Consider the following 115,343-nt stretch of genomic DNA (forward strand, 5'->3'; position numbering starts at 1 on the left):
GAGATGACCCTAGCTTCTGCACGATGTCAAGCATCTAAGGGCAATCGGTCTATCTCTCCACCCTCAAGATACAAGGGAAAGGCTAAACTCTCTTCGCACCGCTCACCTCTCATCTCACTCCTCTCTTTCAACTCAAAACTCAAAACTCCTGCCTTCTGCCTCCTGCCTTCTGCCCTACGTATGAGCGCGGCTCAGCGCTGTGACACGCTGGGCATTGGGAAACACCCCTTCACCGTGAATTTGGGCGATCGCAGGCTTCAACTCAATTTTCGACACATTGGCTCGGTTAACGCAAACCGTTTGCTCGGCCAGGTGGAAAAACCACCATTCTTTATCCAGAATACGCCGAATTTCCTGCTGTACCTCTTGCTCCAGTGCCGCCGGATCAGCCAAGTGTGAAAACGTATAGGACTCTGTTTGCCCATTCAGGTAGTGGATCGTGATTTGCATCTCATTGTTAATCTGATTCTGCATTATGATTTTTCCTCAGCGTTAATGTCTCTTTAAAGCCTTAGAGGCTCGTCAAACATCGAATCTAAAGCGTTCTTCAACCGAATTCTTCCCCTAGGCTGTGTTTAGTCAGTGTGAACCCAAACCATCGCACCGTTACAGAAGGGCAAAAATCCGTATACACTTGTCGCGAAATACCTTCTGTCTCGAAATACCTTCGCAAGATCGCAAGGCTTGAAAACACCTTCATCAAGAAGACGTCTGCATCTAAGAGTGCATAACCTTTCCAAGCTTGTCAAGAGTAGTGATGCCGCCAAAATGACTCTCTGAAAGCACTTCCTCACTGGACGATCGCCCGCAGCCGCTAAAATAGAGTGAACGAGACATCAACGTTACTGTTACACAGCCGCAATCTGGAAAGCTCCTATGACTACTGCCGCTCCGGTGAAAACTCAGTATGAAGCTGTCATTGGCTTAGAAACGCACTGCCAACTCAGCACGCAAACAAAGATTTTCTCCTCTAGCTCTACAGCGTTTGGCGCTACACCCAACACCCATATTGACCCAGTTTGCCTGGGGTTGCCTGGAGTCCTGCCAGTGCTCAATCAAACGGTGCTGGAGTATGCAGTGAAGGCTGGACTGGCTCTGAACTGCCAGATTGCGCCTTACAGCAAGTTCGATCGCAAGCAGTATTTCTACCCTGACTTGCCCAAAAACTATCAGATTTCGCAATATGACCTGCCGATCGCCGAACATGGCTGGTTAGAAATCGAGCTGTACGACAAGGAAACCGGCACGGCGACTCGCAAACGCATTGGTGTGACGCGTCTACATATGGAAGAAGACGCAGGCAAGCTAGTACATGGCGGAAGCGATCGTCTCTCCGGCTCGACCTACTCATTGGTGGATTACAACCGGGCTGGTGTACCGCTCATTGAAATCGTGTCTGAGCCAGATATTCGCAGCGGGCGAGAAGCCGCAGAATATGCTCAGGAGATTCGACGCATCGTACGCTACCTCGGCGTGAGCGATGGCAACATGCAAGAAGGCTCGCTGCGTTGCGATGTCAATATTTCCGTGCGTCCAGTCGGTCGTGCAGAATTTGGCACCAAAGTTGAAATTAAGAACATGAACTCGTTCAGCGCCATTCAAAAGGCGATCGAGTTTGAGATTGAGCGGCAAATTGCAGCGATCGAAGCCGGTGAGCCGATCTATCAAGAAACGCGACTCTGGGAAGAAGGCGCTCAGCGTACGATCAGCATGCGTCTGAAAGAAGGTTCTAGCGACTACCGTTACTTCCCTGAGCCAGATTTGGGGCCCATTGAAGTGTCATCGACGCAGCTAGAACAGTGGCGATCGGAACTACCAGAATTACCCCACCAAAAGCGCAAACGCTACGAAAGTGAACTCGGTTTATCCGTTTATGATGCGCGAGTGTTGACGGATGATCAGTCGATCGCGACCTACTTTGAAGCCACCGTTGCGGCGAATGCCAACCCAAAACAAGCCGCAAACTGGGTGATGGGCGACATTAGTGCGTACTTAAACAACAACAACAGTTTGAGCATCACCGATCTGCCCATCAAGCCTACCGATCTGGCTGAACTTATCAGTCTTATCGACAGCGGCACAATCAGCAATAAGATCGCCAAAGACATCTTGCCCGAACTGCTGGCGCAAGGCGGTTCGCCCAAGGCGTTAATCGAACAGAAGGGTTTGATTCAAATTTCTGATACAGGCGCGATCGAAGCGGCGATCGCCGAAGTCATTGCGGCTCACCCCAAAGAGCTAGAGCTGTATCGCAACGGCAAAACCAAGATGCTGGGCTTCTTTGTGGGTCAGGTAATGAAGCAAACAGGCGGTCGAGCAGACCCCAAACTCACCAATCAACTCCTCGCCAAACAGCTAAATGGGTGAGACTTTATCGCTTAAAGTCCCATTCTTTGTAAAAAAAACACAATAAGGGGTGACACCCCCCACCCCTTAGATGGCATACTGTGTTTAGTAGATGCACCCTGATGATGAGGGGGAGGCGCCTTGGCGACTCTCCCTTTTTTCTTTGGCTTTAGCCTGAAGGGGAAAAGCAAGGCTAGCAAGCGTTTAGGCTTCGTCCAGGAATGACGGCTAGCTAGCAGCTATCTTCGATTCCTCCCGACTAGCGCCTGCCGCTGAGTCAGCCCCTTGGTCAGTGCTTGAGCGCTACTTTGACGGGTCTGGGGACTGGTCAGGCTGCGCTTGCGGGTCAAGTTGTTCATGCTCAAGCCCTTTCTGCCGTACATCCACAGCCGTTTGCTTGGCTTTCTTAATAGGTGCCGTTACTGAGAATGTTGCAGGACTGGTTTGTGCCTGGGGTGGCGCTTGAGGCGTTTTCGCGCAGCCAACCATTACGCTGACCAAGGCGATCGTAACCAGGCGGTTGACGTTTGACATAGCATCACTCTCAGAGCATTGACTGGCTTAGCGTACCCAAAACAGAGAGCAGGGAGCAGCTTGGTTCTGATCGCTGAGCTGGGAGAGTTTTGAGTTTTGAGTTTTGAGTTTTGAGTTCACTTTTAGCCTTTAGCCTTTAGCCTTCAGCCTTCAGACCTCTGCCTCTCTCCCGCTTACGTTCCTTCCAATGCTCGCAGTGCTTCATCCATGTAGGAGCGATCGCCCAGGACTTCTAACAACGGGCCGCGCTCACCGAAGCGGACGATGCTGGTGGAGCCTGCCAGGGTATCGATGCGATCGCGATAGCGTCCCAGATCGATACCCAATAAGCTGCACAAAATAATGCGAATAGTGGCTTTGTGTGAGACAACAAGGACGTTCCCAGAGGGATGTTTCTGCTCAACTTCGGCAACCACTAGCGAGGCGCGGCTGGCAATCTGCACGGAGGTTTCGCCGCCAGGAGGTGCATTCCAGGCGGGTTCGGCAAGCCAGCGAATGTATGCCTCGGTGTAGTGTTCCTTAACGTATTCCTGCGTTTTGCCTTCCCATTCGCCGTAGCGGATCTCTTTTAAGCCATCACGAAACTGCATGTCCAGACCAATGGCATGGCAGAGAGGCTTGGCGGTGGCAATTGTGCGCTTCATGGGGCTCACATACGCGGCTGTCCACGCGATCGATTGATGCGCGGCTGCGAAGGCTTCGGCCATTTTGGTGCCATTGGGCGTTAAATCGGGATCAAGTTCGCCACAGTAACCGCCAGTACGACTGTAGGTGGTTTCGCCATGCCGCAGAAAATATAGCTTGAGGCTCATGAGGCTTTCTTGGTGTCTTGGTCGTAATGCATCCTGTAAACAGGGTTATCGAGTCCCAATTCGGTCATCACGGTGCGGGTATGAAGGATGCGATCGGCGATCGACAGGGAATCACTCAACACACCAAAAAGCGAAATTTCGGTTTCTACCTTACGGATTTCTTGCAGCAACTCTTGTTCCACGACACCTTCAGCTGCATGTAGCTTGCTCATCAGCGTACTACGCTCAATTTCGTAGTGCGAGTGCGAGTTCTCAAAATAGTCGTGAAGTTGGGTGACGAGGGATGCGACTGATTGATGATCGACTAGAAAGCGCGGATCTTTGGTTTCCATAAGGGAGCAGTGGTTAGTAGTTGCTGGTTGTTAGTGATTAGTTGTTAGAAGGCGTAGGGACGCACGGCCGTGCGCCCCTACAGGCGTAAATCGCTTACTCCAACCCCGCGCCTGCCTGGACGTACTCTTTGAGTTCGATCGCAACGGGTTTGACGTGCCAGATGTCTTTGCAGTATTCGCGAATGGAACGATCGGACGAAAATTTGCCCATGCGAGCGGAGTTGAGGATGGAGAGGCGTGTCCAGTGATCCTGGTCGCGGTAGGCTCGGCTGACGCCATCCTGGCAGTCGACATAGGACTGGTAATCTGCCAGCAGCAAATAATCATCTTTGTACAACAGGGTACTGACCAACGCGTTAAAGAGGTTGGTATCGCCATTGGAAAAGCCACCGGAGGCAATGCGATCGATCGCCGCTTTAAGTTCGGGGTTACTGTTGTAGTATTGCCAGGGATTATAGCCTTGAGCTTTGAGTGCGTAGACTTCTGGAGTGGTCAGCCCGAACAAGAAAAAGTTTTCCGCTCCCACTTCCTCACGAATTTCCACATTTGCACCATCGAGAGTGCCGATCGTGAGTGACCCGTTCATCGAGAATTTCATATTCCCGGTGCCGGATGCTTCTTTACCTGCCAGCGAGATCTGCTCGGAGAGGTCGGCGGCGGGATAAACGCGCTGGGCAAATTTGACGTTGTAGTCTTTGAGGAACACCACTTTGATGCGATCGCGCACATCGGGATCGTTATTGACCACATCTGCCACTGAGTTGACCAGCTTAATAATCAGCTTCGCCATGTAGTAGCCGGGTGCTGCCTTGCCGCCAAAGATAAATGTGCGCGGCGTAATATCGACATCGGGATTGGCTTTGATGCGGTTATAGAGCGTAATGATGTGCAGTACATCCAGATGCTGGCGCTTATATTCGTGAATGCGCTTTGCCTGGATGTCGAACAGAGATGCAGGATCAACATCAATGCCATTCGCCTGCTTAATGTAATCTGCCAGATCTTGCTTGATGTCAAACTTAATCTGTCGCCACTGTTGACGGAAGTCCGCGTCTTCAACAAAGGCTTCCAGCTTACGGAGGTCATCCAGGTGCTTGATCCAGCCATCACCGATTTTGCTGGTGATGAGTTTCGTCAAGCGGGGATTGCTCAACACCATAAACCGGCGCGGGGTGACGCCGTTGGTCTTGTTGCTAAACTTTTCGGGATAGAGCTCGTAGAAGTCGCGCAGCACGTCTTGTTTGAGGAGTTCACTGTGCAGAGCGGCGACCCCGTTGATGGCATGGCTACCCACACACGCCAGATGCGCCATCCGAACGTGGCGTTCGCCTGCTTCATCAATCAGCGACATCCGATTGAGGCGATCGTTATCACCGGGAAACTTCAGTCGAATCTCCTCCAGAAAGCGGCTATTGATTTCGTAGATGATTTCGAGGTGACGTGGCAGCAGTGTGCCAAACAGACCCAGACCCCAGCGCTCCAGAGCTTCGGGTAGCAGCGTGTGGTTGGTGTAGGCGAGCGTCTTTTGGGTGATGCTCCAGGCGGCATCCCACTCAAAGGCGTGTTCGTCCATCAGCAAGCGCATGAGTTCGGCAACGGCGATCGCGGGATGCGTGTCATTTAGCTGAATGGCAAACTTCTCGTGGAACTGGTCTAGCGGAATGCCCTGACGAGTAAGGATCAAAATCATGTCCTGTAAGGAACATGAGACAAAGAAAATCTGCTGCCCCAAACGCAGCTTCTTGCCCTGAAACGACTCATCGTTGGGGTAGAGCACCTTCGTTAGCGTTTCCGACACCGTTTTTTGCAATACCGCCCGGAAGTAATCGCCTGAGTTAAACGCCGCAAAGTCAAACGACTCTGCGGCCGCCGCGCTCCATAGCCTCAGTGTGGTTGCCGTATTGGTTTTGTAGCCCAGAATCGGCGTGTCGTAGGGAATCCCCATGACCACTTCAGCGGGCACCCAGCGTACTCGTTGGCGACTCGTCATCTCATCCATATAGGTTTCAGTATGACCGCCCAGCTTCACTTCCACCGACCATTCGGGGCGGGCAATTTCCCAGGGGTTGCCGTAGCGCAGCCATTTGTCGGTAATTTCAAACTGCCAGCCGTCGCGGATGTCCTGGTCAAAAATGCCAAACTCGTAGCGAATGCCGTAGCCGATCGAGGGAATGTCGAGCGTTGCCATGGAATCGAGGTAGCAGGCAGCCAGCCGTCCCAAGCCACCATTGCCCAGCCCAGGCTCTTCTTCTTGTTCCAGAAGCGCATCGAAGTCTAGACCCAGTTCGCCGATCGCCTGTTTCGCTTCGTCGTAGATGCCCAGGCTGATCAGGTTATTGCCCAGGTGCGGTCCCATGAGAAACTCGGCGGACAGATATGCTACGGTGCGAACGCCTTGATGGGTATACGTTTCTGCAGTGGTGAGCCAACGTCGCAGCAGCCGATCGCGCACGGTGTAGGCAAGCGCCATGTAGTAGTCATTCTGGGTCGCAATCTTGGCAAACTTACCCTGAATGTAGAAGAGGTTGTCCTGGAAGGCGCGCTTCAGCGTTTCGACGCTCAACCCGGTGCGATCGTCTTCGACGACAATCGTCGGCACGCATTCGATCGGTTGATTTGGTGCGGTCTGCATGATTTAAATCCTTTCAGTATCTACACTTCGGCCAAATGAAACGCGGCTCCCAGCCCTGCTCCCATTTCAGCAGGGGTAATTTTGCCGTCATGGTTGATATCCAACGCATCGAAAACAGCATCGGTACCTAACCACTCTTCGCGAGTGATGAAGCCATCGCCATCCAAATCGTAGGTGTGGAAGATGTCTTCAGCCGCGTGAAGCACGATCGTTTCGCCCTCCAGGAAGGAGAGCCGCTTTTCGAGGAGCTTTTCGAGCGCCACCAGTGCTTTCGTGAAGCCGGTGATGCCTTCATCAAGCTTTTGCGTTGCCATGGGATCATCAGCATGGAGCTGGTCGAAGGTGGCTTTGTCGATCGCCAGTTTTTCCAGCTCTAAACTAGCAGCCTTCGCGGGATCAAGCTTGCGAGGAAGATCGGCTTCGGTCGTTTGCAGTTCTTTCAGCAAGGCGGGCGAAATGGTCAACAAGTCGCAGCCTGCTAATTCGGTAATCTCGCCGACATTGCGGAAGCTGGCTCCCATCACTTCTGTTTTGTAGCCAAACTTTTTGTAGTAGTCATAGATTTTGGTGACCGACAACACGCCAGGGTCTTCAGTCGGCGCATAATCCTTCCCGGTGTCGGCCTTATACCAGTCGAGAATGCGTCCCACAAACGGCGAGATAAGGGTGATCCCGGCTTCGGCGCAAGCGATCGCCTGGTGAATGCCAAACAGTAAGGTCAGATTACAGTGAATGCCTTCTTTTTCAAGCACCTCGGCGGCTTTGATGCCGTCCCAGGTAGACGCAATTTTGATTAAGACGCGATCGCGCGAAACCCCAGCCGCTTCGTATTGGGCAATGAGGGCACGACCTTTGGCGATCGTGGCTTCGGTATCGTACGACAGCCGTGCATCCACTTCGGTAGACACGCGACCAGGAATGATTTTGAGAATGCGGAGCCCAAACGCGACAGCGAGGCGATCGAACGCCAGGGTCAAAATCGTCTCATTCGGAGCATCGGCACCCGCATCCACTTTGGCTTGCTTCAGGGTTTCATCAACGATCTCCTGATACTGAGGCATTTGTGCTGCTGCCGTAATCAGTGAGGGATTGGTGGTGGCATCGCGCGGCTTGAAGGTTTCGATCGCCTGAATATCCCCAGTGTCAGCAACGACAACGGTGATGTCCCGCAGTTGTTCAAGTAGATTTTTTGCCATTATTGACTCCTCGTCAGCTTGCTACAGAGTTGGCGGCGTTCAAGCGCGGTGCGCTACGCACAGAGTACACGATTGCACACGCGATCGACGTTGCCACAGCGATTGTACCGGGGGTATTTCATCAGGGGAGATTACCACCCGGAAGTCTTAACCGATTGTTTCCGTGGCTACTGACCAGGGGCTGAATGCTAACAGATTTCTTAAGGTTTCGGCAGTTGAGGACGCTTGCTTAGAATCGTGGATTAACCTGAGTTCGACTACTTCGTTTCTAGCTTTTTTTAGTAATCGAATCAAAGGGCTCAGAGCCCAGTGGACTTGGAACCCAGCCCTCAATCCCCTTGCGTTTTGCGAGTAACGGCTGAGAGTGGACGATGGGAAGACGCAGAATTTCCCGATGGAGAATGACATCTATCTGGCTATAAAGCTTGCCTCTGGCGGCTTTGTCACTCGTTGTGCGCGCCTGATTGAGCAGTTGGAAAAGGCGATCGTTCTTCCAATTGCTTAAATCAGCCGTACTGTTAGAGCCAAAATGGTAGTAAAGAAAGTTGTCGGGATCACCATAATCCCCTGTCCAACCCAGCATAAAAGACTGATAGCCAGGTAGCTTGAGACGATCGGCTTGATAGGCTGCCCAGTCTTTGGTTTGTAGCGAAACCCGAATACCAACGGCGCTGAGATCGGCTGCGAAGGACTCTGCGATCGGCTTCGGTGTTGGGTAATAGGGACGAGAAACCGGCATGTACCATAAATCGAGATCAAACCCATTGGGGTAGCCAGCTTCAGCAAGCAACTGTTTGGCTTTTTGGGGGTCGAAGGGATAAGCGGCCAGGGTGGGTTCTTGCGACCAGGCAAGCGTTGGCGGCGTAAAGTGGGCATCATTCTGACCTAAGTCGCCCCAAAAGGCCTTGACGATCGCGGGTCGATTGATGGCATAGGCGATCGCCTGTCGCACGCGTACGTCAGACAGTGGTTTGTAGCCAGGATTCAGTGCCAAATAACCGACGTTGAAGGAAGGACGCAAAACAACGTCCAGGTTTGGATCACTTTCAACTTCCTTTTTTTGGTCTGGAGCCAGATCGACCGTAAAATCAATTTGTCCTGCACGTAATTGGGCTAAACGGGCAGCCGGATCGGTAATAAAGCGCATCACGATCTGATTGACCTTTGGCAGACCAGATTGCCAGTAATGGGGATTCTTCTCCAGTACTAAGCGATCGCCCGTGCGCCATTCCTTGAACACAAAGGCTCCTGTACCAACGGCGAGCGAACCTGGCGTACCGTAACTGGCGCCTGCTTTTTTGATTGCAGTCGGGCTAGCAATGCCAAAGAACCCAGACGCGATCGCGTTGGGGAAGCCTGCAAACGGCTGCTTGAGCTTAACCTGTATGGTTGTACGGTCGATCGCCGTCACGCTTTGCAACAGAGAATCGGGACTACCTTTAAAGCCACCAAACAGTGTCCCCCAGATTTCGTAGAGCTTGCCAGCGTTGCGGTAGCCATTGGGATGCTGTGGGTCCCACCAGCGCTCGATGTTAAACTTGACGGCTTCAGCGTCAAAGTCTGTCCCATCGTGGAATTTGATGCCTTGACGCAGCTTAAACGTCCAGGTTTTGCCATCGACAGCAGACCACGCAGTGGCTAGAGAGGGCTCCAGGTCTGTTACGCCAGGCTTAAAGGTAATGAGACGATCGTAAAGCTGGTCTTGCACAATGATGGAATTGCCATCGGTGATGTTGCCAGGCTCCAGGTTGACGGGCTGTCCAACAGACCCATAGACCAGTGCACCTGACGACGGTGACGTTGAACCAGTGCCATTGGGTATTGACGTAGGCTCCTGATTGCCGCCTGTGCAATTAGTTAAAGCGATCGCGCTCACAAAGGTAATGACGAGCCAGAGCAGTCGCCACCGACGAAAGACCATCAATTGCCGCATGATCGTCGTGTCCTCACTTACCTGACTGCCGCGCTTGCTTCACCATGTCAATCAAAGTATGGTGCGCATCTTCTGCATCCTGTAAAACGTGATCAAACACGATGCGGGTGGGGGTGGGGGTACCGTCTACCTGAGTGAGTAAGTCCATACCTTGAGCGTCGATCGCCACCATTTCGGCAGCTGTGGCAGCCGTTACATGACCAAACACTTTGGCATAGAGCACGATCGCCTCAGCATGGTCTTCGTTCATATGGCGGCAGATGCGATCGCTAATTTGAGGTGTAAATGATTCTGACATGGTGTGCTTTGTTGCTAAACTCAACAATTTTAGGCTGACATAAATAGACGTTAGAGCAACGCTAAGCTGCAACTGATAGTAACAACGGTAAAAGCCTCTCTTCTGGCAGGGCGTCGTTTCTGCTTTTGCTGGTACGTTTCAGTTGCCTCAGCCGCATCGTTACGTAGGGACTTGGCATGGCCAAACCCCTATAGAACTAGCTCTTCTTGCGAATGAAGTATTCAGCAGTGTTTTCGGTAGGGGTGCGGTACAGAAAGAGCTCGCTCCCATTAGGCAGACTGTAGATACGATACACCGCCTCAACGACGGTCAACTGGCGCTCGCGTGGAATGCCTCGATTTTCAGGAAAATAGCCACCCCGCCTCACGACGGTGTAGTTAGCGAGAATCGTTGCTGCATCATTCACGATCGCTGGAAAGGCACCCCCTGTGAAATTGGGGTCTGTTTCCAAATCGACCAATTTACCACCAGAAAGCGTCGTTGAGCGCGTAGACAATTCTCGGACCTGATTGAGCAAAAGCACGCCACTCCGAGTTTTGGTCTGAGCAACCGTATGTTGAGTGAGGCTGGTGATGAGCGCCGCCGCGATCGCCACCCTGACAAGCCAACGAAATCGCATCATAGGTTCACTCCTTATAAGTCAACAAATAGGCTTAACGTGTATCCGTTCATTGTGAACTGGTTCACAATAATTTCAGGGACAGCTTTTAGATGGATAACACCCCGAACATCATGCCTGTTTTACAGTGTCCTCTGTCGGTGGCGCCACAAGCAATCAAGTGATGCCATAAGCAATACTTAAACAATACCTGTGGCGACACAATACCTGTGATACCAATGGTCAGATAAGGGCCTTAGAGAAGCAAAGCTCAGAGCCATTAAGCTGGCTCATAGTAATAGTACAATTGAACTAAAGAGCGTTGGGGTTAAAAAAGTATGGGCTATGACGATCGGAACGCACCTTATAGCAAGGGCGATTTCTTTCGCAACATTGGCTGGATGCTGGCCGGAGGGGTAGCCGTAGCAGTGCTGGTCGTTGGGAGTGGCGGTTTGCGTCTGGGCGATCGCGCGCGATCGTTCCTACAAGATCTGTTTCATTCGGCGCAGCCAGAACCAAAAGCGGATGTCCAGTCTGTCGTAGTGCAACAAGTGCGAGGCGTGAGCGAGCTTACAACAGCTGTTTTTACGATGCAGGCAGTTGTACCGACGAGCCAGGATGCCACTTTCAACGGCTTTGTGATTGGCACAACAAAACTTCTCTACATTGCTTACGGCGAAGTCAGAGCAGGCGTTGATTTACACAGCCTTACTCCTGCCAATGTGCAGGTAACCGGTAGCAGTATGCAGATTCAATTGCCTCCACCCCAACTGCTCGATCGCAAGATTGATGTGGGGCGCTCCACTGTGTATGACTACAGTCGAGGCACACTTGGACTGGGGCCAGATGTTGCACCTGCACTACAAGCGCTGGCACAACAAGAAGCGCTTAAAAAAATTGTTGAAGCCGCTTGTACAGATGGTGTGTTGGAAAAAGCCAACGATCGCGCCAAGCTCGCTGTCACTCAACTGTTAACAACAGCAGGCTACCAAAACGTGACTGTAACCACTCAACCGCCATCTTCAGGCAATTGTCCAGCGATTCTACCAAGCAAATAGAAGCAAACAGTGAAGCAAGGTTCATTATGCTTGATGAACCCGATCGCTAGAGAAAATTAAGTTTTTGAATTGCTATTCGCTCAGCGGTGTAGAAAATAATCCCTTTGGGTACTATTGGTTCATGCCTATAGTGCATGACTTTAGTGACTTGATGTTTCCATTGGCCATTAGTCAGCAGGGTAACTAAGGTCAGTTTACGAACTTTGTACATCAGTACAAAGTCTATAGCTTTTACAAAAAATTCATGCAGCAGGGTGTTCCAATGATGGCTTAGTAATTTCCTTTGTCAACACATTCCAGCCCTTAAAATAGAGTTGGCTATCTTACGTCAGCTCTTACCTGCTTTTTGCTTTCCAGCTGTTGGTTGATGGGCTCCAATTTGTCTAAGAGTTGCAATGTCAGGTGAGTCTAACGCCTAAACATGCTGTTGTTGGGATGCCTCAATGATTGCGCTAATCATCAATGACTACTACTGTCAAAACCCTATAAAAGTTAAATCTTGATTTAAAAAATAACAGTTTCACTTCAAACCATTCTTTTTTGATTGCTTCGGATCAATCGTCATAGCGTTTAAGGAGTTTTAATTTCACAAGGTCTTTGCCAAAGCCTGATCGAGTTAAACCAGACTGATAATGTTGGGGATCAATCCCAAAACTGAGGTGCATCTAAAGTCAACGGTTGAATCCGTAGTTTGCCTTTAAAGCCCTTGCCCCCTTGGATACTTGTCATCTAAATTTTGAAGCTACGACAGTTAAGCCCCCGACTGCACTGGCTGCTTCCTCAACAATGAAGAAGCGAATCAGCAAGCAACTGGTAATTACAAACACTATCCGTAAGGACATCGTCTCTCCCAAGCCAAGTGTTAGCGATGCAGATTGTTCTCTTGAGCAAATTGCTGTTAGTTTTCGTTCCCTAGTTTTGATGAACTCAAACTCTTTAGCGGCGAAAGCATTAGGCTGCACAAAGGCGTTGAGATCGCTGTCACCTGCGGTTCCATTACCTGGTTGCCATTCACACCTTATGGCGAAAGGAGCCAACCAATGCAATCTCGGGCAACGTCTCCCTTAACCTACTCTCTACATCAGCAGACGCTGGAGCAAATTGAGCGAGAATTTGGTACTGGTGCAGTACCGCAAGTGTTTAGCTTATTGAAATCGCAACCAGCGTTGTTAAATCATCTCTGGGGCCAGTTTTATACTTTAATACTGCACGGTGATCTGCCTAAAATGCTTAAGGAAATGGTAGGGCTAGTGGTTGCCACTGCAACTCACTGTGATCATATACGCTTGGTGTTGATGCAGAGTTTGGTACAACAATATGCTGACCAACGCACCCTGACTGCCATTATTCAGGAGCAATATGAGGTAGCGGAAGTAAGCCATGCGACATTGGCTGTGCTGCAGTTTACAGCGATCGCGATCACCAATCGGTCTGCTTCTGGAGCGCTGACAAAAAGTAAATGGCAGCTACTCCATCACAAAACGCAGCAAGCATTGAATGACACAGGTTTAGAAGAAGGAGAGCAAGTGGAATTGGTTGCCACAATTGCACTGTTTGAACAACTGTGCATGGTTGCCAATTTGCTTAAGCTTGAGTCAGATACAGCATAGAGCCGATTCTGCAACCACCCTCTCAAATCTCTGCTCTTTGGTTATGGTATCTACCTCCGAGCCTGTAGAGGAAAGGGGTAAGGAGAAGAAAGGGCTAACTTAGATCTTGCACCAGTGGCATCAGCCCGCCCTGCAATAAATTGCGGGCTAACACAACCAAGTCCGTTGAAACGGACTAAAACACCGCTCAGTTGCCTCCTAGTCCACTACCCTTCGGGAAGGCAAAGCCTACAGTGAACTTTCCTCGACTAGCCCGTTCGCATCGCGTTTCCGTAGCTTTGGCTTCCCGCAGAGTAGGAATTACTTAAGTTCAGGGCGGGGCGATGCAAGCGTCGCAAGACCTGAAAAATGCCTTCTTGAGAATGGTGCAAGATGTGAGCTAAGGAATCAGTCAATACTCTGCCATTCCTTCGTCGGGTCGCACGATGACCGTGCGACCCGACCAACAAGACAAAGGCTCGACCTGATTCAATCCGCGAGCTTAAGAAAGCGTGCTGGCGATGCACAGTTGTTCTAGAGTGGCAACGAAATCTGGATAAGAGACCGCTACAGCTTCAGCGCGATGAATGGTTGTAGTGCCAGTCGCGGTGAGTGCAGCAATCGCCAGACTCATGGCAATGCGGTGATCGGTGTAACTATCAACAGCGGTTCCCGTCAGCGGTGTGCCGCCCACAATCTCCATACCGTCTGGCTGTTCTGTAATGCGTGCGCCCATTTGGTTGAGTTGATGGGCTGTCACAGCGATACGATCGCTCTCCTTAACGCGTAGTTCGGCTGCATCTTGAATGATGGTTATCCCCTGGGCAAACGTAGCAGCCACTGCCAGCACTGGAATTTCATCGATTAAACGAGGAATCAGGTCTCCACCAAGAGTGCAGGCATAGAGTGGTGGCCGATCGCCACTGCCCGCATAACGTACATGCAGATCGGCGACGGGTTCTCCGGCAACGATGCGTTGGTTTTCCTGAGTAATGTCTGCGCCCATAAGGGCTAGGGCTTCCAGCACACCAATGCGAGTGGGATTAACACCCACATTTTCGATGGTGAGATCGGCATCGGGCACGATCGCACCTGCAACGAGCCAAAAGGCAGCAGAGCTGATGTCTCCTGGCACAACCACCGATTGCCCTTTGAGCCTGGTTGGCCCCGTGACAATGACGCTACAGGTTTCTGGATCAACGGTCAGGTCAGCACCAAATGCTTTGAGCATGCGTTCACTATGATCCCGCGATAGTGCTGGCTCGGTCACGGTCGTGGCGCCATCGGTCATGAGCCCTGCCAACAACAGGCAGGATTTAACTTGGGCAGAAGCGATCGGCGAATGGTAGTGAAACGGTCGCAGGTTTTTGCCCTGTACTGCTAAGGGCGCAAGTGTTGCATTTTGTCGTCCCCAAACCTCGGCGCCCATTTGACGTAATGGCTGCACGACCCGCGACATAGGGCGAGATCGGAGCGATTGATCCCCAGTAACGGTGAAAAAGCGTCCTGCGTGGGATGCCAGTACGCCCAGCATCAGCCGCAGTGTTGTGCCAGAATTGCCTGCATTGAGTACGTCTATGGGTTCCAGCAGTTGCCCCAGACCAATGCCGTGGACAGTGACCTGCTCAGTGTTGAGGGGTGAAATGTCCGCACCCATCGCCCGAAAGCAGTTAGCGGTGCTGTGGGGATCTTCACCGAGTAACAGTCCGGCGATCGTCGTTTCTCCTTCTGCTAGGGCACCCAACATCAACGCTCGATGAGAAATCGATTTATCTCCCGGTACTCGAAGGCGCCCTTTGAGAGCCAACCCTGCTGGCGGTGGCGCAATGGTGAGATCGTGGTGGCTTTCAGCGGTGTTTAGAGAAATCACGTTCAGCGGCATGGGGATCAGATAGAATATGTGGGCATTTTGTTAGCGATCGTACCGTCTTTATGCAGACCCATCACCGCAGACCTGTCTGCTTCTTACTCACCTCGACAGATTTGCCAGTCTGGTCAGGCATGGAGACTGTTGCCACACTCTATCAAAAAGATCAGGAGCAGTTTCATCTGTTAATGACCGAGCCAGCCGTGCGCGAGCGCGATTTGGCTGTGGGTAACCAAGACGTCGCCATTGCACCTCCCACCACAACACCCCGCTTACTTTGGCTAGAATTTTCGCCGTATCAAGTGACGTTGACTATGCAGGGGCAGGGGCAGTTCAGCTATCGCCATCTTTGGCGGCGAGGGCTCTATGGCATGAGTCGCTACTGGCTACAAGATGAAACGGGTCAGCAAAGCGGGCAATTTCAGTTGCGTAATTTCACTCGTAATCTAACACTAGAAACTAACCCGCTGCCCACCTTTTTACGAGTTGAGTATGAACTTTGGGCAGCAAAAATGAAGCTTGGACATTACGTCTTGAATCTTGAGATTCGCCATTAACCGATATCAATATGCTTCGGTCGATTGATGGAGCCGCATCGTGATCGTTCTAAACACTCGATCGTTACACCAGATGCAATAAGGCTTCAATCAACGATTGGTTTTGCTCATCGGTGCCAACCGTAATCCTTAGCTTGTCGCTTAAGTCCGCTTGGTTAAAGTAACGTACCAAAATGCCTCGCTCTTTTAAGGAGAGGTAAATTTGCTCGGCATTGCTTTTCGGTGGTTGTGCCAGCAGGAAGTTCGTTTGCGAGTCCCACAGGTGAAAGCCCAATTGTTTGAGGTCGATCGCCAATTGGGCACGCGATGCTTTTACTTTGGCCGCACAGAGGTTTTTATAGTCCTGATCGCGCATGGCCGCTGCACCCACCAAACAGGCGATCGCGTCAATGTTGTAGCTATCTTTGACCTTAAACAAACCGCTTAGCAGCGTTGGGTTGGCGATACCAAAACCGAGTCGTAGCCCTGCCAGTGAGTATCCCTTAGACAACGTGCGAGTCACAATCACATTGTTGAATTCTTTGACCAGATTTAATGCCGTTTCTTCTGCAAAATCGACATAGGCTTCGTCAACGACCAGCACACCCGTCAAGGCTGCTGCCAATTGGCGTAACGCATCAATGGGAACAACATGACCTGAGGGGCTGTTGGGCGAGGCGATGAACGTGACCGCGCCGTTAGCTGCAATCAGCTCTGCGATCGGTAACTGGTAGTCGTCTCCGTACGGAATTTCGATCGTTGCCGCAGGCTGCAGCTCGGTCAAGGTGCGATAAAGCACATAGGTTGGGGCAGGATAAACCACATTGCGGTTCGGTTCAGCGCAGGCACGAATGATGACATTGAGTACATCATCACTACCATTGCCTACAATCACCCAATCCATCGGTATATCTAACGCGGCACTGACCGCTTGCCGAAACTCGTTGGCATACGGGTCGGGATAGCGCCGCAGCGATTCGCCAGACAACTGCTGGAGCACTGCGATCGCCGCTGGCGAAGGGGGATAGGGGTTCTCGTTTGTGTTTAGCTTAATGATCGGTGTGTCAAACTTTGGCTGTTCACCGGGAACATAGCCAGTCATCGCATCAATGTTGGGGCGGAAGTAGGTAGTCACGGCGATAGAGAGAATTGCTTACTGCGAGAGGAAACCAGTGATCAACAGTGGTAAGAGGATAAGCGCCGACACAATTAGAAGGAGTGTGCCTGCATCGACTTTGACCACGTTCATTTTTGGATCACTCATCTGGCACCTCTAGGGGGTCAGTACATTACCTTAGCCTAGAGGATTGAGACACCTTTCTCAAGGCTATCCAGGCTCAAGGCTATTCAGACTGCGAGACATTTTTAGACAGGAAGGCTTTAAACAGCAGAACGCCCCTGGACGTCTTGCCGTGTTTCGACTCCAGGGGCGTTCTTCATTGTACTCCTCACACATTCATAAATGTAGCACATGTTTGCTTGAGCTGTAAACCCTGTGACGGAAATGAAAGTGGCGCTCTTGGTTGGGCGCTACGTTATCCGCAATACTGAGCGTTGAACACGTCTGTTGATAGGCATGACAGCCATTCTCGCTACTTGACTGATGCATGGCCGATGGCGCAGACGTGAGACATGGAATGATTCGACGACTCCTTCTATGAAGCGTTATTGTTTAGAGCAGTAGACTCTAGGCGATCGCTATGAACAAACCGTTGGATGTAGAGCAGTCGATCGAGCTTGCTACGCGCCTTAAAAGCAAAGCCAAAGCACCTTTCGATAATGCGTATCGTGCTGCCCTGGCAACCACAGGTGCAACCTATGTACAGGGTTTTCTAGCGATGTCTGGCCAGCCGCACAAGCCGCTTGAGCATAGCTGGATTGAAATGAGCGATCGGCTGATCGACCCGACTCTGCCCCATCTCAATCGATCGGCTGAAGCGCTTCACTACTTCTCGGCACACCAACTGAGTGTGAAGCAACTAAAAGCGGCGATCGAAGAAGCGAAGGAAGATTACCCCGATGACGACCCCTTGCCGATTTATGGGGCATCACCGTACGAGTACTATGGCGATTTGATGCTGGGTGGCAACGATTATGTGGCAGCGTATAACGCCGCTGCTGCCAAATGTCAGGAGCTGAAACAGGCTAAAGCAGCCTCAAATGGGCTAGAAGGCTAAGGAACACGAATTTAATCACTCCGGCATTTCCCGTAGGGGCGCACGGCCGTGCGCCCCTACCTGGAAACAATTTGTCGATTTTATTTAATCCACGATCCTAAGGGCCATTTCGTAGTCCGTTCTCCGTGGCTTACTGAGTCTGACTTCATACAGGGGATGAGCCATCCCTGTAATTTTGCCGATCAAATTTATAAAATCGTCCTGTTTTTTTTGATCAAGGCTGTAAAAAGAATTGAAAGGCTTGGTTGACGCTTACGGGTTCGATCAATTTTTGTGATCACATCTGACGAGAGCTGGGTGCTCTGATTTTTATAGGAGTCGATGAGTCGCGACGGTTGAAAACGTTGGAGTACAGCCAGGCTGGAGATTCGCCAGGAGCTGTTTTCTGTGAAGATTGGTCAAGAGGCTTGGCCGCTGCGTGATCATCTGCGGCATCGCGATGAGGGGTTTACCTTACTTGAAGTAACGATCGTGCTGGTGATTAGCGCCATTTTGGCAGCGATCGCCTTGCCATCTTTTCTGAATCAAACCAGTAAAGCAAAGCAGGTTGAAGCAAAGATGTACCTCGGCACGCTGAATCGTGCGCAGCAGGGATATATGCTAGAACGGGCTCGCTTTGCTGCTAGTGTCAATGAGTTGGGTATTACACTTTATAACAGCCCAAACTATAGCTACTCGATTCAACTGGATGGTGGGGGTACTCAATACGCCGTTCACCATGCCAAAGCACTGAGTGCAAGCCTGAGACCTTATGTTGGCATGGCAGCAGTCGCTCAGGACAGCGCGGGTAATGCCAGAATCGACACTGTTTTATGTGAATCAAAAACAGCCCAGCAAGGGAAGGCTGATCAGCCAGTGCTCGCTCCTACGGCAGTAGATTGCGCTAACACTACGGAACCTGTCGGTCAGTAAGGTATGGCTGAACGCCACTCATGGCTCTACATTTGCTGGAACTTCTCGTTATGCCTGCGATTGGCGTGCTGTTTTCCAGACTTGCCAGCCGATGAAGCTTAAAAGTACCGTTGCGCCGATCGCATAACCCAGTCCACTTGGCATCCCAGAAACCGCCAGTGCTAACGTTCCAGCCCAGAGCGTTAACGAATAGATGAACAATACCGTCAGACGTTGCGATAACCCAGCTTGCAGCAAGCGATGGTGTAAATGACGTTTGTCAGCCACAAAGGGCGACTTCCCACGCCTCAAGCGATCCAAAATAACAGCCGACATATCTAAAATGGGAACCGCCAGAATGAGGTAAGGCAGCACAACCGCCACCGTTAACGCGACTGTTGTCACTCCTTTCACCAGCCCAATAATCCCAATGCCTGCCAACGAAAACCCCATGAAGTAGGCGCCGCCATCGCCCATAAAAATCTGAGCCGGATTAAAGTTATAGCGGAGAAAGCCCAGCGCCCCACCTGCCAATGCAGCTGCAATCAACGCGGCAGCCGGCTGCTTCATAAAGAGGCAGACAATAAACATGACGACAGCCGCAATGCCACTTACCCCTGCAGCCAGACCGTCGAGACCATCAATCCAATTAATGGCATTTGCCATACCCACCAGCCAGACGATCGTAATCGGTAGGCTCACCCAATCGGGCAACGACACAAGACCGACCGTTGGGATGGTCAGAAAATCAATCTGAACGCCAACTTTCCAGGCAAGCCCTGCCACGATCGCTTGCAAAATCAGGCGGGTAATGGGAGATAAGCTAAAAAGATCATCGGCAAGCCCAATCAAAAAGAAGGCTAAGGCACCGATTGTCACCCCCCACACTTCGTATTCTTTGTCAGGCGGCAGCACCCCAAAGCCACCTGTCCACCAGACAATTAACAGCCCCGCTAAGGTACCCAAAAAGATCGAAATGCCACCGAGACGAACCATCGGGTGCTTGTGAATCTTTCTACCACCTGGTTTGTCAAAATGTCCGCTCTTGAGACCGACTTTTTTGACGATCGGGGTTGCCAGGAGAACAACCGCTAAAGAAACCAAAAAGGCGATGAGGTTATACAGAGGATCAGGCATCTGGATGGGTAAGTCGAGGATAAGCGACAGGCAGAGTGTACTACACTTCAGATAATAGTTAGCAAAGAGTTGGCAATCTCACTTCGTTGGGAGTGAATGAAGCTCCTTAAGCGTATACGCTTAAAATGAAATCGAGCTGAGTTTAAAGCGCTTAAACCGTGTTTGGATGAGACTTTAAATCTCTGGCTGCAAACCTAACGCTTCAGTGGACGGCATTGGCATTAGGATTGGTATTGCTCCTAACATCGATCGACGCGTTCCCCTGTACCTGCTCCGCTTGCGGTTATGACTAGAAGCAAGCGTTGCTCTAATGCCTTATACACCCACAAGCAGTCTTGACCGGGAACTGTGGCAGACACAAACGTTTATGTTCGTATGTTTGCCTCGTTCAAGAGCGATCGCGTTATAGTTCTTTTGTACTAAAATATAGTCTGCCTGCTGGGTAGCACCACGACTACTGGTGGAAACCAGTCTGTCTGTCAGCTTTCCTTGACGGTGTTTCAACGGTTAACCGCGATCTTGACAGGAGGCTCGCACGGAGCCGGGCACCTATGACTAAACTCTTACGTACCGCGATAGACAATGCAGGCAGTAATCTAGTGCGCTATGCCGTTATCTTCGGCGCTACCTTATGCCTGGTAGGAGTGGTTTCTACGCTTGTGCAGACACTGCTGCCATTGCTTCAAATACTGGTGCCACTGCTGGCCGTTTGGTGGCTCTGGCAACGTTATCGCAAGGTTCAAAACCGTCAGCAAAAACACTTACACACAACCTTTTATCGTCTGTTGCAAGAACATCAGGGACGCATGACCCTGCTCGATTTTGCAATGACTGCGGAGATACCCGCGATCGCCGCTCGTTATTATCTTGACAACCGAGCCAAAGAATTCGCTGCCCGTTTTGAAGTCACAGAACAAGGCGATGTCGTTTACGTCTTCTCAACGCTGCAATTTTCTCGCATGCAGCCTAGCCCTACAGCAACGCCTGTGGCCAGTGAAGACAGTATGAATGAGTTGCAGCGTTCCAAGGCATTAAGTCAGGCTGAACTTGCCAAACGATTGGGTGTGGCGGCAAAAACAGTTAGCCGCAAGAAGCACTTGTCTACGCTCAGCGATTGGACTCAAACGCGTGATCCCAACGGCGTAAGTTGGTCTTATGACGCTCAAGCGCAACGCTTTTTTCCAGTGAGCGATCGTCCATCGGCACAGTCTGAAACAGAACATCGCTGATTAAGCAAAACGCTGGCAAAACCTGCCCGTATCCAACGGTAAATTTTTGCTTGGAAATCTCCTGAGTTGTCAGTTGGAAATGACCTTCCACGCCCCACAATCATACTCACAGGTTCTAAACTTTCCAGCGCGATCGTTAGGGTGACTACGTGCGGGTGAGCAACGGAGCCATCAGCCTTGCAGGACGTTTCTCAGTCAATCAGGGTTGAAACTTGAGCTGACCAGAATGAATCACGCCCATTTCGCCACAGGCATCGGTGTAGTACCAGGCACCAACGGTGCCATAGGTGTGAATGGTTCGGCGCTCTCGGATCGCGCATAAAACCTTGCCATTCGGTGCGGTTCTGACATTGGAGGGTGGGTCGAAGACGGTGGCGATGTTGTTGCTAGACGGTCTGCGCCCCTGATAACCACAGACAACCGTCAGCATCTGCTGGGTGGCTGACGACTGCGGGCGATTCCGTTGACGTTCTGGAAACGTGACCCAGGAGCCATCTTGGCAGTTTGCCTGGCTCTGGATGCGTTCTTGCCCTAGATAGTAGACAAAGTCCACACTTTTAGCACTGGCTCTGGTAATCGAGCACAGGTCTACATTCAGGCTTTGCCCACCCACTGCTTGCCCCGCATAGTAGTTACAGGATTGTGCCACGATCGGCTGTAACGGTACTACTGCACCCGTTACTAGACCAATGACCATTAAGGCAGGCATGACTTGAGTAACCGTAGCCTTCACTATAAACACCTCATTGACTGGCTGCTCAAAACCGAAAAAGCGACCCATACAGGATCAAGTCGTTGAGAAAGACGGCTGTGCCTGATGTGATTATCGCTGTGCGATCGCCTGCGTCAGTCATAGCCTGCTTCCTCCATGAGTGCCTACTGCCTGACTGTATTCTTTACATATTCAACGCGATGTGCAACTAATTTGCCCTCATCCCAACCCTTCTCCTTGGGGAGAAGGGCTTTCGGACTTTTCTGGTTCCCTCTCCTGCTGGGAGAGGGCTAGGGAGAGGGCAGTCTTGGCAGACGTTTCAGGAAAGTCGCACGTCGCGTTATTCACCTAACTTTTAAGTCCTCAAAAGCAGGTACGCCAATTTTATGTGCAGGCAAGAAAGCATCGAGCACAATGAGAGGAACCAAACGCAAGCATATGCAAATGAGCCTTCATCGACGGCCTTCCAATGATTAGCGATTTCTTTCTTCAAAGCAGGCTGCTGACTTCTGGATTGGTGCTAGCTTTCTTTGCGCTCTGTCTCGTACTCAAAGCTGATTTTTGGCTACTCTTCCCCGCCCTCGCTCTACCCGTTGTCCTCACATGGCTTCTGTGGCTGTTGAGTACCCTCTTTTTCGGTGGTGCCTTCAATCAACTAGGAGTTCGACCGCGTCAACTTAATGGCGTATGGGGCATTCTCTTGGCTCCTGTACTGCATAACCATGCCAGGGCAGATGAAGCCCAGCATCTCGTTGGTAATACAGTCGCCTTCTTGAGTTTTGGTGGCTTTATTGTTATGCCCAGAGGCCTTGCTGACTTTCTCCTCATTACGGCTGTTGTGGCGCTCAGTAGTGGCTGTTTTACCTGGCTTTGCGGTCGTGAAGGTTCCAATCATATCGGCGCGAGTGGCATCCTTTATGGATACTTCGGCTTCCTACTGCTGCGTGGCTTCTACGAGCATCAGGTCGCCGCAATTTTACTTTCGATGCTCATGATGGCTTTCTACAGTCCGCTGCTGCTGGGGATTTTTCCACAAAATGAACGGATCTCTTGGGAAATGCATTTCGGTGGCTTTGTGGGTGGTTTAGCAACCGCTTGCTACTTCAATACGATTCAAGCCAACGCTAAATCACTACTGCCAACGTTTTTGCCATAGTAAGCGTATGCGTCAGCAGCGGTAATGGGCGTTTGCGATCGCTCTTCGCCCCATATGAAGCTCAGAAACCTGAAGCTGCCGACTTAATAAACTAATGAAGTGGCAGCGGTTCAGGCTGTTCTTAAGGGCACAATACAAGCTGTACCAGCAGGCGGCAAGCCTTGGGTTTGTAGTGAAGTATGGTTATCAGCGCAACCGCTCTTACCGCCTCTGAATTGAAAGCTGCGATCGTCCGCGATCCTCTAACGGCCTCACCAGAGGCGACAGTGATGGAGGCAATCGCTCGAATGAGCGGCCCGCGCTACCCGCCTCAAGGATGAATTTCTTGCCAACATGAGTCATGAACTCCGCACGCCCCTTAACGCGATTCTGGGCATGCCGAAGGGCTCCAAGAACAAGTCTTTGGCCCGATCAACGCAGGACAGCGCAAAGCCTTGCAAACGGTTGAGCGGAGCGGCATCCATCTGCTGGAGTTAATCAGTGAATTCTGGATGTCGCCAAAATTGAAGCTGGACAGATGGAACTGGACTGCACCGCCATTTCAGTAACGCATCTCTGCCAATCCAGTCTCGCGTTTGTCAAACAGCAGGCACTCCAAAAGCGCATTCAGCTTCAGGTCAAGTTGCCATCCTCGCTCCCCGATCTACTGGTGGATGAACGCCGCATTCGCCAGGTGCTCATTAACCTGCTCAATAATGCCGTCAAATTTACCCCAGACGGGGGAGGCGTTACCCTCGAAGCGGCTCAAGGTTCACTGGAATACTACCGAGCCTGCTCCGCAAGAGTTTCTACGCCTTGCCGTCAGCGATACAGGAATTGGTATCTCGCCAGAGAACAGTCAACGCCTGTTTCAGCCCTTTAAATTGATAGCGCTTTGAACCGTCAATATGCGGGTACAGGCTTAGGATTAGCGTTGGTGAAGCAAGTCGTTGAACTCCACGGCGGTAGGGTGGGACTCACCAGTCAACTGGGTTGGGGCAGTTCCTTCACGATCGACTTACCCTGTACGTCCAGTGTGGTGTTCTCACTGCAAACACCCGCTGGTGATCAACCTGTCGTATGTCTGGGTCAGGATGTTCCTACCGACGAAACGGTTCGCCAAACACCCCTCATTTTGCTAGTCGAAGATAACGAAGCCAATATCAGTACGGTTTCTAGCTACCTCAGAGCGAAAGGCTATCGTCTTCTCTTAGCCACGCATGGACAAGCCGCGATTGACCTTGCTACCACTCACCAGCCCGACTTGATTTTGATGGATATTCAAATGCCAGGTATGGATGGGCTCACAGCCACGAGGCAGATTCGCCGGGCGGTGCCTCGATTCAGATTGCCGATTTGGGACCAGGCGTGCCGGATGACTTACGGCAGAAGATTTTTGAGAAATATGAAGTTGGCACCTTCATGCAAAATGTCTCCCAGATAGGGCTGGGGGTAGCTTTCTGCAAAATGGTTGTTGAGGCACACGACAGTGAAATCAGCGTGAAAAATAACCAGCCCAGAGGCTCTATTTTTGAAATTATCTTGCCTCAATAATCTCAGCCCCTTTTGTTTGAGCCCTCCAAGCTCCAACTAATTCTGGGAGACGATCGCGGCACCTCAAAATTGCTCTACGCTCTCAAACTGCTTTGACACGCTAGCATTTGCACCTTCACCACAGGTACGCGGCGTCGGAAAAATCTTGCCAGGGTTTGCGAGTTCCTTGGGATTAAACGTTTGGCGTACCCATTGCATCGTTTCCAGATCCGGTTCGCTGAACATTTCTGGCATGTAACACCGTTTGTCGGCCCCGATGCCGTGTTCACCTGAAATGCTACCGCCGACCTGCACGCAGAGCTTGAGAATGGCACCGCCCAATGACTCCACCTGCTCTAACGCACCGGGAACCGCATTGTCGTAAAGGATCAGCGGATGCAAGTTGCCGTCGCCTGCATGAAACACATTCGCCACGTTGTAGCCGTGCTTGTCGCCCAACTCTGCGATCGTCTTCAGCACGTACTCCAGCTTGGTACGAGGAATCACGCCGTCCTGCACATAATAGTCGGGACTGATTTTGCCCATTGCTGCGAATGCTGCCTTGCGCCCTTTCCATAACGTCAAACGTTCTTCCACATCGGTGGCAATGCGAACGCTACGAGCTCCATTCTGGAAACAGATCGCCTCGACCCGCTGGCTGTTTGCAGCTGCTTCAATTTCTAGCCCATCAACTTCAACCAGCAAAATTGCTTCCGCGTCACGAGGATAGCAGTTCGTACACACGACATCCTCTACAGCATTGATGCTGAAGTTATCCATCATCTCCATCCCGCCAGGAATGATGCCCGCACTAATGATGTCTGAGACGGTCGCACCTGCCGCTTCAACGCTGGTGAAGTCTGCCAGTAAGACGCGAACAGATTCAGGTGTTTTGAGGATTTTAAGCGTGATTTCAGTGGCAATGCCCAGGGTGCCTTCCGAGCCGACAAACAGCCCTGTAAGGTCGTATCCCGGCATTTCAGGCACGGTACCGCCCACATCAACGATCGACCCATCCGGCAAGACCAGTTTCAAGCCCAACACATGATTCGTGGTCACACCGTACTTCAGACAGTGGACACCACCGGAGTTCTCCGCCACGTTACCGCCAACAGAGCAAATGATTTGACTGGATGGATCAGGCGCGTAGTAAAAGCCTGCCCCACTCACCGCCTGGGTGACCCAGTTATTAATCACCCCAGGTTGCACAACGACCCGCTGATTTTCGAGATCGATGTCGAGAATGCGCTTCATGAGGGCGGTGACGATCAAAACACAATCGTCGGTAGGCAAGGCACCGCCAGAAAGACCCGTGCCAGAGCCCCGCGCGACGAAGGGGATGGAGTAGCGATCGCACACCTTCACCAGAGCGGCGACATCTTCTGTGGTACGCGGTAAAACGACGACAGAGGGACGATTCCGGTAACTCGTCAGCCCATCACACTCATACACCAGCAGTTCTTCACGCTTACGCACAACTCCGTTTTTACCCAGAATCGCTTCAAACGCCTGGATGACCGGTTGCCAATTGCGTTTCGTGTCTTGCTGCGGTTCCTGAATGAGCATGGTGGTGATGTGCCGCTAAGTCGTCAGAGAGATTGTCTTCTTATTATCAACGATGCGCCAGGAACTTTTGAACGCGTTGCCAAACCTGCTCTAGCAAGTCGGGGCGGTCGGCATCAAACCACTCGATCGCGGGATCGGCCCGAAACCAGGTGCGCTGCCGTTTGGCAAACTGGCGCGTGTGCAGCACCGTGAGCGCCTTCGCCTCCGCAAGTGTCATAGCTCCAGCCACATGCTGCTTAAATTCGGCGTAGCCTAACGTGTTGAGCAAGGGCAACTCGGCAGTATATTTCTGGCACAGGTATTCGACTTCATCGACAAAACCTGCCGCCACCATTTGTTCGGTGCGCTGTTCAATGCGCCGATCGCTCTGCTCAACACTCTGGCAATCTAAGCCAATTTGTAGAATCGGATAGATTGGCGGTTGCTCGCCCTGCAGCGCTGATATGGGTCGTCCCGTGACATAAAAAACTTCCAGCGATCGCAACGTCCGCACCTGATCATTGGGATGGATCTTCGCCGCCCCATCCGGATCAACCTGTTGCAGAAACGCATAAAGCTGTGACTGACCCAGCGTTTGTAGCTGCGATCGCAAGTCCAGTTGCGGTGGCACACGTGGAATGATCAGCCCGCGCACGATCGAGCGGATGTAGAGTCCCGTGCCGCCGACGAGGAGAGGTGGGGGGTAGGGGGTAGGGGCGGAGTTTTGAGTAGCGCTTCGCGCCGCTGCGCCAAAGAGTTTTGAATTGATTCTGACTCCTGCCTTCTGCCTCCTGCCTCCTGCCCTCTGCCTTCTGCCTTCTGCCTCCCCTACTCCCTCTGCCCCCTCTGCTCCCCTAACACCCCACACCCCACACCCCACACCCCAAATCAACCCCTGCGCCTGCTGCTGATACTCCGCCACCGTCAGCGTCTCAGTGGGATCGCAGATATCAATTAAATAGTGTGTAACCTGTTGCTGTTCAGCGATCGAAGGTTTGGCAGTGCCAACGTTAAACTCTCGATACACCTGGCGCGAATCGGCACTCAGGATGGCAGAGTGGAGTCGCTGTGCGAGGGCGATCGCCAATCCCGATTTGCCGGTTGCTGTGGCACCACAAATAACAATTAAAAATGGTACAAAGGTATTATTTTCAGTTAAATTGTTGAGAGTGGTTGATAACACAGCTAAAAGAGGTTGATCCATCCCTATGATAAATGGCGCTTGAAATTGCCCCTAAATCGCTCAAAACCCTTTTGTGTTATAATTTTGATAGATTTTGCTATTATGAAGCCTGCGACAGCCTCAGGCTAACTATGGGAGCCCTTCATCCATGACCAACAATTACGATACCGATCAGATTCGAGTCTTAGAAGGTCTTGAAGCTGTACGGATGCGTCCGGGTATGTACATTGGCACAACCGGACCGCGAGGGCTGCACCACTTAGTTTATGAAGTCGTTGATAACTCGGTTGATGAAGCTCTGGCAGGTTATTGTACCGCTATCCAGGTGGCACTGAACGCGGATGGTTCAGTCACTGTTGAGGATAACGGTCGGGGCATTCCCACAGGTATTATCCCTCGCACAGGCAAATCGGGCGTGGAAACGGTGCTGACGATCCTCCATGCAGGCGGCAAGTTTGGAGACGGTGGTTACAAAGTTTCGGGCGGGTTGCACGGGGTTGGCATTTCAGTGGTGAATGCCCTCTCTGAATGGGTGGAAGTGAGCGTTTGGCGGGAAGATAAGGTGCACGTGCAGCGCTTTGAGCGGGGTGCGGCGGTCACTGAGTTGGTCGAGCATCCCAGTACGGAGATGCGCCGGGGGACAACGGTTACGTTTAAGCCCGATGCCCAGATTTTTACCACCAGCGTCGAGTTTGACTATGCCACACTGTCAGGACGTTTGCGCGAACTGGCATACCTCAACGGTGGTGTCAAAATCACGTTTACAGACCATCGACTGGAGCTACTGAAAAGCGAAGAACCGCATGTCGAGACCTACTTCTACGAAGGCGGCATTCGCGAATACATCGTCTACATGAACCGCGACAAGCAAGCGCTGCATGATGAAGTGGTGTTTGTGCAGGGCGAGCGCAACAATGTGCAGGTAGAAGTCGCGCTGCAGTGGTGCGTGGATGCCTACAGCGACAACCTGTTGGGTTTTGCCAACAACATTCGCACGATCGATGGTGGTACGCACTTAGAAGGCTTGAAGGCGGTGCTGACGCGAACGATGAACTCGATCGCCCGCAAGCGCAATAAGCTGAAAGAGGGTGACTCCAACCTGGCCGGTGAGAACGTCCGAGAAGGTCTGACAGGCGTAATTTCGGTCAAGGTGCCGAACCCTGAATTTGAAGGGCAAACGAAGACGAAGCTGGGCAACACCGAAGTCCGGGGCATTGTCGATTCTCTTGTCGGTGAGGTGCTGACCGAATACCTGGAGTTTCGTCCCGGTGTAGCAGATGCCATCTTAGAGAAAGCGATTCAGGCCTTTAACGCTGCAGAGGCTGCACGACGGGCACGCGAACTGGTGCGACGGAAGTCGGTGCTGGAGTCTTCAACACTGCCTGGTAAGCTGGCAGACTGTAGCTCCAGAGATCCCGCTGAATCCGAAATCTTTATTGTGGAAGGGGATTCTGCAGGCGGTAGCGCCAAGCAGGGACGTGATCGCCGCTTTCAGGCCATTCTGCCGCTGCGGGGCAAAATCCTCAATATCGAGAAAACCGACGACTCCAAGATTTACAAGAACACAGAAATTCAGGCACTCATCACTGCTCTGGGTTTAGGCATTAAGGGCGAAGACTTTGATGCGACTAACCTCCGTTACCACCGCATCGTCATCATGACCGATGCGGATGTGGATGGTGCTCACATCCGCACGCTCTTGCTGACCTTCTTCTACCGCTATCAGCGATCGATGGTGGATCAAGGCTACATCTATATCGCCTGCCCACCGCTGTTCAAAATTGAACGTGGGCGTAACCACAACTACTGCTATAGCGAACGCGAACGGGATCAGATCATTGCTGGCTTCCCCGAAAATGCTAAGTACGACATCCAGCGGTTCAAAGGCTTGGGTGAAATGATGCCCCAGCAGTTGTGGGATACAACCATGAATCCAGAGAGCCGCACCTTCAAGCGCATTGAGATTGAAGATGCTGCCGAAGCCGATCGTATCTTTACGGTACTGATGGGCGATCGGGTGGCTCCTCGTCGCGAGTTTATTGAAGCCAACGCTCCTAAACTAAATCTGACCGACCTGGATATTTAGCGTTGTTTTGTATGCCTGGGTAGAATTTACTCAACCCATCGACCAGGCAACCCATAACCTCATTGAAAAGCTGCTGGAAGAACAGCCCTTTGGCAGTCATTACCGCTGGTCTATCGCCAATGTGCGCTCTGCCATACCGATTTTTGGCAAGCCTACGAGCCAGTGATTCCGAGTAAAGGCCACCGAGCCGCTAGTAAAGAAACGGGGCAAACCAGTTATATTGAGCGGTTCAACAATAGGGTGCGGCAACGAGTCGGGCGCTTAGTGCGTCAAACATTATCGTTCTCCAAAAAGTTGAGCAATCACACTTGGTGCTGTTTGGAATTTTGTCCATCACTATAAGCAACCTTGATCGTCACTATGCATGACTACCGTTTGCCGTTCGCTATCGCATGAAACAACACAATCGTAATGACCTGGGGTAGTATACGTTTCAATTGTCCGACATGATGTCTGCTCCAATCCCTTGTGAAATATTCTCTTGGTCGAATTCTACCGATATTGTCGCCGTTGGTGGCGGTCGCGGCTGCGTTGCTGGTGGGCGCAGGGCTGATTGCGATCGCAGGAGTAAGTCCCATCAAAGCTTACTCAGTGCTCTTTACGGAATCGCTTGCCAACTACTACGGCTTTAGCAATACGCTCACCAAAACGGCTCCCCTGTTGCTGGCGAGTTTGGGCATTCTGGTTGCCCTCAAAGCAGGGCAGTTCAACATCGGTGGCGAGGGGCAAATTTACATGGGTGGCTTAGGCAGCGCTCTGGTAGGGCTATATGTGCATGGCTTGCCCCTTGTGATTCACGTCCCGTTGGCGCTTTTGGGCGGCTTTCTCTTAGGTGGCTTATGGGGCTTCATCCCTGGCTACTTGAAGGCGGTGCGAGGTGTGAATGAAGTCATTACAACGCTGCTGCTCAACTACATTGCTCAGAACCTGGTGAGCTACCTGGTAAGTAGTCCGATGAAAGATCCCGATGCGCCAACGCCTTACAGCGCTCTGATTGATGCGTCTGCCCAACTGCCGATCATTCTGCCGCAGACGCAAACCCATGCGGGGATTTTGCTGGGAGTACTGGCAACCATCATTCTATGGGTGGTCTTTGCCCGATCGCCACTGGGCTACCAGATTGAAGCGGTTGGACAAAACCCGATCGCGTCTCGTTATGCCGGAATTTCCGTCGAGCGCACAATCATGCTGGTGATGGCATTATCTGGTGGTTTAGCGGGATTGGCAGGCTCTGGCGAAGTCATGGGCTTGAAATATCGCCTGTTCGAGAATTTTTCACCGGGCTATGGGTTTGACGCGATCGCGATCGCGTTTCTCAGTCGGGGCAATCTGGCCGGTGTACTGTTGACCGCCCTCTTTTTTGGTGCTTTACGCGGTGGTGCCAACGTCATGCAGCGCAGTGCAGGCGTACCTGTCACTGTCGTTTACGCCATCCAGGGACTCACCGTCCTTTTTATTGCCATCAGCCTTGTTTTAGAGCGCAAATTAGCGACCAATCGTTCACCAGTTGTCGTTCAAGTCGCTTCGGTTGAGAGTTAACGCAACGTTTCAAGGTCACGTAAATGGAGATCAAGCGCATCGATCGAAACCTGAATCTCACGCACTGAAAACGCCAGCGAACAAATCATCAAAAACAAGCTCACCCCAAAGAGTAGACTTCCAAGCCAGACCTGACCGGCAAACAAAACAGACATACAGACGACACAAAGCAGAAAGCTACTCACACCTAAAAACTGCATGTCCCGCACCAGGCGCACCCGGTAGCGCAGACTGCGAATCTCTACCAGAGTAAATGGATCGGGCTGAGCTTTGTAATCAGAATGCAAACTGCGGATTAACGTTGCCAATGTCAGAAAGCGGTTCGTGTAAGCCAGCAGCAACAGCGAAATGGCAGGAAACAGCAAAGCAGGCGTTGTCAGCGGAAGTTCCATAGTGAACAGAAGTAAAAGGTGGATGACCGTAAGGTAAGGGAACTTGAAGGCTAAAGGCTAAAGGATGAACTCAAAACTCTCTAGCTTGTCGGCGCGTAAAGCCTTCGGCATACAAGAAACACAAAGTGGCTCCTTCGGAGCTAGCGCTACTCAAAACTCAAAACTTTCTCCCCCCTTTGCATGAACAATCTCGCCTTTCTATCCGATTACCTCTCTGCCAGTCTCCGCTTATCGATGCCGTTGGCGTTTGCAGCGCTGGGTGGGCTGTGGTCTGAGCGATCGGGGGTTTTGAACATTGGGCTAGAAGGGATGCTGCTGACAGGGGCTTTTGTGGGTGCAGCTGCAACTTTTTACAGCAATCAAAACGTTTGGTTGGGCATTGTAGCAGCTGTGTTGAGCGGTGGACTCGTCGGGCTGCTTCATGCCTATCTCTGTGTCACCTTACAGGTCAATCAGTTGGTCTCTGGTTTGGCGATTAATCTGTCGGCAGCAGGGCTAACGGCGTTTGCGTCGCGGCTTGTGTTTAACAGCAGCACCACTCAGAAGTTGCCAGGGCTGTCCACGATCGCGATTCCTGGGCTCAGCCAGATCCCTGTTCTGGGGCCGCTACTGTTCAACCAAGATCCGCTGGTTTACCTGTTGCTGCTACTGCTGCCATTGAGCACGTACATGCTCTTTCATACTCGTGTTGGCTTAACGCTACGAGCAGTGGGTGAATATCCTCGTGCAGCCGATACAGCGGGCATTCATGTTGCTTTTGTGCGCTATATCAGCGTGATCCTGAGCGGTTGCCTGTCCGCGTTGGGAGGAGCCTACCTGGTACTGGTGCATGTAAAATTTTTTACGGAGGATATTAGTGCGGGTAAGGGCTTTATTGCTTTGGCAGCGCTCATTTTTGGGCGCTGGCATCCAGTGAGTACCGTGCTGGCCTGTTTGCTGTTTGGCGCAACTGAAGCATTGCAACTGCGGATACAGGCGTTTAACCTCAACATTCCCTATCAATTTTTAGTCATGTTGCCGTATGTGATCGCGCTGCTGGCAATGGTCGGTCTGGCAGGCAAATCAACGCCACCTGCTGCTCTTGGCATTCCTTACAGCAAGGAGAGTATGGGTGAATAGCGCGATTGCCCAGCGCACTACCAAGTCTTTAATTAACATTTCTTAAATCTTTCGGACGTATAAATTACTTTTTTGTCAGGATGAGATGAGAATTCTAGCTATTAGTGAAGCAGCAGATTTCCGGGAACGTTAGCGTGGTTTTTGTATTCATACCCACAATAAGTTGATACTTGATTCGAGTTCCTTGTCTTTTCATTCATCTGGTACGTGAGACGAGCTTTTTTGTCAACCGTAGGCATGAACGCTGACACGAATTGTTTGATCAAGGTTGTTCTTGGTTGTTGTTAAACGTCGCCACAGTATGCCTTTGTCGGCAACGATCAAGACGTTTTTAACTGTTAGTTAGAGGGCAACGTATGAAATTAGTTACTTATCTGGCAGCACTTCAATGAGTCGAGCAATGTGTTGTAGTCGCAAGGACGATGTCCTTTGATTGGCGGGACTATCATGGATCAATGAGGTTGGACTGCACAATGTTTTGAAACCTTAAGCGTGACTAAGCTTCCTTCTTAGTAAAAATTAAGTTTTTTGCTATATATTTAGAGCGAGCTCGGTGTGGTGGTTAAGAGGAGTAAATGTATGGTGTTACGTAAGACAGCTTTAGAGGTTTTGGCAGAAACCAGTCGAACCTTTTATATCCCAATTAGTAGACTCCCCGCAGGTTTACAAGAGGCGGTTGCCTCGGCGTATTTGTGCATGCGTGCGATCGACGAAATTGAAGATCATCCTGACCTTGACAATGCCCTCAAGGCGCAGTTGCTACAGGCAATTAGCCTCTCGTTTCAAGCGGCAGATAGTGTCATTGATGAAACCAGTTTGGAAACGCTCCTCATCACGCATACGACGCTGTTGCCAGAGGTCACCACACGCATCGGCGAATGGGCTGCTTTTGCACCGATCGCGATCGCGCCGCGAGTGTGGGATGCAACCGCTGCAATGGCAGACCGCATGGCCTATTGGGCAGAACATAATTGGACTATTAAAACCCAGGCAGACCTCGATCGCTATACGTTCTGTGCGGCTGGTGCGGTAGGCTTACTGCTGTCTGATCTGTGGGCATGGTATGACGGCACTACAACCAATCGTAGTCATGCAGTTGGCTTTGGGCGTGGCTTGCAGGCGGTCAACATTCTGCGCAATCAATCGGATGATTTGGTACGCGGCGTTGGCTTTTTCCCTGAAGGCTGGCATCAGGACGACATGTACGCCTACGCACGCCGTAATCTCGCTCTGGCAGATGCATATACCGCTGCTTTGCCTCCTGGTCCAGCGCTAGATTTTTGCCGCCTCCCCTTAGGCTTTGCGCACGCAACGTTAGATGCTTTGGCGCAAGGCGAAGCGAAGCTAAGTCGAACCAAAGTGTTGGCGTTAGTTGAGCAACTGACAGGCAGCGGCAAGTAAGGGTGGCTAGCTTCATCACGGCCGATCGCCAATTGTCAGTTTACGCTGCTGAGAGCCTCTAGCGATCGGCTCAAGCGCTTTCGCCTTGCGGCGATCGTTGGTGATGTCACCGCAGTCTTTGCTGCAGTCATTTTCAGCAAACCCTTATCTGCCTTTGTAGGATGGGCAAAGGGTTTAGCCACGCCCGTACCCTCACCTGAGGGATTGTGGTGGGTATGAATAGCTTGCCCCATCCGGCATTGGTGAATTACCTGAGCCCTCGTAGGATGGATAAAGGGTTTACCCGTGCCCATCCCCTGACCTCAAAGGAGCGTGCTGGGTAAACATGGCTTTACCTATCAGACCCTGGTGGATTGCCTTAGTTGATGCCTGCTAGTAGTTCATACAGCGAGGCTAGAGCAGAGTTGTCTAAATCGCCTTTGCCCTGAGCGATGAGTGCGTCCATCAGGGTCGTCACTTGAGCAGAACCCAGCAATGGGACACCTGTTTCTCGACCTGTTTGCAAGACAATATTCATATCCTTGCGGTGCAGGTTTAGTTTAAAACCTGGTTGGAAATCTCCTTCCAGGATGCGCTTGCCGTGAACGTCTAAAATTCGACTCTGGGCAAAGCCCCCCATTAAGGCTTCTCGCACTCTCGCAACATCGACCCCTGACTGTTTTGCCAGTGTGAGTGCTTCAGCAACAGCCTGAACCGTCAGCGCAACAACAATCTGGTTACACGCCTTCGTCACCTGTCCGGCTCCGGCTTCTCCAATGTAGACAATGTTTTTGCCCATTGCCTGCAAGATTGGCAGCGATCGCTGAAAAGCTGGCTCATCCCCCCCAACCATGATCGATAAAGTGCCCTGTATCGCCCCAATATCCCCACCTGAAACGGGTGCATCCAGGGCATCAATGCCTTTTGCCTTGAGTGTGGTGTAGACGTTGCGTGCGGTTGCAGGGGCGATCGTGGACATATCAATGTACAGCGACCCTGGCTGTGCACCCTCAATGATGCCATTACTGCCTAGCGCGACTGCCTCCACATCCGGTGAATCGGAGACACAGCTAATCACGACATCCGTTTGTTGGGCAACGGCTTTCGGTGACTCTGCCAGCGTTGCGCCCTCTGCTGCCAGTGCTTCCATTGCGGGACGACTACGGTTGTAAACCACCAGTGGATACCCTGCTTTGAGCAGATTCCGCGCCATCGGCTTGCCCATGATGCCGAGACCAATAAAGCCGATTCGTTCCATAATTTTGGGAGTAAGGAGTAGGGATGAGTTTGGCAAAGTTCGATTCTCAGGCGGGCTTGCTTAAGCGTTGATAGACCGTTGCTAGGGCATTCGCATCACCAACGTTACCAGGAAAAAGGACGATGGGTAGATCGGGAAATTGTGGATGATTGGAAGGGGTACGCACCATTGAAACGCCTGCAAGCACTTGTCCCAACAAGCCAGCGGTTCTCAACGCCAACCCATTGCTGAGGGTGTCGTTGGAAGTAATGCCACCTTTGCTGATGAGAAAGCCAATGTCGTCGGGCAACTGGCGAATAATGTCCATGAGCAGGGCAGAAACGGCTTCGCCAAAGTCCAGACGGGTTTGGGTATCGTTGAAGGCGAGTTCCTGACGACTGGTATAAACGACAGGCGTTTTGCCTGCAAGATGAGCCCCATTCACTTGTTGGATGGCTTCTGCAAGGAGGGTCGATCGCGGATCACCTGACGTTTCTAGTAATCGGGCAACCTCTAGCTCGACGCCAACAATGCCCGGTTGTGCCAGCAGTTGTTCGAGTTGCTCGGTGGTCTTCTTGACGTGAGAGCCAACAATCACCGCACCAGGCTTACCATGACGGACGTAGTTTGCCATTGCTTCAGGCGCGATCGGCTGGGGTGGTAAGGCTGCCAATGCTGTCAACAAGCTTGCTGCACTGCGAAACAGAAAGCGTTTGCCTTGCGATGCGGCATTCAGGACATCAGCAGCAAAGCGGTTCAGGTCGTCCTGCGTGTCTGCATCCACAACGCCGCATTGATTGTCATGAAGCTGCATCAAGCGATCGAGCACTCCAGCGCGAATGTCTGCCAGCAAAAACCGCTCCACGCGATCGGCGGAAATCTTGCCACCTGTTTTTTCTTCAACATAGTCGGGCAAATAGCTGTGGTGATAGCCAAAGACAGAATCACGCGCAAACTCGGTTTCATGCACTGGAGTATCGACACCATTGACTTTGAGATAGTGGATGCTGCCTCGCGTGGTACGACCGCCCTCAAAAAAGGCAGGCGTGAGGAAATGGGCGTCAAAGGGGCCGAGTTCCTCGGCGATCACATCCGTCTCAATGGGATAATGTCCCCGCAAAGTCGAGTCCGATCGGCTCACAACCAGAAAATCATGAATGTGCTCAAGCGCGATCGCCTCCTTCAAATTGTGACAAGCCTCTCGCGTCACCGCTGCCGCTTTTTCGGGGGTCAACGCGCGTGTATTCGTCAGCACGAAAAAGATGGGGGCATCATCCGCCAAACCTAACCGCAGCGTTTCGACATCCCACTGCATGAGCAACAGGCAACTGTGAACGGTTTGCGACCCTGTTGGATCATCGTCCAGGACAATAATTTTTGGTTGGGTGGTCATGGTTAGCGTGGGCGATCGTGCGAGAAGGATTTGCCTATTATCTCGCGAGTTGGATGGGAGAACGTGGCTGAAGTGTTTAAGGTGTAGAGGGGAAAGGCTGAAGGCTGAAGGTCTACGATCCTGACCATTTGGATGAGGAAGAGCGTTACCTTATTGTTGGAGAGTCAAACCAAGGGCGCTTATTGATCGTTTCGTATACGGAAAAAAGAAACTCCATTCGTCTCATTAGTGCTAGAGAAGTAACCCGATCTGAGCGTGAAGCGTATGAAGAAGGATAACCCCGAATTGGAAGATGAACTTCGGTCAGAATATGACTTAAAGCGTTTAAGCATCCGCAAGTTGGGACCTGGACGAAAAAGCTTTGGTGGGGCAGTCATTCGTCTGGAACCTGATGTCGCAGAGATGTTTCCGAATGCTGATGCAGTCAATGAAGCGCTTCGATTTCTAATTAGAGTGACGCAAGAGAGCCAAGTTTCTACACCTAAACCCCAGGTTAATGATCCTGTGGAAGCGGATTAAAGGGTGTACTGTGTGGATGTTGATTTTAACAGCCAGACAAGATTATTAGCGTTAGGCACAGCAGATGACGATCGGCGTTTGGGTTCTGGGTGATCAACTGTGGGCAGAGCAGGCAGCGTTGCAAAGCTGTAGCGGTCAGCCGCAAACGACTCCGGTGATCTTCATTGAGTCGCTGCGTCATGTGCAAGAGCGCCCCTATCATCTGCAAAAGCTGGTGCTGGTGTGGTCGGCGATGCGTCATTTTGCTGAGGCATTACGACAGGCAGGATGGGCCGTCACCTATGAGCAAGCGGATGATTTTCTAACACCGCTCAACGACTGGATTGAGAAGCATCAGATCACAGAACTGCGGGTGATGGTGCCGAACGATCGCCCCTTTGCTCGTCTAATTGAATCCCTTGAGCTTCCTTGCACCGTTACCCTCGTACCGAATAATCACTTCATCTGGAGCGAGGACCACTTCAAGCAATGGGCGGGCGATCGCAAGCGACTGTTGATGGAAGACTTCTACCGCGAAGGTCGTCGCCGCTGCAACATCTTAATGGCAGGCAAACAGCCTGTGGGCGGTCGCTGGAACTTTGATCAGGACAACCGTAAACCACCGAAAGGTAAACTCACCCTACCCGAAGCACTTTGGTTTGAACCGGATGCCATCACGCAAGATGTGATTGATTGGGTTAAACAGAGTGACCACTTTCACACCAGTCAGCAGTACTGGCAAGTGGAACCGTTTCAATGGGCAGTCACTCGTCAACAAGCGCTCCGGGTGCTGGACTATTTCATCCACACACGGCTATCAGAATTTGGCCCTTACCAGGATGCGATGATTACAGGCGAAGTAACCATGTGGCATGCGATGCTGTCGCCCTATCTCAACCTGGGGCTGCTACAACCGATCGAAGTCATCGAAGCGGCCGAACAAGCCTATTTGGATCATCAGGATACCTGGAGCCTCAGCAGCGTCGAAGGTTTCATCCGGCAGGTCTTGGGCTGGCGAGAGTATATGCACGGCGTTTATTGCTACATGAGCGACGACTATCCAGAACGCAACTGGTTTAACCACACGCAGCCGCTACCCGACTTTTACTGGACGGGTAATACTCCCATGAACTGCCTGCATCAGATCCTCACGCAGGTCAAGGAAACTGGCTATGCCCATCACATTCAGCGCCTGATGGTGTTGAATAACTTTGCTCTGATTGCAGGCATCTCACCCCAGGCGATCGAAGGCTGGTTTCATGCGGCGTTTGTGGATGCCTACGATTGGGTGATGCAAACGAACGTGATTGGCATGGGGCAGTTTGCGGATGGTGGCGTGCTGGCCTCTAAGCCCTACGCCGCTTCTGCTAACTACATCAACAAAATGAGCGACTACTGCGGCAAGTGCGTTTACAACCCCAAAGTCCGTACGGGTGAAAACGCCTGCCCCTTTAATTTCTTTTATTGGGACTTTCTCGATCGCCACCGTGCCAAACTCACGACTCAGGGGCGCATGAGCTTCATCCTCAAAAACCTGGACAAGATGGCACCAGAGGAGTTACAGGAAATTCGGGAAGCAGCGATCGCGTGGCATGAAGGTCGGAACGCGATCAATGCTTGAAAGCAACAGCGTTGCCGCTTTGCGAGAGCAATCTTGTAAGGGCGATGCATGAACCGTCGCTACAGTAAGACGAATCAAACGATTCGAGTGACAACTGAGCCAACGCACACTGTCGAATCAAAGGATGATTTTGAGCGGCTTGCCTCTCTGTTGGTCTCTCTACAGTTAGACCTCAAAGCCTCTCAGGATCACTCTTCTAGCAGAGATGGCAGCTTTCTTGAGGATCTAACCTACATGAGGCTTAAGCACTATCGGCCTTAGCAATCGATCGCGATTCGATATCTAGCTGCAGCAGAGCAACACTAAGAGAAAGGGAGAACAACAGTGAAGCAAATCGTCTCTCTGGGCTTGGGTGCGCTGTCGGCTCCTAATCGCTCAGAGCGTAATGGCTGCTAAAACACCTGCTGATGCCCTAGCACATGTCATAAACAACACACATTGAGTGATTATCTCAAAGGAGCCTGAACATGACGCAATCACTTAACCACATAAAAATAGCCATTCTTGTAGCTGATGGTTTCGAGCAAGTCGAAATGACAGGCCCTAAGCAAGCGCTAGATGAAGCAGGGGCACAAACTCAGATCATTTCACCGAACAATGACACCGTCCAAGGTTGGAACCATTTTGACAAAGGCGATCACTTTCCTGTGAATGTGACGTTGGACAGCGCTAACCCAGATGACTACGACGCGCTCTTGCTGCCGGGCGGTGTTGCCAATCCAGACCAACTTCGCATCAACGAGAAAGCAGTTCGTTTTGTCAAATCCTTCTTTGCAGCAGGTAAGCCCGTTGCTGCTATTTGCCACGCGCCCTGGACGCTCATTGAAGCGGCTGTGGTTAACGGACGCAACCTCACATCCTGGCCGTCGCTGCAAACGGATCTTAAAAACGCTGGTGCAAACTGGGTTGATCAGGACGTCGTCGTCGATAATGGATTAGTAACAAGCCGTAAGCCACAAGACATTCCAGCGTTCAACCGCGCGATCGTAGCAGCGTTTGCAACGGGTCGCCAGCAAGAACAACCGCTTTCGACTGTTAGCTAGAAACCCGATCCATGGCGCGGCAGTCAGTTGTCAGGGTCGGTTTGGGCGTTCTGCTCTGTTGCAATGCCGGATCGACCCTAACAGACATTTACCTTCTTGTTCGATTAATCTCCCATCTGCCGCTCGATCGCTACGGCACTGCGATTGTGGAAGCCAACCTGCCTCAAGTTCTCTGCCGACCAATGCTGATAGTATGAGGTTCGCGCGAGTTGTTCTGAAGCGGCTTGCAGGATGGTCATGGACTGAATGGTGAGATTGATAAACGGTTCCTGTCGGGTAAACACGCCTTGAACATTGAATGGGTCTTGGGGATGTCCACCGAATGCTGTTAGCCTCATCGGCGCAATCCTATCGTTGAGTTGCTCCACGAATGCTTGAACCTGTTCAACGGTTAACGCGTCGTGATCGGGACTGATGACCACCAAGACATCGTGTTGTTTACTCTCATGGAAGGACGCGATCGCCTGTCTTAATTCAGAGCCAGCCTGTAATTGATCCATTGCTAAAGCAATCACTTTATAAAAAATTTTGTTCTGCAACCGAGCCTTTTTGGAAAACGGGCAGATGGGTAGCCCTCCAAAAACTGGGTGGGGCTGTTCTAAAACGGTTTCTAAATACTGGATCATTTTTTCAATTATGCTGGCCTCACGATCAAGACTCATGCGTTTCCTCTTACATTGCTTCTGCTCTCGGTAGATTAAACGTCTGGTGCCTAATCCTTCTTGCATCGGTTGACGGTTGTAAAACCTCTCCCTGTCGTCCTGCCAGCGAACCCAATTGGTGCTAGCCGCAAAAACATCAACCTTCGTAAGCCTAAAAAGCTGACACAGTGTATATCACTAGAAGACGATTTGGCCTGCGTTTGGTCAAACAGGCCAGCGTTCGAGTTGCCTCTTAAGCCGTACCGCAATGAACCCAGAGATCGCGTAAATTGTCGCCATTTTGGTCTGGCAAGTGTAGGCTAATTACCACAGGCAAATTTTTTCAGAAAGGGTTGCGATGGAATGGCACACAACGGATGCTCAAAGTCTAGCGATTATCGATCGTGAGATTGGGGAACACATCTTCTCGCCAGCTGAATATGAGTTGGTGCGCCGTGTCATCTATGCAACGGCTGATTTTGAATACAAGTCTTTAATTCGCTTCTCAGATGCAGCGTTACAGTCTGGGGCAGCGGCTCTTGCGGCACGCAGCACGATCGTGGTGGATGTACCGATGGTGCAAGTTGGCATCACCACCAACATTCAGAATACATTTGCGAATCCTGTCTACTGCAGCATGGAAGCACTTACCCGTCCGCAGAAGGAAAAGACGCGTGCTGCTTGGGGCATTGAGACACTCGCGCGGCGTTACCCAGAAGGTATTTTTGTGGTTGGTCAGGCGCAGACTGCGCTTATCGCACTGGTAGATTTGATTGAAGCAGAGGAGATTCGCCCCGCACTCATCATTGCCACCCCCTCTGGCTTTGTCGATGTGGAAACGGCAAAGGAGCGGCTAGCCGATTCGCTTATTCCACATATTCGGATCACTGGACGTAAAGGCAGTGCTGTTGTTGCGGCGGCGATCGTTAATGGCCTGGTTGATTTGGCATGGCAGGCTTATGGGCGAGAGCAAAGCGGCGTCATGTAAGAGCAGCTTTAGTCATCAGCGGGAAGGTTCAGTACCACAGAGATTCCTTGGCAGATCCGATCGACCATACAGCGCTTTTTACCAATCGACCGAGGGTCTGCTACGCGGAGAACGACGAGGACGACGACTAAGCTCAATGGCTCCACCCCGTTCGTTGTCTTCATACTGCTCTCGTGAGGGCCGATCGCGCTCCGGTTCAAACTGGTCACTGCGATGGCGTGCATTCAGTCTGCGGCTGACCTCAATAAACGACTCATGCAGCAGTAACGGATAATCGCTCACCCAGATGTTGTGGGCAGGAATGTAAATATCTGAGGTTTTGCTAATCCGACCAAGATCGCCCCGGTTAGACATCACCACCATCTCCGCTGTATCGCCGATCGCGATCGCCTGATGATGACGCTTTAGAGGCACCTGCAGCCGACTTGTAAAGCCAGTTTCATCACCCACCACTAGATTCAAGCGTCGTTCACGGTTTTCAACAATGACCAGTTCGCCGCGTTCATTGACCGTTTCCTCTTTGCCAATCAGCTCTTCGGTGGCATAAACATCGACCACTTCGCCTTGCCAAAAACCGCTGTAGGGGAATTTGCGCGCCTCAATATTTTTTAAGCTTGACCACAAAACTGGCCCCCAGAGCCAATACAACCCAACAATAATGCCGAGAAAAAAGCGAATGAAGCCAAATCCTTCGCCTAGAAGACCACCCAGCAACAAAATGACCGTTACACCAACGATCGAAACCAGCAGTCGTAGCAGCAAGACAGGAAATTTCCCCCAGCAGTAAACATACTGTGGGCCTGTAGCAACCGCAGGAACCAGGTTTTCAAATGTCTTACGGGTCAGTGGAATGAGCATGGCGGCTATAGCGGATGATCACGATCGCGAACGATGAATTGCTACGAGCCTAACATTAGACATCGAAATCAGCCTACTGATGGGCGATCGTTGGTCGGTGGTGGAGTGGTTAGTAGTCATTTATCAGCGGTCAGCGATCAGCGATCAGAAAAAAGCTGATCGCTGATCGCTGATTGCTCCTTCTGCCCTCTATTCCTATGCGTCAGACGAGGGCGTCCGACTGAGCGCAGGCACAAGAAATGCCGCTAGAGCACCCACCATAAAGCCAGCCACATTGCGGAACAGTGGCAGCCAGTCAGACGTGCGGGTGACGACAGGGCCAATGCCAAAAGCAATGAAGAGGATGCCCCACAGTGGCGAGAAAATCAGTGCCCACTGCCACGCAACGATTTGTCCTTCCTTGCGCGGCTTGGCAGCAAACCCACAGACAATACCGCCCACAATGGACGTAATCAAGGTGAGAATCCACTGCTCTTGAGGCAGACCAGGGACAACCTTACAGCCACCCTGACGTAAACACAGCTTGATGGACTCCAGGGCTTCTAAAATGGACTGGTCTTCGCCATGTTCGCGCACGAAGAACTGGTTACCAAAACGAGTCTGTAACTCAATCCAGAAGGTACGCGGCATCAACGGGTAAAAGTCATCCCCAACGCTGAAGTTCAGCAGATTTCCACCACGCGGATCAGCGACAAGCAAGACACTGTGATCATCCAGTCCCCAATAATCTTTCACTGCAAGGCCAGGTGTACGCTCAAACTGTGTGAGTACCCGAAGCTTCCATCCGGTTTCCGTTTCAAAGCGATCTAAGTCTTTCGCTAGCGTTGCTTCCTGATCACCCGTCAGTGCTTTTGCTAAATCAATAATGGGCGTTTGCACGTCTGGCAGCAGTTCTGGGTTGTTGTAGGCGTACGCAACGGAAGGCGTCAAGCCGAGTGGACAGACCCAGAGCGATACGGCTAGCAAAAGAGCGGCTGTGTAGCGCAAAAATTGGTTGACATGAAGCGGTAGCGATCGCCCTGTAACAAAAGCAGAGGGAGTGGACATGGGAATATTGGCTTGGCTATAAGAGTAGGCTGATGGAAAAGCGTAATCTTTCTTTACACTCTTTAATCTTAACCTCATCTTAGGAAGCTAACGGATTGCCGTCAATCGTACCTAGCGTAAACTTTTGGTAGGGCTAAGGCGCGATCGCTTTTTGGGCAAGCGATCGCCGGGTATTTATCAAGCATGTTTGAGGGTGTGAACAAGCTCAAAGAAGCCCTCCCAAACCGACGTTGATTCATCCGTGACGCTGTCAAGCTACTAGACTATGAGAATCTGCAGTCATTTCCTGAGAGTTTTCTATGGCTCAGCGCCCCATCTACCTGGACTGTAACGCTACCACACCTGTTGATCAGCGTGTACTAGCTGCTATGCTGCCTTACTTTACAGAACACTTTGGCAATGCTGCGAGTTCCAGCCACCTCTACGGTTGGGAAGCAGAGGCTGCCGTGCAGCAAGCGAGAGAGACCTTAGCCACCGCGATCGGGGCGCAACCAGAGGCGCTTGTCTTTACCAGTGGCGCGACTGAGGCCAACAACCTGGCAATTAAAGGGGTTGCAGAAGCCTATATCAGCAAGGGGCGTCACATCATCACGGTCGCCACTGAGCATAGTGCCATACTCGATCCCTGCCGCTACCTGCAAGCGCTAGGTTTTGACGTGACGATGCTGCCTGTGCAGGCGGATGGATTGGTCGCTTTGACGCAGTTAGAACAAGCGTTGCGATCGGATACGATCCTGGTGTCTGTGATGGCAGCCAACAATGAAATTGGGGTATTACAGCCGTTAGCCGCGATGGGGGCGATGTGTCGTGCTAACCAGGTTTTGTTTCATACTGATGCCGCACAGGCGATCGGCAAAATTTCCCTTGATGTAGAGGCGATGCAGATTGATTTGATGTCTTTGACTGCGCACAAAGCGTATGGACCAAAAGGCATTGGTGCTCTGTACGTGCGGCGACGGCATCCCAGGGTGCAACTGGCGCCGCAACTGCATGGTGGTGGGCATGAGCGTGGACTGAGATCGGGCACATTGCCCACGCCTCAACTGGTTGGTTTTGCAAAAGCCATCGAATTGGCAATCGCCGAAAGGCCAAGCGAAACTGAACGGATAACGCAATTACGCGAGCGCCTCTGGCAGCAAATCAGCACGTTGGACGGAGTGCAGTTAAACGGTCATGTCACCCAACGGCTAGCCGGAAACCTGAATATCAGCGTTGCAGGTGTGGACGGACAAGCCTTGCTATTGGGACTACAACCCGTCGTTGCGGTGTCTTCGGGTTCTGCCTGTTCCTCTACTAAAACAGCACCATCTCATGTCCTGAAAGCCTTGGGGCTAACAGACGCCTTAGCCTACGCTTCGATTCGGTTTGGCATTGGACGGTTCAACACCATAGAGGACATCGATCGGGTCGCAGACTGCATGATCGCAACGATTCGATCGCTACGTCGGGTTGCCGCCGTTTAAAACACCTGTTGCAGCCTCTCATCTAAACCATCTAAACAGTAGAAGGGGGTTCTCTCACGCGAGAACCCCCTTCCAGGCAACAAACAAATCACAAGTGAGAAACAGTTTTTAGCTCATGCCAGCGCTACGAGGTTGATTCCGCACAGCCGTCTCACTAGAGACGCCAATTTCAGCCGCTATACGGCTTAAGGCAGACTGTTCACGATTTTTCGCAACATGTTGATGGCGATTGGCTAGGGCGCGTGCTTGATCTTGAGTAGACATGGTTCGATTTCCTTCTTTTCATTTATTGCTCTTAATTGTTAATATAGCAGAAAATTCTGTATCTAAAGTTACAAAATATGAGTTTTATGAAACTTGACGTCTTAAATGACTGTCTTGCTCTGCGATCGCGTCAAACGGTAAGCTCAAACAGCAGGACGTAGCGTAGAAAACATTGTGGCAACAGGTGACAACTGGATTGAAGTCGGCAAGCTAACATGGTTCTATCGCGAAGCGCTGCCGCTCAACAGCAGCGATCGCGTGCCTGTAGTACTACTGCATGGCATTCCAGCCCAAAGCTATAGTTGGCGCGAAGTGTTGCCCGCCCTAGCAAATCAGGGGTTTCGAGCGATCGCACCCGACTGGATTGGCTCTGGCTTTTCGGAGCAGCCCGATCGACGCGACTTTGCCTATACTCCAGAGGCCTTTCTTCAAGCCCTGGAGTCGTTTCTGCAGGCAATGGGCATTGAGCGGTTTGCGCTGGTTGTGCAGGGGTTTGTGGGTTCCGTTGGGCTGCAGTATGCGCTGCGCCACCCAGAGCAGATCGATCGCCTGGCCATTCTCAATGCCCCCTTAAGCACAGCGGCGAAATTGCCCTGGAAGATGCGGCAATTGGGCATACCATTGGTCGGCGATATGATGACTCAAGATCCACTGCTCATCGATCGCACCCTGGAAGGGGGTGGTGGCTATCGCGTGGAAGACGCTGACCTGGATATTTATCGGCGCCCCTTTCTGAGAAGCTCTGATGCTGGTCGGTCACTGCTGGCAACAATTCAGAATTTGCAGCTTAAACAGGTGACAGCAGAGATCGAAACAGGCTTTCAGCAATGGAGCCAACCGATATTGGTTGCCTGGGGTCTTCGTGATCCGTGGCTGCCGTTAGACATGGCAAAACAGTTTATCCATCATCTTGCTGATGCGGAATTGGTGGAATTAGAAGAAGTTGGGCACTATCCTCAAGAGGACTGGCATGAGAAGGTGAGTGCTGCGTTGCTGCCGTTTCTCCGTCGCCAACCGCGTTGAGCCGTTAGATGTCTTAAGCTGTCTAGGGCAGTTATAGTAAGCGAACGTCTACGAGATTTCCTCCAGGCGTTGAGACATCAAATAGCCTCAAATATCCCGTTGCGGAACGGCATTCTGGGGGCTATAACCAACCTATAAGCACTGGTAACAGACGATGGCTGGTCAGATCCTGGGCGATCGCTACGAAGTAGAACGGCAGATTGGTAAGCAAACGGGGCGCTGGACCTTGCTTGCCCGTGATCTTCAAACTCAAGAACAGGTTGTGATCAAGCTTTTGTTCCTGGATGAAGCGCTGGAATGGGATGACCTAAAGCTTTTTGAGCGCGAAGTGGAGACCCTGAAGTCCCTTTCGCACCCGTCGATTCCACGTTATCTCGGCTTTTTTGAGCATCAACTGCCCAACGATAAAGCCCTTGCCCTCATCCAAACCTATGTTGAAGGCAAATCGCTGGAGCAATGCTTACAAGAGCAACGAATTTTTACAGAAACAGAAACAAAACAGCTTGCTAAAGCGTTACTACAGATTCTGCTGTACCTACATGGGCAACAGCCCCCGATCGTGCATCGAGACATCAAGCCCAGCAACATTCTGCTGGCAAACCGTCAGGCTTATTTAGTCGATTTTGGCTCAGTTAAATCGCTTAAAGGCAGCGGTGATACCAGTGCTTTTACAGTCGTCGGCACCTACGGCTACATGCCACCCGAACAATTTAGTGGGCGCGCCATTCCAGCGTCAGACCTCTACAGTTTGGGCGCAACGCTAACGACCATGCTGGCAGGTACACACCCCTCCAGCCTGCCGCACAAAGGCATGAAGCTAGACTTCGAGAAAATTGCCACCCTCAGCCCCGCGTATGCAGAATGGCTCGGTTGGTTAACCGATCCGAATTTGGAGCATCGGGCAAAGTCGGCCCAAGAAGCCTTAACAGCTCTAGAGCAGGGCCTTGGCAGACCGCCGACGATCGTGCCTGTAGCGAAGCCCACTGAGACCAAAATTTTCTTTGCTAAAGAGCCAGACAGTCTTGAAATTCTCGTGCCATCACTCTTTGGTCAAGCCTACCTCCAGATTAACCAGCAGCAAATTTCGCTCACCAGTAAACGCTTAGGCTTTCAATCTGGGCGATCGCAGACATCACCACGCACGCAAATTAGTCGATTAGAGTATCGCCAAGAGAGCGAGCAAAATACCGAGCCTTATCTTGCCATTTGGGCTGGCGCGCAAAAATATGAGCTTCGAGGTAATCCACCCTTGACGGTACAAGAGCTAGATTGGCTAGCATACGAACTGTCAACCTGGTTGAAGTTGCCGATCAGTTGAAAAGAAGCATCAGCTTAGAGCTTTCAGCCGTAGGGGTGGGATTAAACAATGCGCGATCGGTTTGCTATTGCTTCATGGCAAAACCCACCCTAATTTAACCCACCTGAACGAACTGCTTCAGAATCTCCCCAGGGGTTCGATCCCATGTATCAACGTGTGTACTGATCAAGCCATCCTGGTTCAAGGTATAGATCGAATAGCCGTTAAAGAAGAGCTTCGCCTTCCAGGGTACTCTCAAGGTGCCGCGTACAGTCCAATCAGCGCGAATGGTCTCTGGCTCGGGTTGCTGGACATTGTGCAGGTCAAAATGGAGTTCCGTGAAGAAGAGCCGCCCATGAAACCGCAACGTCCAGAAGATAATGCGGTAGTTGAGCTTGCCCTTAAACCGATTCACCGGATCGCGAAAGTCAATGTCTTGACTGTAGATGTCGTAAGAGAGGTCACGCTCAAACAGCATGGGCAACTCTTGCTGGAGCGTCGCGATCGCCCGTTCAACCTGCATTTGCCTCACGGTTCAGCTGCTTCAGTACTTCTATTTGGCTGAGCTGCTTCGGTGCCTCTATTTGGCTGAGTTGCTTCAAGGCTTTTACTTGCAAGGTAATGTCGCCCTTGGCACCCACATTTACCGCACCAAGGCGACCGCCTAAGCCCAGATCTTCACCCGGTTTGGCTTGAGCAAAATCGAACGATTTGACCAACTGTGCCAGGGCATATTCTAACTGCGCGCCAGGGTCCATTGCGACCCATCCTTCTGGAGTGAGTTGGCGAAACTCAAAGTGCAAGTGTGGTCCAGTCGATAGTCCTGTACTGCCCACCCGACCAATGACCATACCTTGTTTCACCCAGTCACCAGGCTTCACAAAAATTTCGGATAGGTGTCCGTAAAGGGTTTGCTGAGTTCCTTTATTGTGTTCTACGGCCACAGCCAACCCATAACCGCCCAGGAAATCGGCCAGTGCCACTTTACCCGCGTAGGCTGCCAGCACGGGTGTTCCCATAGGTGCGCCTAAATCAGTCCCTGAGTGAAAGCGTTGCCCACCTTCAACGGGGTGAATTCGCCAGCCAAACAGAGAGGTAATCGGCGCGGGGATTGAGAGAGGGAAGATCAAACGAATGTTGCCATTCCCCAACATAGCGGGTGGGCGGAGCGTGCGGTAGTAGTAATCCTTCACAGAAGGAATGCTGCGACCAGATGTAACGCTGTAATCGCCGGCAGCCGAACCAAGATTTGACCCAATGTTAAGTGGCGACGTGACGCTGGGCAGCTGAGGACGCTTGACAGCACTGCTGCTTGGTTCGGTCGCACCAATGCTGTAGCTGGTGGAATCAATGTACCGATCGTCTGCAGTATTGGCAGTAGTTGGTGCTGTGACCTTAAGATTGGTGCTGAGTGGCGCTTCTACGGTTGGAAAGGATTCTGGTGCAATAGGCGCGATCGGGCGAGGTGTACTAGTCGATGCTTGCAGCGGAGCGCTTTCTAAGCTGGAAGGAGGTTTGGTGCTTTCAGGAGCAGCCTCCAGAGCTGGGTCAGCGGACTGTGCCCACACAGTGCCACCACTCAGAATGGCAACAGCACTAACAACGCTGATTCCCTGGCTGAGGAGCGATCGTCGGGACGCGTTAGAGAGAGAACGGGCAGCAGTGACGTGAGAAAGCATTGTTAGATCCTTTATGTCTAGCAAACCGAGAGAGGAGGACAGAGTGAGGCTTCAGCTACATAGTAAGCAATTAAATCAATTAAGGTGTTTTGCTACCAGAAGAGGGCGTGCTAGGAGCAGATGGGTTGGGCGTGTTGGGTTCAGATGTATTGGGCTCACCACCTGAAGGCGATGGTGACGTTGTGGTGCTAGGAGTCGTTGTCTTGGGCACTGAGGGAGTAGAGGGCGTGCTGCTAGGCGATACCAGACTGGGAGTCGTCGCACCAGTGGGAATCGGCAGATGCGTTACCGCTCGTTGAAGGGTGGCTAACGATCGGTTATAGCCGATAATGGCATTGACCCGGTTGCCTTCAGCATTCGTCAAGGCATTTTCAGCGTTAATCACATCGGTTGAGGTGCCAACCCCAGCCTGGAAGCGCAAGCGTGCCAGTCGCAGAGCTTCTTGCGCCTGCCCCAGCGCTCTCGTGGTGGTGCCAATATTCTCAAAGTTAGAGAGTAAGTTGGCGTAACCTTGCTCGACGGTAAAGCGCACCTGATTGCTTTGATCTGCAAAGTTTTGCTCTGCGATCGCGATGTTTGCTTCTGCCTGCTGAGCCTGAGCTACCGACGCACCGCCATCATATAAGTTCCAGGTCACGCCTAACTGAAAGGCGTAGCCATCGCCAACCGAAACGTTGTCGTCCAAAATGTCAGACAACTGATACTGCGCCTGCGCCGTAACGGTAGGACCTAAACCTGCCAGTGCGGCTCGTCGTTGCCTCTGCGCTTGTTCTCGCTGGACCAACTGTTGCTCCAGTTCGGCCCGATTTTTTAGCGCCAAGACGATGCTTTCTTCCAGCGATAAATTCCATTCGCCCGCAACGTCAACTGGGTCAGCGGCCGCCAGGTCGATCGCGGGAGAAATACTCAATCGCTGAGCGAGTTGTCGCCGATTGATCTGTTGCTGAGCAATAGCGTTGGTGAGGTTCTGCCGCGAGTTTGCCAACTGCACTTCAGACTGTAGAACGTCAAAGCGAGTGCCTAAGCCTGCACGCTCCAGCGCCTGAGTATCTCGCAAACTGGCTTCGTTGTTGCGCACTGATGACTGCTGAATCCGAACCGACTCATCGCCCTGCTGCAGATTATAGTAATCACTGGCAACGTCGAGCCGTAGCTGCTCCTGATTGATTTCGACCTGGAGCTCATCAGAGCGGAGTTGCCTCTCGGCTGCCTGAATATTGGCTGGACGACGCCCAGACGTAAAGATGTCATAGCTCAGCGTAGCCGAAGCACTAAAAGCGTTACTGATCGAACTGCCGCTGTCGCTATTGATACCCAGCAGTGCTGACAGTGCATTGTTTTGGTTGTTGCGGTTGCTGCTAGCAGACAACGATCGGCTCAGGTTGCTTTGAGCCGTCAAGGTTGGGAAACTTGCTGCCTGAGACTGCCGTAAAGCAGCTTTGCTGCGTTCTAGCTGCAAACGAGTGACTTGAAGCGGGCGGTTGTTGCGCTGCGCTAGCTCGATCGCCTGCTGTAACGTAATTGGCTGAATGCCTCGGAGCCTCACTTCTTCTGGTTTGGTCGGAAAGCTCAGCGGATTAGGATTGGGGTTGAGGTAGTCTGGGGCTAACCCTGGCTTTGCTGGCCCCAGTGGTCTAGAAGGACCGGGATCAGGTGTGGTTGGTGCTGGTAGCGTTGAGCCAGAGGGATCAGGTGCAAGCCCAGGAGACGTCGCTGGAGTAGCCTGAACGACTACAGCTTTCTTAGGCTCTGACGTTTTTTTAGGCTCTGACGGTTTTTTAGACTCTGACGGTTTTTTAGACTCTGGCGTTTTTTCAGACTCTGGCTTCGTCGCCGATGGGCTGTTGGGTTTGGTTGACTGTGCAACCACTGTCGGCACCTGTAACCCGTCAAGCTGAGTTTTCCGCTGGCTAAACTCAGGGACAATCACTGACAGTGCAATGCTTTCCGTCACAACCGTTTTGGACAGTACGGTTTTGGGCGGACTGAGAGAGGCTTTTTCTAGAGAAGCTGTTGCTTTTTTCAGGGAGAAAGGCTGTAACTCATCGGCTTTAGCAGCAGACGGTGACTGCTTGGGAACTGGTTCTGATACGCCCGATGGCATGTTGGCGAAGGCAACTAAAACTCCCACACCCACAACAATCAAATGACGAGAAGGTTGCATACGTTTCTTACTTGCAAGCGAAAAAACTTGGTTGATGGCACCGATCGAGGAGCAACCTTATGCAGAATAGCCGCTTGATCATCCGTTTGGCAAAGCTATATTACTTCAGAAAGGCATTGTAAAGGTGCTGACTAAAGTCATATAAATTTCAGGATAGACAATAAGGTTTTTACGTAATCACGCCTCCGACGCACAGATTGATCCAGTTAATCAAGCGATTACACGGGTTTGAAATCAAACTACATGAAGGCGTCTTCAGCACACTTCATCCAACAGCATCACCTGACAGGGTGAAACGGGCATCTATAAGAGATCGTTATCTAAAAACAGGGGATCTGTAGTGGAGTCTTTCAGGCTGTGCTATTGGGCACCATAAAATCATGTGGTGGCTAAGGTGCAGTGAACAATTTCAAGCTGTGGCATCTGTTGAAAAAGCTGAACTGACCTCACGCTCTAAGACTCGGGACCAGAGGCCCAGGTATCTCGCCATTTGACAGTGCCTTCGTTGGCAATGACCCAGCGACGAGCCACCAGATTCTCGCGCAAAGGGGATTGCCCTTCACGCCACATTGCATATTTATACGTGATCATTTTACCAGCGCTCTCTTCAAAGGGAATTTCACCGAACCAGGTGTTGGTGTTGATGTACTCCAGTGGGTATGCCTTGGAGACATCCCAGTGACCCAGCTCAGGGCAATTGCCTGTAACCACGATCGTCTCTCCAGGCTGCGTCTGGACGCCATTCAACTGCACGCGGACGATCGTCTGTCCTTTAATGCGTTCGCCGACATGGCTGATGACGATCGCGCTACGAGCTGCCAGTTCGAGACTATCGATCCTGCCCTCGCTGACCTCAAACTTCTGGCGAGTGAGCACACAGGTATGCTCACCATCGGGCAGCTCAGTCTCCACCGCTTCGATCGTCGTTGTTTCACCACGATTAAGCGCCACAAAACAAATGGAGTCGCGATAGCGTCGGGCATAGCAATATACATCGGGTGCCAGGAGCTTTTGCCAATGTCCACCCATTGAAATCGCAGGATTCAAGCGACGCAAACCGGAGAGTAAGCGAATCAGACGGTACAGCTCCGTTTCGGTGTCCCAATGAGACATCATCGGGCGATTGTACGGATCGTTGCCACCCTCCGTATCGTCATGGAGGTACTGCTCTGTGCCGTAGTAAATACAAGGAATACCGCGACTGGTCATGATCAAGGCGATCGCCACCTTCAACATGTCTGGGTCAGGGTTTAAGCTCTGAAACCGGGGCATGTCATGATTGTCGATAAACGTAACCAGTTCATTGGCCCCAAAGTAGCGATGATCCAGGTCAAAAATGGCTTGAATAAGCTGGAAACCATCTTCTGCACCTTGCGCTAAAGCGGCGCGAAGGGCAACGCACAGCCCAAAGTCGAGCAGGGTCATGCCAGAGTGGTTCGCAAATTCAACGGAACGATCGTCCGACGGATGGCTATAAATCCATTCTCCAAAAATAAAGACATCCGGTCGATGCCCCTGGATATCCGCGTTGAACTCCTGCCAGAACCAGATTGGCATGTGTTTGATGGTATCGACGCGTAGGGCATCCACCCCACGATCGAGCCATTGCTTAATAGCACCCTTGATATAGTCGCGGTAGTCGCTATTGTTTTCGTTAAAGGTTGCCAGTCCGGCCAGTTCGCGATTTTGTATCTGCCATTCGTCTTCCCAATCTGTAATTTCACCGTAGTGGTGATACCAGTTATCTTTGTCGTCGTTGAAATCGGCAATTTTGACGCCATCGTCATAGAGCTCGCCTTTCTTGCCGCTGAAATCGGGGTTGCTGTGGTTACAAACAACATCGAGTATGAGCTTCATCTTGCGCTGATGTAGCGCTTCAATCAGACGATCGAAGGTCGTATTTTTTTGCTCTTGAGTGTTGTTCAACGAGGGATCTTCGTCTCTACCAATGTAACGAGGATTGAGGCGTTTGAAATCTCGTGTCCAGTAGCCATGAATCGCAGCATTATCGACAAAAAGAGCTTCTACTTGCTCGAATAAGGGCGTGAGCCAGAGCGCTGTCACACCCATATTTTTGAGATAATCAAGTTTGTCGATGATGCCTTGTAGATCACCGCCCCAGTATTTCCCCCAGTCTTGCCTCTCTGGATCAAACAGCTCTGGATTGGGCCCTTCACTATTATCAACATCGCCATCATAAAAGCGATCGACAACCGCAAAATAAATGGTTTCCTGCCGAAATTCGATATCTCTGGTGTAAAGAAACTCCAGGTCAATTTCGCTGTCTTGCCTGGGTTCTGCTACTAACGCTTCAACATCTGCTTGATGATCATCCGTCTCGTATTGAGTGCGAGAACTTCGAGGAGGAGGAGTTGTTACCATAGAATATTTAGAAAGTCCAATATAAAGCGGTGTTCATGTCTTAGAGCGATGCATTTATTCCCAACACAACGCCAATATAGTATTGAGTTTGTGTGACCATAACGCTTCTCATAGGGTCGCTGACTGCAGGGGCTGACTAATGCAAGTGAAACATACTTTGTAGAATCTACGCTTTGTTCTTTTGTTTGGTATCTCACTTTGGATAGTCTTTTTGGTGTTTCATCGGCCTAAAGAGATAAGATCTGCAAATGTTACCCACCGATTTGCTCATGCATCGCTATAGCGGTGAGGAAATTGTGCCCAAACGGTTAGCGATCGCTGGGCAAACTCTGTCGATCGCCAACAGCTTGATTACGCTGTTCCAAAACGCTAAAGATGGCACGAGAGGCGAACTCAAGCAGCAACTGCAAGCCTTGGAGGGCGAAAGCACTGACTACCGCATTAAGCGTGGTCTTGCCCATTTACTCACTAGCGATACCTTCAGCCACTTTGAAACCATCAGCCCCTTAGATCCCCTCACGCTACGTCAGCGAGTCTTTGCACTCTCGGCACAACGGGCAGGCGGGCTCTCAGCCACTCAGGCAACCTTACAGCAACTGGCAGACCGCCTCAGTCAAGAGATGGGTCATGACGTTTTGCCGGCACAGATTCAAACAGGGCTCTACGCTGACCTGCCCGATAACCAGATCTTGACCCGCTTTGATGCACCCACAGCCGAAGCACTGCTGCATCGTTATAACTTGTCTCAAGTGCAAGGTGTGTTTTATCGCGCCAGCCACGTCACGCTGAATGCCCATCGCAATGACCCCGGCGAATATAAGCTGCTCTTTCGGTACCTCAAGCTGTTTCGGTTGATGACCTATATTGAGGGCGATGCCGATCATGGCTTTACGCTGACGATCGACGGGCCCACTAGCCTCTTCAAGCCCAACACGCGCTACGGGTTGAAATTGGCCATGCTGCTGCCGGCCTTGCTCCACGTCACCAAATGGAGCTTGACGGCCACTCTACAGCATCGGGATACGTATTCTGGTCAGGTGCGATCGGGGCGCTTTAATCTCAACTCCGACTGCGGCCTCGTCACGCACTATCCCCCCGGTAAAACCTACGACAGCATGGTGGAAGAAAGTTTTGTCGATCGCTGGTCAAAAGCAAAAACCGAGTGGCAACTTGAGCGTGAAGTCGATCTGATCCCCATTCCCGGCAGCGTCATGATCCCCGACTTTCGTCTCGTTCATCCTGACGGCCGCACTTTTTTGCTCGAAATCGTCGGCTACTGGCGACCCGAATACTTGCAGAAGAAATTTTCCCAGGTGCGCCAATCAGGACGCGATGATCTCATTCTGGCCATCTCAGAACGACTGAACCTGGAGAAGGCAGGTGTTAAGGTGGGCGACATTCCCGCTAATGCGATTTGGTTCAAAGACCAACTCATGCCTAAACCCGTGTTGGCAATGTTGGAACAAGATCAAACAAAAACTGGCGCTGCTTCAATCAAAGCAACGCCAGAATTATAGGATTCTTGATGTGAAGTGCGGCAGTAACTATATCTACTACCACTCTATCAAGAATTAACGGAAGCCAATGTAGTCACGAGCCACCCAACCGCCGCTGGAAAGTTGCGACCAAGTGCGACCGCCAGCAAACTGCTCAGCACCCGTGAGGCGGAGGGATCCACCAGATCCAACACTACCAATAACGCGACCATTGGGACCATTGCGAACGAGAAGATTCGTTCTAACATCAGCAAAAGGACCTGCTGGAACGGGTCTTTCGGCGCTTCCAGATCCGTTGTCTAGATATTCGCTGGCAACCCAACCACCACCACCAATTTTGGTCCAGTTGTAACCAGCCCTAGGAACCGTATAACCATCACGGGTAACACGAGAGCCGTAAGGAAGAGTGTACAGGTATCCACCATTGGGAGAATCGCGCACTACAAGTCCAATACGAGCGGTAACAAGACTGCTTCCAGGAGTATTTCGCTCTTGTCCTTTATCGAAAGAACCAAGGTAAGCAGGTAAACCCAATGTAGGAAGGGTTGCAGGTCCAGCTTTGCCGTCAGCCAATAAATCACGGCTCTTCTGGTGGCTGATTAATCTGTAGTAAGTTTCAGGACCAAAAACACCATCAACGCGGATGCCACCAAGTTTTTGTTGAAGTTGCGCAACACCGGAACCTCTATCTCCGCTCATGAGGAGTGCTTGGGCTTGGTCGGCATGGCTCAGCGTTGCGGTGACAACCCCTGCCGATAGTACACCCAGCGCGATCGAGCCTGGGGCTTTGAGACTGATATTGTCAAACGATCGCAGTTCCGATTTTGGATTGGGATCTTCGTAAGCAACAGCGGTATGAATGAAGGCTAATGTTTCCATAGGAGACCTTTAAAACAATCGGTAGAGGACGGTATATGCTCGGAAACCTATCATTGTTCATCGAACACAAGGTCTCCGCATTTTTTGAAAAAAGTATGACAATGATCTGTAATCACTGCTAAAGATTACAGCAGTATCAACAATGATATAGGTGTTTACTCAATATGATTCAAGCGATTCCTAGCTCGGACTAAGAAATTAACAACCTTGCGATTAATAACTGCTGTTATCCAAGAATAAGAATGCAATGAACCACAACTGGGCTACGACTTCCCCTGATATGCTTCTACCAAGATAATATCAGAGGACTTAAGGATAGTAAAGTCTGTTAAGCAGGAGAGCAATCACTAGAAGCCTAAGTGTTGTCCGTTGGTTAGCGTCTAGTTCCTGCGGTGTAAGGGTGAACACTTTACCATCGCATCAACCTAAAGGCTTATGTTTAATCTAGTTACGAAGTCTGATCTTTTGTGATACCAAGAGACAGCCTTAGCAATCTTTGATGCCATTAATCATCAGAAAGGGTGAGGAAGATTGTGGCCAAGGCTGCATGAACAAAGGTGAATTGAATCGGCTCGGTTAGCGATCGCTCAAAATTCAACCGTTACATCTTGTGGTTTGTTATCTCGACTGACGGTGAAGGTCGCACGATCGCGCTTTGTAGCCAAGAACGCTTTAAGGTCTTCAAGCCGCTCTAAGGGTTGGTTGTTTACCTTGATGAGACGATCGCCAGCATTTAACCCAGCCTGCTCAGCAGGCGACTCTGGTTCCACGATCTGAATGACTAGCGTTCGTTCATCCACGATCGCTCCCAAATGGGCACCAGACTCCGAAGGCTGCGACGGGTAAGGTCTATAGGGTGAGTCTGTTTTATAGGGTAACTCCGCTATCACGGGCGGATTGAAATCTAGTGGTTTAGAGGGCAGTGGCAAAGGAGTCACATGATCAGCGATTGGACTTTCAGTCGGCACTGACTTGCTTTTGTTCTGCTCAAAAAATTGAGTGGTAGTAACCACGTTTGTAGCAAAACTAAGGCCAACATTCTCGCCAGTCTCTGACAACCAGATTGATTTATTCACTCCGATCATTTCACCCTGCTGGTTAAGCAGAGGGCCGCCAGAGTTGCCCGGTTGCAGCAAGATGGCCGATTTCAAGTCGCTCGTGCCACGCGTGCCAATTAATTTGCCTCTTGCCAACACACCTGTAATCGCACGCGGACTACCCAGCGCACAGACTCCCTGCCCACTTTGAATTTCCTCTGGCTTGGCGAAGGCGATCGTGGGCAACGGCTCTTTTGTACTGATTTTGACCAGCGCTAAATCGTGAGTTGCGTTGGTTGCCAGCACTTGCCCCTTGTAGAGGGTGCCGCCCCATTGCCTAGCGTGAATTTCTCCTCTAGAGCCAACCTCGCGCACGACGTGCTCATTGGTCAACACTAACCCGTCGCTACTGACAATACTGCCAGTGCCGATCTCCGCTCCTGCAAAAATAGTCAAGATGGCAGGGCGCGACGTTTCTACATGACAATTCGCTAACGGTTGCTTGGTTTGTTTTGTTGAATCTGGTTGGCCAGTTTCTTCACTGATTGGCAATAAACCTCGCACCAGCGAAGCGAGGAAGTCAGCCCAGAAACCACTGGAAAGAAGTAGTACACCCAGAATGCACGCCAACGATAGACGATTAAGTTTCACCATCTCGTTTAGAACACTCAAACAGAGGATCTCTGAAACGTCCTAGACATCTCCGATTTCAGCAAGTCTTCATTCAATAAAGGCTTGCTGTCGAAGGTTGCAGCAACATTGGCTTGTATGAGTCTTCCGGTGTAGAGGTAATTGGTGTTGCTACAGCTTTAACCACTAGACGCACTATCAGTTCCTCTTGAAACGAAGCAATGCACTGTTCTAGCTGTTACCCGAACGCCACACGATTTGACCACTTTGTACTCATAGCATCTTTAAGGCTTCTTCATCTAGTACAGACGAGGCAAAAGCCCTCGAATAAATTCGGGGCTTTCACGCTCGCGTATGGATCGATTCTTGAGCCTTGGAAACCAGAAACCAGGGCGATCGCTTGCGGCTTAGCCTGTTAATTCTAGTACAAAATTACCGATCTAAAGCGTTCTTGTTGAGTAATTTTGCTTGAAATTAACCTGCTTAAGCATTGTGTCTTGATTGCGTTTAACCGTGAAGCTGGCACTTGCCTGACGGCGGTTCAGAAAGGCTTGTAGTGTGGCTAAACTGCCTAGTGGTTTACCATCAACTTGGATGAGCCGATCGCCTGGTCTCAAACCACCCATGTCGGCAGGAGAACCCAACACAATTTGGCGAATAATCAAGCTCTTAGCATCCACAATCGCTCCTAGAACACCACCTGAAGCCACAGGACGATTCGCAATCTGTAGGGATGAGTCACTTGGGGACAAGGGGGCAGCGCTGGCAGCTGACTGACTGGGATTGCGTTCTAAGTAAATTTGAGCATCATCAATCAGTTTTTTAGCAATACCAATAGTCGTTGAAAAACTGATGCCCGTATTCTCACCTGTTTCTGATAGCCAGATTGATTTATTGACCCCAATCATTTCGCCTTGCTCGTTGAGCAATGGACCACCAGAGTTCCCACGAATTAAGAAGATATCGGACTTTAAATCATTGCTACCACGAAACTCTTTGAGTTTTCCCACGCTGATGCTGGTCAGTCCAAACGGGTTACCGATCGCGCAGACTGCTTGACCAAGGCGAACATTGCCTGGTTGTGCTAAAGCTACAGGGACTGGAAGAGGAGCCTGAGTGTCAAGCTTGACGACAGCCAGGTCATTCGGCTGGTCCGATTTGATCGCCCGCCCAATGTAGCGGGTTCCGTTCGTCAGCTTGACATATATTTTCGTCTTACTGGGAGCCTGTATTGCTTCCTTCACCACATGGTAATTGGTGATCAGAAGCCCGTTTGGGCTAACAATACTGCCTGTGCCAATCTCCGTACCAGAATAGAGCGTGACGACAGCATTTGCGTTCTTTTGGCACGTCTCGTAAATATCATTGACAGCGCTTGGTGTGCTTGTCCCAACCTGAGACATGCGTACAGGTACCGCGATCGCCGAGACGCTATGCAACGCCAGCGCAACAGATGTGGAGAAAAGCAGTAGAGACTTGAATGGCATCATGGTTAGGTCAAGAATGAAGAGACAAAAACTCTGCACGTTGCCGTAGTATTCCAAAGAGGAAAGTCGATCGCTCGGTCGGCAAGATTACTTAACTGAAAAACTCAACTAGAAACGTGCTGCGGTAGGTTCTGTCAAATGTCTACAACTCAAGCACCAACGAGGGCACTGGCTTGGCGGCTGATTTGTTAACCATACCCTGATGTTTCAACCGATGCTTGCCTCAACCCGGAAACTTTGGTCATCTTTGGCGGGGCAGCTTGCGGCAATACTTAAATTACAATCAGCGTTGTAAGCTGAGTGATGTCAGGCAAGACGCACAGTAGGCAACAGAGGTTCCAGCCCAAGATTTCAGCTAAAAGCGGACTTGCACATTGGTGCGTTGCCACCCACGCGCGATCGTAAAGAGCGCGGTATTCGGTTGGCGATCGACAAATGAAATAATGTAAGCGAGAAATGATTGTCAGACTGTGAGACCTCCGCTCCGGTGGTCGTTAAACGCAAGAAGGCAATCATCTGGGCGAAAACCACTCATTGCCGCCACTGAACCAGCTTGCATTGATGCGGTCAGTCGCAAACGCCTGTCCTTAATAGAGCTGTTCGCCCCAACATCTTATTTAGGTTGACGAGTTTGAATAGCGTTACTCGCTGACCGCAAAGATCACTACTGCCCCAATTCGCGTTAGCTCATACCCATCATACGCTGGACTGAAAACCGATGGCAGGCTCCCCTGCTGCCATCCCCTCCTACAATGTTGGAGGAACTCTCGTTTAGCGGGCTGGGATTGTGGCGTTCAAAATTGGTCTATTGGGTTTGGGGACGGTGGGAACAGGAACCGTGCAAATTTTGCTTAACCCAGCCCAGCGGCATCCTCTGGTACAGGAATTAGAGCTTTACCGGGTAGGTGTCCGATCGCTCGCGAAGCCTCGTTCGGTCGCTCTGCCGCCAAGCCTGATCACGACTGATTTGGACGCGATCGTCACTGATCCAGAGGTTGATATCGTGGTCGAGGTGATCGGTGGGTTGGAGCCAGCGCGATCGCTCATCCTCAAAGCCATTGCCCACGGGAAGCATGTGGTGACAGCCAATAAGGCGGCGATCGCGCGGTATGGCGCTGAGATCTTCACGGCCGCCGAAGCCGCAGGCGTGTATGTCTTGCTGGAAGCTGCGGTTGGTGGTGGCATTCCCGTGATCGAGCCGCTGAAGCAGTCTCTTTGTGCAAACCGCATTCTGACCGTGACGGGCATTATCAATGGCACGACCAATTACATCCTGACGCGGATGCAAACGGAAGGCGGCGACTTTGCCGACATTCTGGCAGACGCCCAACGACTGGGCTATGCCGAAGCTGACCCGACCGCTGATGTCGATGGCATGGATGCAGCGGATAAAATCGCCATTCTGGCATCGCTGGCGTTTGGCGGCCGGATCAAGCTGCCAGAAGTGCACTGCGAAGGCATTCGGCAGGTGAGTGCGGCTGATATTGCTTATGCTGACAAGCTGGGCTTTGTCATCAAGCTGCTGGCGGTTGCCAAACGGGAATCACAGTTGCCGACAGAATCAACAGAACAACTGCAGCTCAGAGTGCATCCGACGCTGGTGCCCAAGAGCCACCCCCTTGCCAGCGTGAATGATGTGAACAACGCCATTCTCATTGAAGGTGACCCGATCGGGCAAGTGATGTTTTTTGGTCCTGGTGCAGGAGCAGGCCCCACTGCCAGCGCCATTATGGCGGATATACTCAACATCGCAGCCATTTTGAAAGTGCAGCAGAGTGGGACGGTGCGATCGCACGGTACGCCTGTACTCGACCCCTTGCTTGCGTGCTCACACCAGTCATATTGCACGATCGTTCCCATTGAGGCACTCGTCACCCGCTTTTACGCTCGCTTTCTCACGCGCGACTCTCCGGGTGTGATTGGCAAGCTGGGCACCTGCTTTGGCAATCATGATGTGAGTTTGGAGTCGATCGTGCAAACAGGCTTACGCGACAATTTGGCAGAAATTGTCGTGGTGACTCACCATGTTCGCGAAGGCAATTTCCGCACGGCACTAGACGAAATCCGAGCAATGGAAGCCGTCAGCAGTATTGCCAGTACCTTACGGGTTTTGTAAAGGAGCGCGATCAGCGATCGTCTACAAAACTCTACGGCGCTGCTGAATCTGAGGATGCTTTGTGAATCCTTGCCCCCTACTCCCTATGCCCCTGCTTAGACTGATAGCGCACCAGTGCTCGAATACGATCACGCGGCAACCCAAGTTCTCGACTGATTGCAGCTTCGATCTGTTCTGGTTGAGTGGTTGGAAATTCAAAGGTTAAGGCTGTCAGCGATGAGTTGGCTGTCTGGATATTGACGGTTGAACGGCCCTGTTGGGCATGGATCAAGACAGTGATTGACTGCACCGTGCGCGTCGGCTGTTTGGGTTGGCGATCGCCTTCTAAATAGAGGGTGACTTTGTTCGATCGAGCCAGCATTTGATCGGTTAATATCCCACTGGTCAACCAAAAGCCAAGTCCTAGCAACGGTAAAAAGAGCCAAAACTCTAGCCCTAACGATTGCAGTACTTGAGTCCATCGCAAGCGAGCCATAAAGCGGTTACCTCGATCGAGCCTGCCGTTTAAAGCAGCGTTCTCTCATCCGTGCGACACTGCCTTGATGAGTCATAGTGCGCTCCTACGGTAACGAAAACCCGGTGCGCTTTTCCACGTAGTCCAGAATGAGTTGATAGGAAACAGAGTCACTTTGCTGCGTCACAACGATCGTGGTGTTGCCATCCAATAGCGCAAACGAGACCCTCGCATTGGGAGCGTAGCAAAAGGCTGTGACTCGATCCAGGTCAATCACATAGGTGCTGCGCTCGTAATTTAGTTTGATCCAGTAAGCCACGCGATCGCAAACTCTCAAGACTAGCGTAACCTTATCACCCCTTTGAGTGTGGCGCTAGCGTCCACTTAGTTTAGTACCATGCCCACTGGCTCCGATACAGTTGCCTGCTCACTGATGCTGTTGTCCTTTGTCGGGCTCATCGGCGTGAGTGCCAGTGCTGCCTGAATGAACCCTTTGAACAGCGGATGAGGAGCACTGGGTCGCGATTGAAATTCAGGATGGAATTGGGTGGCAATGAAGAAGGGATGGTTGGGCCATTCGACAATTTCAACCAGACGACCATCGGGAGAGGTGCCACTCACCACGTAACCAGTCTCTATAAACAGACTGCGGTAGGCGTTGTTGAACTCGTAGCGATGGCGGTGTCGCTCGTAGATAACCTCTTCTTGATAAAGCTTAAAGGCAAGTGTATTGGGTGCTAGTCGGCAAGGATACAGCCCCAGACGCATCGTGCCACCGAGATCAACCACGTCTTGCTGTTCGGGTAAGAGGTTAATGACGGGATTGGTCGCTTCAGGTGCAAACTCGGCACTGTGGGCATCGGCTAAGGCAGCAATGTGACGTGCCCATTCGATTACCATGCACTGCATGCCCAAGCACAGACCCAGATAGGGAATTTGCTTCGTACGAGCGTACTCGATCGCAGCAATTTTGCCGTCAATGCCACGAATACCAAAGCCACCTGGCACGATAATGCCATGCGCACCGTCCAAATGATGGGCCGCTCCCTGATCTTGAATGTCTTCAGCATTGACCCAGCGGATATTGAGTTCGCTATCGAGGGCGATCGCGGCATGACGCAATGCTTCCATTACCGAGAGGTAGGCATCATTCAGGCGTACATACTTGCCCACGATCGCAATTTCGACCTGTCGTTTGGGGCTGTAAAGGCGATCGACCAGTGTTGCCCATTGCGTCAGATCTGGGGGACGCTGTTCGAGTTGCAGTAGCTCTAGTGCCTGGTGCGCCAGCCCTTCTTTCTCCAAGTTGAGTGGCACTTCGTAGATGCTGCTGGCATCTTGAGAGGTGATGACACATTCGACGGGGACATCGCAGAACCCTGACATTTTTTCTTTGAGTCCTGGCGGCAGGGGGCGATCGCTGCGACAAACCAGAATATCGGGTTGGATGCCGATCGATCGCAGTTCCTTGACCGAATGCTGTGTCGGCTTTGTCTTCATCTCACCCGCTGAGGAAATCCAGGGTACCAATGTGACATGCATGTACAGCACGTTCTGCCGCCCGACATCCTTGCGAAACTGGCGAATGGCTTCGAGAAATGGCAGTGACTCAATATCACCAACCGTGCCACCGATTTCTGTGATGACCACATCAGGGTTCGTATTTTTAGCAACACGCAGCACCCGATCCTTGATTTCATTCGTAATGTGGGGAATCACCTGCACAGTGCCGCCATCGTAGTCCCCACGACGCTCTCGGTTCAGCACTGCCTGGTAGATTGACCCTGTTGTCACACTATTGAGCCGCGACATAGAGGTATCTGTAAAGCGCTCGTAGTGTCCCAAGTCCAGATCCGTCTCAGCACCATCTTCGGTGACGAACACTTCGCCATGCTGAAAGGGGCTCATCGTTCCCGGATCGACATTAATGTAGGGATCGAGCTTTAAGATGGAAACGGAGTACTGTCGCGATTTGAGCAATCGTCCTAAACTGGCTGCTACGATCCCTTTGCCGATGCTAGAAACGACACCGCCTGTGACGAATACAAACTTGGTAGCCATAGAATTAGGGAGAAGTTGCCTGGTTTAGTATCCAGTTCATTCTGCCATAAGGACTATACAGTCTGGAGAACGGCGGTCATTTGAACTATTCTGTAGCGGCAGCGTCTATTTGCTATGGCAGAGTAGCGATGTCCGAGTTGAGCAACCATGATCGATGACTATGCACAAGACTTTTCTTAGTATTGGCTTCATCCTTTTAAGCTTGAGTGCCGTTCCCAGTGAAGCCGTAACGCCCAAGTCAAGCAAAACACCGACTGCAGGCGCATCAACTAAACCTTCGGGAGCCGATGCCTTGACCGGGACATCCGTTATTCGGTCACGCACCAAGCCTTCCGGCGCAGGCTCACTTGTAGAAAAGTGGCAAACCTTTAAGGCGCCAGGTGTTGAGCTAGCGCTACCAGAAAATTATCGCGGTGGTAGTCCGAATACGACAGGCTTACAGACGCTGATTAAGGGGATTCGATCGCTCGGAACCGACTACGAGCAAATTGCCAGCATGGTAGAGCAAAATCCCAGCACGTTTCTGCTTATTGCTGTCGATCCAAAGCCCGATCGCACCGGAGGCGTGACCAATGTGGTCGTGAGTGCCGTTAAGGTGCCCGAAACCGTCACCGTGGAGGCTTACATTGATGCTGCCGTGCAGTCATTGCCTACGCCCCTTCGCACGATCGAGCGCAAAACGGTGCAGGTAGGGCAAAATCCAGCGGGACGTCTGGTGACGGAAGCAAGTCTGCCGTCGAGCACTGCTCAAGCCGATGCCATGCGGCAGCTCATTTATGTCATCAAGCAGGGAACAACCCTGTGGACAGTGGCCTACTCAACCAGAGCGGGGGACTATCAGCAACGGCTAGCCATGTTTGAGCAAAGTATCCAATCCTTTAAAGTGCAGGTTGCGCAAAAGCCAGGCAATACGGCAGCCCCGGTAAAACCAGCCACTACTCCACCTGCAAGCAGTAAACAGCCAGCGCCAGCTTTACCAACGGGAGACAAGAAGCCCAACGCTGTACCAAAGCCCAACCCAAAGCCAGAGAGCAAACCGGCGGCACCAACGAAACCATAAGTAGCGAAGCGATCAGCGATCAGCCATCAGCGATTAGCGATCAGCGCTAAATTGGACACTGACTTCTGACCATTGACCGCTGCCCCTTACGAACCGTGTGAATCCCAAATTAAGCGCTTGGCTTCTCTTGCAAAGGTCATGATTAGTAGCGCCGATCGCTACAATAAGGATGATACGAAGCACTATAGGAGCGCGCGGTCTTCATGCCAGGTCAACTCTTGCTAGTGGATGATGAACCAGGCTTGCGTGAAGCCGTGCAGGCCTATCTGGAAGACAGCGGTTTTACCGTTGCCGTTGCCAGCAATGCTAACGAAGGTTTGGCACTGGCACGGCAAACGCTACCCGATTTGGTCATCACCGACATTATGATGCCGCAGGTGGATGGCTATCAGTTTCTCAAACAGTTGCGCGAAGACCCTCAATTTAAGACTTTGCCAGTGGTGTTTTTGACCGCTCGAGGTATGACCTCCGATCGCATCCAGGGCTATAACGCGGGTGCTGATGCTTATCTATCGAAACCGTTTGACCCTGATGAACTGGTGGCGATCGTCACTAACCTGTTGCAAAAGCGGGATGTGGTTCGTGCGGCTGGAGAAGACGAACCGCGCAACATTGACGATGTGATTCGAGAGATCGAAGAAATCAAGCGGCTGTTGACCAAAGGAGGCTCGATCCCTCAGTTACCCAACACGATCCAAATTGACTTTACGCCTAGAGAGCAGAGCGTCCTTAACCTGGTTGTCGATGGTTTGATGAACAAAGAAATTGCCCGTCGCCTCGAAACCAGCGTCCGCAATGTCGAAAAGTACGTCAGCCGACTCTTTAGCAAGACAGGCACCAGCAGCCGCACAGAGTTAGTACGCTATGCGTTGGAACATGGATTGATGAAGTAGAAGGTAGGAGGCAGGAGGCAGGAGTCCGAATCAACTCAACACTCAACACTCCTTATCCCTCACCTCTCGTTCCGCCCGTGCCAGTACGATTAACCCCTGTACCCGAATTCCATTGCGACGGAGGGTTTGGGCAGCAGAGCGAGCGGTTGCGCCAGTCGTGTAGATATCATCCAGCAAGAGGACAGAGTTAGTCGGATGACGCTTGCGGAAGGCGTCGCCAAGGCTGAAGGCATCTGCCAGGTTTTGTTCACGATCGCCCGCCGAGAGCTGAAACTGGGCGGTAGTTTCTCGCGATCGACTCAGCCCTTGTTTTTGTAGCGGCAGCCGTGTTTGCTCACAGAAATGCTCTGCTAACAGATCTGCCTGGTTGAAGCCTCGTTGCTGTTGCTTTGTGGGATGCATCGGAATGGGGACGACAGTGAGCGATGTTGTTGGTGTCGCACTGAACCAGGCAAGCGCCAGCCAGTGAGCAAGGGGACGCGCCAGGTGGGGTTTATTTTCGTATTTGAAGGCGGCGATCGTCTGTCGTAACGCACCGTTGTAACGCCCCCAAGCAAAGATAGGCAGTTGTTCCTGCTGGCACCAGTTAGGGCTGGGAAATTGGCACCGTTGCACCTGACGCTGACAATCCTGGCAGAAGGTAGCAGTTGCTACCCGTTGGCAAAGCGGACATTGAGCCTGTAGCAATAAGTCAAGCAGTCCACCGAGTTGCCTGCTAAAGCCGCTCATATGCAGAGAACCTTAAAGAGATAAAAATTGTGCAAGGCATCAATGGCCGATGAGCAAAAGGTTACAGCTACACTGCCTTACCTTACAAAACAGAAGTGAATGACGTTCAACGAAACTAGAGAAGATAAAACTAAAGAATCAGTCAATCTCTTTCTGGGTAAGCGTTAAACTCTAGCGGTATCAATTTATGCCGCTAGATACATGACATGTCTGGCTTAAGTATGCCCAACTAGTAATACTGCTACACCTAAAGGAGTAAGCATTGCTGCCTCGTTGGTTTAACTCTCACGCCTCACACTCACTCGATTGGTCGATCACCCAGCCGATGATCAAACCTGAACGTTCTCCACTTGTACGGTATGGAGTGGCGCTGCTGTCGATAGTATTGGCGCTGTTGTTAATGCTGTTACTAGAACGTTGGGTGCCAATGCGGAGTTCGCCGTTTCTGTTTTTTTTTGCTGCGGTGATGGTGAGTGCGTGGTATGGCGGTTTTGGTGCGGGGATCTGCGCGACGACGATCGCAGCCGTGGTCTCAGTTTATTTTTTCCTACCGCCAGTCTATTCATTCGCACTGCCAACTACATCTGAACTACTCAGAATCGGCTTATTTATCGTGCTCGCGCTGATGATTACGGTTCTTAGTGCAACGCGGCGGCAATTGTTGAAGGCCTTACAACATGAGCGCGACTTGATTGCAGCGATCGTCGGTACTGCAGGCAGCCTGATTATAGTGCTCGATCGTTGGGGTAAAATCGTTCAATTTAATCGGGCGTGTGAGCAACTGACGGGCTATACGTTTACAGATGTGCGTGGCAAATCTCCCTGGGATTTATTCTTGCTGCCAGAAGACGTAGAGCGAGTGCAGCAAATCTTTCAAGCGCTGTGTCTTAGCGCTGCACCCAACGCCTACGAGAATACCTGGATCGCCAAAGATGGCAGTCGCCATTTGATTGCCTGGTCAAACAACGTGTTATTGGATGAGCGGGGAGCCGTTTTTTTTGTAATTGGGACTGGCATTGACATTACCGAGCGCAAGCAAGCAGAGCAAACGCTGCAAGAAACGAATCAAGCCCTTCAAGCCTTGGTTCAAGCCTCGCCCGTTGCCATTACGGTGCTCGATCGACATGGGATTGTCAAGCGCTGGAACCCATCCGCAGAGCGCATTTTTGGCTGGCAAGCGGCAGAGGCAATCGGTCGTGTGATGCCAACGGTGCCTGAGGATAAGCAGGAGGAATTTCTAGAGAAGGTTGCGGCTACGCTCAACGGTGATTTGCTGGATGGGGTGGAAACCTATCGCCAGCGTAAGGATGGTTCCTTAATCTATGTGGGTCTGTGGACAGCTGTGCTGCGCGGCTCGACGGCGGCAGAGGATGGCCTGATATCGATCGCGGTAGACCTGAGCGAACGTAAGGAAGCAGAAACGGCCGTGCGGTTAAGCCAGGAGCGTTTAACCAGCTTTGTTGAAGCGAACGTCGTTGGTATTTTGTTTGGTGACATCAGCGGTGGTATTAATGAAGCCAATGATGAGTTTCTCCGCATCGTTGGCTACTCGCGGGAAGACCTTGAGGCAGGGGCGCTGCGCTGGACTCACATCACGCCCCCAGAATACCTGCCGATCGATGAAAAAGCCATCCGTGAAGCGTTGCTAGAAGGAGGCTGTACGCCCTACGAGAAAGAATATATCCGCAAGGATGACAGTCGGATTCCCGTTCTCATTGGCTTTGGCTTGCTGGGCGAAGAACGGCAGCAAACAGTTGCCTTCATTCTCGATTTGACTGAACGCAAACGCCTGGAGCAGGCGCTGCGTGCCCAGGCTGAGCAGCTGACTCAAGCAAATCGCATGAAAGATGAGTTTCTGGCTGTCCTCTCGCACGAGTTGCGCACACCGCTGAACTCGATTTTGGGCTGGGCACGGTTGCTACGAACGCGCCAGTTTGATGCAGAAATAACTGAACGTGCTTTAGAGACGATCGAACGCAACGCACGGCTACAAAATCAACTAGTCGATGACATTCTAGACATTTCCAAAATTACGCAGGGGAAATTGTGTTTACATCCCCGTCCGGTTGATTTGGTGAGTGTCATTGCCGCTGCGATCGATGCCATGCGTCCTGCTGCTGCGGCAAAATCAATGATGGTCAAGTTAAACAGCGCTCTGACACCCGAAATGTCAGAGCCATACTTCGTTCTAGGCGATCCCGATCGCTTACAGCAAGTAGTGTGGAACCTGCTTTCTAACGCCATCAAATTTACACCCGAGGGCGGGCAAGTTGACGTGCAGTTGTCGATCGCCCAACATCTAACGTCCCATGCCCAAATTACAGTCGCCGATACGGGCAATGGCATTGGCGCCGATTTTCTCCCCTTTGTCTTCGATCGCTTTCGGCAGGCAGATTCATCATCAACTCGCGCCGAAGGTGGACTAGGGCTTGGCCTGGCGATCGTGCGTCAATTGGTGGAACTACATGGCGGCATGGTTCAGGTTGAAAGTCCTGGCATTGGACAGGGCACAACTTTTACAATCACCTTGCCTATGATGAGCGAGAGCCAGAGAGTCGAGTGGCTAAAGGCTAAAGGCTAAAGGCTAAAGGCTTAAAGGGGAAACTCAAAACTCAAAACTCAAAACTCTCTAGCTTGTCGGCGCGTACACGAAGTGGCTCCTTCGGAGCTAGCGCTACTCAAAACTCTTCCCCCCCTCACCCCTGTTCGCTTCCAATTCTGCATTTATTTTGAGAAACGAATCATGGTGCACGCGGAAAACCTAATATTGATTGATGTTCGCTATGCGTTGCTACTGTGGCTAATCTTTACTGGCTCGATCAGATTCAACCACACCATCGTGCTTTGGTCGGGAACAAAGCGTTTTACCTGAGCCAGTTGCTGCAAAAAGAGTTCCCTGTCGTACCAGGGTTTGTGGTCTCCGCTCGCATGTTGCGCCAGTTTTTAGAAGCGATCGATTGGTCAGAGCCCCTTTTTGCTGATCTACCTCACTCATCACTACGCTTAGATATCGAGAACCCACGGCAGCTACAGGCGATCGCTCAACAGTTGCGCCAGGCGATTGAAGTGCCAGCCTTGCCAGTTGCCTGGCTGACAGAGCTTAACGCTGCCATACAACAACTACAGACGCCAGTTGTCGTCTTACGCCCGTCTCTGTTTGTCAAAGCAACTGCTAGCAAGGCCCCTAAAGTAAAGGCGATCGCAGACGGTAGGAGTTCGACGTTATTCGATATACAAATCTGCCATGCGACGGAAGCCGAGCTAGCTCAAGGGCTGAAGTGTTTATGGGCACAGCTTTTTCGGGCAAAGAGCCTGTTTTACTGGCAGCGCCTGGGCATCCCTTTGCACCAGGTTAAACTCGCGGTGCTGGTGCAGCCCCTCCGTTCCGCGATCGCATCGGGTAGCGTCCAGCGGCGGGAGCAGACGTTTCAGGTAGAGTCAACCACCGGGCTGGGCATGGCAATCGCGTGGGGAGAAGTCTCGCCCGATGTGTATGAAGCTGAGGCGACCAGTGGCATTGTGCGGACGCAGCAGCTGGGGAAACGGGCGATCGTCTATCAGGCTGCAGATGGTAGCGCTGTGCAACCGAAACCTGATGAGCTAACGGCGTCAATGGTTGAAACTGCCTTAGCGCCTCACTTAACGCCACTAGCATCCCATCCCCATGCTCTTCCCTTACTACAAGCCTACTTACCAGATGACATCCAGCGATCGCGCTTCTCCCTAACGGATGCGCAAGTAAGTACGCTGGTACAGCTTGTTCAAGGTGTTGTCGCCAGCTTTAGCAACGTGTCGGCTTTAGAATGGACACTCACCACAGAGAAGGATGGCGAATCGGCCCAGTTTTGCCTGACTCAAGTCATCACACTTGCATCCCAGGCGCGATCGCAGACGCTTCATCATGCGCTACAGCCGTCTAGCCCGACAGTAGTAACCCTGAATCGCCTGTTGTGCAGTCCTGGGGAGGCAGTGACGTTAGAACAGACACTGTCAACGAAGGAGTCGCAAGCGCTATTAGTAAGCGGGCTGGCAGCAGGACAGGGACGCTCGATCGCCAATGCCAGCGTTATTTCACCTCTACATAACACGCTGGACACCATTCCTCTGGGGACGATTTTGGTGGCTGAGATGCTACCGCCAGACTGGTTGATGCTGATTAAGCAAGCCGCTGGCATCGTTCTGGAGCAGGGCAGCATGACCTCACACAGCGCCATCATTGCGAGAGAGCTGGGTGTTCCGGCTGTCGTTGCAGCCCCCAATGCCACTCAGCAGATTCAAACCGGCGAGCTCATTATGATTGATGGCGATCGAGGCCATGTCTATCGGCTGGGAGACATGACTGATCCAGTACATCACCTACCCGACGCTCCACCCGCCAACGTGATGGCTCCGGGCGATCGCCCGCTGCTGGGTACAAGGCTCATGGTGAATCTGAGTCAGCCCGATCAGCTTGAGTCTATAGCCGCTCTGCCGATTGATGGCATTGGGTTGCTGCGCGGCGAATTGATGGCTCTCTCAGTGTTAGAGCATCAGCATCCCTTGCAGTGGTTACAGAGTGGGCGCAGTGCTGACCTGGTTGAACGTCTGGCGACTCGCATCAGCCAGTTTGCAGCGGCTTTGGCACCGCGCCCCGTGTTCTACCGTTCGCTTAATTTGCGATCGCACGAATCGAGAAGCCTGCCGGGTGGTGAAGCGGTTGCCGCTGAGATCAACCCCACACTGGGTCTACATGGCACGTTTAGCTACTGCCTCGACCCAGCCCTGTTTGATCTGGAACTAGCGGCACTGGCACAGGTGCAAGCTGCTTACTCAAACATTCACCTCTTATTGCCCTTTGTGCGCACGGTAGAGGAGTTTTCCTTCTGCCAGGAGCGGGTACATAAGGCTGGGCTCACGCGCAACCCAGAGTTTCAGCTATGGATTATGGCAGAAGTACCCTCTGTCTTGTTTCTGCTGCCGGACTATGTGCGTGCGGGCGTTCAGGGCATTGCGATCGGCACCAATGACTTGACTCAGTTGCTGTTTGGTGCCGATCGCGATCACAGTGCTATGGCCTCTGCGTTTGATGCCAGACATCCAGCCGTCAGAGCCGCGATCGCCCAACTGATCCAACAAGCGAAGCAAGCAGGTATACCCTGTTCGATTTGTGGGCAAGCCCCATCGCATGATCCTGAACTCGTTGAAATGCTCGTCCGTTGGGGGATTGCTTCAATCTCAGTTGACCCAGGAGCCGTAGAGACGACCTACGGGGCGATCGCCCGTGCCGAAGCGCTGCTGCTCGAGACGGCTCACAAGCAATAGGCACCGATCGCCATCTGAATGAGCCTGGATTTGCTGGCTGCCCGGGTTTAAAGAACCGTCAAATTCGGTATGCGTACTCAAGTTGGCTGTTAGCTCAAACGATCGCCCGCCATAAGTAATCCAAGCTTTGTGACGGTGGCCGTCTCAGCCTCCAGCACCGCAAGAAATTGACCTTCATACAGCACAGCAATGCGATCGCTCATTGCCATCACTTCTTCCAATTCTGTGGAGATATAGAGAATGGCAGCTCCCCGCGCACGCTCCGCTAGCAGAGCTTTTTGCACATACTCCGTGGCACCCACATCCAAACCGCGCGTTGGCTGCATCGCCATAATCAATGCGGGTTCGCCTGACAGCTCGCGCGCCAGCACCACTTTTTGCTGATTACCGCCCGAAAGCTGGCTGACCCGTAGCTTGCCACTGGTTGCTCGAATATCAAACGCTTGAATGGCGTCGCTGGCATGGGCATCGATCACCGATCGCTGTAGGAGCCAGCGACGACAAAAGGGCACGCGCTGAAACGCTTTGAGGATCAAATTGCGGGCAATGCTAAAGGGCATCACCAGTCCCATTTTTTGGCGGTCTTCGGGAATATAGCCAAACTTCAGTCGCTTCACTCGTTGCTGGGGTGTCCATTGGGTAATGTCGGTGTCATTCAGCAGGATGGTGCCTTGCGTGGCACACCGCAGTCCGGCGATCGCGTCTGCCAATTCTCGCTGACCATTGCCATCCACTCCCGCAACGCCCAAAATTTCGCCCGCTCGTAGTTGGAACGAAACTCCTTTTAAGGCGGCTAAGGCGCGATCGTCACTTACATGCAGATTTTGTACTGCCAGCACAACGGGCGCGATCGCGCCCGTTGCCTTCTGAGCCGCGCGATCGGCACCTTTGTCTAAGTGAAACAGCACCTCTCGACCTACCATAAGCTGTGCCAGATCCTGACGAGTCGTCCCTTGAGTCGGTGTAGTGCCGACCACTTTGCCACGTCGCAACACCGTGACCGCATCACACAAACTCAGTACTTCTTCCAGCTTGTGGCTGATGAAAATAATGGTGTGCTGCTTGGCCGCCAATTGACGCAAGACATCAAAAAACGTTTTGATCTCTGGCGGTGTCAATACGGCAGTGGGTTCATCCAGAATGAGCAGCTTTGCCTGACGGTACAACGCTTTCAAAATTTCAACGCGCTGCTGTGTTCCAACGGGCAAGTCACTCACTCTAGCGAAGGGGTCAACTGCAAGCCCATAGGCTTCTGACATTGCCGCAATTTCTTGCGCCTTTTGTCGCAAGTTTAGACGGAGTGCGCCTCCAGTCCCAAGCATAATATTTTCAGCAACCGTCAATTGCGGCACCAGCATAAAGTGCTGGTGAATCATACCAATCCCCTGCTGAATTGCCACGTTTGGTGACGTAATGGTTACAGGCTGCCCGCTAAGATAAATCTGCCCCGCATCAGGACGATATAACCCACTCAGAATATGCATCAGGGTTGTTTTACCCGCACCATTTTCACCCAGTAGGGCATGAATGCCGCCCGTCTGGATCTCTAGATCAATGTTGTCGTTCGCCGTAAACGACCCAAACTGCTTGGTGATGCCTTCGAGGCGGAGGTAAGGCGGTGAGGGGTAAGGGGTGAGGGGTGAGAGGTGCATGAGGAGAAGCTGAAGACTAAAGGCTGAACTCAAAACTCACTGCTTGTCGGCGCGTAGAGCCATTGGCAGACAAGACACGCGAAGCGAGTCCGAAGGACTCAGCGCGACTCAAAGCTCAAAACGTTCTTACTTCTCACTCCTCACGTCCCATTAAGCCCCTTTAACGCAACGAGTTTCCTTGCCGCCTTCCGAGCAGCTTTCAAAGGTAATTTTCTTCGCCAGAATGGACTCTTCGATGGTTTTCACCTTGTCCTGTAGTGCTTTGGGGACAGCACTACCATATTTGCCCAGGTACAGAATATCGGGTTCTTCTAGACCAAGGGAGTAAAGCTGACCTTTGAGTTCATTTTTGGAGGAAAGGTCGGCGAGTTTGCCGATCGCCAGATCAATGCGCTTGATGGCGCTGGTCAGGATGGATTTTGGCGTGATGTCGAATTGATCGACGGTATTACCGATCGTATACGCACCTTTTTCCTCAGCCGTTTTAAGTGCGGTGGGTGCCGCATTATCGAGCCACGGATAGACCACATCGGCTCCCGCTGAAACAAGGGCATCGACGGCTTCTTTCGCTTTTGCCGCATCATTCCAATCACCAGTGAACGTCGAGCTGACTTTAATAGTTGGCTTGACGGATTTTGCACCCAACGTATAGCCGCGTAGTTCCTCCTGCGTTGCCAGAAACTCCTGTCCAGCAATATAAGCCAGTTTTCCTGTCTTGCTCACAGTAGCAGCCAAAATACCGCAGAGGTAGCTTATTTGCAGGTTGTCGAGCCGCAGCGAAGCAACATTGGGCCCCGTAGCGGCTCCGTTGACGACGACAAAGAAGGTTTTCGGGAACTGTGCAGCGACTTGTTTAGCAGCGGCATCAAATTGCCCACCGTGGGCATACACAAGGTTAAAGCCGCGACGAGCAAAATCGGACAAGGCTTCTGCCTGATCGGCTTGCCCCACTTTCTCTACGTAGGCAGTTTCGGCTCCCAACTTGGACTTAATTTCTTCCAGACCCGTGTAGCCTGCCTGGTTCCAGGCTTTGTCGGTGATGATGCCAGGTAAGACCATCGCGGCTTTGAAACCAGATGCACTGGGCGCTGCTGATGGAGAGGCTGCGGACGGCGCAGGGCTACTGCTCGTTGTAGGGCTATTGGCGCATGCGTTAAACAACAGGCTACTGCCCAGTGCTGCTGAGCCATACACAAGAAACTGACGCCGATCGTACTTTCCAGTCATGTTCTCTACGATTCCTTTGAATGAAACAGATGTTGGAATGCGGGCGTTAGGGAGCGTGCGTGCTTGAAGCAGAGTGTTTCAAGCCATTAGAAGCCTGTAGGCCACCCATGATCTGCCACTAGCGATGTAAAGTCTACAGTCCACCTTGCACGATCGCCTCTAAGCAGTCATTAAACGGCTTCTGCACGAGTAAATTGTATCTCCACGCACATTTAAGTCGCCTAACGTATGGAAAGTGCCATGACAACGAAGGGGTTGGCGATCGCCAACCCCTTCATTTCAGATCAAATTTTACCGTACTAGCAGTTCTAATCTGCTGCGGTGCCTTTCTCCAATGCCTTTTTCACAAGGTCGTCGCTCACGTTACTAGTGTTTGACCGAGCCGAGCCGAGATCCGCAGCCATTTCCTTGTAGTCGTCAGGATTCCCGGTCGTATCGGGTGATGACGTTGCGATATTGGGTTCAGGCATTTCGTGTTGAGGCGCGGTTGCCGCTGCTGCTGCTGCTGCACCTTCTTCAGTGCGATCGATTTCGCTCACGCTAAATTTCTTAGAGGCTTCGTAGTCAGCTTCGATATTGGCACTGGGCGCTTTGCGATCGCCGCCTTCAATCTCCTCAACCGTCTGCTGAGCATCATAGTTTTCAGACGTATCAACGTTGTTAGTAACAGACATAAAGACCTCTTGTTAGAACCATTCGACTAATGCAGTCACATTAGCAAGCTGATCCCCATCCCTCTAAACCCCTTTTGACAGATTCCTAACCTCATTCTCACGAAAGACATCGTTAGCGAAATGCCTGTTTGAACCTCAGTCTTGGGAAAGGTGATGCCAATTGTAAACTTCGATACACTCTGTAAGGGTGTCTAATCTCACTTGTATTGGAGTAATGTTATGTCTCAATCTGCTAGCCAAAGCGTGCCGTCCACCGACTACCTGTCGGAGAAGACCCAAACGACGCTGGATGCTTTTAGCCAACTCGGTACGGACGCTAAATTGGCGTTGCTCTACTTGATCTATCAAAAAATGGGAGACTCCATCACCCCTGCCGCACCGACTGCCACTGATCCTGAGCTAGCGCCTCTACTCATGGAAGATTTTTATCGCTTGCCTCACGAGAAGCAGTTGGATGCCATGCGAGACATTGTGAATGGTGCAGATACTGACTATGCCCACGCTTATGGAGCCTTGAAGGAAAATAACCAGTTGATGGTTTGGTTCGCCTGGGCACAGGCAATGGGTAAGACCGTGATTGGCTTGCCAGCGGGTTATCAAGCAGAGCAGGCTGTGACAAAAGCGCTCGGACAAATTGAAGGACTGGCGTTTGAGGCGCAAATTTCGTTACTGCGTGAAATCGTCAGCAGGATGGGCTACAGCAACATTAAGCCCATTCCAACACAGGCAGAAACGGGCAAAACTGCCAGCCTTTAGTAGCGTTCCTTGCCGTGAACCGCAAGACTCAATTAAGGCGATTCCTAGTCAACAAAAGACCCGTCGGGGCAGGTCTGATCATAAGATTAACAGCTAAAATGCTCTGGCAAAACCTGCCCCTACTCAACGGTAAAACCTTGCTTGGAAAGCTTCCAAATGTTTTTCATAGCAACTGTGATCAAGCGTATGGGTAGGTTTCGCCAGGCCTTTCCTCACACCAGATGAAATTCCTTGAGCGCCGGTAGAAAATTTGCGTTTTCGTGATTAGAACGACTGAGCTTAATGAGCGCAAAGCGTTGAACAGGTGCAAGCGTTGCCCATTGATGGATTGCAATCGCAACACCACTTTCCTCCGCTTTGGTTTTTACACTGTCTGGAATCGTAGAGGAATCGAGCCATGCTGGAGCAGGGTCGATTGCCAGATCTGACGCTGTGGTGCCTGTACGATCCTGAATCAACTGATGCAAAAAGTCTTGATAACGCTGTACGTCTGCTGTAGTTTCACAAGGCAATTCAATCAGTGCTTGGCGATCGTCCTGGTTAAACTGATGCCAATGCGTTAGCTTCAGCTTCACACCGCAGGTATCTAACTTCAGCCGCACTTGCATCGGAATGCAACGCAGCGATGCCACAAAATCTGCTTCAAATTGAAAAAACTGAGTCATACGACCACATTAACGTCTCTACACCCTCAACCCTACACGCCAACGCCACTCCTGATATCTAACTCAAGACTCATCAGAATCATGGGGTTTGACACGACGATTCATTTCCCGCACCAGCCAGTAGCTGATGGACAGCGATAGAGTGGCGGCTGCAAGGGCAATCAGGTCTAAGCCAGTAGTTTTCTCTAAATCCAGGATGATAATTTTTCGAGAAACTGCTACCAGCGATGTGACAATTACCAGCTCTACCTGGATCACATGCTTTTTCAAATAGGCTGTGATGTTCTCCAGAATTTCTAGCGCAATGAGAACATTTAGAAACAAACCAAAGACGGTGAATAAGGTGGTATTGAAGCGTCCGTGAGGTTCTCTAATGACATCTGTGATTAGGTAATCTGCCAGATCGTAGACTGCAATCAAAATCACAAAGACCATTGCGATCGACAGCAGTTTGGAAATGAGCCCTTCAAAGCCTCTCAGAGTCTTCAGAAACGCTCGATCGCCGAATACCTTCTTGAGTGAAAGAAGCAGTTGTCGCTGGAATCGCATCGCTCGGTTAATGCTCAGTGTGGATGGTGTGAGAATACCTGATGTGGCGAGACAGACGCAAATCATTAAAAAAACTGCACACTTTTGGATCAACGGTCAGCTATCAGCGGTCAGCTATCAGCGGTCAGCTCCTGACGGCCAATAGCTGACCGCCTTGTGTCATCGCACTATTGACGATCGCACCCTTCATGCATGAAAAATGTAAAGTAACTTAAACGAGCTCTGCCTCGTTGAGCAATTGGATGAGCGAAATATATGACAACGTTGAGTGAACGACTTGAGCCGATCGCTGCCTGGTTTCGCACTCTGGGCATCCCGGAGCCCATCACCCACTGGGGACACCCCGCCATGATGGGCATTGTCATTTTTGTGATGGGTAGCTACGTCGCTTACGCTGGTTGGCGTGGTCGCCTTGCTGCCGATAAAAAGGTCGCTGCTAAAAAACGGGCAGATCACCGTAAACTCGCACCGCTGATGTTCTTGTTTCTGGCCTTGGGCTATACGGGTGGAGTGCTCTCTCTGGTGATGCAACAGAAACCGATTCTCGAAAGTCCCCATTTTTGGACAGGCACCGCTGCGATCGGGCTCCTATCAATCAGCAGCACACTCTCACTGGCTGGCTTTTGGGGCGACAAGCCTGGTTTACGGATGTTCCACGCCTATCTCGGCACGGTTACCGTTGGTCTACTCATCATCCACACCGTGTTGGGTGTCAAGCTAGGGCTGTCTTTGTAGAGGAGGCAGGAGGCAGGGGAGGCAGGGCAAAACTTCCTTGTTTTCTTGTCTAAGGAGCGTGGATTAAACAACATCGGTCATCCTCACGGTAAGGGCTTAGCCTTCGGCAGGGTTGCCTTCGGCTACGGCATGCGCTTTTACCCGAATGCTAAGCCCTTACAAAATTGTCGGTTTGATTAAATTCTCATTCCTAACCAACTTCCCCTGCTCCTCCTCTCCCGCTGCCCCTTCTCTCCCAATTCAAAACTCAAAACTCATAACTCATAACTCCCCTTTCCCCTTGGGCACTCTGAGCGTAGGCTTTTCTCTGCGATCGGGGTGCTTTATGACTGCAACAGGCGCAGTAGTTTTGTGTTTGGCCTACGTCCTGGGGCTTTTGGTAACGAAGGTACCTTTGGGTGGCTATGGTGTTCTGGCGCTGGGTGTAGGGCTTGCTTTTGTGATCAAGCACTTTTGGCGGACAGCGCCGAAGTCTTGGGTTTGGCTGGTGGCGGGTTTGCTGGGGCTGTTTGCCAGCCTTTACTGCCAGTTCAGGCTACCGCAGCCAGCAGCAACTGAAATCAGCCGTTTGATTCCACCAGCCAATGCGCCAAAGCAGGAATGGGTAGTGGTGGGCGAAGTGGACAGCGTGCCGCAGTTAACCCGTAGCCAGAAGGCACAGTTTTGGTTGACGGTGAAACAGGTCAATGCTGTCAGTGGCGAAGTACAGTACGTTGATGACAAAGCCCCGACAGGCAATCTCTACGTCACGGTGCCGTTGCTGCAAGCTACAGGGCTCTACCCAGGGCAGCTGGTGAAGGTAACGGGGGCTTTATACCTGCCGCAACCTGCCACAAATCCCGGCGGCTTTGATTTTCAGGCGTATCTCAGGCAAGAAGACTGCTTTGCGGGGATGCGGGGTCAGCAAACAGAGGTAGTAGAAGCCCGATCGCGCTGGGGGTGGTGGCAGATCAGACAAACCGTGGTGCGATCGCAAATGCGTTGGCTCGGTAGCCCTGCTGGAGCGTTGGTGAGTGCGATGGTCTTGGGCAGCCGTGGCGTTGACCTGCCCTATGACTTAAAAGACCAGTTCACCCGTGCAGGCTTAGCGCATGCCTTAGCGGCCTCTGGTTTTCAGTCCTCGCTGATTCTCGGCGTGGTGCTGGCGTTGACCCGTCGCTTTTCAAGCAAGGTACAGTTTTTGTCGGGTTCCGCGTCTCTACTCATTTTTGTCGGGCTCACTGGTATCCAGCCTGCGGTGCTCCGCGCTGCCATCATGGGCTTTGGTGGTTTGACAGCCCTGGTACTGGAACGCAAAGTCAAGCCTCTCGGAGCACTGCTGGTCACAGGCGTACTTTTGCTGCTGTTCAATCCGCTCTGGATCTCGAACCTGGGCTTTCAGTTGAGTTTTTTGGCAACGATGGGGCTGATGGTCACCGTACCACCGCTTACCAAACAACTGGACTGGATGCCCAGCGCGATCGCGCCCCTTTTTGCTGTGCCGATCGCGGCCTACCTTTGGACGCTGCCGCTGCAATTGATTGCGTTCGGTGTCCTGTCTCCCTATAGTGTCCCTGTCAACCTGTTGACTACGCCGCTCATTTCCATCCTGAGCATTGGTGGTATGGCGAGCGCTCTGGCAGCGCTCCTTTGGTCACCAGCTGGTAGTGCTGTAGCCTGGTTGCTAATGTACCCCACGCAGGCGTTAATGCTTGTAGTCGATGGGTTTAGCCAGTTGCCTGGTAATGCCTACGCTGTGGGCACGATCCCAGTTTTGACCGCGATCGCCCTCTATGGTCTGCTCTTTCTGACCTGGCTCCAACCCTGGTGGCGCAAGCAATGGTGGCTGGCTGTGCTCCTTGCAATCGGACTGGTTGCACTTCCCGCCTGGCAAGCAAAGGCTGCGCTGTTTCGTGTCACTCTACTGGCAACGGCACAGCCCATTCTGGTGGTGCAAGAGGCTGGACGCACGACGCTCATTAACAGTGGCGATGCCTCCACTGCTGGTTTTGCGGTGCTGCCCTTTCTACAAAAAGCAGGGGTGAATGAAATTAGCTGGGCGATCGCCGTTGACCCACCGTCCAAACGTCCCAGTGGCTGGGGCAAAGTCGCGGAGCGCCTACCCATTAAGCGTCTATCTAGTGTGAATGAGGATGCTGTGCGGGGCACCTCGTTGACTGTAAAACCGACGCCTCTGACGATCGGACAAACCGCTCAGCTTGGCTCCACCCAGCTGAAGCTACTCAGCACCACGCCCCTGATCGCGGCACTGCAACTGCACTCGCAAACATGGACATGGCTAGGAACCCTGTCAGCACAACAGGTACCGCTGCTGAAACCAAGTCTTTTGTCAGAAACGCAGGTGCTTTTGTGGTCTGGTCAGCGGCTAGAGCCTGACGTTATCCAAGCGCTACGACCGCAAGTGGCGATCGCCGCCAGCCATCTGCACCCCCAAACCGAAGCCCAACTCAAGCAGCTCGGTACTCAGCTTTATGTGATCGATCGGGATGGGGCACTCCAGTGGACGCCCACAGATGGCTTTAAGACAAATTTGGAATCGAAGGAAAACTCGCCATCTACCCTGTAGAATGGATTGTTAGCCATTAGTTTTTAGTCGTTGGGGTTCACATCAACACTAAAAACTAAGCCCTTCTGGAGAGGTGGCAGAGTGGTCGAATGCGCCTGACTCGAAATCAGGTTTGGGGTAACTCAACGGGAGTTCGAATCTCCCCCTCTCCGTTTTAAAACCGGGTTTCTCACCCTTCTGTCATGACGTATCAAGCCGGCATCAATGGCAGTCAGGTGGCTCATAATACGTCAAAAAATTCCTGCCGTTCCCAATCCGTTACCTGATTGAGGAACTCAGGGTTGTCGTAGTTGGCGATCGCGGCTTTGGCTTTTTCGATTTCAAACCGCTTCAGCCCCACAAACAAATGGATAAATGGCTCACCAAGGGCTTCTCGAATCACGACATCTTGCTCCAGAGCATCCAGAGCCGTTTCCAGACGAGTGGGCAAGGGCGGCGGTTCCGACAAGCTATCCGCCACAATTTGGATAGGGGCTGGTGGCTCCAATTTACGCTTGATGCCATCTAGTCCCGCCGCCAGCATTGCCGCCATGACAATGTAGGGATTGTTTGAGCCAGTGCCGAGTCGATTTTCAATATGGGTGCGTTCATCCTTCAGGGCTTTAACCCGAATAGCCGTGGTGCGATTATCAATGCCCCAGGTGATATTGGTGGGAGCGAAGGCGTTGGGCTGAAAGCGTTTCCAGCAATTGATGGTGGGCGCAATGAGAGCGGTCAACGCTGGTGCATGGGCTAATTGCCCTGCCAGATAATGACGAGCGACGGCCGACAGTCCATCTGGGTCGTCTCGATCGAAGAAGGCGCTGTTTTTCCCCTGCCAGAGCGACTGGTTGAAGTGGCAACCACTGGCGCTCTGGTCGATCCAGGGTTTAGTCATGAAGGAGGCAATTTTGCCGTGGCGGTGAGCAATTTCTTTGACTGCATTCTTAAACGTGAAGGCTTGATCGGCAGAGTCCAGGCCCCAGGCGGGTGCAAAGTTAATCTCAATCTGACCGGGGCCATACTCCAGATCAGCTGTGATGATGTCAACACCTACCGCTGGTAGCGATCGCAGAATCTCATAAATCACCCCCTCATCCTGACGGGGCAACCGACCGAACAATTGAATGCCTGGAAAACTTGCCTGCCGGGTGACTTCATCCACCAGATAAAATTCATATTCAAACCCAGTTAGCAGGCGATAGCCCAACTGCTCTAGCTCTGCCAGCAGTGCTTTTACAATTTGCCGGGAGGATGTGGGTACGGGCGTGCCATCAAGATAGTAGGGCTGTCCAATCACCCGTGCTGTTTTATCGGCCCAGGGCAAGATCTGAAAGGTTTCCAGGTCGGGCAACAGGTAGGCATCGCCAAAACAGATTTCCTCCAACACGCCTGTATTGGGCGCTGTGGCTCCCTGGACATCTAGCCCTAGCGTGGGAAGCGGAAAGTTCAGCCCCTTTTGCGTAAATGACTCAAAGTGGCGAGCCGGAACGGTTTTGAACCGGGAAATGCCGTGGGTGTCGGGTTGCTCAAAACGGACAAACTCAACAGTGCCGTTTTTAAACAACTGCTGAATGGCTGCTAGCACATTTGTTTTGGGACTGGTCACTGGAAATGCTTTAACTGAAAGACTCATGAACAAAGCTCCTGACTAGGGGGAGGGGGATGCTTGGATGGGGGCAACCGCGACCATTATGCATTTGCAAGGCATCAAACTGGAACTCATCAAACTGGAATTCATGAAGCCGAAATGCATCAAAAAAGACAAACGACACCAAGGCTCGAAAATACATGAGCGTCGTTCATATTTCCCTTGACAAAACACGAATGCTGTTCATATTTTATAAATATGAGTTTTGTTCATGATTTCGATCCAGTTTGTTATGAAGAGATGGCGATGAGCCAAGATTTGCTAACAAGCTCCAAAAATCGACCTGCGCTTGCAAAATACCTGCGCTTTTTGCGTTATAAGTTTTCCTCCTGTTTCACTTTGGCGATCGCGCCGCTGAGTCTGCTGGCAGCGTCGAGGGTTCATCGCACCCATGCAAAAATCCGCTGTATGCTGGCGATCGGCCGCATTAATTTTGTGGGTGTTTATGGACTGATCAACGATTTGTTGTGGTGAACAGGCAATTTCGGTGCATGAGAAGCAAGATGGCATTTCCCGCTCCGCATGGCGATCTCAGACTATCTCTGCCGCTCTCATGCGGTTCGATGCAGTGCGGAACAAGTCATTAATGTGAATGGTTCCCAGCTGGCTTTAGATTTAATTGCTCGACTCATGATTAATCCGGACGATTGGGTAGCTGTAGAAGATCCAGGTTGCTTGGGTGCACGTCATTGCTTCATCGGAAGATGCGCCATCTTTCTGTATTGACGGCCTCATGTTGTCCATCATCTGCTACTGCTATTTTTGCCTCACAGGCGGTTGCCTTTACTGGGTGGTATAAAACTTGCGGAATTCCTACACGGTAGAGGGTAGAGGTAAAGGATAGTGGTTGGCATCGACCGGCTACCTCCTTCGACCCTAGTCGATGCCCTGATGAACGGTTAAACAGTTGATCTTCAGAAATCGAGCAGTGTTGACGAAATGACAACTGAGGCATCAGGCCTCCATTTCCTCGGCTAGAAAGACGGCAACAGTACGATCGCATAAGGTTAAGAGATGTCTCTTTTAGAAGACGCTAAAGATTTAGAAGACCCTAAAAAGGTGCCAACATTGCGCCGCGATACACTGCGCCTAAACCATTTGCTGGTGATGTCGATCGCAGCCATTGCGCCAACAGGATGTATTTTTTTTAATACGATTCCACAAGCTGGATTGGTCGGTACTGCGATTCCATTATGCTATGTCATCGGCTTTGGCGTGGTGCTGTTGATTGCGCTTCAGATGAGTGAAATGGCAGTTGAATTGCCTGCTAGTGGCTCTTGCTACCTGTTTGTCACGCAAGGATTGGGAGTGAGATGGGGCTTTATTGCAGGATGGCTAGGCTTAGCGTTTTATGGCCTCTCAATTCCATTTGTTCTGATGTTGATAAGCACTAGCCTTCAGGCGTTGCTGCTGCAAGGGTTGCAGCTACAGCTTGATTGGACGGTGTGGTATTTCCTCCTGACTGCAATCATCTGGGGCATCTGCTATCGCGGTATTCGGTTTTCTTTGCAAACTGACATTGTGTTTTTGATCTTTGAAATTGGCGTTTGCTTGATCCTGGCGATCGCCGTGTTGATGCAACTGGGAGCGACTGAGCAACTAACGCTAGCGCCTTTTACCGTGAGTGCACTCCCGCAGCCCAACAACCTGTTTCTGGGAACCATTTTAGCCATCCTCGGTTTTTTAGGGTTTGAGTCGGTGACAACGTTGGGAGAGGAAGCCCAGAAGCCGCGTCAGGCAATTCCCAAGGCGATGGTTATGGCGTTAATGCTGGTGGGAGCGTTCTATGTGTTGATGTCCTATGTGGCGGTATTGGGTTATGGAATGGGCAATATGGCAGCGTTTGCTCAAGATGCCGCTCCTTTCGATACGATCGCGCGTCGCTTTTTGGGCAATGGGTTTGCGCTACTCATCGATCTTGCTAGCATCATAGCGGGTTACGCGGCTACGGTTGCCATTACCAATGGTGCCGCACGGGTTATCTATGCAATCAGTCGGGAAGGGCTGTTTCCAGGGTGGTTGGGGCACATTCATCCGCTCTATCGTACGCCAACGAACGCGATTTTGGGCTTGAACGGCCTCTCGCTGCCTGTGGGTTTGAGCCTGGGACAGCTCTGGACGCCGATTCAAGCCATCGGCTTTTTTGGTACGCTGTTAACGATAGCGGGTCTGCTCATGTATGGGTTAGTGAGTTTGGCGTGCTTGCAGTACTTTAGAGTGAAACGTCCCGATCATTGGCATTGGCTGAAGCATGGACTGTTGCCTGGGTGCTCGATCCTGGCGATTGGGATCATCTTGGGCGGCACACTTTACCCCATCCCGCCTGCGCCCCATCGCTTTGCCCCGATCGTGATGGGAATCTGGCTTCTATTGGGAGTCGGGGTCTTGCGGTTTCTGCAAACTCATCGACCGGAGGCGATTCGTCAGGCAGGGCAGCGTTTTGTGGCAGATGAAACAGACCTTGGTTAGCCTATTGAATCGCGTTATGTCGCTGCCTGGTGATGTGAGAGGCTGTTTAAAGCGTATAGAAATCCTCTTAGTCTGAGATCGCTCCCAATGCCTGCAAGGTCGCTTTTTGAGCCTCTGTAAGTCCGGTTGCCTGAGTGATGATCATTCCTTCATAGAGGCGATCGGTTCTAAGCGTTTTCAAACATTCACCCGTTTTGGTATCCCAAAGCTTGATGGTTTCATCGCCGCTGCCGCTTGCCAAAACTCGATCGGGCGTTTCCGAGTGATCCTGACAGGCGGGACGCCACGCCACCGACCAAACCTGACTGGTGTGCCCCTCCAGAATCTTCAGGCAGGCTCCTGTGCAAGCATCCCACAATCGAATCGTTTGATCATGGGATGCACTAGCAAGCGTGGTGCCATCGGGGCTCCACGCCACCATTCTGACCATATTGCTGTGCCCCTGCAAAACATTCAAACACTTGCCAGTCGTGCTATCCCACAGCCGAATTGTGTGATCATGGGACGCACTGGCGAGGGTGGTGCCATCGGGGCTCCAGACAACCGATTCAATCGAGTTAGCATGTCCCTCCAAAACGTTTAGACAGTTGCCAGTTTTGCCATCCCATAGTCGAACCGTTCGATCGTGGGACGCACTGGCAAGGGTGGCCCCATCCGGACTCCAGACTACCGCCCAAACCCAATTACTGTGTCCCTGTAAAACGTTCAGACATTGACCCTGCTGCACATCCCACAGCCGAATGCTCAGGTCGCCAGACCCGCTCGCCAGCCTTTGGCCGTCGGGACTCCAGGCTACCCCCCAAACCCAGGCTGTATGTCCTTGCAAATTTTTGAAGCATTCGCCCGTACCAGCACTCCAGAGCCGCAGGGTGCAGTCATCCGATCCACTGGCAAGGGTGGCACCATCGGGACTCCAGGCTAACCCCCAAACCCAATTGCTGTGTCCCCGTAAGGTTTTCAAGCACACGCCTGTATCCGCAAGCCACAGCTTCACTCTATGATCAGCACTGCTGCTAGCAAGGGTGGTGCCATCGGGACTCCAGGCCACAGCAAACACAGCATTGTTGTATCCCTGTAAGGTTTTGAGGTTGCGGCAGTCACTCGATCGACCGTTGGACCCACTCCACAACCGTACAGTTTGATCATGCGATCCACTCGCCAACACTGAACCATCCGCACTCCATGCTACAGTCCAGATCGAGTTGCTGTGTCCCTGTAAGGTTTTGAGGCACCGATCATTCACGGTATCCCAGATCGTGATGTTCCGGTCTTCACCGCCACTGGCAAGGAGTTTGCTATCAGCATTCCAGGCAACCGCAAAGACTCCCGCATGCTTTTGTTGCAGGGTCTTGAGACATTTGCCGCTCGCCGCATCCCAGATTTTGACGCTGTGATCTTCACTACCCGTCGCCAGCCATGTGCCATTGGGACTCCAGGCGATCGACCAAATGCCACTATCATGTCCCGTGAGGCTTTTCAGACACTCACCGCTTTCACCATCCCACAGTCGAATGGTTTGATCCAGAGACGCACTGGCAAGGGTTTGACCATCTGGACTCCACGCCACAGACATAACCCAATTTCTGTGCCCTTGCAACGTCTTCACGGGTTCTTGACGCCGCCTATGCCAGAGCCGAATGTCGTGATCATCCCCACTACTGGCAAGGAGGTGCCCATTGGGTTGCCAGGCTAGCGATCGGACGGCACCTTGATGCCCTTGCCACGAACCCAAGCACGCGCCCGTTTCAGTGCTCCACAGCCTCACATTTTGATCTTCACCGCCACTCGCTAGCAGGTGCCCATCGAGACTCCAGGCAACCGCCCAAACCCAACCACTATGCCCTCTCAAAACGGCTCTGGGTTTTCCATCAGCCACTTGCCATAGTCCAACGGCATTATGGGTATCGCCGATCGCCAGCAGTTGACTATCGGGGCTAAAAGCAACGGCCAAAATACTGCCAGATGGCTGGGCAAACCTGGCGTTTGACAGGTCAGAATGTGTAAAATCAACCTGATGGAGATCCACCTGCTGAAGATCGGCTTGCCAAAGGCTGAGATAGGAAAAGTTATAGCCGCTCAGATTTACGTGGAGGTGGCACAAGAGGTTAATGATGTTACCGCCTGCATAGCCAGCCTGATTCGGACACTCGGTTTGTAGGCGAGAAAGAATTTGCTGCAATTGGTACACAATCTCTTTTTGGGAGCCCAACTGGCTCAGCAATCGACCCAGCAACGGTGTCAGAATCACGCGAATTTGACTCTCTCGAATGTAGTCTTTGTCCTGGGCTTTGATAAGAGCATAGGATTGCAGAAAGGAGCCAGGCTGCAAGGGAGCCGTCGATGAACGATCGCTAATCTCATGACACACGCGATCGATCAAAACCTCTGTGGCATATTCCATCACCACGGGTTGTAAGGTGAATTGCCCCGCGTTGGTTTCAATCAGCGATCGCCCCTCCAAAAGCTGCAGGGCTTCCATCAACCGGATTGGCGACACGCTCCTTTGCAAATCTGCCTGTAGTTGGGTAAAAGAGACCCATTCTCGATTGATTGCCAGCCAGAGCATCACCCGCTGCTCTAGGTGCGAAAGGCGGCTGTAATGTTGTTGAATTAAGTCGGAAATATCACCAAAGAGGGTGACATTTTGTTCCAAAAACAGGGCAATATTACCACCGAATAAATCGCGAATGGTTGTTGCAACAATTTTCAAGGCCAGAGGGTTACACCGATAGCGATCGCACAGCGCCTTTGCAGGCGCATCGTACAACGTCTGTTCTTGATTGGTTCCGGCTAACCCCGTAGCCACCAGCAACGCCTCAGCCGCTTCTGGAGAACCGCTCAGGGACAAACCATGCACCGCCAACTCACCCCCTTCTAACTGGGCAAACTGAGCACATTTCTCCCGACTGGTGAGCACGAAACAGCTCTGATGACGAGTGGTTGCCACCACTCGCAGCAGTTCTCCATACGCTTCATAGCCCGGGCGGTAGTGTACAGCCTGATTTCTCGTTTCTAACAGGGTTTCCACATTGTCTAAAACAATCAGACAGCGAGTCTGCCGCAGACACTGAAGCAAGCTGTTGACATCGGCTTTGGTCTCCTGCTGCCCTGAGAGGAAGGAGATTAATTCCGCTAACAAGCTTTCGAGCGGAGGGGCATTGCGCATCGATCGCCAGATGACATAGGTAAAATGGCCCTTCGTCTGTTCTGCTAGTTTGGCTGCTAGAGCCGTTTTGCCGATGCCACCAAGGCCGACAATCCCAATGAGACGACAGTGGTCTTGTAGCATCCATTGGGTGAGTGTGGTAAGTTCTGTGGTGCGTCCATAAAAGCATGAAACATCGGGAGCCTCTCCCCAATCTTGGGCGATCGCATGGAGCGGCTGTACGACGGCGGTTTCTGGCTGAAGGTAGTCCTGTTCGGTCAGCGTCAGGTTGAAGGCGCGAAAAAAACCTTCTAGGGTTTGGCGATCGACCGCAACTTTGCAACTTTGCAGCCGACTAATGGAGCGAACACTCAGCCCGGTTAGATCACTTAACTGCTCCAGAGTGTAGGTATACCCCCCATTCGCAGCAATGGCTGTCCGCTCTTGAGCGTCTTGGAGACGCTGCCAACCCCAGGCTGACAGAATCACGCCTCGCTTGCGTTTTTGGGCAGAATGAGCTGTACCACCCAAACCAGGAAGTAACTTCAAATTTGTGTGTGTCACTTAGGCATACAGTTCTACACGGTGAACAGACCTCTACACAGTGAATCGATGGACTGAGAAATAAAGATCAGGTCTTCAAATTTAAATGATGCTGATGGTTAACACATCACCCACATGGGTATTTTTTCGACCTTTGTAGCTTTCTGCCTAACTGACCAGATGGACTGGATTGAGCACTCTTTGAAAAATCTGAAAACGTTGCTTGGAGAGGCTTTTATGCTTCAGCTCTCGGTTGTTTTTGAAGCAAGCCTTAAGTGGCTAACTTAAGTGGCTGACTGTCCTGGACGTTTTGAATCAGCCAAGGCAAGGTTGTTGAACTGGATACAGCGTTACGTTTCCCATGCTGAGCACCTCAAAGCATGATGCGAAATAACGTTGTTCCGCTGATCTTACCTGGAGCTCTGTCACCATGTTTTTAAAGTATCGCGGTATGCCCTACCGCCCTAGTTCTCCTCATACAGATTCCGTTCAACTTCATAGCGGTGTATTAAAGGCGATCGTGCTCAATTACCGTGGCAGTTCGTATCTGAGCGCTCGTGTCACTGGTGTAAGGACTGCTCATGCATCACTTGCAGGCGCGTCCTTGACATACCGCGGCGTTGGCTATCGCTACTGAGAAGCCAGGATTCAGACTAGCTGGCAATGCCTCCCACATTCATAAGAGGCTTTTCAGCACTTCAATGACTGCTCATTTGTGCCTCTCAGTGAGAGGCATAAGGTCTTGCGTCTCTACTGGGGAAAACCTTTCTCAGGAATCGCTTCAGTAAAGGCCATTCATTCACCATGCAATTTAGAGGCCTGCCAATGCAACTGATTTATCGCGGAGAAACCATCAAATACTCTCCCCGCTGCCTTCCCATCGATCGCAAACCCCGTGCTGTGAACTGGCGCTACCAGATCCCAGGCCAAACCATCGAATACTCTCCCCGTCGCCTTTCCATCGATCGCAAGCTCCGTACTGTGAACTGGCGCTATCAGATTCCAGGCGAAATCTAGACAGAAACAGTAATACCAGCCTTTTGCAAGCGATCGGTGCTGGCAAATGATTTCGTCGCGCGCTGAGTAAAGGCATTCGCCGTGCGAAGTACCAAAAAACGAACTTTTCACGCATTAAAACACACTTCTCTAAGGATGAATCCACATGACCACGACACCTACCAACGTCAATCACCTGATGATTGACCCAAGAGAAGACGACTGCAGACATGTGCTGCCTGCAGGTCAGACGGTTAGAAGTTTAGAAAGCAACCATACGCCAAGCGGTAATGGGAGAAATGATTTTCCCCATGATGGCAGGCTCAATGTGCTTGATTCTCCTCTTTCTGCGCCCACTGATGGAACGCCGCCGCCCAGTAAAAAGCCTCACTTAGAAGCCCGTTGGGTGGATGAAAATGGCAAGCTAGTTTGCAAATGGTCAGTGGTATAGCCAGCTCAAACCAGCTGTGAGATGGCGATTTAGAGTACGATCGGTTGTAAGTAACTGGCTCAACTCGCCATCTGTCACGCTCGGCGACTCTGGGAAAGCGGTGTCGAGCGATGTCTGGCAATGAAAAGTCTGAGCGCGATCGCCCATCCCAAGGTTCCTCCACAAGCCACGATGCTTGTGAGACCATCATGAGTGATCGCTGCTTTGAAAACAGTTTCTAGTAGCACAACAGCTACAGGTCGCAGGACATCGGATACCATCAGAACGATAGCGAAGGACATCGTTTTTAGGCATGCTCAAACTAACGACTGCGGCTGATTAGCAAACCTTTGTCTTTGCTAACACAATAACCTCTGTTTACGGCTGTGCAAAAAACATGTTAGCCAGCGTTAGCCAAATCTGACCCCATTGTTTCAGCAACTCATCTGCAGCATTTCTGAACAGACTTCGTTACAATCAGTTACAGTAGGCCGTGGTTTGTATCATGACTTCAACCGCATGTGCATTCTTCCTACGAGCAATGTCGATACGGACGACTTGAAACGGCTAAGCGCTTGCTAAACAGGCTGCTGACGCCTTTACAGGCGACCTTGCATGCATCGCTGAAGCCTGCTAGCCAATGGCTTCAACCGCTTCCGTTACGATCGACCGTAGTTAACAAACCGCTATCAAATCACAAACTGAGATCAAAAAATGACTGTCGCTTATCCCCGCAAGCTAAGTAAAAATCTAGGTGCACGCCAAATTCTCAGCCAGGTTGTGCGCGATCGCGAAATTCACCTGATCACGCTCAACCGTTACCGCTATAGTGAACAGCGCAGTTGCAAAGATCTCACGAACTTGATTGAGCAACTGGACGGCAAATCGCCTGAGTTGATCAAGGATTTATCGCGACATATTTCCGATGAAGCCCGCCACGCCATGTGGCTGACTGACTTGCTGGTTGATCTCGGTTCGAGCGTTGGGACACCACCGGGTTCTTCCTACATTCAAGAATTTGAGCGGTTACTTGATGCCGAACTGCACGATGCAGAAACTGATCTAGATGGGTTTCTGATCTCGACTCTGGCTGCGATTAACGTGACTGAAAAGCGTGGCTGCGAGTATTTTTCCGCTCATATCTATGCGTTGAAGCAAGCACCCCAAACCGACGAAAATATCAAAATTCGCGAAACGATCGAGCGTATTTTTCCAGAAGAAGCAGGGCATGTGCGCTGGGGCAATCGCTGGCTGGCAAAACTAGCAGATAAGAGCCCAGAGCATCGCCGCAAAGTAGAGACGGCAAAGCAGCGGTACTCGGCGATCGAGCAGGCTGCCTTTGAGTCTGGTATGGACATTACACTCGGCGCGGAACTGCGTCGCGTCAGCAACTTGCTAGACATTGCCAACACGATGTCGGTGTGGGAGCGTCCACAATATTTGATGGAGCGTTTACCTCAAACGCTGCTGTCACCCGATCTGCAGCTGACGCGCATTGATGTTGCCCAGCGAGCCTGGAAGCGTGACCCCAAGGCTTTTATGGAAAAATTTGTGCCGATGTTTTTGGGTGGGTTGAACCGCAACAGCGTGGAGCAAACAAAACCCAAACAGACTGCAAAAACAACCTCTGCTTAGCCCAGGCAGGTTTTGAATCTTGGGCTTTAAACCATTTAGCTCTTTGAGAGCAAGGTTAGAGAGACACCTTCATTGTGGTGTCTCTTTATTTTTTGGTCTCCACCTTCTATGCCGCATTCTGGAATGGCGCTATGCCAAGTGGTTGTTAAGCGTGACGTCTCATCGAGAGCGCCTGCTTTGCCAACTATCTGATCAATGACCTGTAGAAATGCGGTAGCCAAAATTACCCCAGATGAACAAAGGTTAAAATATGTATAGTAAACACATAGTAAACAAGACAAGCCCATCTATTCCCTGAGGCACCTATGGCTGTCGAACTGGCTCCAGCGTCTAATCCTTTAATTCCTGCCGCACGTGACGTAACCGCACTGAGACACGTGTTTGAGCAGGTTCACGCTGGCAGTTGCCCAACGTCGTTTAATTTTCATATGCACACCGTCAATTCTGACGGACAGCTGCGCCCAGAAGCACTGATGCAGCAGGCGATCGCGATCGGTCTGCAAGGGTTTGCCATTACCGATCATCACTCTGTCAATGGCTACCGCATCGCCCAACGCTGGCTCGATGAACAGCATTTAGAACAAGACCGCTTCCTGCCACATCTTTGGGTTGGCGTTGAGGTCACATCACGTCTGCTCGATACGGAAGTTCACATTCTCGGCTATGCCTTTGATCCCGAAAGCCCTGCAATGCAGCGTTACCTCCAGCGTCATGCACCGCAAGGAGAGGACGCAAAGGCTGAACGAGTGATTAGCGCGATTCATCAAGCGGGTGGGTTAGCAGTTTTGGCGCATCCAGTTCGCTATAAGCGATCGCCTGAAGACTTGATCCCCCAGGCCGCTCAGTTTGGCATTGATGGCGTAGAAGCCTACTATGCCTACAACAACCCCAACCCTTGGCAAACTAGTCCTGAACAGACGGGGCGAGTGCAGCGTCTAAGCGCTGCTTTCAACCTGTTGAACACATGCGGGACTGATACTCATGGGTTGAGCCTTCTACAGCGACTTTAGTGCAAGCAAGCGCCACAGGTGATCAGGAGTGTCCTAGTTCACCTGTGGCGTTTCGCTATCAATGTACTCTCGCCACCGTTTGATGTGACCATCGACAAAATCAATGACAATTGCATCATCGGCCCGAGTCTGCTTCCCAGTGCTATTCTCAGTCTCTTCCCATTGCCACTCAACGACTGCTTGTAGGTGATCGATGATGATGCGCTGAATTCTAATGTTGACTTGGGCATGGCTTGTAGCAAACTCTGACGCAACCTTCTCGATCGCCCCACGACCCATCAAGTGCTGTCCTGGTACCACAAACTCACCATCAGGCGTAAACAGTGCGGCAAACGCTTTGGCATCGCCTTTGATCCAGCTAGCTGCAGCTCGTTCAATAAGCGATCGCACGACATCAGGTGCCATTCTCATGACCTCCGTTTTGACAGTTGAAGCGAGTAATGGCTCGGCTGACCCGCTTGCAGGATGGAATGCTAGCGATAGAACTAATGTGATCGCTAGCATAAACGACACGAACAGGAAATTACCGTTGCCACACCGTTGTGAAGGCATAGTAGCTGAGCAGTTTTGCCAAGAACAAAGAGTCTTGAAACTGCATACGTAAGGTCAAGTCATAAGACCAAGCAAATTCCAAGACTCAATTTAAGCTCTGAACCACAACATGAACGTCTTCTACCTCTGGCCGCTCTGATGAAGGGTTTAACCTCCCATTGGTAGTAGCAAAGTGGAGGAAGCGACAAAAACTCCACAACCGTTCCTATTGTTTGACTGTCGCACTGTCTTTACTCTGGCGGTCGCTCTCCTTGGGGGTAAAGTTCTGAGTCACAGCGGTATAACACCCATACAGCGAACTGTCTTCACAACTCTACCTTGATTTTAGCAACTGGAGCTTTGAATCGATTCCCCCGTAAGGCTAGAGCGAGTCTATCCCCATTGGAGGAACTACAAGGCTAAACGCTAAACCTTTAGAAGGAGACTATTAAGGAGATGGAGCAATGCCGTTAACAAGGCTAAACGTAGTGCCCTTATTTAGTGAGTCTACGCTGGTATTGTTCGCGGTTGAATTGCTGCTGTTCAATCGTTAAGAGCGCTGTTGCAGAAGGTGGACGCATGTCCCATTGCACCTCTGCTAAAAACAGCAGGGTGCCGGCAATAACCGCACCCGTTGTAGCAAACGACCACTGAGCGCTGTAGGGTAGCACCGCAATACCCAGCAAATGCAGTACACCTGCCAGCATAAAAGTTCGCGATCGCATGCCCCAGCCTGTGCAGAAGTAGCCGATCGCACTTAGCCCCAACCACATCGGACAGAGCTGCATTAAAACTTGCCCCCAATGAAGAAAAATTCCGCAGTTGGTTAGGCTCAAGCCGACAAGCATGAGTCCGACCCACACATAAACGAGCCAACAAAGCTGCTCAACTCGAACCCAGAACCAGGCTAACGTTGACATCCCCAACATGCCAGTCAACGTTAACACTGACCACAAAACTGCCTGTAGCTGCCAGCTTAGAGGCAAAAATTGAGCCGTAACGAAGATGAGTCCTGTAATCCAGCCCCAAATGACAAAAACTTGATCGATACGGGTGTAAAGCAAAGATAAAAGACTGACTCGCCCAATCCGCCAACGTAGCCGCCATAACCCTTGTAAATCTTGGACATCGAGTGCTTCTTGTTTTTTACGGATCAACGGTTCATCGACGTTAAAGAAATTCATGAGTTGAATTAAAAAAATGTCTTCTACCTTTAGGGATGGTTTCTTTACTTTAACTAAAATCAGCGGTGTAGGAGTAGATGGCTCATTGCTAGTTGGTAAGTCTGCAACACCCTTCGGCTGATCCCATGCCATACATTGGAGTATATTCAGGTTTCTACTGTTGTGTAGGCGTATGGCACTCTCATGACATCGATTTCTCAGCCCAAGCCACTGCTATCTCTATGCATGATCGTCAAAAATGAGAGTGAGCATCTGGCGCGTTGCTTGTCGAGTGCCCAAGCCTACGTCGATGAAATTGTTGTTGTCGATACTGGGTCTCAAGATGATACGGTGGCGATCGCGCAACGCTATGGCGCAACGCTATATTATTTTGATTGGTGCGATGACTTCGCTGCTGCCCGTAACTTTTCTGTAGGTAAAGTCACGGGCGACTGGATTTTGATTCTCGATGCCGATGAAACGCTCATGGTTGAAACGGGTACGTTGCGTCAGCAGTTGGCTGCCTCGCCGTCAGAGCTGATGGGGTATGCCCTGACTCGTACAGAAATTAATCTGTTGGAAGACGATCTCAGTGGTGGTGTGCACGTGCGGCTCTTCCGCAATGATCCCGGCTTGCGCTATGCGGGTCGCTATCATGAGCAACTTCGGCAGCAGAACGGTAAACCCCTGCTGGTCGATGCCTTACACGGGCTCAAGCTGTTGCACTACGGCAACAGCGATCCCCAAGCTGTGCTACAAAAAACACTCGATCGAGACATTCCACTGCTCGAAAAAATGCGGCAGGAACAGACATTAAGCCTGTGGCTGCTAGATTGTTTGGCACGGAACTATAGCAACACTGGTCAGTTAGACCAGGCTCAAGCCTGCTACGCCGAAGCCTTTGATCGCCTTTTGCCCCACATCCTGAGTGGCGAACCTCCCGAGGTTTTCTTCTGGGTACCGACACTGGTTTGTGAGTTGGGGTGGCGATCGCTCGATGCAGAAGATTTGGAAAGCACTCGCTTACTGTGTCAGCGCGGGCTGGAATGGTGCCCTAACCATGCGCCCTTACATTGCCTCGCAGGCGAAGTTCTGCTGCTGTTAGGCTTTCCGCTGGGGGCGATCGCGTACTTTGAAACCGCTCTACGGATGGGACAGGAAGGGAGCTATGATCAAACTGATCCCTGCCCCAAGACCACTCTCACCGTTGATCCCGCTTGTGGTTTGGGTCGCGCCTACGAGCAACTCGGTCAGACAGAACACGCGCTCGCAATGTTTGAACTGGCACTTTCCTTTGACGTAAATTGTGCGATCGCACAGCAGCATTTGGACGAGATCAAAGGGCGGAAGGGTGAGGCGTTAAAAAGTTTTGAGTTTTGAGTTGAGCAAGAAGAACAAGGAGTAACGAGTGGAAGTTGAAAATTTGCGTTCTGCTTTCAGCCTTTACCGTTAGCCCTCTGCCTCCCCTGTTCCCAACCCTTCTGCCTACCGCTTTTTCTTGCTATGGCTGTTGTCACAAAGCTTAGGACATTGGGATCAAAGGGGGAGTGGGGGCATACCCCCAGCCAGGGGTTCCACCCCTGCACCGTCCTAAACAGTATGGCCATAGCTATAACAACCAGCAACTAACAACCAACCACTGACTCATGGCTTTCTCCTTGCCTCAGCTTTTTCGTTTTGCCGATCGCCCCACCCTCTCAACACGGATGACTCAGGTAGGGTTAGTCATCACAATCTTTTTTGTTGGCTTAGCAATGCTGGCGCCTATGTTGCAGAGCATCGGCTGGTTGCAAGACCCCACTGAGTTTTTGGCGAATCCCATTCAAGAGCCTCCGTCGTTAGGGCATTGGTTTGGCACTACGCGCCTGGGCTACGATGTGCTCTCTCGTACTGTGTTTGGTAGTCAGGCAGCCCTGCAAGTGGTCATTCTGGCGACCATGTTGAGTTTGGTGATCGGAGTGCCGTTGGGGATGGTCAGCGGTTATTTGGGCGGCAGACTCGATCGCCTCTTGCTGTTTTTGATGGATACAATCTACACACTGCCGGGGCTGCTGCTATCGGTAACGCTAGCGTTTGTCGTCGGTCGTGGTGTGTTGAATGCAGCGATCGCTCTTAGCATCGCTTACGTACCGCAATATTATCGGGTCGTGCGCAATCACACCGTCAGTGTCAAAACGGAACTCTTTGTCGAAGCGGCACAGGCAATGGGTGCATCGACCTGGGCGATCCTTAGCCGCTACCTGTTTCTCAACGTGGTGCAAAGCGTGCCAGTGCTGTTTACGCTCAACGCTGCCGATGCGATTCTGACGTTAGGTGGCTTGGGCTTTTTGGGCTTAGGTCTGCCAGAAGAAACTGCCGAGTGGGGCTATGACTTACGACAGGCCTTGGATGGTCTTTCTACAGGCGGCATTTGGTGGACGACGCTGTTTCCTGGGCTGGCAATGACTGTGATGGTCGTTGGTCTGTCGCTGCTAGGAGAAGGGTTAAATGATTGGATCAATCCAACGCTACGGGTGCAATCGAGCGATACGAGTGGGTTGAAGCCGAGTGAGGAGGGATGAAGGCTAAAAGCATCAATGGCTTCACAAAGGCATTAAGACTATAAAAAGATTGCATTCCAGGTTCATTGCAGCTTTAAGGATAGAGGCGTCAATGCTATTATTTCGGAGAACTCATTCATGGAAGGGCGAGTTTATATGGCGCAAGCGCCCGTTTCTCCAGTAGTACTGGTGATTTTAGACGGTTGGGGATACCGAGAAGAGACTGAATGTAATGCCGTTAAGGCAGCTCATACCCCTGTCGTAGATAGCCTTTGGGCTGCTTACCCCCATACGTTAATTCGCACTTCAGGTAAGGATGTCGGCTTGCCGGATGGGCAGATGGGCAACTCGGAAGTCGGACACCTTAATATTGGTGCCGGACGAGTCGTGCCTCAAGAATTGGTGCGGATTTCCGATGCTGTGGAAGATGGCACCCTACTCAGCAATCCAGCACTGGTCAAAGTTTGTCAAGACGTTAAGCGTAATGGCACCAAGCTGCATCTAGTGGGTCTTTGCTCAGATGGCGGTGTCCACTCGCACTTGACTCACCTGTTTGGCTTACTCGACTTGGCGAAGGATCAGCAGTTAAGTGATGTTTGTCTTCATGTCATTACGGATGGTCGCGATACTGCACCGACAGCAGGCAAGGTCTCGGTCGAAAAGATCCAGGACTATATTGCCGATCGCGACATTGGACGCATTGTGACTCTGAGTGGTCGCTACTACAGCATGGATCGTGATCACCGTTGGGATCGCGTGCAGCTTGCCTACAATGTGATGACGCAGGACGGCGAAGGCGATGGGCGTTCGGCGCTAGAAGTCTTACACGCATCGTACGCGGTCGGTACAAACGATGAATTTGTACTGCCGACGCGTATTGCATCCGGTGCGGTGCAGCCTGGAGATGGCATCATTTTCTTTAACTTCCGCCCCGATCGTGCGCGCCAGATGACTCAGGCACTCGTTGATCCAGCCTTTGATGGCTTTGAGCGCGAGCAGATTAAACCGCTATTCTTCGTCACATTCACGCAGTACGACTCACACTTACCTGCTTCTGTCGCCTTTGAACCGCAAGATTTGACGAATATTTTAGGTGAAGTGCTTGCCAAAAACGGCTTGCGCCAGTTTCGCGCGGCTGAAACTGAGAAGTATGCACACGTCACTTACTTTTTCAACGGGGGCATAGAAGATCCCTTTGAGGGCGAAGATCGTGAGCTGGTGCCTAGTCCAATGGTTGCCACTTATGACAGCGCTCCTGGTATGTCTGCCGAAAAAGTGACAGATGTCGCGATCGCCGCTGTGCGTAAGCGCATCTACTCTCTGATTGTGATCAACTATGCGAATCCCGACATGGTGGGACATACCGGCAAGATGGAGCCGACGGTTAGTGCCCTGGAAACGGTTGATCGCTGCCTCGGTCGTTTGTTAGAAAGCATCATTAGTGCCGGTGGCACGACCATCATCACGGCTGATCATGGCAACGCTGAAGTCATGTGCGATGGGCAAGGTAACCCCTGGACGGCGCACACTACCAATCCAGTGCCGTTTCTTTTGGTAGAAGGCGAAGGTCGTAAGATTCCGGTTCATGGTACTGAAGTACCACTGCGAGAAGATGGTCGCCTCGCCGATATTGCTCCCACCATTCTAGATATTTTGAAGCTGCCTCAACCGCCGGAAATGACCGGGCGATCGATGATTCAGCCCGCCGAATTTGACGTGAAGCCGAACCGGACTCCGGTGCAAGTATCGCGTTAGGGAGCTCCAAACAATAAACTGCTCTCTGTACGAGCGGGTTTAACCAGAATATCGGTGAAGGCAACGATTGATTGACAAAACCCGCCCCTGCGGGATGATTCTTTTCACGGAAGTCCTTTAGACATCGCTGGGCTGAAGCTTTTAGCATCGATGAGGCTTCTAGATTTGCGATTCTAGACTGCGGGGTGAAGAAGTTTTACAGTCTAGCTGCTTTGCGCTGTAAAATATAGGCTGGGCTGGGAGCCTAAAGACCCTTATCCAGAGTCTACAGCCCAAAGTCTTTTTCACTCTGTTGTACGAAGGGTTTCACGATGACGCTTAATTATGTTCTGGAAGCGATTTGGGCGCTTTCTGCCTTGGGTTTAATTGTGCTGGTGCTACTGCACAGCCCCAAAGGCGATGGTCTGGGCGGATTGGGCGGACAAGCGCAGCTTTTCACCAGCACTAAAAGCGCTGAAACCACGCTGAATCGCGTCACCTGGGCACTCACCGTCATTTTTATGGGTCTCACGGTCGTTTTAAGCGCGAATTGGTTACCAAAGTAGAGTCCAACGTTGCTAGCGAATGCTCTTGGACACTTTACGCAAACAATATCGCTTAGGGCAACGGTTTTGTATAGAGCGATCGCGTGCAAAAGCGATACGTTCCTTGCCGCTCTTAGCCGTTGTCTTTGGGGTGGCTTTAGCTGTTGTCTTCCATGTGCTATACGAGCCGACCTCGCGTGCACAGGCAGCGGTTGTCAATCAGTCTTACGAAGAGACGATCGCTCAAAAGCCCGCCCCAGATTTTCCGCTACGATCGCATCCCCTACCGCCCTTTTTGGCGAAGTGGCGTGACCCTAAGCAAACAGGCGACTATTTTGATCAGATTAAAGTAGCCCCTGTGGGCTATTTAGTCTGGTCGCAGTTTCCAATCACAATTTACCTTCAGCCTCCAACCGCTACAGAGTTGGCGAATTCTTTCACTGCTCAGCGATCGCAGGTGTGGCTGACGGCGGTTAAGCAAGCTGTACAGGCATGGCAGTCGTATTTACCCTTGAAGCTGGTGAGTCAGGCAGAGGGGGCAGATATTGTTATGCTACGCACACCGCCGCCATTACAACTAGAGGTAGAAGACGTACCAGCCGTTAACCAGAGCAACCCAGCAGACCAAACCGTACGAGAACAACGTCCAACCATACGATTGGGTCGTGCGCGATCGGCAACGACCAGCTACAAAATTTACGCTAAGGGTTTGTCAAGCGATCGTGGTCTGTCGAAGCCAATGCTTGCCCACCGCTTTACCATTCAGCTTCGCCCTGATCAAGCACCTCAATATCTTCAGGCCGCTGCACTGCACGAACTGGGTCATGCACTTGGCCTTTGGGGGCACAGCCGATCGCAAACCGATGTCATGTACTTCTCACAGGTGCGTCAACCACCACCCATTTCTTCAAGAGATTTAAACACGCTCAAGCGCATTTACGAACAGCCAACACGTCTAGGCTGGGAATTGTCCGAATAAGTCGTTCTCTAGGATTCCTTCATGACGCGCCCAGTTGATTGAGCAAGCCATGCGATTTTAGAAAAAGTCTATCCCAGCAGTCAGAAAATTGATCAAGTGCAGATCAAGGGCGGATAACGCCAGAAACAATAGCTTTTTAAGCATCCTCTTACATGACTGGAGCACGACCAAAGAGTTTGGTGAGGGTTTTCAGGCGATCGCTCAACTCGCCAGATAGCTGACCACCGTGATAGCGCCATTCCCAGTTCCCTTCCGGCTTGCCAGGAAAGTTCATCCGCGCCTCTGTACCCAGACCGAAAACATCTTGAAGGGGAATAATGGCGATGTTAGCAACGGAACTCAGAGCCAGTCGAATGAGATCCCACTGAATGCCATCTGGACTGAAGCAGCCCAGGTAATGCCACACATTGCCCTTCTCATAATCCGACAGTTGATTGAACCAGCCGACGGTCGTGTCGTTATCATGCGTGCCCGTGTAAACAACACAACGGCGAGGATAGTTAAACGGCAAGAACGGATTGCCCGGATCGGAACCAAAGGCAAATTGCAGCACCTTCATGCCCGGAAACTCAAATTGGTCGCGCAAGGCCTCCACTTCAGGCGTGATCACACCCAAATCTTCTGCCAGGATCGGCAGTTTACCGAGCTTCTCGCGCAGCACCTCAAAAAACTCTCTGCCGGGAGCCTTCACCCACTCGCCGTGCATGGCGGTTTCTTCACCTTGCTTGACTGCCCAGAAGGCTTCAAAGCCTCGAAAGTGGTCGATGCGGATCAAGTCAACGTAATCGAGCATGGCGCGAAAACGCCCAACCCACCACCGGAAGTCAGAGTGCTGCAAATGATCCCAGTCGTAAACGGGATTGCCCCATAGTTGCCCCGTGGCGCTAAAGTAATCGGGTGGGACGCCTGCCATCAACGCTGGTTCGCCTGTAGCTTCATCCAGGCAGAAGTTTTCGGGATTTGCCCACACATCAGCGCTGTCGTGGGCGACATAAATGGGAATGTCACCAATAATTTGAATCCCTTTGGCGTTGGCATAACGCTTGAGGTCAGACCACTGCTGGAAGAACTCGTATTGGAGGTACTTTTGGTAAAAGATTTCAGCAGGCAGGCGGCGACGGCATTGTTCGAGCGCTTCAGGTTTATGTTGCGCGATCGCGGGTTCCCAGGTATGCCAGCTAGTGCCGTTCTGCGTTTGCTTCAACGCCATGAACAGCGCATAATCCTCTAACCAGTAGGCTTTACTTTCACAAAACGCTTCAAACTGCTGCTTTTGCTCAGCATTAGCGCTGTTTTTGAAATTTTCGCACGCCTTTTCGAGCAACCCCATTTTAATGGGAGCCACCTGGTCGAATTGGACGCGATCGCCAGCAAAGTCCGGTAAATCTGCGAAATCTGCTTCGCTCAGTAACCCGTGATCACGCAGGCGCTCAGGGCTAATCAGCAGAGGGTTCCCTGCCAGCGCGGAGTAACACATATAGGGAGAGTTGCCAAAACCAGTGGGTCCTAACGGCAGTACCTGCCAGAGTAGTTGCCCTGTTTCTACTAGAAAATCGATAAATTCGCGAGCTTGGGGACCTAAATCACCAATCCCAAAGCGGCTGGGAAAGGAGGTTGGATGTAGCAGAATACCGCTCACTCTGGATGGCGCAGAGGAGTGCGAGTCGGAAGAACCAGTCATTAGTTGGGGGGAAGCGTTAAAGTGCAATCGGCGTTGGTTTGACTCTATCATGGTGTTCCAAGGTTAAAACCTATCGGATGAAAGACCTGACTGTGGCATACCGTAACCCAACTCCAACGGTTGATCTCATTATTGAACTGAGCGATCGCCCTCACCAACCGATCGTGCTTATCGAACGGCTCAATCCACCCTACGGTTGGGCGTTACCTGGTGGCTTCGTGGATTACGGGGAAGCGGTGGAGACAGCCGCTAAACGAGAAGCGAAAGAAGAAGTTGGCTTGCAGGTCGAACTCATCGAACAGTTTCATGTGTATTCTGATCCCAACCGCGACCCACGACAGCATACCCTGAGCATTGTGTTTCTGGCGATCGCTCAAGGAACGCCGCAGGCAGGCGATGATGCCAAACATCTGGAAGTCTTTGAACCTTGGCGGCTACCGACGAATCTGTGCTTTGACCACGATCGCATTTTGCGTGACTACTGGCGCTATCGGCACTACGGCATTCGACCAACGCTGTAAGGTTTGTATCCGTGGTTAGGATTCAGGATTCAGGAGTCAAGGAGTCAGGAATTGCTCATACACTAACAACTAACAACCAACAACCACGACTGCTTCAACTCAAAACTCAAAACTCTCTTAACCTAATGTCCCGCGAAATTATCCGTACCGATCGTGCCCCTGCTCCTGTAGGCCCTTATAATCAGGCGATCGCTGCCAGTGGGCGGCTGATTTTTGTGGCAGGGCAAATTCCACTCAGTCCTACAACGGGCGACATTGTAGGGGGAGATGTAGCGACGCAAACGGAACAGGCGATCGCCAATCTAACGGCAATCTTAGAAGCGGGTGGAGCGACCTTAGCGGATGTGGCAAAAACAACTGTCTTTCTGAAAGATATGAATGATTTTGCAGCGATGAATGCCGTTTATGCGAAGCATTTTGAAGACGCGATCGCGCCTGCCCGTGCCTGCGTTGAGGTATCCCGCCTACCCAAAGATGTCCTCGTCGAGATTGAATGTATCGCAGTGGTCTGATCTAAACAGGCAAATCTGCACGCGGATCGAATGTTTCAAGTTGGCGGAGCTTTTCATAGAGGTCGCGCTCTTGCGAGCTGGGGTCACGCGGTACCATGACTTGGATTTCGACAATTTGATCGCCACGCCGACCATTGGCAGTGGGATAGCCCTTGGCAGCCAGACGCAGGCGTTGCCCCGTACGAACACCCGCTGGGATGGTCATTTTCACCAAGCCGTCCAGCGTGGGGACTTCAAGTGGACCACCCAAAACGGCTTCGCTAGGCGTAACAGGTAACAAACATTGAATGTCTGACCCTTCCAGCCTGAAAAACGGATGGGGTGTCACCTCAATCTTGAGGTACAAATCGCCACCCGCAACACCCTGCCCTTTCAACCGTATACGTTGCCCTGTTACCATTCCAGCAGGCATGTTTACTTCGAGCGATCGCCCATCTTCCAGACGAATGCGTTCTTGTCCCCCGGTGTAAGCTTTCTCCAGAGGCACTTCTAAACGTGCTTCGGCATCGCGACGAGTGGCACGTGGCACCGTATACGTCGTTTTGGTGGTACCTGGCTGGTAGTAGTCACGGGTGCCGGTGCGGGGTGCACTACTAGTGTCCTTATTAGCACGACGATTTAGAAGTTGATCGACAAAGCTGTTGAAATCGGCAAACTCAGCGAAGTCAACATCGTCTCCAACGCGATCGCTCCGGCCATCCCAACTGCGCGACGCTTTTGGTGGTTGTCCTCCTTTAAAGCCCCGCTGCTGCCAGAATTTACCAAACTGGTCATATTGGGCGCGCTTAGTCGGGTCAGAGAGCACCTCATACGCTTCGTTAATATCTTTGAACTTATCCTCTGCCTGCTTGTCGCCAGGGTTTAGATCGGGGTGAAACTGCCGTGCCAGTCGCCGAAACGCCTTCTTGATCTCGTCAACAGTTGCATCTCTAGCAACACCTAAAATGTCGTAATAGTTCCGAAAGTCTTGCATCTAAGTAAAGTCAGGAGTCAGGGTGTAGGGCGTGGGGTGTGGGGAATAGCAGGGGAAGCGAGGGCGGCAGGGGAGGCTAAAGGCTAAATTTTCTTCACACCTCTCACCTCACTCCTCTCTTTCAACTCAAAACTCAAAACTCAAAACTTTTATCCTTCATCCTTCATTCTTTCCCCCTCATCCTTTCTTCCCTACAGCCACTCATCTTCGTCATCCCAGTTGTCTTGATAAAGATTTGGGCGAGCGTTTTTGGGCGGTTTCGAGGGACGGCGATCGGTGCGATCACGTTCAGTAGGACGATCGCGGTCGGTAGTGCGAGAGTCGGACGGGGGGCGAGGCTCACTTCGAGAAGCGCCACCAACCTCTGGATAAGGGGCACGCGGCTCATTGCGAGATCTGCCAGCATCGTCGCGGTTGCGTTCACTATCATAACCGCGCTCATCGTTATAGCGAGGGCGATCGCTGGGGCGTTCATTGAATCGATCAGTTGGACGATCGTTGGCGCGTTCACTAGGGCGATCGCTCGGACGTTCATTGAATCGATCAGTTGGACGATCGTCATCCCAGGCGGCATTGCGGTTGCTGGCATCTCGTCCGTCATAGCGGCTGTCGCCGCGACCCGCCCTAGCACCCGTATCCTGTCCATTGTAGCGGCTGTCGTTCCATGAGCCTGAGCCTGCACCGTAGTCATTTCGCCCACCGTAGCGATTTTCGTCGCGCGCCCCGGTGCCCATGCCGTAAGTGCTGCGGCCGCTTCCGTAGCTGTTGCCGCTGTAGCGATCGTAGTCACGGCGATCGTCATCGTAGTAATCGTCGTCATCGTCGGTAAAGAAGCTCTTGATCGCGCCAAACAGGCTGTCGCTCTCCTCTTCTTCCTTATTGCGCTGGTAAACTTCTCGACGCAGGTCGTACAGAGCGTCATCCAGGTCAGCTTTAGCGCGATCAATGCCGCGATCGTCGTTCTGACCGAGAGCTTCGCGCAAGGATTGAATGGCACGTTCGATTTTAGAACGGTAGCTACTGACAAACTGCATCCCAAAATCGAGCGTCGCTTCTCGCAGTTGGCGCTCGGCCTGAAGGATCTGAGATTCTGCCTGGTTGCGCTTCTCAACTTTTTCCTTTTTCTGCCGATCGACATCGGCATATTCCTGGGCTTCACGCATCATGCGCTTCACTTCTTCTTCGCTGAGCGTTGACGCATCTTGCACAGTAATACTCTGTTCGCGTCCTGTGGTGCGCTCCATCGCGGCGACCTGCAAAATGCCATTCGCGTCAATATCGAACGATACCTGCACTTGCGGAATCCCTCGTGGTGCGGGTGGAATGCCCGTAAGCTTAAAGCGCCCGATCGATTTGTTCCCTGCGGCGATGTCGCGTTCGCCCTGAAGGACATGGACTTCCACCAGGGTTTGGTTATCTTCTCCTGTAGAGAAAATGTCAGAACGACGCACCGGAATTGTGGTGTTGCGAGGAATCAGTTTTTTCATCACGCCGCCAACCGTTTCCAGGCCCAGAGACAGAGGAGTGACATCGAGCAGCAAGATGTCTTTCACATCCCCTGCCAGAATCCCGGCTTGAATGGCAGCGCCGACCGCTACCACTTCATCAGGATTCACGTTCTGATTCGCTTCGCGATCGATGAGACTCCGCACCAATTGTTGGATGATCGGAATGCGGGTAGAACCACCGACCAAAACCACTTCATCAATCTGACTGGGGCTCAGGTTGGCATCACGAATGGCTTGCTTGACGGGGTTGCGCACACGACTGATCAGGTCGCTGCACAAGCCTTCAAACTGCGATCGTGTGAGGCGCGTTTCCAAATGCTTCGGGCCTTCTTCGGTTGCCGTGATAAAGGGTAAGTTGATATCGGTGACCGTAACGCCAGACAGCTCGATTTTGGCTTTCTCAGCCGCTTCGCTGAGGCGTTGAAGTGCTTGTCGATCGCGCCGTAAGTCTACCCCTTCTGTCTCCAGAAACTGCTCTGCCAGCCAATCGACAATTTTTTTGTCGAAGTCGTTGCCACCGAGCTGAGTATCGCCACTGGTCGCTTTGACTTCAAAGACACCGTCGCCCACGTCCAGAATTGAGACATCGAAGGTGCCACCGCCCAAGTCAAAGACGAGAATGGTTTGGCTATCACGGCGATCGAGCCCATAAGCTAGAGACGCAGCGGTCGGTTCATTCAAGATACGCTTGACTTCCAATCCGGCAATCCGTCCAGCGTCGCGTGTTGCCTGCCGTTGGGAGTCGTTGAAATACGCAGGCACTGTAATCACCGCATCAGTGACGGGTGCGCCTAGATAACGACTGGCTTCATCCACCAGCTTTTTGAGCACCATTGCCGCAATTTCTTCAGGCGCAAATTCTTTTTGCAGCCGAGGGCATTTGAGCTTGATATTGCCCATCTCATCTTTGCGCACAGTATACGGCACCCGTTTGGACTCTGGGCTCAGTTCCGCATACTTGCGACCGATGTAGCGCTTGACGGCATAGAACGTATTCTGCGGGTCAGAAATGGCCTGTCGTCGTGCCAATTGACCCACTAACCGTTCGCCATCTTTGCTGAAACCAACGACTGATGGGGTGGTTCGCATCCCCTCGGCATTTGCAATCACCACTGGCTTGCCGCCTTCCATCACGGCGACCACTGAGTTCGTTGTTCCCAGGTCAATGCCGACTACCTTGCCCATGCGTCTCTGATCTCCCGTAAGCTGCTTGCGCGACGTACTTTTTTGCTACTTTTGTTGAGTTTATTCTATCGTGCTGAAGCGGTCGCCCCCGGTAATTGCTGTGAGGAACCCTCGATCGCGCCATCACGGCTAAAAGTAGACAGCAAAAGACTGTCGATTGTGAGCCGAATGCCTCCAAAACCTAGCACCTCATTCTACGGGTTGAGCCTTCATTGCGTCCCTAGTTTCTTGCCAGGGCGATCGGTTAAGCTTTCTGAGACGGCTATCACTGTGGAGGCTATGGTTACAGAGCGCCAACATTGGTTCCGAGTCGCGCTTCAGATTAAAGGATCGGTTATCCCATCCATCTTTTGGAGAACGACCCTCTGCGGCATCTTTGGTGTCTTCGTTTCGGTCTTGTTTTATTTCAAATACCCTGTGGCGATGCCAACACTGGCAAGTCTCATTCCTAACATTGTGCTAGGTCTGCTGCTCGTCTTTCGCACCAACACCGCCTATGAGCGCTTTTGGGAAGGACGCAAGTGTTGGGGCACGCTAATCAACACGGTTCGTAACTTAGCGCGACAACTTTGGCTGGCGATCGCGGTTACGACTCCAGAAGCGCGTCACGAAAAAATTATCGTGCTACGCATGCTAGTGGCTTTTAGCGTTGCCATGAAACTGCACTTACGGTACGAACCCATTGATGATGAATTAAAAGCACTCTTGCCGCGTGCTAAGTATGACATTCTCCACAAGATGCATCACCCACCGCTTGAGATTGCCTTTTGGATTGGCGACTACTTGCAGCAGCAACACGAGCAAAACCACCTGAACGCCTACCAGCTCAGCGCCATGCATAAACTACTAGACACGATGGTCGATATGCTGGGAGCCTGCGAACGCATCTTAAAAACGCCGATGCCGATGGCGTATGCTATTCACCTGAAGCAATTGCTGTTACTCTACTGCCTGTCTCTACCGTTTCAAATGGTCGGTAGCATCGGTTGGTGGACAGGCCCCGTTGTGATTCTCATCAGCTTTACCCTCTTTGGGATCGAAGAAATTGGTATCGAGATTGAGAATCCATTCGGACATGACCCTAATGATCTGCCGCTGGATGCGATTTGCGCCACGATGCTGCGCAACATGGAGGACTTGATGACGCTGACGCCGGGGGAGGGATGAGGGGTGAGGGATGAGGGAAAGTTTTGAGTTTTGAGTTTTGAGTTTTAGCCTCTCCTGCTTCCCCTGCTTCCCCACTCTCTCCCCCACTCTCCTCCTCTACCACCCCATCGGTAGGCTTACAAACGCCGATCGCGGTTCTTCGCTATCCGATCGCGTCTCTTCATCCAGGGCACGGGTCAGGCGTTGATAGATTTCTTCTGCCTGCTGGGGCGAGTTGCCGATGCTGGTCACGCCGACTTTGCCAAACTCTGACAGACAGCCCATGAGGTGAAACACCGTGCCCGTTTCAGTGCTGGTGTCGAAGTGAAGCTGGTGTTGGGCAATGATATCCATCAGATCGTTCGGCAACAAACCCTTGTAGCGCTCTTTTTGCAGGTTGTCGGTGGCGACGTAGTATTTCGGTCGCCCCTGCTGGCTGTAGAACAAACCGCTCGAAAGGTCGTAGCGCCCGTTGGTAAGGAATTTGAGCGTCATGAAGGGGTGAGTCGTGCCCCCTTTGCGAAGGTTGATTTCGATCGCCTGAAGATTCCATTCAGGCTTGCCAGGTTCGTTGGGTTGATGCACCGCTACAAAATCGATTCCAAAGCGTTCCATTGCCCCTTTTTCAGCAAGATTTTTGCCAATCCGTAGCCCCAAATCCTGTAGTTGCAGTCGATACGCTTCGTCTGCAGGAAAACTACACCCTAAGTAAATCTGCCCACTAGGGCCACCGAGAATTTGGTCATGTGTCGAGAGGATTTCCACTTCACCGGTCGGCGTAATTCTGCCCTGGACGCTCGGCGATCGCTTTTCGTCGCCTTCGAGAAACGCTTCGACGATCGCCCCCAGTTCTGAAATGCGGCTACTGAAGTTTGCCCAGGTTTCTGCCTTGGCCTCAAACTTGAGGTCGCTAAACTGCTCTTTCAGCTTGCTTACCCGTGCTTCAGGGGTCGCTGCACCCGGTGCTACCGCTTGCAGTGGACGCAAATCTAGGATCGCGTTTCCTTCTCCCGAAAAGCCCTCATTCAGCTTAATGACCATCCGTTTGAGCGTTGGCTGACGCTCCCAGAGTGCTGCCGCCGCTGCTGCCAGTTCCTCAGCATTCCAGAGACTGTTACTGCCATCGGGATGAGGCACTTCAGCTTCTGCAAAAATCTTACGACTGCCGCTTTTGGTGCCCCATTGCAGCAACGCCGGATCGAGCGCATAGAGGGGAATATCGAGTTGAACTGACAAATCGCGTTCGGCGTTGGTGGAGTTGTAGCAGATCATATAAGCGCGATCATGCTGAACCGCCTGCCGAACCCGTTCAATCAAGCGGGGACGATCCAAAATCTTCTGGCTAAGCGGGGTCAACGAGGAATCATAGGTAGACAGCAGCAACAGTCGATCGCGGGCGTGAGAAAACGGAATACCCGGCAGCAATTGCAGGTAATAATCGATCACGCTGGGGTGCAGTGGTTGAGAGGTAATGTAAACCAGCCGTGTGCGAGGGTTTCGCAGCCGAATGAGCGAGAACAACAGTCGTTCTTCGTAGTGATGCACCCCTTCAATCTTGAGCAATTCTCGCTGATCGAGGCTGAGTGAAGGCACCACAACAATATCAGCATCACTGCTATCAAAGCGTTCGACGGTTTGCCATCGATCGCGCAACTGCCTCTGAAGGTTATGAAACCGCGCCACTAGCTCAGAGTCAGAAAGGGTCTTTGTTTCCATCAAAATCCGCCCACCGCGCATCCGGCAGCTTTCATTAAAGCCATCTTAAACGAGCGCGAAAAAAAAATCGTCTGCTTCGCGATAGACGGCTTGCGACTGGGCTCAAAACTGATAGCTAAAGACCTGAATCGCCATTCCTTCCTTAGGCAAATCGGACGATCGCAGACCCATCGTATCACCACCCCGACGCACAGGGGTGCCGCTCATCAGCGTAAGGAACTGCTCCACCCCAACACTGTCGCACTCCTTGACTGCCTTCGTGCGGTAATGCATGGGAACAATCAGCTTGGGGTTCAGCACTTGAATCGCTTGCTTTGCTTCTTCGGGTGTAAAGACATTCGGCCCGCCCCCAACGGGGACAAACAGTACATCTGGGCGACCCATGAGAATTTTCTGCTCCAGCGAAATCGGAGCAGCAATGCCGCCTAAATGCAGAAGGTTTAGCCCGCCCTGCTTCCACTGCCATGCCACGTTTGTGCCAAAGCGCTTGCCGCCAAGGCGATCGTGATCGGTGCGAATGCCCTGAATCCGTTTTTTATTAAACTGATAAACCCCTGGTTCGTACAGCAACCGAGGATTTCCTGGCACGAGCTCCACTGCACCCTCATCCAAGAGCTGGCTGCTAATCAATACCAGTTCAGTTGCCACCTTCGGCGGACGGTAACCAGCGGTACAACCCAGCGATCGAAACGGGTTGACCAGAATCCGTCGCCCTTCACCCGTGAATAAAAAGCAGGAATGTCCCAGCCATTTCACTGAGAGAGCACCCCCAGCCTGAGCGCTGGAGCCCTGCCGACCAGACGCCACTCCCAAACCTAATGTAGACAGTAAGCCTGCCCCTGCGTAGCGCATCAACTGCCGCCGTCTCATAAGCTCCTCTCACCAAAACCAACACAAGATGCCTTGAAGATCGAATTTAAGTTAGTAGCGGCTGTCTAGCACTGGAACGCGCATAGCGGCTATTTAACTCAACACTCAACACTCAACACTCAACACTGCTTATCCTTGATCGGCGATCGACGCTAAAAAGTTCCTTAATAGCTGCTTGCCTGAGGCCGTGAGAACACTTTCGGGATGAAACTGAACGCCTTGAACGTGGGGATATTGCCGATGGCGCACACCCATGATCGTACCGTCATCCACCCAGGCAGTAATTTCTAACACTTCAGGACAGGCTTGCCGATCAATCACCAGACTATGATACCGGGTTGCGGTCAGTGGATTGTCTAATCCTTGAAAAACGCCAACCCCAGTGTGGTGCACTGGGGACGTTTTACCATGCATCAGCACAGGCGCAGACACAATCTTGCCACCAAACACTTGCCCGATGCTCTGATGCCCCAGGCAAACGCCCAAAATCGGCAGGGTTGGCCCCAGTGCCTCAATAATCGACTGCGAAATGCCTGCATCCTCTGGACGACCAGGCCCAGGAGAAATGACGATCGCGGCTGGTTGTAGTGCGCGAATTTGCGCTAGCGAAATCTGGTCGTTGCGATAAACCTGAACGTCCGCTGCTACAGGAAACTCAGCCCCTAGCTCCCCCAAATATTGCACGAGGTTGTACGTAAAACTGTCATAGTTGTCAATTACAAGAATCATCGGCAAGAATCTAAGGGCTAGTTGAAGAGAGGGAGGCTAATCGGTCACCGTCCAGAAAATGCAGTGATTCCTTAGCCATCAAACACTACATGCAATGCTTTTGCTGCAGAAGCAAACAATAGCCTTAAAACGCCGCTACTTTAGCGCAAGTTTAAATCTAACAACGCTCTACCACTCTGCTTTAGCTTGCTGTCTTCGTTAAACTAAAGCAGATGCGGTTCGACCAGTAGCCACAGTTTTGGCAACAATAGTGAACTGGCAACACAAATAGCCGCAAGGGACGAAACAAGCACTGCTGCTGCCGCACAGTCTTTAGCAATCTTGGCAAGCTCATGGTAAGACTGTTTCACCGTCAGGTCAACGACTGACTCTAAGGCTGTATTCAGCAGTTCCATGGCTAGAACCGCACCGATCGTCAGCCCAACGATTGCCATCTCCACAGCATCAAGGTGCAGAAAAAGACCTAACCCGATCGCGAACGTGCCAACAAACACATGAACGCGAAAATTGCGTTGCGTCTGAAACGCATAACTTACCCCAGCCCACGCATACTTGAAGCTAACCAGTAAGCTGGGTGCAACCTGCCACGAAAGGTCGCGGTTCAAAGTTGCGATGGGCACCAGTTTACCATTCGCACGATCAGGAGTTTGGGCTTGAATTTCAGGAGGCATACACCACAGGGAGAAAGAACCGTGAAGCGACTGAAAGGAGCTAACGCACTGCTATCAATACTCTATAAAACCAGCACTAAAAGCTTATCTTTCATTAAAAAAGCTACCAATTAGCAAAATCTTTATTCAGTGCTGATCATAACTACGAAGCATTCTATCCGGTCTTGCTCTTAAGACCAATGCTTTCAAGTAGAACTTGCTGTTGCTTTAACATTCGGTTTAGGCTTTCTTCATCCGGATGATCCCAGCCCAGCAAGTGAAGCAGCCCATGTGCTGCCAGCCACGCCAGTTCAATGTCCAATGGGTGCTTTTGCGCGTCTGCCTGCCGCTGCGCTGTCCCCACTGAAATCACAATGTCTCCTAAATACAGCGGCAATGTAGACTGAAGCTCCTGTGGTGGCACGAAAACCGACTCTAACGCCGCAAAAGCAAGGACGTCTGTTGGCTGGTCCTGTTGGCGATACTGCTGATTTAAGGACTGAATTTCACGATCGCCCGTCAGCCGTAAACTCAACTCATAGGAGTCGATGGGTGAACGGTTTGGCTGTAGAGCGACTAGCCAGGCTTGAAACCAATCTTCCCAGCGTTCAACGGTAATTGGACAGGATAGTACCGTGGGATCATCCGACCAATCGCCAATTATTGAATCGTCATCGCTTAACGCGTGAGTGCTTGACTCATGACCACACCCCTGTACACAAAGTTCAACCTCCACGGTGCAACGTTCCTCCTATAAATTTCAGCACCAAACGCTCAACGAGTTAAGTACGATAGCCCCACCAGGAAAGCGACAAGACCGATCGTTGTCAGGGCGAAGTGTTGCAGGGAAAGACCTCGTTTACGCACCATATTGCGCATTGCAAGCTTCACGTAGCTTGGTTTTGGCTCAGTCGCCGCTGCCTCAGTGTTAATTGGCGTCGCACTGTCTTCAGCACCTAGTTCTGCATGTATGGTGCTGGGCTCAGGTGCGGTTTCGACAGGCTCAGAAACGTTAGCTTCAGAGCTGGCATTCTGGGTTTCCATGGGAGGCTAGTATTGATGACCTTACTCACCAATAGTAGCAATCCTTTTGAGGATAAACGCTCGAAGCAGGATGATCATTGCATCACAGCGATCGCACCAATCGAGCTTCAAGCAGCCTTCTAGACCACTCCGTTGCTCAAGACATCTGGAATCACAAGCGTCTATTGATTCAGACCAAGTGCGCCTTCATTAAATCACTACGCTCACGGAAAACCGCCTCGGAGTTGAATCGCTTGCCGCTCTCACCAGCTTGCTGAATCAGACGTGCAAGACGAGAGCGATCGCGCGACAACGTGGCGAGCAAATCGCCCAGCGGCTCCCATTGTCCCTTGGGCACAAACTCTCCGCCGCCAAACTCTTTGACGAGTTCGTCAGCATAGTCACTGTGATAGCCAATAATGGGAGTCCCGCTGATCAATGACTCGATCAGGCAGCGCGGCGACTCTGATGTGATGTGTGTGAACAGCATTAAATGAGAGTCGCGAATTTGTTTGAGCAGCTTATCCCGATCGCTCTCAAAACCTACCAGTTCAATCACCGCGCCCAAGTCTCGTTCAGCGATCAGGCGTTGCATCTCATCGAACAGGCTACCAGCCCCAATCCATACCGCCTTTAGATCAACGCCTGAACGATGAGCCCTTTCGATCGCTTTAATCCAATCTAGGGGGGCTTTCATTGGTTCCATTCGACCGGCATAGCAAAGGCGGATGCTTTGCTCGCTAGTGACGTGGCTTACCTTCTCAGCGATCGCAGCTGGGGTAATGACATCTTCTGCGTTCGTATGGATGTCGTGAATCAAAAAGCTGTTGCCGCAGAGCGGGCTATAGTCTGTGTAGCAGTCTGCCCCATGCCATAGACCCAGCGAGGCTCGTCTAATAACCCAGGCATTATACTTTTCGATTAAGAAGGAAAAGACCAGGGCTTTCAAGCGTTTGGGCAGGGTCTTGTCTCTTGCGACTTGCAGAATATGCTTGTGTTCAACCCAGTCAGCGTGAATGGCATAAGGTCGCTTTTGCTGATGAGCCGCGATCGCTGCGACTGCCCCCCAATCACCCACTAAGCCACCAATGCAAAACTGCAAGTAGCAGCTGCGTTCAATTAACTGCTCCAAAAGAGCCTTGGTTGAGCGGTAGTGCTTCAGAAAAATAGGAGTTGAATACGCCCAAGGCAACGGCACAAATTCAAAGCGCTGAGGATCTGTCAACGTTGCAGTACTGCGCCAGACGATTGTTTTTTCTTCTGCCACCAAAGCTTCTGGCATGAGTAAGGCTGCAACCGTGACAAAGCCAAAATTATCCGCCCATTGCTCTAAGCCATTGCATGCTTGTGCCTCAAAAAACAATTGACCATCTACCGATCGAAACGGTACCGGAAGCACCAGTAGCATCCCTTTCTTTGAAGTTTCTAAAGCACTTGGATCTTTAGCTAGACCAATAGAGCCAACAGAACCATCCAGCTGAGGTCTAGCAAGATTAGCCATAATGCACCACCTGTAAAGGTTTAATAAAGCGAGAAGTAATCATCCGGACTCCTCCGCGTTAAGTTACCAAACTTTTTGGAGTGCGTAAACGTCCAACATCTAGACTTTATAAATTAGAGCCGGGCTTCGCAGAACCTTTATCCATTAGCTGAGCATCCATCGGCATTCATCTTAGGTGCGTTAGTTTAGACCGTCAATTTTTAAGCAACCAACCTTTAAGGGTGCCGATTTAAAAGCAGCCAATTTGAGGGTTGCTTAGAGGGCTTAAGCGCGATCGAACCGAGGTTCAAACATCAACAAGCTGAGATTCTTGACGTAAATAAGCCTGAATGAAAGGATCTAGTTCGCCATTCATAACATCTGCAATCGCTGTAGTTTCTACGCCCGTGCGGAGATCTTTTACCATTTGGTACGGATGGAAGACATAGTTACGAATCTGATTACCCCAAGCCGCTTCGACCATATCACCGCGAATATCGGCGATTTCCTTCGCCTTTTGCTCTTGGGCAATAATCAGCAGCTTGGCTTTGAGAATGGCCAGCGCTTTCTCCTTGTTTTGCAACTGCGATCGCTCCTGGGTACAGCGAACCGCGATCCCCGTAGGAATATGCAAAATGCGTACGGCTGTTTCCACCTTGTTCACATTCTGCCCACCTTTGCCGCCAGCACGGGTGGTAGTGATTTCCAGGTCCTTAGCGGGAATGTCAAGCTGTACAGAGTTATCAATGAGGGGCATGATTTCTACCCCAGCAAAGCTCGTCTGACGCTTATCATTCGCATTGAAGGGCGAAATACGGACTAGCCGATGCGTTCCTTTCTCTGAGCGCAAGTAGCCATAGGCGTAGCGCCCATCAATCTCTAGCGTGACGGATTTAATCCCCGCTTCATCACCGTCCGATCGCTCAACCTCATGCACCTTGTACCGATGGTCTTCTGCCCACCGAAAATACATGCGTAGCAGCATCTCAGCCCAATCTTGAGCATCCGTACCGCCAGCCCCTGCATTGATAGTCAAAACAGCACCTTTTTGATCGTAGGTGCCAGACAGCAGTTGCTGAAGCTCCCACTGGTCGAGTTCCTGACCGAGCTGGGTAACATTCGAGTGTGCTTCCTCCAACAAGGAGACATCCTCCTCTAGCTCTAACAGTTCCAATACCGCTCTAGCGTCATCTAGATTGGCTTTCCACTGATCAAACTGCTGGAGGTGCGCTTTGAGGTCATTTAGCTCCTGCAGCGTTCTTTGGGCGCTAGTTTGGTCGTCCCAGAACGTTGGCTGGGCTGCAACTTGTTCTAAGTCCTGAATTTTAGCCGTGAGTGCAGGTAGGTCAAAGATACTCCTGAGTTTTACCCAGGCGCTCAGATAACAGTTCGACTTCCCGTTTAATTTCGAGAGTTTCCATCGCGATCGTTAGCAATAAAACGTTTAGGTTACTAGTCTAAAGCAGATCGTTGTGCAGAGACGGCATCAGCAATCAAGCTTACGTAGAAACCGGGTCTCTCAGCCAGAAAGGGTTGTTTGAGCTTCATAGTCTCGCTCAAAAACCCGGTTGTTTTCAGACCGTAAGCAAACTCGATCGCGCCTCTGAAACAGAATGTAACGAAACGAGCCTGCAGTCGTCTGTAC

Annotated in this window: 107 protein-coding genes, 1 tRNA gene and 1 pseudogene; 52 read left to right on the forward strand and 57 right to left on the reverse strand. The window is 51.6% G+C overall.

All coding sequences use genetic code 11. The features are described 5' to 3' along the window. Positions 1-174: 174 nt before the first annotated feature. Entirely contained in the window at positions 175-474 is a 300-nt protein-coding gene (locus C7B82_RS17465; RefSeq protein WP_106257563.1) for a hypothetical protein, read from the reverse strand. A 402-nt stretch (positions 475-876) separates the two neighbouring features. On the opposite strand from C7B82_RS17465, the gene gatB reads away from it, so the two are divergent. After that, the gene (gene gatB / locus C7B82_RS17470) at positions 877-2,367 is read left to right on the forward strand and encodes an Asp-tRNA(Asn)/Glu-tRNA(Gln) amidotransferase subunit GatB (protein WP_106257564.1); all 1,491 of its coding nucleotides are present in this window, start codon (positions 877-879) and stop codon (positions 2,365-2,367) included. Between the two features lie 282 nt (positions 2,368-2,649). Here gatB and C7B82_RS17475 read toward each other — a convergent pair whose 3' ends face one another. The 8 genes from C7B82_RS17475 to C7B82_RS17510 form a co-directional block, all read right to left on the reverse strand. Continuing rightward, positions 2,650-2,880, reverse strand: a complete 231-nt coding sequence (locus C7B82_RS17475; RefSeq protein ID WP_106257565.1) for a hypothetical protein — start codon at positions 2,878-2,880, stop codon at positions 2,650-2,652. A gap of 173 nt (positions 2,881-3,053) precedes the next feature. Continuing rightward, positions 3,054-3,692 carry a histidine phosphatase family protein gene (locus tag C7B82_RS17480; protein ID WP_106257566.1) on the reverse strand — a complete coding sequence of 213 codons (639 nt, stop codon included), beginning with the start codon at positions 3,690-3,692 and terminating at the stop codon, positions 3,054-3,056. Continuing rightward, positions 3,689-4,024 (reverse strand): hypothetical protein, encoded by a 336-nt coding sequence (locus C7B82_RS17485; protein WP_106257567.1) that lies wholly within the window; start codon positions 4,022-4,024, stop codon positions 3,689-3,691. Before C7B82_RS17485 ends, C7B82_RS17480 begins: the two co-directional genes overlap by 4 nt. A 94-nt stretch (positions 4,025-4,118) precedes the next feature. Then, positions 4,119-6,656 (reverse strand): glycogen/starch/alpha-glucan phosphorylase, encoded by a 2,538-nt coding sequence (locus tag C7B82_RS17490; protein ID WP_106257568.1) that lies wholly within the window; start codon positions 6,654-6,656, stop codon positions 4,119-4,121. A gap of 20 nt (positions 6,657-6,676) precedes the next feature. Continuing rightward, positions 6,677-7,852 (reverse strand): transaldolase, encoded by a 1,176-nt coding sequence (locus tag C7B82_RS17495; protein ID WP_106257569.1) that lies wholly within the window; start codon positions 7,850-7,852, stop codon positions 6,677-6,679. Positions 7,853-8,120: 268 nt separating this feature from the next. Further along, a complete protein-coding gene (locus tag C7B82_RS17500; protein WP_106257570.1) occupies positions 8,121-9,785 on the reverse strand; it encodes an ABC transporter substrate-binding protein in 1,665 nt (554 codons plus the stop codon). Positions 9,786-9,798: 13 nt separating this feature from the next. After that, the gene (locus C7B82_RS17505) at positions 9,799-10,083 is read right to left on the reverse strand and encodes a DUF2470 domain-containing protein (RefSeq protein ID WP_106257571.1); all 285 of its coding nucleotides are present in this window, start codon (positions 10,081-10,083) and stop codon (positions 9,799-9,801) included. A 196-nt stretch (positions 10,084-10,279) separates the two neighbouring features. Continuing rightward, positions 10,280-10,705 (reverse strand): hypothetical protein, encoded by a 426-nt coding sequence (locus tag C7B82_RS17510; protein ID WP_146141182.1) that lies wholly within the window; start codon positions 10,703-10,705, stop codon positions 10,280-10,282. Positions 10,706-11,019: 314 nt separating this feature from the next. Between C7B82_RS17510 and C7B82_RS17515 the strand changes: the two genes are divergently transcribed. Together C7B82_RS17515 and C7B82_RS17525 are read left to right on the forward strand one after the other, a co-directional pair. After that, a complete protein-coding gene (locus tag C7B82_RS17515; RefSeq protein WP_106257573.1) occupies positions 11,020-11,739 on the forward strand; it encodes a DUF4230 domain-containing protein in 720 nt (239 codons plus the stop codon). 1,040 nt (positions 11,740-12,779) lie between these two features. After that, the gene (locus C7B82_RS17525; RefSeq protein WP_106257575.1) at positions 12,780-13,349 is read left to right on the forward strand and encodes a carboxymuconolactone decarboxylase family protein; all 570 of its coding nucleotides are present in this window, start codon (positions 12,780-12,782) and stop codon (positions 13,347-13,349) included. A 248-nt stretch (positions 13,350-13,597) separates the two neighbouring features. Here C7B82_RS17525 and C7B82_RS33200 read toward each other — a convergent pair whose 3' ends face one another. Together C7B82_RS33200 and aroA are read right to left on the reverse strand one after the other, a co-directional pair. Continuing rightward, entirely contained in the window at positions 13,598-13,744 is a 147-nt protein-coding gene (locus C7B82_RS33200; protein WP_219904559.1) for a hypothetical protein, read from the reverse strand. Between the two features lie 86 nt (positions 13,745-13,830). Beyond that, complete coding sequence (aroA, locus tag C7B82_RS17530; RefSeq protein WP_106257576.1) at positions 13,831-15,210, reverse strand: 3-phosphoshikimate 1-carboxyvinyltransferase; 1,380 nt, start codon at positions 15,208-15,210, stop codon at positions 13,831-13,833. A gap of 50 nt (positions 15,211-15,260) precedes the next feature. Here aroA and C7B82_RS17535 point away from each other — a divergent pair, with 50 nt between their 5' ends. Continuing rightward, positions 15,261-15,752 (forward strand): hypothetical protein, encoded by a 492-nt coding sequence (locus tag C7B82_RS17535; protein WP_106257577.1) that lies wholly within the window; start codon positions 15,261-15,263, stop codon positions 15,750-15,752. Positions 15,753-15,816: 64 nt separating this feature from the next. Here C7B82_RS17535 and hisC read toward each other — a convergent pair whose 3' ends face one another. After that, positions 15,817-16,866 (reverse strand): histidinol-phosphate transaminase, encoded by a 1,050-nt coding sequence (gene hisC, locus C7B82_RS17540; RefSeq protein ID WP_106257578.1) that lies wholly within the window; start codon positions 16,864-16,866, stop codon positions 15,817-15,819. 565 nt (positions 16,867-17,431) lie between these two features. On the opposite strand from hisC, the gene C7B82_RS17545 reads away from it, so the two are divergent. Both C7B82_RS17545 and C7B82_RS34325 read left to right on the forward strand, forming a co-directional pair. Beyond that, positions 17,432-17,908, forward strand: a complete 477-nt coding sequence (locus tag C7B82_RS17545; protein WP_106257579.1) for a hypothetical protein — start codon at positions 17,432-17,434, stop codon at positions 17,906-17,908. 387 nt (positions 17,909-18,295) lie between these two features. Further along, a complete protein-coding gene (locus C7B82_RS34325) occupies positions 18,296-18,820 on the forward strand; it encodes a type IV pilin-like G/H family protein (RefSeq protein ID WP_106257580.1) in 525 nt (174 codons plus the stop codon). Between the two features lie 48 nt (positions 18,821-18,868). On the opposite strand, the gene C7B82_RS17555 is transcribed toward C7B82_RS34325, so the two are convergent. Continuing rightward, positions 18,869-19,936, reverse strand: coding sequence for a glycosyltransferase family 4 protein (locus C7B82_RS17555; protein ID WP_106257581.1), 1,068 nt, complete (start codon positions 19,934-19,936; stop codon positions 18,869-18,871). 551 nt (positions 19,937-20,487) lie between these two features. Between C7B82_RS17555 and C7B82_RS17560 the strand changes: the two genes are divergently transcribed. After that, positions 20,488-21,165 (forward strand): hypothetical protein, encoded by a 678-nt coding sequence (locus C7B82_RS17560; protein ID WP_106257582.1) that lies wholly within the window; start codon positions 20,488-20,490, stop codon positions 21,163-21,165. Between the two features lie 199 nt (positions 21,166-21,364). On the opposite strand, the gene C7B82_RS17565 is transcribed toward C7B82_RS17560, so the two are convergent. Then, positions 21,365-21,946, reverse strand: a complete 582-nt coding sequence (locus tag C7B82_RS17565; protein ID WP_245939964.1) for a hypothetical protein — start codon at positions 21,944-21,946, stop codon at positions 21,365-21,367. 400 nt (positions 21,947-22,346) lie between these two features. Here C7B82_RS17565 and C7B82_RS17570 point away from each other — a divergent pair, with 400 nt between their 5' ends. The 6 genes from C7B82_RS17570 to C7B82_RS33220 all read left to right on the forward strand — a co-directional run bounded on the left by C7B82_RS17570 (position 22,347) and on the right by C7B82_RS33220 (position 24,566). Next, positions 22,347-23,033, forward strand: coding sequence for a rhomboid family intramembrane serine protease (locus C7B82_RS17570; protein WP_106257583.1), 687 nt, complete (start codon positions 22,347-22,349; stop codon positions 23,031-23,033). Positions 23,034-23,212: 179 nt separating this feature from the next. Then, positions 23,213-23,353 (forward strand): CBS domain-containing protein, encoded by a 141-nt coding sequence (locus tag C7B82_RS32450; protein ID WP_181357547.1) that lies wholly within the window; start codon positions 23,213-23,215, stop codon positions 23,351-23,353. 13 nt (positions 23,354-23,366) lie between these two features. After that, a complete protein-coding gene (locus tag C7B82_RS35165; protein WP_281259003.1) occupies positions 23,367-23,510 on the forward strand; it encodes a hypothetical protein in 144 nt (47 codons plus the stop codon). Between the two features lie 40 nt (positions 23,511-23,550). Then, positions 23,551-23,895, forward strand: a complete 345-nt coding sequence (locus C7B82_RS35170; RefSeq protein WP_219904560.1) for a sensor histidine kinase — start codon at positions 23,551-23,553, stop codon at positions 23,893-23,895. Between the two features lie 12 nt (positions 23,896-23,907). Continuing rightward, positions 23,908-24,456, forward strand: a complete 549-nt coding sequence (locus C7B82_RS35175) for a response regulator (RefSeq protein ID WP_219904561.1) — start codon at positions 23,908-23,910, stop codon at positions 24,454-24,456. Next, the gene (locus C7B82_RS33220) at positions 24,381-24,566 is read left to right on the forward strand and encodes an ATP-binding protein (RefSeq protein ID WP_245939965.1); all 186 of its coding nucleotides are present in this window, start codon (positions 24,381-24,383) and stop codon (positions 24,564-24,566) included. Before C7B82_RS35175 ends, C7B82_RS33220 begins: the two co-directional genes overlap by 76 nt. A gap of 63 nt (positions 24,567-24,629) precedes the next feature. Here C7B82_RS33220 and glcD read toward each other — a convergent pair whose 3' ends face one another. Both glcD and miaA read right to left on the reverse strand, forming a co-directional pair. Further along, on the reverse strand, positions 24,630-26,111 hold the full coding sequence (glcD, locus tag C7B82_RS17585) for a glycolate oxidase subunit GlcD (RefSeq protein ID WP_106257584.1): 1,482 nt from the start codon (positions 26,109-26,111) through the stop codon (positions 24,630-24,632). Between the two features lie 46 nt (positions 26,112-26,157). Then, on the reverse strand, positions 26,158-27,273 hold the full coding sequence (gene miaA / locus C7B82_RS17590; RefSeq protein ID WP_245939966.1) for a tRNA (adenosine(37)-N6)-dimethylallyltransferase MiaA: 1,116 nt from the start codon (positions 27,271-27,273) through the stop codon (positions 26,158-26,160). A gap of 148 nt (positions 27,274-27,421) precedes the next feature. Here miaA and gyrB point away from each other — a divergent pair, with 148 nt between their 5' ends. The 3 genes and pseudogenes from gyrB (at position 27,422) to C7B82_RS17605 (ending at position 30,898) form a co-directional block, all read left to right on the forward strand. After that, positions 27,422-29,359, forward strand: a complete 1,938-nt coding sequence (gene gyrB / locus C7B82_RS17595; protein ID WP_106257586.1) for a DNA topoisomerase (ATP-hydrolyzing) subunit B — start codon at positions 27,422-27,424, stop codon at positions 29,357-29,359. A gap of 84 nt (positions 29,360-29,443) precedes the next feature. Continuing rightward, positions 29,444-29,711: pseudogene (locus C7B82_RS33840) on the forward strand (IS1 family transposase); the annotation flags it as partial. A gap of 116 nt (positions 29,712-29,827) precedes the next feature. Next, entirely contained in the window at positions 29,828-30,898 is a 1,071-nt protein-coding gene (locus C7B82_RS17605) for an ABC transporter permease (protein WP_106257587.1), read from the forward strand. Here the strand turns inward: C7B82_RS17605 and C7B82_RS17610 are convergent. After that, entirely contained in the window at positions 30,895-31,290 is a 396-nt protein-coding gene (locus tag C7B82_RS17610; RefSeq protein WP_106257588.1) for a DUF2721 domain-containing protein, read from the reverse strand. The genes C7B82_RS17605 and C7B82_RS17610 overlap by 4 nt on opposite strands. Positions 31,291-31,470: 180 nt before the next feature. Here C7B82_RS17610 and C7B82_RS17615 point away from each other — a divergent pair, with 180 nt between their 5' ends. Both C7B82_RS17615 and C7B82_RS17620 read left to right on the forward strand, forming a co-directional pair. After that, positions 31,471-32,409, forward strand: a complete 939-nt coding sequence (locus C7B82_RS17615; RefSeq protein WP_106257589.1) for an ABC transporter permease — start codon at positions 31,471-31,473, stop codon at positions 32,407-32,409. A 579-nt stretch (positions 32,410-32,988) separates the two neighbouring features. Further along, positions 32,989-33,810 carry a squalene/phytoene synthase family protein gene (locus C7B82_RS17620; protein ID WP_106257590.1) on the forward strand — a complete coding sequence of 274 codons (822 nt, stop codon included), beginning with the start codon at positions 32,989-32,991 and terminating at the stop codon, positions 33,808-33,810. A gap of 35 nt (positions 33,811-33,845) precedes the next feature. Here the strand turns inward: C7B82_RS17620 and C7B82_RS17625 are convergent, their stop codons facing one another. The 3 genes from C7B82_RS17625 to C7B82_RS17635 all read right to left on the reverse strand — a co-directional run bounded on the left by C7B82_RS17625 (position 33,846) and on the right by C7B82_RS17635 (position 36,419). Continuing rightward, a complete protein-coding gene (locus C7B82_RS17625; RefSeq protein WP_106257591.1) occupies positions 33,846-34,103 on the reverse strand; it encodes a hypothetical protein in 258 nt (85 codons plus the stop codon). A 65-nt stretch (positions 34,104-34,168) separates the two neighbouring features. Then, a complete protein-coding gene (locus C7B82_RS17630; RefSeq protein WP_106257592.1) occupies positions 34,169-35,047 on the reverse strand; it encodes a 2-hydroxy-3-oxopropionate reductase in 879 nt (292 codons plus the stop codon). A gap of 46 nt (positions 35,048-35,093) precedes the next feature. Beyond that, positions 35,094-36,419, reverse strand: a complete 1,326-nt coding sequence (locus tag C7B82_RS17635; RefSeq protein ID WP_106257593.1) for a four-carbon acid sugar kinase family protein — start codon at positions 36,417-36,419, stop codon at positions 35,094-35,096. Between the two features lie 104 nt (positions 36,420-36,523). On the opposite strand from C7B82_RS17635, the gene C7B82_RS17640 reads away from it, so the two are divergent. The 5 genes from C7B82_RS17640 to C7B82_RS17660 all read left to right on the forward strand — a co-directional run bounded on the left by C7B82_RS17640 (position 36,524) and on the right by C7B82_RS17660 (position 39,581). Further along, on the forward strand, positions 36,524-36,697 hold the full coding sequence (locus C7B82_RS17640) for a BrnT family toxin (RefSeq protein WP_106257594.1): 174 nt from the start codon (positions 36,524-36,526) through the stop codon (positions 36,695-36,697). Next, positions 36,684-36,938: a hypothetical protein gene (locus C7B82_RS17645; protein ID WP_106257595.1), complete on the forward strand. Its 255-nt coding sequence runs from the start codon at positions 36,684-36,686 to the stop codon at positions 36,936-36,938. The genes C7B82_RS17640 and C7B82_RS17645 overlap by 14 nt, the downstream gene beginning before the upstream one ends. 64 nt (positions 36,939-37,002) lie before the next feature. Further along, positions 37,003-38,538: a cryptochrome/photolyase family protein gene (locus tag C7B82_RS17650; protein WP_106257596.1), complete on the forward strand. Its 1,536-nt coding sequence runs from the start codon at positions 37,003-37,005 to the stop codon at positions 38,536-38,538. Positions 38,539-38,586: 48 nt separating this feature from the next. Then, positions 38,587-38,799, forward strand: coding sequence for a hypothetical protein (locus C7B82_RS17655; protein WP_106257597.1), 213 nt, complete (start codon positions 38,587-38,589; stop codon positions 38,797-38,799). A gap of 206 nt (positions 38,800-39,005) precedes the next feature. Further along, positions 39,006-39,581 (forward strand): type 1 glutamine amidotransferase domain-containing protein, encoded by a 576-nt coding sequence (locus tag C7B82_RS17660; RefSeq protein ID WP_106257598.1) that lies wholly within the window; start codon positions 39,006-39,008, stop codon positions 39,579-39,581. Positions 39,582-39,685: 104 nt separating this feature from the next. Here C7B82_RS17660 and C7B82_RS17665 read toward each other — a convergent pair whose 3' ends face one another. Continuing rightward, a complete protein-coding gene (locus C7B82_RS17665; RefSeq protein WP_106257599.1) occupies positions 39,686-40,243 on the reverse strand; it encodes a hypothetical protein in 558 nt (185 codons plus the stop codon). Positions 40,244-40,580: 337 nt separating this feature from the next. On the opposite strand from C7B82_RS17665, the gene C7B82_RS17670 reads away from it, so the two are divergent. Then, positions 40,581-41,210 carry a precorrin-8X methylmutase gene (locus C7B82_RS17670; protein WP_106257600.1) on the forward strand — a complete coding sequence of 210 codons (630 nt, stop codon included), beginning with the start codon at positions 40,581-40,583 and terminating at the stop codon, positions 41,208-41,210. 78 nt (positions 41,211-41,288) lie between these two features. On the opposite strand, the gene C7B82_RS17675 is transcribed toward C7B82_RS17670, so the two are convergent. Together C7B82_RS17675 and C7B82_RS17680 are read right to left on the reverse strand one after the other, a co-directional pair. Next, complete coding sequence (locus tag C7B82_RS17675) at positions 41,289-42,068, reverse strand: phosphate ABC transporter permease (RefSeq protein ID WP_181357549.1); 780 nt, start codon at positions 42,066-42,068, stop codon at positions 41,289-41,291. Positions 42,069-42,263: 195 nt separating this feature from the next. Then, the gene (locus C7B82_RS17680; RefSeq protein WP_106257601.1) at positions 42,264-43,115 is read right to left on the reverse strand and encodes a TPM domain-containing protein; all 852 of its coding nucleotides are present in this window, start codon (positions 43,113-43,115) and stop codon (positions 42,264-42,266) included. A gap of 299 nt (positions 43,116-43,414) precedes the next feature. On the opposite strand from C7B82_RS17680, the gene C7B82_RS17685 reads away from it, so the two are divergent. Further along, a complete protein-coding gene (locus C7B82_RS17685) occupies positions 43,415-44,578 on the forward strand; it encodes a cysteine desulfurase family protein (protein ID WP_106257602.1) in 1,164 nt (387 codons plus the stop codon). A gap of 108 nt (positions 44,579-44,686) precedes the next feature. Here the strand turns inward: C7B82_RS17685 and C7B82_RS32460 are convergent, their stop codons facing one another. Then, positions 44,687-44,842: a hypothetical protein gene (locus tag C7B82_RS32460; protein ID WP_181357550.1), complete on the reverse strand. Its 156-nt coding sequence runs from the start codon at positions 44,840-44,842 to the stop codon at positions 44,687-44,689. Positions 44,843-45,016: 174 nt separating this feature from the next. Here C7B82_RS32460 and C7B82_RS17690 point away from each other — a divergent pair, with 174 nt between their 5' ends. Together C7B82_RS17690 and C7B82_RS17695 are read left to right on the forward strand one after the other, a co-directional pair. Then, entirely contained in the window at positions 45,017-45,865 is an 849-nt protein-coding gene (locus C7B82_RS17690) for an alpha/beta fold hydrolase (protein WP_106257603.1), read from the forward strand. Positions 45,866-46,019: 154 nt separating this feature from the next. After that, a complete protein-coding gene (locus C7B82_RS17695) occupies positions 46,020-47,183 on the forward strand; it encodes a serine/threonine protein kinase (RefSeq protein WP_106257604.1) in 1,164 nt (387 codons plus the stop codon). 94 nt (positions 47,184-47,277) lie between these two features. On the opposite strand, the gene C7B82_RS17700 is transcribed toward C7B82_RS17695, so the two are convergent. From C7B82_RS17700 to C7B82_RS17715, 4 genes are all read right to left on the reverse strand, one after another. Then, positions 47,278-47,685 carry a C6orf136 family protein gene (locus C7B82_RS17700; RefSeq protein WP_106257605.1) on the reverse strand — a complete coding sequence of 136 codons (408 nt, stop codon included), beginning with the start codon at positions 47,683-47,685 and terminating at the stop codon, positions 47,278-47,280. Beyond that, the gene (locus C7B82_RS35180; protein ID WP_106257606.1) at positions 47,675-48,841 is read right to left on the reverse strand and encodes a peptidoglycan DD-metalloendopeptidase family protein; all 1,167 of its coding nucleotides are present in this window, start codon (positions 48,839-48,841) and stop codon (positions 47,675-47,677) included. Before C7B82_RS35180 ends, C7B82_RS17700 begins: the two co-directional genes overlap by 11 nt. Before the next feature lie 79 nt (positions 48,842-48,920). After that, positions 48,921-51,005 (reverse strand): TolC family protein, encoded by a 2,085-nt coding sequence (locus tag C7B82_RS17710; RefSeq protein ID WP_219904562.1) that lies wholly within the window; start codon positions 51,003-51,005, stop codon positions 48,921-48,923. A 453-nt stretch (positions 51,006-51,458) separates the two neighbouring features. Further along, a complete protein-coding gene (locus C7B82_RS17715; RefSeq protein WP_106257607.1) occupies positions 51,459-53,387 on the reverse strand; it encodes an alpha-amylase family glycosyl hydrolase in 1,929 nt (642 codons plus the stop codon). 248 nt (positions 53,388-53,635) lie between these two features. Between C7B82_RS17715 and C7B82_RS17720 the strand changes: the two genes are divergently transcribed. Further along, positions 53,636-54,904, forward strand: a complete 1,269-nt coding sequence (locus C7B82_RS17720; RefSeq protein WP_106257608.1) for a DUF790 family protein — start codon at positions 53,636-53,638, stop codon at positions 54,902-54,904. A 54-nt stretch (positions 54,905-54,958) separates the two neighbouring features. Here C7B82_RS17720 and C7B82_RS17725 read toward each other — a convergent pair whose 3' ends face one another. From C7B82_RS17725 to C7B82_RS17735, 3 genes are all read right to left on the reverse strand, one after another. Next, positions 54,959-55,762, reverse strand: coding sequence for a peptidoglycan-binding protein (locus C7B82_RS17725; protein ID WP_106257609.1), 804 nt, complete (start codon positions 55,760-55,762; stop codon positions 54,959-54,961). A gap of 587 nt (positions 55,763-56,349) precedes the next feature. Further along, on the reverse strand, positions 56,350-57,453 hold the full coding sequence (locus C7B82_RS17730; RefSeq protein ID WP_106257610.1) for a S1C family serine protease: 1,104 nt from the start codon (positions 57,451-57,453) through the stop codon (positions 56,350-56,352). Positions 57,454-57,869: 416 nt separating this feature from the next. Next, positions 57,870-58,916 carry a S1C family serine protease gene (locus C7B82_RS17735; RefSeq protein WP_181357551.1) on the reverse strand — a complete coding sequence of 349 codons (1,047 nt, stop codon included), beginning with the start codon at positions 58,914-58,916 and terminating at the stop codon, positions 57,870-57,872. Positions 58,917-59,703: 787 nt separating this feature from the next. Here C7B82_RS17735 and C7B82_RS17740 point away from each other — a divergent pair. Then, positions 59,704-61,032 (forward strand): homoserine dehydrogenase, encoded by a 1,329-nt coding sequence (locus C7B82_RS17740; protein WP_106257612.1) that lies wholly within the window; start codon positions 59,704-59,706, stop codon positions 61,030-61,032. Between the two features lie 76 nt (positions 61,033-61,108). On the opposite strand, the gene C7B82_RS17745 is transcribed toward C7B82_RS17740, so the two are convergent. From C7B82_RS17745 to C7B82_RS17755, 3 genes are all read right to left on the reverse strand, one after another. Then, positions 61,109-61,507: a hypothetical protein gene (locus tag C7B82_RS17745; RefSeq protein ID WP_106257613.1), complete on the reverse strand. Its 399-nt coding sequence runs from the start codon at positions 61,505-61,507 to the stop codon at positions 61,109-61,111. Between the two features lie 85 nt (positions 61,508-61,592). Next, positions 61,593-61,805, reverse strand: coding sequence for a hypothetical protein (locus C7B82_RS17750; protein WP_106257614.1), 213 nt, complete (start codon positions 61,803-61,805; stop codon positions 61,593-61,595). A gap of 65 nt (positions 61,806-61,870) precedes the next feature. Continuing rightward, positions 61,871-63,547, reverse strand: coding sequence for a CTP synthase (locus tag C7B82_RS17755; RefSeq protein ID WP_106257615.1), 1,677 nt, complete (start codon positions 63,545-63,547; stop codon positions 61,871-61,873). Positions 63,548-63,707: 160 nt separating this feature from the next. Between C7B82_RS17755 and C7B82_RS17760 the strand changes: the two genes are divergently transcribed. Then, positions 63,708-64,607: a hypothetical protein gene (locus C7B82_RS17760; protein ID WP_106257616.1), complete on the forward strand. Its 900-nt coding sequence runs from the start codon at positions 63,708-63,710 to the stop codon at positions 64,605-64,607. A gap of 203 nt (positions 64,608-64,810) precedes the next feature. Next, positions 64,811-65,500 carry a response regulator transcription factor gene (locus C7B82_RS17765; RefSeq protein ID WP_106257617.1) on the forward strand — a complete coding sequence of 230 codons (690 nt, stop codon included), beginning with the start codon at positions 64,811-64,813 and terminating at the stop codon, positions 65,498-65,500. A 42-nt stretch (positions 65,501-65,542) separates the two neighbouring features. On the opposite strand, the gene C7B82_RS17770 is transcribed toward C7B82_RS17765, so the two are convergent. Continuing rightward, positions 65,543-66,229, reverse strand: a complete 687-nt coding sequence (locus tag C7B82_RS17770) for a ComF family protein (RefSeq protein ID WP_106257618.1) — start codon at positions 66,227-66,229, stop codon at positions 65,543-65,545. A 262-nt stretch (positions 66,230-66,491) separates the two neighbouring features. Here C7B82_RS17770 and C7B82_RS17775 point away from each other — a divergent pair, with 262 nt between their 5' ends. Next, positions 66,492-68,810 (forward strand): PAS domain S-box protein, encoded by a 2,319-nt coding sequence (locus tag C7B82_RS17775; protein WP_146141183.1) that lies wholly within the window; start codon positions 66,492-66,494, stop codon positions 68,808-68,810. A 215-nt stretch (positions 68,811-69,025) separates the two neighbouring features. Continuing rightward, complete coding sequence (locus C7B82_RS17780; protein WP_106257620.1) at positions 69,026-71,530, forward strand: putative PEP-binding protein; 2,505 nt, start codon at positions 69,026-69,028, stop codon at positions 71,528-71,530. A gap of 89 nt (positions 71,531-71,619) precedes the next feature. Here the strand turns inward: C7B82_RS17780 and C7B82_RS17785 are convergent, their stop codons facing one another. From C7B82_RS17785 to C7B82_RS17795, 3 genes are all read right to left on the reverse strand, one after another. Next, on the reverse strand, positions 71,620-73,182 hold the full coding sequence (locus tag C7B82_RS17785; protein WP_106257621.1) for an ABC transporter ATP-binding protein: 1,563 nt from the start codon (positions 73,180-73,182) through the stop codon (positions 71,620-71,622). A gap of 150 nt (positions 73,183-73,332) precedes the next feature. Further along, positions 73,333-74,409 (reverse strand): BMP family protein, encoded by a 1,077-nt coding sequence (locus tag C7B82_RS17790; protein ID WP_106257622.1) that lies wholly within the window; start codon positions 74,407-74,409, stop codon positions 73,333-73,335. 308 nt (positions 74,410-74,717) lie between these two features. Next, positions 74,718-75,083, reverse strand: a complete 366-nt coding sequence (locus C7B82_RS17795) for a hypothetical protein (protein ID WP_106257623.1) — start codon at positions 75,081-75,083, stop codon at positions 74,718-74,720. Positions 75,084-75,302: 219 nt separating this feature from the next. Between C7B82_RS17795 and C7B82_RS17800 the strand changes: the two genes are divergently transcribed. Beyond that, positions 75,303-75,839, forward strand: a complete 537-nt coding sequence (locus C7B82_RS17800; protein ID WP_106257624.1) for an orange carotenoid protein N-terminal domain-containing protein — start codon at positions 75,303-75,305, stop codon at positions 75,837-75,839. A gap of 212 nt (positions 75,840-76,051) precedes the next feature. On the opposite strand, the gene C7B82_RS17805 is transcribed toward C7B82_RS17800, so the two are convergent. Further along, entirely contained in the window at positions 76,052-76,504 is a 453-nt protein-coding gene (locus C7B82_RS17805) for a nitrate reductase associated protein (RefSeq protein WP_106257625.1), read from the reverse strand. Between the two features lie 63 nt (positions 76,505-76,567). After that, the gene (locus C7B82_RS17810) at positions 76,568-77,053 is read right to left on the reverse strand and encodes a phosphate-starvation-inducible PsiE family protein (protein ID WP_106257626.1); all 486 of its coding nucleotides are present in this window, start codon (positions 77,051-77,053) and stop codon (positions 76,568-76,570) included. 255 nt (positions 77,054-77,308) lie between these two features. On the opposite strand from C7B82_RS17810, the gene C7B82_RS17815 reads away from it, so the two are divergent. From C7B82_RS17815 to C7B82_RS17825, 3 genes are all read left to right on the forward strand, one after another. Next, positions 77,309-77,788, forward strand: coding sequence for a DUF4079 domain-containing protein (locus C7B82_RS17815; protein WP_106257627.1), 480 nt, complete (start codon positions 77,309-77,311; stop codon positions 77,786-77,788). 280 nt (positions 77,789-78,068) lie between these two features. After that, a complete protein-coding gene (locus C7B82_RS17820) occupies positions 78,069-80,354 on the forward strand; it encodes a ComEC/Rec2 family competence protein (protein ID WP_245939968.1) in 2,286 nt (761 codons plus the stop codon). A gap of 67 nt (positions 80,355-80,421) precedes the next feature. Beyond that, positions 80,422-80,506, forward strand: a tRNA-Ser gene (locus C7B82_RS17825). 68 nt (positions 80,507-80,574) lie between these two features. Here the strand turns inward: C7B82_RS17825 and C7B82_RS17830 are convergent. After that, a complete protein-coding gene (locus C7B82_RS17830) occupies positions 80,575-81,969 on the reverse strand; it encodes a glutamine synthetase family protein (protein WP_106257629.1) in 1,395 nt (464 codons plus the stop codon). A 261-nt stretch (positions 81,970-82,230) separates the two neighbouring features. Here C7B82_RS17830 and C7B82_RS17835 point away from each other — a divergent pair, with 261 nt between their 5' ends. Together C7B82_RS17835 and C7B82_RS17845 are read left to right on the forward strand one after the other, a co-directional pair. Next, positions 82,231-82,458, forward strand: a complete 228-nt coding sequence (locus C7B82_RS17835; protein WP_106257696.1) for a hypothetical protein — start codon at positions 82,231-82,233, stop codon at positions 82,456-82,458. A gap of 540 nt (positions 82,459-82,998) precedes the next feature. Next, a complete protein-coding gene (locus C7B82_RS17845; protein WP_106257631.1) occupies positions 82,999-84,453 on the forward strand; it encodes an APC family permease in 1,455 nt (484 codons plus the stop codon). Positions 84,454-84,520: 67 nt separating this feature from the next. Here the strand turns inward: C7B82_RS17845 and C7B82_RS17850 are convergent, their stop codons facing one another. After that, positions 84,521-88,147 (reverse strand): WD40 domain-containing protein, encoded by a 3,627-nt coding sequence (locus C7B82_RS17850; RefSeq protein ID WP_245939969.1) that lies wholly within the window; start codon positions 88,145-88,147, stop codon positions 84,521-84,523. 424 nt (positions 88,148-88,571) lie between these two features. On the opposite strand from C7B82_RS17850, the gene C7B82_RS17855 reads away from it, so the two are divergent. The 3 genes from C7B82_RS17855 to C7B82_RS17865 all read left to right on the forward strand — a co-directional run bounded on the left by C7B82_RS17855 (position 88,572) and on the right by C7B82_RS17865 (position 89,588). After that, positions 88,572-88,778, forward strand: a complete 207-nt coding sequence (locus C7B82_RS17855) for a DUF4278 domain-containing protein (protein WP_106257632.1) — start codon at positions 88,572-88,574, stop codon at positions 88,776-88,778. A gap of 188 nt (positions 88,779-88,966) precedes the next feature. Beyond that, a complete protein-coding gene (locus tag C7B82_RS17860; protein ID WP_146141184.1) occupies positions 88,967-89,158 on the forward strand; it encodes a hypothetical protein in 192 nt (63 codons plus the stop codon). A 145-nt stretch (positions 89,159-89,303) separates the two neighbouring features. Continuing rightward, positions 89,304-89,588 (forward strand): hypothetical protein, encoded by a 285-nt coding sequence (locus C7B82_RS17865; RefSeq protein ID WP_106257634.1) that lies wholly within the window; start codon positions 89,304-89,306, stop codon positions 89,586-89,588. Here C7B82_RS17865 and C7B82_RS32465 read toward each other — a convergent pair. Continuing rightward, entirely contained in the window at positions 89,577-89,735 is a 159-nt protein-coding gene (locus tag C7B82_RS32465; protein ID WP_181357552.1) for a hypothetical protein, read from the reverse strand. The genes C7B82_RS17865 and C7B82_RS32465 overlap by 12 nt on opposite strands. A 546-nt stretch (positions 89,736-90,281) precedes the next feature. On the opposite strand from C7B82_RS32465, the gene C7B82_RS17875 reads away from it, so the two are divergent. Further along, positions 90,282-91,202, forward strand: a complete 921-nt coding sequence (locus tag C7B82_RS17875) for a ferritin-like domain-containing protein (protein ID WP_106257636.1) — start codon at positions 90,282-90,284, stop codon at positions 91,200-91,202. Positions 91,203-91,507: 305 nt separating this feature from the next. Continuing rightward, on the forward strand, positions 91,508-92,212 hold the full coding sequence (locus C7B82_RS17880; RefSeq protein ID WP_106257637.1) for a PHP domain-containing protein: 705 nt from the start codon (positions 91,508-91,510) through the stop codon (positions 92,210-92,212). A 33-nt stretch (positions 92,213-92,245) separates the two neighbouring features. Here C7B82_RS17880 and C7B82_RS17885 read toward each other — a convergent pair whose 3' ends face one another. Beyond that, positions 92,246-92,617: a nuclear transport factor 2 family protein gene (locus tag C7B82_RS17885; RefSeq protein WP_106257638.1), complete on the reverse strand. Its 372-nt coding sequence runs from the start codon at positions 92,615-92,617 to the stop codon at positions 92,246-92,248. A 620-nt stretch (positions 92,618-93,237) separates the two neighbouring features. Next, positions 93,238-93,927 carry a hypothetical protein gene (locus C7B82_RS17890; RefSeq protein ID WP_106257698.1) on the reverse strand — a complete coding sequence of 230 codons (690 nt, stop codon included), beginning with the start codon at positions 93,925-93,927 and terminating at the stop codon, positions 93,238-93,240. 183 nt (positions 93,928-94,110) lie between these two features. On the opposite strand from C7B82_RS17890, the gene C7B82_RS17895 reads away from it, so the two are divergent. The 5 genes from C7B82_RS17895 (at position 94,111) to C7B82_RS17915 (ending at position 99,704) form a co-directional block, all read left to right on the forward strand. Then, entirely contained in the window at positions 94,111-95,286 is a 1,176-nt protein-coding gene (locus C7B82_RS17895; protein ID WP_106257639.1) for a glycosyltransferase family 2 protein, read from the forward strand. Between the two features lie 266 nt (positions 95,287-95,552). Next, on the forward strand, positions 95,553-96,467 hold the full coding sequence (locus tag C7B82_RS17900; RefSeq protein WP_106257640.1) for an ABC transporter permease: 915 nt from the start codon (positions 95,553-95,555) through the stop codon (positions 96,465-96,467). Between the two features lie 117 nt (positions 96,468-96,584). Continuing rightward, positions 96,585-98,201: a 2,3-bisphosphoglycerate-independent phosphoglycerate mutase gene (gpmI, locus tag C7B82_RS17905; protein WP_339375251.1), complete on the forward strand. Its 1,617-nt coding sequence runs from the start codon at positions 96,585-96,587 to the stop codon at positions 98,199-98,201. A 311-nt stretch (positions 98,202-98,512) separates the two neighbouring features. Beyond that, positions 98,513-98,746: a preprotein translocase subunit SecG gene (gene secG / locus C7B82_RS17910; protein ID WP_106257641.1), complete on the forward strand. Its 234-nt coding sequence runs from the start codon at positions 98,513-98,515 to the stop codon at positions 98,744-98,746. Positions 98,747-98,765: 19 nt separating this feature from the next. After that, complete coding sequence (locus tag C7B82_RS17915) at positions 98,766-99,704, forward strand: matrixin family metalloprotease (RefSeq protein ID WP_146141185.1); 939 nt, start codon at positions 98,766-98,768, stop codon at positions 99,702-99,704. Between the two features lie 148 nt (positions 99,705-99,852). Here C7B82_RS17915 and malQ read toward each other — a convergent pair whose 3' ends face one another. Then, complete coding sequence (gene malQ, locus C7B82_RS17920) at positions 99,853-101,385, reverse strand: 4-alpha-glucanotransferase (protein WP_106257642.1); 1,533 nt, start codon at positions 101,383-101,385, stop codon at positions 99,853-99,855. Between the two features lie 77 nt (positions 101,386-101,462). On the opposite strand from malQ, the gene C7B82_RS17925 reads away from it, so the two are divergent. Further along, complete coding sequence (locus C7B82_RS17925; RefSeq protein ID WP_339375252.1) at positions 101,463-101,906, forward strand: NUDIX domain-containing protein; 444 nt, start codon at positions 101,463-101,465, stop codon at positions 101,904-101,906. Positions 101,907-102,031: 125 nt separating this feature from the next. Continuing rightward, positions 102,032-102,418 carry a RidA family protein gene (locus C7B82_RS17930; RefSeq protein ID WP_106257643.1) on the forward strand — a complete coding sequence of 129 codons (387 nt, stop codon included), beginning with the start codon at positions 102,032-102,034 and terminating at the stop codon, positions 102,416-102,418. Between the two features lies 1 nt (position 102,419). Here C7B82_RS17930 and C7B82_RS17935 read toward each other — a convergent pair whose 3' ends face one another. The 3 genes from C7B82_RS17935 to C7B82_RS34340 form a co-directional block, all read right to left on the reverse strand. Then, complete coding sequence (locus tag C7B82_RS17935) at positions 102,420-103,391, reverse strand: DnaJ C-terminal domain-containing protein (protein ID WP_106257644.1); 972 nt, start codon at positions 103,389-103,391, stop codon at positions 102,420-102,422. A 191-nt stretch (positions 103,392-103,582) separates the two neighbouring features. After that, a complete protein-coding gene (gene dnaK / locus C7B82_RS17940) occupies positions 103,583-106,084 on the reverse strand; it encodes a molecular chaperone DnaK (protein WP_106257645.1) in 2,502 nt (833 codons plus the stop codon). A 65-nt stretch (positions 106,085-106,149) separates the two neighbouring features. Beyond that, entirely contained in the window at positions 106,150-106,272 is a 123-nt protein-coding gene (locus C7B82_RS34340; RefSeq protein ID WP_281259004.1) for a hypothetical protein, read from the reverse strand. A gap of 91 nt (positions 106,273-106,363) precedes the next feature. Between C7B82_RS34340 and C7B82_RS17945 the strand changes: the two genes are divergently transcribed. Next, the gene (locus tag C7B82_RS17945) at positions 106,364-107,251 is read left to right on the forward strand and encodes a bestrophin family protein (protein ID WP_106257646.1); all 888 of its coding nucleotides are present in this window, start codon (positions 106,364-106,366) and stop codon (positions 107,249-107,251) included. Positions 107,252-107,347: 96 nt separating this feature from the next. Here C7B82_RS17945 and C7B82_RS17950 read toward each other — a convergent pair whose 3' ends face one another. From C7B82_RS17950 to prfB, 8 genes are all read right to left on the reverse strand, one after another. Beyond that, a complete protein-coding gene (locus tag C7B82_RS17950) occupies positions 107,348-108,946 on the reverse strand; it encodes a peptide ligase PGM1-related protein (RefSeq protein ID WP_106257702.1) in 1,599 nt (532 codons plus the stop codon). A gap of 102 nt (positions 108,947-109,048) precedes the next feature. Next, complete coding sequence (locus C7B82_RS17955) at positions 109,049-109,816, reverse strand: MBL fold metallo-hydrolase (RefSeq protein WP_106257647.1); 768 nt, start codon at positions 109,814-109,816, stop codon at positions 109,049-109,051. A gap of 129 nt (positions 109,817-109,945) precedes the next feature. Further along, positions 109,946-110,545 carry an anthranilate synthase component II gene (locus C7B82_RS17960; RefSeq protein ID WP_106257648.1) on the reverse strand — a complete coding sequence of 200 codons (600 nt, stop codon included), beginning with the start codon at positions 110,543-110,545 and terminating at the stop codon, positions 109,946-109,948. 203 nt (positions 110,546-110,748) lie between these two features. Then, the gene (locus C7B82_RS17965) at positions 110,749-111,216 is read right to left on the reverse strand and encodes a diacylglycerol kinase family protein (RefSeq protein ID WP_106257649.1); all 468 of its coding nucleotides are present in this window, start codon (positions 111,214-111,216) and stop codon (positions 110,749-110,751) included. A gap of 154 nt (positions 111,217-111,370) precedes the next feature. Next, complete coding sequence (gene ybeY, locus C7B82_RS17970; RefSeq protein ID WP_106257650.1) at positions 111,371-111,931, reverse strand: rRNA maturation RNase YbeY; 561 nt, start codon at positions 111,929-111,931, stop codon at positions 111,371-111,373. A gap of 38 nt (positions 111,932-111,969) precedes the next feature. After that, the gene (locus C7B82_RS35185) at positions 111,970-112,239 is read right to left on the reverse strand and encodes a DUF3285 domain-containing protein (RefSeq protein ID WP_106257651.1); all 270 of its coding nucleotides are present in this window, start codon (positions 112,237-112,239) and stop codon (positions 111,970-111,972) included. 169 nt (positions 112,240-112,408) lie between these two features. Further along, positions 112,409-113,719 carry a glycosyltransferase gene (locus tag C7B82_RS17980; RefSeq protein WP_106257652.1) on the reverse strand — a complete coding sequence of 437 codons (1,311 nt, stop codon included), beginning with the start codon at positions 113,717-113,719 and terminating at the stop codon, positions 112,409-112,411. Between the two features lie 286 nt (positions 113,720-114,005). Beyond that, positions 114,006-115,119 (reverse strand): peptide chain release factor 2 gene (prfB, locus tag C7B82_RS17985; RefSeq protein WP_146141186.1). Its coding sequence is split into 2 segments (ribosomal slippage): positions 114,006-115,046 and positions 115,048-115,119, totalling 1,113 coding nucleotides; the frame shifts between segments, so codons are not numbered across the junction. Positions 115,120-115,343 lie beyond the last annotated feature (224 nt).

Source organism: Stenomitos frigidus ULC18 (assembly GCF_003003795.1).
Lineage (GTDB): Bacteria > Cyanobacteriota > Cyanobacteriia > Leptolyngbyales > Leptolyngbyaceae > Stenomitos > Stenomitos frigidus_A.

Coding starts and splice junctions, on each gene's coding strand:
- C7B82_RS17930 (WP_106257643.1), top strand. CDS start 102,032: ATGTCCCGCGAAATTATCCGTACCGATCGTGCCCCTGCTCCTGTAGGC.
- C7B82_RS32450 (WP_181357547.1), top strand. CDS start 23,213: ATGGTTATCAGCGCAACCGCTCTTACCGCCTCTGAATTGAAAGCTGCG.
- C7B82_RS17955 (WP_106257647.1), bottom strand. CDS start 109,816: ATGAGACGGCGGCAGTTGATGCGCTACGCAGGGGCAGGCTTACTGTCT.
- C7B82_RS17620 (WP_106257590.1), top strand. CDS start 32,989: ATGGTGTTACGTAAGACAGCTTTAGAGGTTTTGGCAGAAACCAGTCGA.
- C7B82_RS17755 (WP_106257615.1), bottom strand. CDS start 63,547: ATGGCTACCAAGTTTGTATTCGTCACAGGCGGTGTCGTTTCTAGCATC.
- C7B82_RS17615 (WP_106257589.1), top strand. CDS start 31,471: ATGAACAATCTCGCCTTTCTATCCGATTACCTCTCTGCCAGTCTCCGC.
- C7B82_RS17510 (WP_146141182.1), bottom strand. CDS start 10,705: ATGATGCGATTTCGTTGGCTTGTCAGGGTGGCGATCGCGGCGGCGCTC.
- C7B82_RS17650 (WP_106257596.1), top strand. CDS start 37,003: ATGACGATCGGCGTTTGGGTTCTGGGTGATCAACTGTGGGCAGAGCAG.
- C7B82_RS17655 (WP_106257597.1), top strand. CDS start 38,587: ATGAACCGTCGCTACAGTAAGACGAATCAAACGATTCGAGTGACAACT.
- C7B82_RS17555 (WP_106257581.1), bottom strand. CDS start 19,936: ATGCCTGATCCTCTGTATAACCTCATCGCCTTTTTGGTTTCTTTAGCG.
- C7B82_RS17830 (WP_106257629.1), bottom strand. CDS start 81,969: ATGAGTCTTTCAGTTAAAGCATTTCCAGTGACCAGTCCCAAAACAAAT.
- C7B82_RS17735 (WP_181357551.1), bottom strand. CDS start 58,916: ATGCCATTCAAGTCTCTACTGCTTTTCTCCACATCTGTTGCGCTGGCG.
- C7B82_RS17730 (WP_106257610.1), bottom strand. CDS start 57,453: ATGGTGAAACTTAATCGTCTATCGTTGGCGTGCATTCTGGGTGTACTA.
- C7B82_RS17695 (WP_106257604.1), top strand. CDS start 46,020: ATGGCTGGTCAGATCCTGGGCGATCGCTACGAAGTAGAACGGCAGATT.
- C7B82_RS17855 (WP_106257632.1), top strand. CDS start 88,572: ATGTTTTTAAAGTATCGCGGTATGCCCTACCGCCCTAGTTCTCCTCAT.
- malQ (WP_106257642.1), bottom strand. CDS start 101,385: ATGACTGGTTCTTCCGACTCGCACTCCTCTGCGCCATCCAGAGTGAGC.
- C7B82_RS17785 (WP_106257621.1), bottom strand. CDS start 73,182: ATGCACCTCTCACCCCTCACCCCTTACCCCTCACCGCCTTACCTCCGC.
- C7B82_RS17685 (WP_106257602.1), top strand. CDS start 43,415: ATGGCTCAGCGCCCCATCTACCTGGACTGTAACGCTACCACACCTGTT.
- C7B82_RS17480 (WP_106257566.1), bottom strand. CDS start 3,692: ATGAGCCTCAAGCTATATTTTCTGCGGCATGGCGAAACCACCTACAGT.
- C7B82_RS17800 (WP_106257624.1), top strand. CDS start 75,303: ATGTCTCAATCTGCTAGCCAAAGCGTGCCGTCCACCGACTACCTGTCG.
- C7B82_RS17625 (WP_106257591.1), bottom strand. CDS start 34,103: ATGGGCACGGGTAAACCCTTTATCCATCCTACGAGGGCTCAGGTAATT.
- C7B82_RS17610 (WP_106257588.1), bottom strand. CDS start 31,290: ATGGAACTTCCGCTGACAACGCCTGCTTTGCTGTTTCCTGCCATTTCG.
- C7B82_RS17890 (WP_106257698.1), bottom strand. CDS start 93,927: ATGAATTTCTTTAACGTCGATGAACCGTTGATCCGTAAAAAACAAGAA.
- C7B82_RS17880 (WP_106257637.1), top strand. CDS start 91,508: ATGGCTGTCGAACTGGCTCCAGCGTCTAATCCTTTAATTCCTGCCGCA.
- C7B82_RS35165 (WP_281259003.1), top strand. CDS start 23,367: ATGAGTCATGAACTCCGCACGCCCCTTAACGCGATTCTGGGCATGCCG.
- C7B82_RS17770 (WP_106257618.1), bottom strand. CDS start 66,229: ATGAGCGGCTTTAGCAGGCAACTCGGTGGACTGCTTGACTTATTGCTA.
- C7B82_RS17900 (WP_106257640.1), top strand. CDS start 95,553: ATGGCTTTCTCCTTGCCTCAGCTTTTTCGTTTTGCCGATCGCCCCACC.
- C7B82_RS17950 (WP_106257702.1), bottom strand. CDS start 108,946: ATGGAAACAAAGACCCTTTCTGACTCTGAGCTAGTGGCGCGGTTTCAT.
- gatB (WP_106257564.1), top strand. CDS start 877: ATGACTACTGCCGCTCCGGTGAAAACTCAGTATGAAGCTGTCATTGGC.
- C7B82_RS17935 (WP_106257644.1), bottom strand. CDS start 103,391: ATGCAAGACTTTCGGAACTATTACGACATTTTAGGTGTTGCTAGAGAT.
- C7B82_RS17485 (WP_106257567.1), bottom strand. CDS start 4,024: ATGGAAACCAAAGATCCGCGCTTTCTAGTCGATCATCAATCAGTCGCA.
- C7B82_RS17630 (WP_106257592.1), bottom strand. CDS start 35,047: ATGGAACGAATCGGCTTTATTGGTCTCGGCATCATGGGCAAGCCGATG.
- C7B82_RS17570 (WP_106257583.1), top strand. CDS start 22,347: ATGATTAGCGATTTCTTTCTTCAAAGCAGGCTGCTGACTTCTGGATTG.
- C7B82_RS17980 (WP_106257652.1), bottom strand. CDS start 113,719: ATGGCTAATCTTGCTAGACCTCAGCTGGATGGTTCTGTTGGCTCTATT.
- C7B82_RS17500 (WP_106257570.1), bottom strand. CDS start 9,785: ATGCGGCAATTGATGGTCTTTCGTCGGTGGCGACTGCTCTGGCTCGTC.
- C7B82_RS17765 (WP_106257617.1), top strand. CDS start 64,811: ATGCCAGGTCAACTCTTGCTAGTGGATGATGAACCAGGCTTGCGTGAA.
- C7B82_RS17810 (WP_106257626.1), bottom strand. CDS start 77,053: ATGCGATTCCAGCGACAACTGCTTCTTTCACTCAAGAAGGTATTCGGC.
- C7B82_RS35180 (WP_106257606.1), bottom strand. CDS start 48,841: ATGCTTTCTCACGTCACTGCTGCCCGTTCTCTCTCTAACGCGTCCCGA.
- C7B82_RS17845 (WP_106257631.1), top strand. CDS start 82,999: ATGTCTCTTTTAGAAGACGCTAAAGATTTAGAAGACCCTAAAAAGGTG.
- C7B82_RS17515 (WP_106257573.1), top strand. CDS start 11,020: ATGGGCTATGACGATCGGAACGCACCTTATAGCAAGGGCGATTTCTTT.
- C7B82_RS32460 (WP_181357550.1), bottom strand. CDS start 44,842: ATGTCTACTCAAGATCAAGCACGCGCCCTAGCCAATCGCCATCAACAT.
- aroA (WP_106257576.1), bottom strand. CDS start 15,210: ATGCCGCTGAACGTGATTTCTCTAAACACCGCTGAAAGCCACCACGAT.
- gpmI (WP_339375251.1), top strand. CDS start 96,585: ATGGAAGGGCGAGTTTATATGGCGCAAGCGCCCGTTTCTCCAGTAGTA.
- C7B82_RS17875 (WP_106257636.1), top strand. CDS start 90,282: ATGACTGTCGCTTATCCCCGCAAGCTAAGTAAAAATCTAGGTGCACGC.
- C7B82_RS17645 (WP_106257595.1), top strand. CDS start 36,684: ATGAAGAAGGATAACCCCGAATTGGAAGATGAACTTCGGTCAGAATAT.
- C7B82_RS17965 (WP_106257649.1), bottom strand. CDS start 111,216: ATGCCTCCTGAAATTCAAGCCCAAACTCCTGATCGTGCGAATGGTAAA.
- C7B82_RS17720 (WP_106257608.1), top strand. CDS start 53,636: ATGTTACCCACCGATTTGCTCATGCATCGCTATAGCGGTGAGGAAATT.
- C7B82_RS17795 (WP_106257623.1), bottom strand. CDS start 75,083: ATGTCTGTTACTAACAACGTTGATACGTCTGAAAACTATGATGCTCAG.
- C7B82_RS17665 (WP_106257599.1), bottom strand. CDS start 40,243: ATGAGTCTTGATCGTGAGGCCAGCATAATTGAAAAAATGATCCAGTAT.
- C7B82_RS17760 (WP_106257616.1), top strand. CDS start 63,708: ATGCACAAGACTTTTCTTAGTATTGGCTTCATCCTTTTAAGCTTGAGT.
- C7B82_RS17715 (WP_106257607.1), bottom strand. CDS start 53,387: ATGGTAACAACTCCTCCTCCTCGAAGTTCTCGCACTCAATACGAGACG.
- C7B82_RS32465 (WP_181357552.1), bottom strand. CDS start 89,735: ATGGGCGATCGCGCTCAGACTTTTCATTGCCAGACATCGCTCGACACC.
- C7B82_RS17535 (WP_106257577.1), top strand. CDS start 15,261: ATGCAGACCCATCACCGCAGACCTGTCTGCTTCTTACTCACCTCGACA.
- secG (WP_106257641.1), top strand. CDS start 98,513: ATGACGCTTAATTATGTTCTGGAAGCGATTTGGGCGCTTTCTGCCTTG.
- C7B82_RS17745 (WP_106257613.1), bottom strand. CDS start 61,507: ATGGCTCGCTTGCGATGGACTCAAGTACTGCAATCGTTAGGGCTAGAG.
- C7B82_RS17815 (WP_106257627.1), top strand. CDS start 77,309: ATGACAACGTTGAGTGAACGACTTGAGCCGATCGCTGCCTGGTTTCGC.
- C7B82_RS17545 (WP_106257579.1), top strand. CDS start 17,432: ATGAACAAACCGTTGGATGTAGAGCAGTCGATCGAGCTTGCTACGCGC.
- C7B82_RS17670 (WP_106257600.1), top strand. CDS start 40,581: ATGGAATGGCACACAACGGATGCTCAAAGTCTAGCGATTATCGATCGT.
- C7B82_RS17915 (WP_146141185.1), top strand. CDS start 98,766: ATGCTCTTGGACACTTTACGCAAACAATATCGCTTAGGGCAACGGTTT.
- C7B82_RS17860 (WP_146141184.1), top strand. CDS start 88,967: ATGCAACTGATTTATCGCGGAGAAACCATCAAATACTCTCCCCGCTGC.
- C7B82_RS17960 (WP_106257648.1), bottom strand. CDS start 110,545: ATGATTCTTGTAATTGACAACTATGACAGTTTTACGTACAACCTCGTG.
- C7B82_RS17565 (WP_245939964.1), bottom strand. CDS start 21,946: ATGGGTCGCTTTTTCGGTTTTGAGCAGCCAGTCAATGAGGTGTTTATA.
- C7B82_RS35185 (WP_106257651.1), bottom strand. CDS start 112,239: ATGGAAACCCAGAATGCCAGCTCTGAAGCTAACGTTTCTGAGCCTGTC.
- C7B82_RS35170 (WP_219904560.1), top strand. CDS start 23,551: ATGGAACTGGACTGCACCGCCATTTCAGTAACGCATCTCTGCCAATCC.
- C7B82_RS17805 (WP_106257625.1), bottom strand. CDS start 76,504: ATGACTCAGTTTTTTCAATTTGAAGCAGATTTTGTGGCATCGCTGCGT.
- C7B82_RS17525 (WP_106257575.1), top strand. CDS start 12,780: ATGCAATCTCGGGCAACGTCTCCCTTAACCTACTCTCTACATCAGCAG.
- C7B82_RS17660 (WP_106257598.1), top strand. CDS start 39,006: ATGACGCAATCACTTAACCACATAAAAATAGCCATTCTTGTAGCTGAT.
- C7B82_RS17700 (WP_106257605.1), bottom strand. CDS start 47,685: ATGCAGGTTGAACGGGCGATCGCGACGCTCCAGCAAGAGTTGCCCATG.
- C7B82_RS17710 (WP_219904562.1), bottom strand. CDS start 51,005: ATGCAACCTTCTCGTCATTTGATTGTTGTGGGTGTGGGAGTTTTAGTT.
- C7B82_RS17925 (WP_339375252.1), top strand. CDS start 101,463: ATGAAAGACCTGACTGTGGCATACCGTAACCCAACTCCAACGGTTGAT.
- C7B82_RS17835 (WP_106257696.1), top strand. CDS start 82,231: ATGAGCCAAGATTTGCTAACAAGCTCCAAAAATCGACCTGCGCTTGCA.
- C7B82_RS17885 (WP_106257638.1), bottom strand. CDS start 92,617: ATGGCACCTGATGTCGTGCGATCGCTTATTGAACGAGCTGCAGCTAGC.
- C7B82_RS17635 (WP_106257593.1), bottom strand. CDS start 36,419: ATGACCACCCAACCAAAAATTATTGTCCTGGACGATGATCCAACAGGG.
- C7B82_RS17895 (WP_106257639.1), top strand. CDS start 94,111: ATGACATCGATTTCTCAGCCCAAGCCACTGCTATCTCTATGCATGATC.
- C7B82_RS17680 (WP_106257601.1), bottom strand. CDS start 43,115: ATGTCCACTCCCTCTGCTTTTGTTACAGGGCGATCGCTACCGCTTCAT.
- dnaK (WP_106257645.1), bottom strand. CDS start 106,084: ATGGGCAAGGTAGTCGGCATTGACCTGGGAACAACGAACTCAGTGGTC.
- gyrB (WP_106257586.1), top strand. CDS start 27,422: ATGACCAACAATTACGATACCGATCAGATTCGAGTCTTAGAAGGTCTT.
- C7B82_RS17790 (WP_106257622.1), bottom strand. CDS start 74,409: ATGACTGGAAAGTACGATCGGCGTCAGTTTCTTGTGTATGGCTCAGCA.
- C7B82_RS17945 (WP_106257646.1), top strand. CDS start 106,364: ATGGTTACAGAGCGCCAACATTGGTTCCGAGTCGCGCTTCAGATTAAA.
- C7B82_RS17475 (WP_106257565.1), bottom strand. CDS start 2,880: ATGTCAAACGTCAACCGCCTGGTTACGATCGCCTTGGTCAGCGTAATG.
- C7B82_RS17675 (WP_181357549.1), bottom strand. CDS start 42,068: ATGCTCATTCCACTGACCCGTAAGACATTTGAAAACCTGGTTCCTGCG.
- glcD (WP_106257584.1), bottom strand. CDS start 26,111: ATGCTCATTCAGGAACCGCAGCAAGACACGAAACGCAATTGGCAACCG.
- C7B82_RS17865 (WP_106257634.1), top strand. CDS start 89,304: ATGACCACGACACCTACCAACGTCAATCACCTGATGATTGACCCAAGA.
- C7B82_RS17725 (WP_106257609.1), bottom strand. CDS start 55,762: ATGGAAACATTAGCCTTCATTCATACCGCTGTTGCTTACGAAGATCCC.
- C7B82_RS17560 (WP_106257582.1), top strand. CDS start 20,488: ATGACTAAACTCTTACGTACCGCGATAGACAATGCAGGCAGTAATCTA.
- C7B82_RS17465 (WP_106257563.1), bottom strand. CDS start 474: ATGCAGAATCAGATTAACAATGAGATGCAAATCACGATCCACTACCTG.
- C7B82_RS17505 (WP_106257571.1), bottom strand. CDS start 10,083: ATGTCAGAATCATTTACACCTCAAATTAGCGATCGCATCTGCCGCCAT.
- C7B82_RS17495 (WP_106257569.1), bottom strand. CDS start 7,852: ATGGCAAAAAATCTACTTGAACAACTGCGGGACATCACCGTTGTCGTT.
- C7B82_RS17490 (WP_106257568.1), bottom strand. CDS start 6,656: ATGCAGACCGCACCAAATCAACCGATCGAATGCGTGCCGACGATTGTC.